Genomic DNA, 109,149 nt, shown 5'->3' on the forward strand with positions numbered 1-109,149 from the left:
AACGCCGTGTTCGTGCGCCGCTATCTCGCGACCGAGAACATCCGCATCGTGGCCGAGGACCTGCAAGGCTCGCATCCGCGCAAGGTGGCGTTCCTGCCGCGCACGGGCCAGGTGATGGTCAAGAAGCTGCGTCTCTCGCAGGACACGAGCGTGGCCGAGCGCGAACAGCAGCTCGCCGCGCAAACCGCCGAAGCGCGCGCCGAGAGGCTCGCGCGGGCCCGGGCGCGCGTCGAGCTGTTCGGCGTCGGCGGAGCCGGGCGCGCGGGCCCGGGCGCCACGTCGCCGGCAGCAAACGCGGCAGCTCATGCGCCCCAGATTTCCCAATCCCAGCCGCAGGGCGCGCGCCCTCGCATCGAGCTGTTCGGCTCGAGCGTGTCGTCCGCCCTGCGCGCATCCGGTCAAGACAACGCCAGGACAGTAGAGGAGGCGTGAACGCTGTGCAAAAAATCAAGGTTCTCTGCGTCGACGATTCGGCGCTGATCCGCAGTTTGATGACGGAAATCATCAACAGTCAGCCCGATATGACGGTCGTCGCCACCGCGCCGGATCCGCTCGTCGCGCGCGAGCTGATCAAGCAGCACAACCCCGACGTGCTCACGCTCGACGTGGAAATGCCGCGCATGGACGGCCTCGACTTCCTCGAGAAGTTGATGCGCCTGCGGCCGATGCCGGTCGTGATGGTGTCGTCGCTCACCGAGCGCGGCAACGAAATCACGCTGCGCGCGCTCGAACTGGGCGCCGTCGACTTCGTGACGAAGCCGAAGGTCGGCATTCGCGACGGCATGCTCGAATACTCGGAAAAGCTCGCCGACAAGGTGCGCGCCGCCGCGCGCGCCCGCGTGCGTGCGCACCACGCACCCGCTGCCGCACCGGCGGGCGCGGCAGCGCACGCGCACGGCCACGCTGCTGCGCACCCCGCGGGCCCGGCGCCGATGATCAACAACCCGCTCGTCTCGACCGAGAAGCTCGTGATCGTCGGCGCGTCGACGGGCGGCACCGAGGCGATCCGCGAAGTGCTGCAGCCGCTGCCGCCCGACGCGCCCGCGGTGCTGATCGCGCAGCACATGCCGCCTGGTTTCACGAAGTCGTTCGCACAGCGCCTGAACGGGCTGTGCCGTATCACCGTCAAGGAAGCGGAGCACGGCGAACGTGTGCTGCCCGGCCACGCCTACATCGCGCCGGGCCACGCACACCTCTTGCTCGCACGCAGTGGCGCGAACTACATCGCACATCTGTCCGACGACCCGCCGGTCAACCGGCACCGTCCGTCGGTCGACGTGCTGTTTCGTTCTGCGGCGCTGCACGCGGGCAAGAACGCCATCGGCGTGATTCTCACGGGCATGGGCCGCGACGGCGCAGCCGGGCTGCTCGAAATGCGCCAGGCCGGTGCGTACACGCTCGCGCAGGACGAAGCGAGCTGCATCGTGTTCGGCATGCCGCGCGAAGCCATTGCCATGGGCGGTGCCGACGAGATCGCCTCGCTCTCCGACATGAGCCGGCGCGTGATGACCCGACTCGCCTCGATGGGCGACCGGGTTCAGCGCGTCTAGGAAATTGCCGATATAGAGAGATCATGCAGGCCGCAAACGCTTGCTCGATCGCTCGCGATTAATTTATCTGGATAGGCAGTGCGCTTCTCTGGATAATTGCCCGGGTTTTCGCCTGGAGGAATGGAACGTGATGGATAAGGGAATGAAGATTCTGGTGGTGGACGATTTTCCGACGATGCGCCGGATTGTCCGCAACCTGCTCAAGGAACTGGGCTACTCGAACGTCGACGAAGCCGAAGATGGTGCAGCGGGCCTGGCCCGTCTGCGCGGCGGCAACTACGAGTTCGTGATCTCCGACTGGAACATGCCGAACCTCGACGGTCTCGCCATGCTCAAGGAGATCCGCGCCGACGCCAACCTGACGCACCTGCCGGTGCTGATGGTGACGGCCGAGTCGAAGAAGGAGAACATCATCGCGGCGGCGCAGGCTGGCGCGAGCGGCTATGTGGTGAAGCCGTTCACGGCCGCCACGCTCGACGAGAAGCTCAACAAGATTCTCGAGAAGATGGCCAAGACGGGGAGCTGACGTGAACGAGCCCATCAGTGAGCCGTCCGGCGCTCATTCCGGTGAGTGGCCGGAAGCCGATGGCATCGAGCCGCTTCCGCAGCCGCCCGAGTTCGACTTCGCGCCGCCCGCCGCGGGCGAGGCCAGCGAGCTCGCGACGGACCGCATCCTCGCGCGCATCGGACACCTGACGCGCAGCCTGCGCGACTCGATGCGCGAACTCGGCCTCGACAAGCACGTGGAGCGCGCCGCCGAGGCGGTGCCCGACGCGCGCGACCGGCTGCGCTATGTCGCGAACATGACCGAGCAGGCCGCCGAACGCGTGCTGACCGCGATCGACATCGCCAAGCCGCTGCAGGAAACGCTCGAACGCGACGCGAAGGAACTGACGAGCCGCTGGGCGACCTGGTACGATGCGCCGATCGGCCGCGCGGAAGTGCGCCAGCTGATGGACGACACGCGGGCCTTCGTGGATGGCGTGCCGCAAGCCACCGCGGCGACCAACCAGCAGCTCCTCGAGATCATGCTCGCGCAGGACTTCCAGGACCTGACGGGCCAGGTGATCAAGAAGATCATGGACGTGGTCTATCTGATCGAGCAACAGTTGCTCACCGTGCTGGTCGAGAACATCGCGCCGGAGCGGCGCGAGCAGTTCGCGGCAACGGCGGCGGCGCTCGCGGAGACCCAGAGCAGCACGGGCAGCCCCGAAGGCCTGCTCAACGGCCCGCAGATCAATCCGGAAGGCAAGACCGACGTCGTGCAGGACCAGGCGCAGGTCGACGATCTGCTCGCAAGTCTCGGGTTCTGACCCCTAACGTGCAGCTAACCGCTCGGTTAGCTGCCGCATGTAGTCCAAGGCGGGCATACTACTGCTCATGCCTTCGTACCCTGCCGCGAAAAGCGTCGCGGTGGGGCGGCGAAGCATAGCCAGCCGTTGCCCGTCCTGCTGCGTCCCGCCGCGACGTTCCTGCGCGGCCCCGACAGCGTATGGTGCAACGCGCCATCGCAAGAGGGAGGGGACGCCTTGTATCCATACACATCGTTCTGTGGCAAGGCGGTGCGCTCGTTTGCGCGCCGCGCCGCACCCTGCCGCGCGCCCGGCGCGGCGCTTCTCGGTTGCCTGCTTTGCGCGCTGCTCGCGGCGCCGGCGGCTCACGCCGCGTTGGGCGGTGCGCCTATGCCCACGCCGGCGGGCGCGAACGTCAGCACCCTGAGCGCCGCTTCGGCGGCAGCCGCGGCCGGCAACGCCTCGGCCGTTGCGCGCGCAGCGGTGCAAGGCGCGGCCTCTGGCGCTTCCACGACCCCTGCCTACACCGTCCAGCAGACCACGCTCGCCAACGGCACCGTCGTGCGCGAGTACCTCTCGCAGGCCGGCACCGTATTCGGCGTCGCCTGGGACGGCCCGCAGATGCCCAATCTCGCCACGCTGCTGGGCAGCTACTTTCCCCAGTACACGGCCGGCGTGAAGGCGAGCCACGCCGCCGGTCGCGTGCGCGGGCCGGGCGTGGTCGAAAACTCGAACGTCGTGGTGCATTCGGGCGGCCACATGGGCGCCTTCTCCGGGCAGGCATGGCTGCCGCAGGCGCTGCCTGCGGGCGTCAGCGCCTCCGATATCCAGTGACGAGCGGAGGCCGAACGTGCTGACTTCACGCCATTCGCGCAGCGTGTGGCTGCGACCTTTCCGGTTCCTTTCGGGCGCCGCGCTCGTTGCCCTGGTTTCGCTCGTCGCCGCCTGCGGAGGCGGGGGCGGCAGCGGCAACAGCAGTAGCAGCAGCTCGAGCGGCAGCAGTGGCGGCAGCAGCGGCTCCGCGGTTCCCAGTCCCACCCAGCAGCCCACCGCGGCCACCGCCGCGAATACCGTGGGCGTCGTCGTGAACCGCGGACTGACCGGCACGCTGCCCAACATTCCCACCGTCAGCGTGAAGATCTGCGTGGCCGGCACGAGCACCTGCGAGACCGTCGACAACATTCAGGTCGATACGGCGTCGTTCGGCCTGCGCCTGCTCGCGTCGGCGCTGCCGAACCTGCTGGGTTCGCTGCCGACCGCCACGGCCAACGGCGGCACCCTCGCCGAATGCACGGCCTTCGCCGATGGTTACACGTGGGGCACCGTGCGTTCCGCCGACGTCACGATCGGCCGCGAGACGGCATCCAGTATCCCGATCCAGGTGATCGGCGACCTGCCCTCGAACACGGTGCCGTCGGCGTGCGCGGGCTATGGCAACGCGCAGAACACGGTGCAGGACCTCGGCGCGAACGGCATTCTCGGTATCGGCGTGGCACCTTATGACAACCTCGGCCTGTACTACTCCTGCCCGGGCAATACGAACTGCGCCGCAGCGACGGTCACGCAAAACCAGCTGGTGGCCAACCCCGTGCCCAAATTCGGCGCCGACGGCAACGGCGTGATCCTCGAGATGGCCCCCGTGTCCGATAGCGGCGCGCCCAGCGCGACGGGCACGCTCGTGTTCGGCATCGGCACGCAGTCGAACAACGCGATGACCGCCTCGCAAAGCTACAACACGGACTCGTGGGGCAGGCTCAGCGCCACGTTCAACGGGCGCACGCTCCAGGCCTTCCTCGACTCGGGTTCGAACGCGATCTTCTTCGTCGACAGCGCCCTGCCGCAGTGCGGCGGCAATCTCGGCACGTTCTATTGCCCTACGTCCACCCAGTCCTTCAGCGCGGCACTCGTGTCCAATAACGGCGCAACGACAGGCACCGCGACCTTCAATGTCGCGAACGCGAACGCATTGCTCGGCAGCGGCGCGAACTATGCGGCCAACAACCTGGCAGGGCAGTTCGGGTCGGCGGCGGCGCTCGACTTGGGGTTGTCGTTCTTCTATGGCCGCTACGTGTACTACGGCATGGACATGAGCGCGTCCGGCGGCAAGGCGCCGTTCGTCGCGTTCTGAAATCGCGGGCGCTGAGGGTGCGTAGGCCGTGAAGTTGGCGGCCCGCGAGCGCGCGCGCATCGTGTGCCGGCGTTCGCCGATGATGCCGCCCCGGTTCCATCGGCCGAAATACCCTGATTTCCCCGTCCTACTCCGTCAATCGCCGCTTGGCTTGCGCGGCAATAATCGCTGTCACTGAAAAAGGGCGCGCGCCAGCCGCGCAGCCGCGACGAGCGGCGCGTGCCCGCGACCGGAGCATGCGTGGCTGAGGACAGCGACCTCGAGAAAACCGAATCCGCCACTCCCAAGCGCCTGGAAAAGGCGCGGGAGGAGGGGCAGGTTCCGCGTTCCCGGGAGCTGGCGACGTTCGCGCTGCTCTCGGCGGGCTTCTATGGCACGTGGTTGCTCTCCGGCACGATCGGCGAGCATCTGCAGGCCATGATGCGCGGCGCGTTCACGTTCAATCACGCGGGCGCGTTCGAAACCAGCCGCATGCTGATCGGCGCCGGCGTCGCCGCGCGCGAGGGGCTCATGGCGCTGATGCCGGTGCTCGCGCTCACGGGGCTCGCCGCGCTGCTCGCGCCGATGGCGCTCGGCGGCTGGCTCATCTCCACGAAGGCGCTGCAGCCGAACTTCGGCCGCCTCAATCCGGTGTCGGGGCTCGGGCGGATCTTCTCCGTGAACGGGCCGATCCAGCTCGGCATGTCGCTCGCCAAGACGCTCGTGGTGGGCGTGATCGGCGGCTGGGCGCTGTGGAGCCGGCGCGACGAGATTCTCGGGCTCGCCATGCAGCCCGCGCCGCGCGCGTTCGCCGACGCGATGCATCTGATCGGCGTGTGCTGCGGCATGACGGTCGCCGGCATGTTCGTGGTCGCCGCGCTCGACGTGCCGTACCAGCTCTGGTCGTACTACCGCAAGCTGCGCATGACCAAGGAAGAAGTGAAGCGCGAGCACAAGGAAAACGAAGGCGACCCGCACGTGAAGGGGCGCATTCGCCAGCAGCAGCGCGCCGCCGCGCGCCGCCGCATGATGACCCAGGTGCCCAAGGCCGACGTGGTCGTGACCAACCCGACGCACTTCGCCGTCGCGCTCAAGTACGCCGATGGCGAGATGCGCGCGCCGAAGGTCGTCGCCAAGGGCGTGAACCTCGTGGCCGCACGCATCCGCGAGATCGCGGTCGAGAACAACGTGCCGCTGCTCGAAGCGCCGCCGCTCGCCCGTGCGCTCTATTACAACGTCGACATCAACCGCGAAATTCCGGGACCGCTCTACGGCGCGGTCGCCCAGGTGCTCGCGTGGGTCTATCAGCTCAAGCGTTTCCGCGAGCATGGCGGCGACGTGCCGATGGAGCCGACCGACCTCGACGTGCCACCCGAAATGGACAAGGGCGCGATGAGCGACGAAGACGAAGCCAGCGAAGCCGACGAAGCCCTCACCCCCGAGGAGCGCGCGGCCGCCGAGGCCGCCAGTCGCGCCAACGCGGCAAATTCCACGAACGCAAACAACGCATCGAACACCGCTGGTCGCGCCGAAAACAACCCGGCGCGCGACGGCACTGAAGGAGCAACAGAATGAACGCCCGCACCGGTTTCCTCGCGCGGCGCCCGGAGATGCTGCAAGGCACGAATCTGCGCGCGCTGGCGGGACCGATCCTGATCTGCATGATCCTCGGCATGATGATCCTGCCGTTGCCGCCGTTCCTGCTGGATCTGCTGTTCACCTTCAACATCGCGCTTTCGGTGATGGTGCTGCTCGTCAGCATGTACACCATGAAGCCGCTCGACTTCGCGGCGTTCCCGAGCGTGCTGCTGTTCTCCACGCTGCTGCGGCTCTCGCTGAACGTGGCCTCCACGCGTATCGTGCTGCTCGAAGGCCACACCGGCCCGGGGGCAGCGGGCCAGGTGATCGAGTCGTTCGGCCACTTCCTCGTGGGCGGCAACTTCGCCGTGGGTATCGTGGTGTTCGTGATCCTCATGGTCATCAACTTCATGGTGATCACGAAGGGCGCGGGCCGTATCGCCGAAGTGTCCGCGCGCTTCACGCTCGACGCGATGCCCGGCAAGCAGATGGCGATCGACGCCGACCTGAACGCGGGCCTCATCAACGAAGAGGCGGCCCGCAAGCGCCGCAGCGAGATTGCCCAGGAAGCCGAGTTCTACGGCTCGATGGACGGCGCGAGCAAGTTCGTGCGCGGCGACGCCATCGCCGGCCTGCTGATCATGGTGATCAACATCGTGGGCGGTCTGATCGTGGGCGTCGTGCAGCACGGCATGCCGCTCGCCTCGGCGGGCGAGACCTACACGCTGCTGACCATCGGTGACGGCCTCGTCGCACAGATTCCGTCGCTCGTCATCTCGACGGCGGCCGGCGTGATCGTCTCGCGCGTGGCGACCAACGAAGACATCGGCACGCAGCTCACCGGCCAGCTCTTCACGAACCCGCGCGTGCTGATGATCACGGGCACGATCATCGTCATGATGGGCCTGATTCCGGGCATGCCGCACTTCGCGTTTCTGCTGCTCGGCGGCGGCGCGATCCAGCTCGGCCGCACGCTCAAGAAGAACGCCGAGGCGAGGAAGGCGAGCGCCGTGATCGCCGACGCCGCGCCCGCCGCGCTTGCGCCCGTCGAAAACGCCGAAGCGACCTGGGACGACGTGGCGCTCATCGACACGCTCGGCCTCGAAGTGGGCTACCGCATCATTCCGCTCGTCGACAAGAACACCGACGGCGAGCTGCTCAAGCGCATCAAGAGCATCCGCAAGAAGTTCGCGCAGGAAATCGGCTTCCTGCCGCCCGTCATCCATATTCGCGACAACCTGGAGCTGCGCCCGAACGCCTACCGGATTGCGCTGAAGGGCGTGGAGGTGGGCAACGGCGAGGCCTACCCGGGCCAATGGCTCGCGATCAACCCGGGCCAGGTGAGCGCGGTGCTGCCCGGCACGCCGACCACGGACCCGGCATTTGGCCTGCCCGCCGTGTGGATCGATTCGAACGTGCGCGAGCAGGCGCAGGTGTTCGGCTATACGGTGGTCGATTCGAGCACGGTGGTGGCGACGCACCTGAATCACCTCGTCGTCATGCACGCGGCCGAGCTGCTCGGGCGCCGCGAAGTGCAGGCGCTGCTCGAGCGCGTGCAGAAGGACACGCCTTCGCTCGTGGACGACCTCGTGCCGAAGGTGCTGCCGGTCACGACGCTGCAGAAGGTGCTGCAGAACCTGCTGGAAGAAGGCGTGCCGATCCGCGACATGCGCACGATCATGGAATCGCTCGCGGAGCACACGCCGCGCATCACCGACGCCCACGATCTGACGGCGGCGGTGCGCATCGCGCTCGGCCGCGCGATCACGCAGCAATGGTTCCCCGGCAACGCCGACATGCAGGTGATGGGCCTCGACGCGAACCTCGAGCGCGTGCTGTCGCAGACGCTCACCTCCGGCCCGAACCCCGGCCTCGAACCGGGTCTCGCGCATACGCTGCTCGCGCAGACCGAGCAGGCGATGGGGCGCCAGCAGGCGCTCGGCCTCGCGCCGGTGATGCTCGTGCAGCATGCGCTGCGGCCCATGCTGTCGCGCTTCCTGCGCCGCAGCCTGCCGCAGCTCAAGGTGCTGTCGTACGCCGAGGTGCCGGATACGCGCAACGTGAAGGTGGTGAACGTGATCGGGGCGCATTGATCGCGCTGCCGCATCTGGATGAGAAAAAGCCCGCTTCTTGTGGGCTTTTTCGTTAGCCGAGCCGTGGGCGAGCCTTTCTGCGCGTAATTTTTGCCTGCGCGCACCTCCGTCACCGATTCCGCGAATTGCCCGCATTTCTCCGCCCTGATCCACCGATCATGGGGGGCTCACCTTCGAAATAATTCCAACATCGGAAAAGGCCTTGCGTAAGACGCCAGGCCGGCAGCAATCCAGCGCCATTCCAGCAACAGACGACCGGCGGCGGCATTGGCCGCTCACCTCATCAGGGGCTTAGCTTGAACATTCGCAAATTCATCGGTGGCACCAGCCGCGACGCGTTACGGCTCGTACGCGAAGCGCTGGGTGCGGACGCCGTCGTTCTGTCGAACCGTACGCTCGACGACGGCAGCGTCGAAATCGTCGCGCTCGCGGACCGCGATCTCGCGGCGATCGCGCCGGCCGATGCAGCCGCCGCGCAAGGCCTGGGTGGCCTCGTGGCGCAGGGTGGTCAAGGCGCCCCGTTCGCGCAGCCCTCGGCCGCCATGACGCCGATGTCGCGCGCGCCGCGCAGCGCGCCTGGCGCCGCTCCCGCGGCGCTCGCCGCCCCGGTCGGCAGTGCCAACCCCTACGCGAGCGGCATGCCGGACGTGTTCTCCTCGGTGTTCGGCGCGAGCCCGGAAGTGGGCGTCGAAAACGGCGGCGCAAGCGCCGATGCCGATGCCGATGGCGACCACGCCGCCGACACCGCCGTCTCGCTAGGCAAGGAAGCGTCGGCCGCGATCGCGCCGCTTTCGGCTTCGTCGCCATCGTCGCGTGCCGCGGCGGGACAGCAGGCCGCGCAATCGGCGATGCCGCCGACGCTGCAAGCCGCGAAGCAGGCGGCACAATCGCAACAAGCCGTTCCTCATGCGCATTCGCCGCTGCAAATGGCGCTGCAGGCTGCGACCGAGTCGCTCGCCTCGCCGGCCTTTGCGCCATCGTTTGCGTCCACGGCGCCGGCCGCCAACGCCAACGCTCAGGCCGCCGCACGCGAAGCCGCAGCGCGGCTCGAACAGGCCGCCGCCGCGTCGGCGGGCGACACGCCGCGCACGATGGCCGAATCGAACCCCTGGCTGATCGACCACGCCCGCCGCATCGCGAACCAGCAGAACGCGCCGCGCGTGCCGGGCATGACGCCCGCCGCCGCCGCCGCGCGCGGCCTCGGCAGCGTCGCCGACCCGGTGTTGCCGCCCGACGTCGACGCCAGCACGCCCGACTGGGCGCTCGAGGCCGCTCATGTCGCCGCGCGCCGCGCCGCGCAGCGCCTCGGCCACGGTCCGGAGGCCGCCGGCCCCGCGCCCGGCACTCGCAATGCGCAGGGCGCCGATGCGGCGCAAACCGTGAGCGAAGCGATCCGCGCGCGCATCGAGCAGGTCGTCAACGAAACCGTGATGAACGAGCTCGCCTCCATGCGCGGCATGATGGAAGAGCAGTTCGCGGGCCTCCTGTGGGGCGAGCGCCAGCGCCGCAGCCCGGTGCAGGGCGCGCTCACCAAGCAGCTGTTCGCCGCGGGCTTCTCGGCCCAGCTCGTGAAGATGATGATCGATCGCCTGCCCGACGTGCAGACCGAAGAGGCCGGCATGGAGTGGCTCCAGTCGGTGCTCGAATCGAACCTGCCCGTGCTCGAAGACGAAGAAGCGCTGATGGAGCGCGGCGGCGTGTTCGCGCTGATGGGCCCGACGGGCGTGGGCAAGACCACGACCACGGCGAAGCTCGCCGCGCGCTGCGTGATGCGCTTCGGCGCGAGCAAGGTGGCGCTGCTCACCACCGACAGCTACCGGATCGGCGGCCACGAGCAACTGCGCATCTTCGGCAAGATCCTTGGCGTTTCGGTGCACGCGGTGCGCGACGGCGCGGACCTCCAGCTCGCGCTCACCGAACTCAAGAACAAGCACATCGTGCTGATCGACACGATCGGCATGAGTCAGCGCGACCGCGCCGTGGCCGACCAGATCGCCATGCTGTGCGGCGCGGGCCGCCCGGTGCAGCGCCTGCTGCTGCTCTCGGCGACCAACCACGGCGACACGCTCAACGAAGTCGTGCAGGCCTACCAGAGCGAAGACGCACCGCTCACGGGCTGCATCCTCACCAAGCTCGACGAGGCGACCAACCTCGGCAGCGCACTCGACACCGTGCTGCGCTACAAGCTGCCGGTGCATTACGTCTCGACGGGCCAGAAGGTCCCCGAGAACCTTTATGTGGCGACGCGTCGCTTCCTGATCCGCAGTGCCTTCTGCATTCCGCGAGAGAGTTCGCCGTTCGTGCCGCACGAAGACGATATCCCGGCGCTGCTGTCGGCACTCTCGACGCGTTCGAATTCGCAGGCTCCCGAGGTCAGGTTTGGATAAGTTCGTAATCGATCAGGCAGAAGGGCTGCGGCGGCTGCTCGCGCGCGAAGGCTCGCGCGTGGTCGCGGTGACGGGCGGTGCAGGTTCGCCCGGGCGCACGACCACGGTGGTCAATCTCGCGGCGGCGCTCACCGCGCAGGGCAAGGACGTGCTCGTGATCGACGAGTGTCTGGGACCCCGCTCGGTCTGTGCGCTGGTGGGCGGTGTGCGGGGCGCAGGCAACTTCGCCGCCGTCATGCGCGGCGAGCGTACGCTCGACGAAGCTGTGGGCCGTCATGCGCTCGGCTTCGGCGTGCTGGCCGCCTCGCGCGACAACCGTGCGCAGTACACGGCCGCCCAGCTGCAGAAGGTCATTTCGGGTCCCGCGGACATCGTCCTGATCGACGCGCAGCTCGACGCCGACGGCGCGCTTTCGCCGCTCGCCATGCACGCGCACGACGTGCTGATCGTGATGCGCATCGGTGCGCAGTCGATCACGGACGCCTACGCGTGCATGAAACGGCTGCACTTCGCGCATGCGATCGCGCAGTTTCGCGTGCTCGCGAATCATGTGGCGAACGCCAGCGACGCGCAGGCCGCGATCGAGAACCTCGCGGGGGTGGCGAGCCGCTACCTGAGCGTGTCGCTCGACAGCGCCGGCAGTGTCGCCGCCGATCAGCACATGGCGCAGGCGCTCAGGCTCGCGCGCTGCATCGTCGATGCGTTTCCGTCGACGGCCGCCGCGCGCGATTTCCGCCACGTGGCCGCCGAACTGCCGCACTGGCCGATGCGACCCGCGGTCTCGGCGTGCTCGCCGGCCACGGCGCGCGCCAACGCGTTGTTCGGCGCGGCGCACGAAGAACATGAAGCGGCGGGCGACGCACCCGCCGACGATCTGGATGGCGCGCCGCAAGCCGGCGTCCAGCCACACGCTACCCATGCAACAGACGCCGCACACAGCACGCTCGCCGCGAACGCCGATTTGTTCGTTGCGGCCGTGACGGGTGTGCATCCCGCACCCAACGCAACATCCGCGTCCGCGTCGTCCCATGCGGGCTGGCGGACCGAGACGCCCGCGCAGCGGACGTCGCCGCAGCACGTCTGACGTGCGCACGACGACGCCAATCAGGGAGATGAGAAGTGGAGAGCACGATGTATAACGCTCAAGGAAAGATTTCGCAGGCCGACGTGCTCGCGAAGTACGCGCCGCTCGTGAGGCGGCTCGGCTTGCAGCTCGTCGCCAAGATGCCGGCGAGCGTGGACCTCGACGACCTGATCCAGGCCGGCATGATCGGCCTGCTCGACGCGGCCAACCGCTACAAGGAAGATCAGGGCGCGCAGTTCGAGACCTATGCGAGCCAGCGCATTCGCGGCGCGATGCTCGACGAGCTGCGCAGCAACGACTGGCTGCCGCGCAGCCTGCGCCGCACCTCGCGTGAAGTGGAAAGCGCGGTGCACAAGGTGGAGCAGCGGCTCGGGCGCTCGGCCAGCGAGACGGAGATCGCCGAGCATCTGAGCATGCCGCTCGACGAGTATCAGAGCATGCTGCAGGAACTGCACGGCAGCCAGCTCATCTACTACGAAGACTTCGACCGTTCCGCCGAGGACGAACCGTTCCTCGACCGCTACTGCGTCGATCATTCGGACCCGCTCTCGGCGCTGCTCGACGACAGCCTGCGCGGCGCGCTCGTCGAGGCGATCGACCGGCTGCCCGAGCGCGAGAAGCTGCTCATGTCGCTCTATTACGAGCGCGGCATGAACCTGCGCGAAATCGGCGCGGTGATGGAGGTGAGCGAGTCGCGCGTGTGCCAGCTGCACAGCCAGGCGGTGGCGCGCCTGCGCACGCGGCTGCGCGAGATGTCGTGGGCCGGCCAGGAGAATTGAGGCGGTAGACGCTCCGCGCGGCTGCCAGCGCGGACCGGGTGCGGTGAAAGAGCCGGAGTGCGAGAGCGCTCCGGCTTTTTTGTTGATGGACGGGACTCGCGCAAAACAAAAAAGCCGAAGCATCACTGCTTCGGCTTTTGTCTTTGGGCGAACGACGTGCGTGCGCGCTTACAGCCCGAACGCCGGCAGCCGCCCATCGGGACCGTACAGCATCGAGCCGTTGCCCGTTTCGCCGCGCAGGATCGACAGCGCGCGGCGGTTATGTTCCATGCGCGTGCGGATCATCATGCCGATGGTGAGATTCTTGCGGCGGGCGCGCTCGGTCGAGCCCTTGAGCAGCGCCCACTGGCTTGCCAGACGCGCGTCGCCGTCGCAGGCCATTTCGATGCCCTTGCGGCCGCCCGGCAGGCCGAGGCCGGCCAGTTGCGCGTCGCGCGCTTTTTCGAGGCCCGCGAGACGCTGCGTGAGCGTCGTCTTCTGCTCGACGATCTGCGGCAGCGCCTCCATGCCGTCGGCCGACACGAGCGCCTTTTCTTCATAGGCGAGCAGCGACGCGAACGCCTCGACCGTGGCGTGTTCGTCGATCAGTGTGGCCAACAGGGCATCTTTCATTGCAAGGCACCAAAAAAGCGAGGTTTGCGCGGCGCTCGCGCATCGGGCGTCAGTTGCCCGACGTCGGCTTCATGAGGTCGCGCGCGGTCTGGATCACGCCGTCGGCGATCTTGCCGGAGTCGATCTGCAACGTGCCGTTGCGGATCGCGTCCTTGATCGACTGCACGTGCGCCGTGTCGATGTCGGCGGAACCGCTCGCCGCGAGCGAGCGCATCGTCGACGAGAGCGACGAGAGGCTCACGTTCGCGCCGCCTTGGGCGGCGGCGGTCGTGCTGCCTGCCGCGCCGGAGGTGGCCGCGGTGTCGGTGCTTACGCCGGTCGAATCGGCTTGCGAGCGCGCGAGGCCATCCTGCAGCGTGCGCGGATCATTGCGGGTGGAGGAGTCAACTTTCACGATGGGCATTCCTGATCGATTTGACCTTGATAACGGCACAGGTCGGGCCGAACTTTAGCCGAAAATCCCACCGTTACATGCTGTTACGTGTGCTGGCGCACCAAGCCGGAAACGGCCGGATCGGGCCGTTGGACGAGGCTCTGCACACCCTGATCCGGCCCTTACCAGCGCTTACCGGCCCTAGATCTGCACCTGCACGGTACCCGCGTCCTTGACCACGCCCGAGATGATCTGGCCGCCGCTCGTGCGCACGCGCACCTGCTGGCCGGGCTCGGCGTTGTTGAGCGCGCTGCCCTCGGCGGAGATCGTGAAGTTGCTGCCCACGGCGATCACCTTGACCGTCTGGCCGATGACGACCGAGGCGGCGCTGCGCAGCATGTCGGTGCGCAGCGGCAGTCCCGCGGAAATGCGCGCGAGCGCGACGGCGCCCGTCGCCTGGTTCGGATCGGTGATGATGGTCTGCGGCAGGTTCGCGAGGTCGCCCGCGCGCGGCATGAAATCGGCGGCCGAAAGCGCCTCGCCCGCGCCGATCTGGCGCGAGGCCACGTAGTAGGTCACGTCCACGGCAATGCGCGCGCTCACATAGAGCGTCCACGGCTTCGCGCCGATGCAGCGCACGCCCACGGTCGTGTGTCCGTAGGTGCGCGCGCCCGGCGGCATGAACGGCTCGAGTGACGTGCAGGCCGCGAGGCCGCGCGGAAACACCGGCGCGACCGTGATGCCCACGTGGCCCGGCAAGCCTGCCGACTGCTGCTGCAGGAAGGCGAGCGCGGCGGCGCGGATTGATTCTCCGTCCTGCTGGCCGGGCGGCGTGGCCTGCACGTTCGTGGCGACGGCGCTGGTATTGGGGTTCGGCGGCGCGCTGGTGCTTGCGCTGGCAACCGGCTTCGCGCCCGCGAGCGCCGCTGCGCCCGCGTCCACGACCACCGGGGCGACGCGGTTCGCGGCGGTAGACAGGTTCACGCGCTGCAGCGCGCCCGCGTTGTTCGCATTGGCCGCCGGCACGCGCATGGGCTGGGCGCTCGCACCCGGCGCGGGAACCGTGACGATGCGCGGCGCGTCGCCCTGGGGCGCGCGCTCGCCGGGACCCGGAATCGTGATCATGCCGTTCGACTCGACACCCGCGCGCGCATCCTCGGGCACGCCGTGCGAATTCAGATCGGCATAGCTGGCCGCGCGCAGCGGCGCGGCCTCGGTGGCGGGAGCACTGCTGGCCGCAGCCGCGGCGGGCTTCTTCGCCGTGCTGGTGAGCAGCGCGTTCATCTGCGCGGCGTCGGCGCCCGCGCGGTCGCCGGGGCCCGCAATGAAGATCTGGCCGCCGGCGGCGTCCGGTTGCGCCGGCGTTTGTGCATGCGCGAGCGTGCCGCCAAAGAGCCCTCCGCCAAAGGCGCAGGCAAGCGCACACGTCCAGGACGCGCGCCACGACAGCGCGCGCACACGCCGCTCCAGGCCGGCGTGCGGCCTACGCAAGGTGGCAGTCTGCGGCATTGTCGTTCTCCATCGAATGCATTGACACGCCTCGCATTCTAGGCGGCGGCCCCCGCGCGCTAGCGTCGAATAGAGGGGCGCTTTACCGGCTATTCGTCCGATTGGTTCTTGCCACCCCCGCCTAATATTCCACTCCATGCGCAAAGGCCTTCGGACCACGCGCCTAACGTTTGCGCCGGTTTTCTCGCCGATGGCGAGCCCGCCGCGCTCAAGCCGAATCCTTTTTCGTTTCACGGAGAACGCCCGATGCTGGACAAACTCGATGCCGAATTCGCCTTCGGGCGCGAAGCGCTCGATGTGCGCGCCACGCGGCAGGCATTGATCTCTTCGAACATCGCGAACGCCGACACGCCGGGCTACCAGGCGCGCGACGTGGACTTCGCGGCGTCGCTGGCTGGCGCGCTGCGCCAGCAGGGCGCCGGCGGCAAGGTGGGCATGACGGCCACCTCGGGCGGCAACGTCCAGCCGCTTGCCATGGCGCAGCCCGCGGGCGTGACGAGTGGCATGCAGATGGCATCCACGGAGTCGGGCCACATGGCCGGCGACGCAAAGCTGATCCCGACGGGCGGCCCGGCCGACACCTACAAGAGCCAGCTCATGTACCGCACGCCGGTGCAGCCCGCGCTCGACGGCAACACGGTCGATCTCGACACCGAACGCGTGCAGTTCGCCGACAACGCGCTGCACTTCGAGTCGGGCATGACGGTGGTCTCGCAGCAGATCAAGACGATGCTCTCCGCGATCACCTCGGGTTCGAGCTGATCGCCGCAGGCAGCGCAGCCGGAAAACGCATTAACGAAGCCATGAACGACCAACGCGCGCGTGACGCGCACCTGATGTGAGGTCAACGAAACCATGCCATCCCTGATGAACATCTTCAGCGTTGCGGGCTCCGCCATGACGGCGGAATCGCAGCGTCTGAACGTGACGGCGTCCAATCTCGCCAACGCCGACAGCACGACCGGCCCCGACGGCCAGCCGTACAAGGCGAAGCAGGTCGTGTTCGCGGTGAACCCGCTCGGCGGCGCGCGCACGGCCTCGGGCCAGCAGGTGGGCGGCGTCAGGGTGACCGGCGTGGTGGACGACCCCACGCCGATGAAAGAGACCTACGACCCCGACAATCCCTCCGCCAACGCGGACGGCTACGTGACGATGCCGAACGTCGATCCGGTGCAGGAGATGGTGAACATGATCTCGGCGTCGCGCTCGTACCAGGCCAACGTCGAGACGCTGAACACGGCCAAGACGCTGATGCTCAAGACGCTCACGATCGGAACGTAAAGCGGGAAACCTGAAGCACGGCAAGCCGCAGTCAGTACGGACACTGCAGTACATACAGAGACCAGCGGGCGCGAAATGAAGCAGCGCCTGCCACCACCACACGCCAAAGCACGAAGCGCAATCGAGGGAGAACGCGTTGAGTTCCAGCAACACAACCATCGGCGGCAGCACCGCCACCGTGTCGCAGCAACTGCTCGACACCATGAACGGCACGAGCTCGAGTTCGTCGTCGGCGTCGTCGAGCGGCACGAGCGCGAGCGACCTGCAGTCCACCTTCCTGAAGATGCTCGTCGCCCAGCTGCAGAACCAGGACCCGACCAATCCGATGGACAGCTCGCAGATGACCTCGCAGCTCGCCCAGATCAACACGGTGTCGGGCATCCAGCAGCTCAACACGTCGCTGTCGTCGCTCTCCACCCAGCTTTCGGCAGGCCAGAACGCGCAGGCCGCGCTGCTGATCGGCTCGACCGTGCTCGCCCCGGGCAGCAGCGCCGCCGTGTCGAGCGGCAGCGCGCCGCAGCTCGGCGTGACGCTGCCTTCGGCGGTCTCGGACGTGAAGCTCACGATCACCAACTCGTCGGGCCAGGTCGTCAACACGCTCGACCTCGGCGCGCAGTCGGCCGGCACCGTGCCGGTCACCTGGAACGGCAAGGACAGCTCGGGCAACACGGTCGCCGACGGCACCTACACGATCACCGCGAGCGCGACGACCAACGGCCAGTCCGCCACGGCAACCGCGCTCGTCGCGAGCCAGGTGCAGGGCGTGGTCCAGAAGTCGGACGGCACCCCGAGCCTGTCGCTCGCCAACGGCAAGACCGTCGCGCTTACGAGCGTCGGCGCCATTCTCTGAACACGATAAACGCGGAGTAGACAACCATGGGCTACCAGCAAGGATTGAGCGGCCTCGCCGCGTCGTCGAACGATCTCGACGTGATCGGCAACAACATCGCCAACGCGAACACCGTTGGCTTCAAGCAGAGCACGGCGCAGTTCGCCGACGTCTACGCGAACACCATCGCGACGTCGGTGGGCAACCAGATCGGCCTCGGCGCCTCGCTGCAGACCGTGCAGCAGGACTTCGCGCAAGGCACGATCAGCACGACGGGCCAGGCGCTGAACGTCGCCATCAACGGCAACGGCTTCTACCAGATGTCGAACAACGGCACGATCACGTACTCGCGTAACGGCGTGTTCCAGCTCGACAAGAACGGCTACATCACCGATGCCTCGGGCAACGATCTGATGGGCTACGCCGCCAGTTCGACCGGTGTGATCAACACCGCGCAGACCGTGCCGCTCCAGGTGCCGACCACCAACATCGCACCCGTTGCGACCAAGAACATCACGGCGCAGCTGAACCTGAACGCACAGGCCACGACGCCGACCACCACGACCTTCAGCGAAACCGACTCGACGAGCTACACGTATTCGACGTCGGTCACGGCCTACGACACGCTCGGCGGTACCCAGACGGTCAACATGTATTTCGTGAAGGACGCGACGAGCGGCCAGTGGGACGTGTATGCCGGTCAGGCCGGCTCGGTGTCGAAGCTCGGCACGGCGCAGTTCAGCTCGTCCGGCGCGCTGCAGAGCATTACCCCGGATACGGCCAACGGCGTGACGAGCAACGGCACCACGTCGCTTACGTTCAGCATCAACCCGACGGACGGCTCGACGAAGCCCCAGTCGCTGACGCTCGACCTCGCGGGTACGACCCAGTACGGCTCGGCCAACGGCGTGAACAACCTCGCCCAGGACGGCTACGCGAGCGGCACGCTGTCGAACTTCTCGATCGGCGCGGACGGCACCATCACCGGCAACTACTCGAACGGCCAGACCATGTCGCTCGGCCAGATCGTGCTCGCCAACTTCAACAACCCGAATGGCCTCCTGAACCTGGGCGGCAACCAGTTCCAGCAAACGGCGGCATCGGGCGTCGCGCAGGTCTCCACGCCGGGCAGCACGAACCACGGCACGCTCACGGGCGGCGCGCTCGAAGCGTCGAACGTCGACCTGACGAACCAGCTCGTCGACCTGATCACGGCCCAGCGCAACTACCAGGCGAACGCGCAGACCATCAAGACGCAGCAGACCGTCGACCAGACGCTGCTGCAGATGTAACGCGTCTAACCACGTACCGGGCACATCATGGACCGACTGATCTATACCGCGATGACGGGCGCGAGCCAGGCGCTCGAGCAGCAGGCCGTCGTCGCGAACAACCTCGCGAACGTCTCGACCACGGGCTTTCGCGCGCAGCTCGCCAACTTTCGCGCCGTGCCGATGTCGTTCGGCGACGGCTCGACGGTGAACGACCAGACGACGCGCACCTACGTGCTCTCGGCGACGCCTGGCTCGGACATGACGCCCGGTGCGATCTCGCATACCGGCAACCCGCTCGATATCGCGATCCAGGGCCAGGGTTTCATGGCCGTGCAGACGGCCGACGGCAACGAGGCCTATACGCGTGCGGGCAACCTGCACGTCGATGAAAACGGCCAGCTCGTCACGGCCAACAACCTGCAGGTGATCGGCGGCGGCGGCCCGATCGCGGTGCCGCCGGGCTCGGCGGTCACGATCGGCAAGGACGGCACGGTTTCGGCCATCGCGCCGGGCAGCCCCGCCAACGCGATCGCCATGATCGACCAGATCAAGTTCGTCAACCCGCCGGCCGGTGCGCTCACGCGCGGCGACGACGGCCTGTTCCACACGTCGGACGGCAACCCCGCCGACGCGGACCAGACCGTGCAGGTCGCGACCGAGTCGCTCGAGGGCAGCAACGTGAACCCGGTGGCGGCGATGGTCTCGATGATCACCAACGCGCGCCAGTTCCAGATGCAGACCAAGCTGCTGCAGAACGCGGACCAGAACGAGCAGAGCGCGAACCAGCTGCTCAACTTCAGCTAAGCCATTTCAAGTTAATGAAGGCCGCTTCGCGCCGCACGACGCGCGCGAGGCCGGACCGGGAGAAAGACACCGTGAACCGATCGCTCTACATCGCCGCCACCGGCATGAACGCCCAGCAGGCGCAGATGGACGTGATCTCGAACAACCTCGCGAACGTGAGCACCAATGGCTTCAAGGGCTCGCGCGCCGTGTTCGAGGACCTCATGTACCAGACGCTGCGCCAGCCGGGTGCGAACTCGACCCAGCAAACCGAACTGCCTTCGGGCAGCCAGGTGGGCACGGGCGTGCAGCAGGTGGCGACCGAGCGTCTCTATACGCAGGGCAACCTGCAGCAGACCGGCAACTCGAAGGACGTGGCGATCAACGGCGCCGGCTTCCTCCAGGTGCAGATGCCCGACGGCACGACGGCCTACACGCGCGACGGCTCGTTCCAGACCAACGCGCAAGGCCAGCTCGTGACGGCGAGCGGCTACCAGGTGATGCCGGCGATCACGGTGCCCGCCAACGCCACCTCGCTCACCATCGGCAGCGACGGTGTAGTGACGGTCACGACGCCGGGCTCGAGCAACAACACGACCATCGGCACGCTGCAGCTCGCCATGTTCATCAACCCGGCCGGGCTGCAGTCGAACGGGCAGAACCTGTTGTCGGAAACGGCATCGTCGGGCGCGCCCACCGTTTCCACGCCGGGCCAGAACGGTTCGGGCACGCTCAACCAGGGCTACGTGGAATCGTCGAACGTGAACGTCGTGCAGGAACTCGTGAACATGATCGAGACGCAGCGCGCCTACGAAATCAACAGCAAGGCGGTCACCACTTCTGACCAGATGCTGCAAACCCTCAGCCAGATGCAGGTCTGAGGTCTCCCTGGTTAATCAAGTCGGTGAAGAATATGTCGCAGTCCGTTCGAAACCATCCTCGCATCCGCGCGCGGCATCCGGGCACCGCCCGGGCGCTCGTGGCGGCTGTGGCGCTCGCGATGCTGGCGGGCTGCGCCTACCTACCCAACCGGCAGCCGATCACGCAGCAGCCCATGACGGCCGTGCCGCCCCCGCCGCCCGCGAACACCTCGCCGGGCGCGATCTACAACCCCGGCTACGCGGGACGGCCGCTGTTCGAGGACCAGCGTCCGCGCAATACCGGCGACATCCTCACGATCGTCATCTCCGAAAACATCAACGCGACCAAGTCGTCGGGCGCGGCCACCAAGCGCGGCACCAGCGCGAGCTTCTCGGGCACGGCGAACTTCCTGCCGGGCTTCTTCAACCGCGCGAACCTGAATACGACGGGCGCGAACCAGTTCGACGCCACGGGCGGCGCGAACGCCTCGAACACGTTCACGGGCGTCATCACCGTGACCGTGACGAACGTGCTGCCCAACGGCAATCTCGTCGTGTCCGGCGAGAAGCAGATGCTCATCAACCAGGGCAATGAATACGTGCGCTTCTCCGGCGTCGTCAATCCGAACACTGTTGCCGGAGACAACTCCGTGCTCTCGACCGACGTCGCCGACGCGAAGATCGAATACTCCGCGAAAGGCGTGATCGACGAGGCCGAGACGATGGGCTGGCTGCAACGCTTTTTCCTGAACATCGCGCCATGGTGAAGATCCGCTTCCATCATTCGCGCCGCTCGCGCGTGAAGGACGTGCTCGCCGCCCTGGGCGTGGCGTTGGGCTTCGTGCTGGCCTGCGGCGCACTCGTCGCCTACGCGACGCCGGCGCGCGCCGAGCGCGTGAAAGACCTCGCGACCTTCCAGGGCGTGCGCGACAACCCGCTGATCGGCTACGGCCTCGTGGTGGGTCTCGACGGCACCGGCGACCAGACGACCCAGGCGCCGTTCACCACGCAGACGCTCGCGAACATGCTCGCGAACCTCGGCATCTCGATCAACAACACGTCGAGCTCGTCGGGTTCGTCGTCGACGCTCAACAACATGCAGCTGAAGAACGTCGCCGCCGTGATGGTGACGGCCGTGCTGCCGCCGTTCGCGCGGCCGGGCGAGCAAATCGACATCACGGTGTCGTCGCTCGCCAACGCGAAGAGCATTCGCGGCGGTACGCTGCTGCTCACGCCGCTCAAGGGCGCCGACGGCCAGGTCTACGCGCTCGCGCAGGGCAACGTGGCCGTGGGCGGCGCGGGCGCATCGGCCAACGGCAGCAAGGTGCAGGTGAACCAGCTCGCCGCGGGGCGCATTGCCGGAGGTGCGATCGTCGAGCGCGCGGTGATTTCGCCGGTTTCGCAGCAAGGCGGTCTGCTCACGCTGACCGTCAACGACATGGACTACGACACGACGCAGCGCATCGTCTCGGCCGTCAACAACATGTTCGGCCCGGGCACGGCCTCGCCGCTCGACGGCCGCACGATCCAGGTGCACGGGCCGGCCGATCCGGGGTCGCAGGTGGGCTTCATCGCGCAGATCCAGGACCTCAACGTGAATCCGGCCACGCCGGCCGCGAAGGTGATCCTGAACGCGCGCACCGGCTCGATCGTCATGAACCAGATGGTGACGCTGGAGAGCTGCGCGGTCGCGCACGGCAATCTCTCGGTCGTCGTGAACACGCAGACGGCGGTGAGCCAGCCCGGTGCGTTCTCCAATGGCCAGACGGTGGCGACGCGGCAGTCGCAGATCCAGCTGAAGCAGGACAACGGATCGCTCAAGCTCGTCACGGCGGGCGCCAATCTCGCCGAAGTCGTGAAAGCGCTCAACGCGCTGGGCGCCACGCCGGCGGATCTGATGTCGATCCTGCAGGCGATGAAGGCGGCGGGTGCACTGCGCGCCGACCTCGAGATCATCTAAGGGGTGTAACTTGGATAATACGAAGAACATCGGCGGCGGCAGCCTCGACCTCACCAACCGCTTCGCGCTCGACGTGCAGGGCTTCGACTCGATGCGCGCCGCGGCGAACGCCTCGCCCCAGCAGGGCGTGAAGATGGCCGCGAAGCAGTTCGACGCGGTCTTCACGCAGATGATGCTCAAGAGCATGCGCGACGCGACGCCCGACGACGGCCCGCTCGACTCGCACGACGGCGCGCAGTTCACCTCGATGATGGACCAGCAGCTCGCCCAGCAGATGTCGAACAAGGGCATCGGCGTGGCGAACGCGATGCTCAAGCAGCTCATGCGCAGCATGGGCGGCGCGGCCGGTGCCGATGGCGCCGGCGGTGCGGGCGGCGGCGTGGCGGGCGCGATCTCGGGGCTTTCGGGCAAGGACGCGAGCGAGGGCAACCTCGCCATGCTCAATGCGCTAGGCCGCGCCTACGGCAACGCTGCCGCCAATGGCGCGCTCGCCAACGGCTCGGGCTACAGCGGCAACAGCGCGCTCACGCCGCCGATCAAGGGCAACGGCGACGCCTCGGTGGACGCCTTCGTCGACAAGCTCGCCAATGCCGCGCAGCAGGCCAGCTCGACCACGGGCATTCCGGCGCGCTTCATTCTCGGCCAGGCCGCGCTCGAATCGGGCTGGGGCAAGCGCGAGATCAAGAACGCCGACGGTTCGGCGAGCCACAACGTGTTCGGCATCAAGGCCAGCAAGGACTGGACCGGCAAGACCGTCTCGACGGTCACGACCGAGTACGTGAACGGCCAGCCGCATCGCGTGGTGGAGAAGTTTCGCGCCTACGACTCGTACGAAGACGCGATGACCGACTACGCCACGCTGCTCAAGAACAACCCGCGCTACGCGTCGGTCATCAACGGCTCGAAGAGCGCCGAAGGCTTCGCGCACGGCATGCAGCGCGCGGGCTACGCCACCGACCCGCACTATGCGAAAAAGCTGCTGACCATCATGCAGCGGATGGCCTGACGATCGATTCGACGGCCGGCGCCGCGGTTGACGTCAATTAGGCAGCCGCAAACGTTGCCTCGGCGCCGTTGCCGGAAGAAGCTGCACACGCGTGTTTCATGCAGGGAAAAGGCACATTTTTTTTACGCCCAATCCCTAAATTTTTCGTAATGTCTGCCGCTAATGCAGGCGAGATGGAAAAGCAATCCGGGCGGTCGGACCGCCCGAACGGCGCGTGCGGAAAGGGTCCGCTCTCGCGCCGGCACGTTCACGAATTTCCGGCAGGCCGATGAATACCGTTCAGTCGAATCCACAGGAAGCAGGCGAGGGCGCCGAGGGTGCCGACGGCTCCCACGATTTTGGGCGCCGCAATCCGCTCGAGATCGGCGTCCAGCTACGCAATCTCGTCAATCGCGGCGACTTCCTGACCCTCCAGTATCGCGGCGGACAGCTCGTCACGCGCATTCTGGCCGTCAACGGACGCGAGCGCACGTTCGTGTTCGACTGGGGCGCGATGCCCGAGCAGAACACGGGCGTGCTCGCCGCGCCCGAGTGCCTCTTCCACGCCTCGCCCGACGGCGTGCGCGTGGAGTTCACGACCGCGACGCCGCGGCGCACCGAGTTCGAAGGGCACCCCGCGTTCGAAGCCGATTTCCCCGAAGTGCTGTTCTACGTGCAGCGGCGCGAGTACTTCCGCGTCGACACGCCCGTGCTCGAGCCGTGCATCTGCCGCGGCGAGCTGCCGAGCGGCGGCCCGCGCTTCGCGTACGAGGTGCATGACCTCTCGCTCGGCGGCCTTGGGCTGCGTACGACCGAAGAGCGCGTCGCGGATCTCGCCATGGGGCTCGTGCTGCCCGACGTCGAGCTCGACCTGCGCGCGCACGGCAAGCTGCGCGTGGATCTCGCGCTCGTCGTGCTGCGTTTCATCGATCTGCCCAACGGCGACCGCCGCTATCACATGGGCTTTCGCTTCGACGCGCTGCCCGGCGCCTCCGAGAACACGCTGCAGCGCTATATCACGCAGCTCGAGATGAAGCGCCGCGCGCTCGCGCGTGCCTGAGCGGCACGCGCCTCACACGCACGATCCGCCACACCCCGGACGGCGCAGCGCATGCTGCGCCGGTTCGCCCGCCGCGCGGCAGCCGCGCACGCGCCTACTCGCTAACGTTTTCGTCCCCATCGGGCGCTCAATTTTTGCAGTGCGTTGCCGTTATACCGTGAGTACACCACGCGGTTTGCCAGGGGGGCAGGCCGCTTTCGAGGATTACGCATGTCCAACATTTTCTCGATCGGTCTGAGCGGCCTGCAGGCGGCGCAGATTGGTATCTCGACCACCGGCGAGAACATCAGCAACTCGACGACCGCGGGCTACACGGTCGAGAAGCCGGTGTACCAGGAATCGGCAGGCCAGTACACGTCGAACGGCTATCTCGGCAGCGGCGTCACTACCGCCACCGTGCAGCGCGCGTACAGCCAGTACCTCACGACGGCCGTCAACAATGCGCAGACGGCCAGCAGCTCGTACACGGCTTCGTACAACCTCGCCACGCAGCTCTCGAATCTCGTGGGCAGCCCGACCTCGGGCATCGCCACCGCGATCACGAACTTCTTCACGGGCCTGCAGAACGTCTCGAATTCGCCTTCGGATACCGCAGCGCGGCAAACCGTGCTCTCCGACGCGCAGACGCTCGCCACGCAGATCAACGCCGCGAGCCAGCAGTACGACGCGATGCGCCAGAGCGTGAACACGCAGCTCACGAGCGCGGTCTCGCAAATCAACACCTACACGCAGCAGATCGCGAACCTCAACGCGCAGATCACGTCCGCGAGCTCGAGCGGCCAACAGCCGAACCAGCTGCTCGATCAACGCGATCAAGCGGTCGCGAACCTCTCGCAGCTCGTGGGCGTCCAGGTCGTGCAGGGCAGCACCGGCTACAGCGTGTTCCTCGGCAACGGCCAGCCGCTCGTGGTGAGCAGCCAGAGCTACAACCTCGGCACGCAGCCGTCGAGCACCAACCCGCAGGAACTGGACGTGACGTGGCAGGGCCTGAACGGCGCGAGCGCCGCGGCGCAAGGCGCGCCGCAGGTGCTGTCGTCGGCCGCGCTGCAAGGCGGCACGGTGGGCGGCCTGGTCTCGTTCGTCCAGACCACGCTCGATCCGGCGGAGTCGCAACTGGGCGCGATCGTGACGAGCTTCGCCGCGCAGGTGAACGCGCAGAACGCACTCGGCCTCACGCTCTCGGGCGGCGCGGGCGGCAATCTGTTCACGGTGGGCAACCCGCTCGTCACGGCCAGCTCGACGAACCCCGACACGCAGACCACGGTCAGCGCGACGCTCACGAACAGCACGCAGCCGCTCACCGACAACTACAAGCTGAGCTACGACGGCACGAACTGGAACCTCACCGACACGACCACGAACTCGCTGGTCGCGACCCAGCCGAACGGCACCGCGCCGATCAAGATCGGCGGCTTCTCGATTACGCCTTCGGGCACGGTGAGCGCGGGCGACTCGTTCATGATCCAGCCGACGGCCGGCGCGCTCGCGAGCTTCTCGGTCGCGACCAGCGACCCCGCGGCCATCGCGGCGGCCACGCCGGTCGTCGTGTCGGCGTCCACGACGAACGCAGGCACGGCCACCGTGACGCAAGGCGCGGTGGGCACGGGCTATTCGACGACGAACCTGCCCGTCACGCTGACCTACAACTCGACGTCGGGCACGCTGACCGGCCTGCCCAACGGCACGACCGTCACGATCACGACGCCGGGGTCGACCACCACCAGCACCGTGACGATCAGCAGCACCGCGACGCCGCCGGTGACCGGCGTGCCCTACGATCCGACCACGGGTGCGACCTACACGATCACGAACCTCACGGATTCAGCGGGCGCGAACGCCACGGCGACCAACGTGAGCTTCACGATGACGGGCACGCCCTCGAACAACGACACGTTTACGGTGGCGGGCAACAAGAGCGGCACGCAGGACGGCCGCAACGCGCTCGCGCTCGCGAACCTCACGTCGAGCACGGCGTACACGGGATCGACCACGCTCACCACGGCGTATGCGAACTACGTGAACTCGATCGGCGACACGGCAAGCCAGCTCAAGGCGTCGAACACGTCGCAGCAGTCGCTCGTGACGCAGCTCACCTCGCAGCAGCAGTCGGTGCAGGGCGTGAACCTCGACGAGGAAGCCGCGAACCTGCTGCAGTATCAACAGCTCTATCAGGCCAACAGCAAGGTGATCCAGACGGCGGCATCGCTGTTCCAGACCCTGATCGGCATTTTCCAGTGAGGCGCTGACCCATGCGTATCGCGACTTCCCAGATTTTTTCCTCCAGTCTGTCGACGATGGAGAACCAGCAGTCTCAGCTCCTTCAGGTCCAGCAGCAGATCTCGACCGGCGTGGCGATTTCGAACCCGGGCGACAATCCGCTCGGCGCCGCGCAGGCGGTGACGCTTTCCGCCACGAGCGCGACGCTCACGCAGTACACGTCGAACCAGACCACGGCGCTCACTGCGCTGCAGCTCGAGGACACGACGCTCTCGAGCGTGACGAGCACGATGCAGAGTATCCACTCGCTCATCATCGAAGCGCAGAACGGCTCGCTCACGGACCAGGCGCGCCAGGCGATCGCCCAGCAGATGCAAGGCGACCGCAACCAGCTGCTCACGCTCGCCAATACCACGGACGGCGCGGGCAACTACATCTTCTCGGGCTTCCAGAGCACCTCGCAGGTGTTCTCGAACAAGTCGGGCGGCGGCGTGACCTACAACGGCGACGCGGGCCAGCGCGTGATGCAGGTGGCCGGCACGCGCAACATCGCGGTCGGCGACACGGGCACGACGGTGTTCCAGAGCGTGCAGGCCGTGGGTTCGGCCAACGTGGCCTCGGGCAGTTCGTCGAACAAGGGCACGGGCGTGATCAGCGGCGTGACGGTGACGGACCCGACCCAGGCGACCAACAACGACAACTACTCGATCGCGTTCGCCACCGACGCGACCACGGGCGCGCTCACCTACACGGTGACCGACCACAGCGTCAGCCCGGCGACGACCACGACGCCGGCCAATTACACCGAAGGCAACGCGATCTCGCTCGGCTCGGGCATGAGCGTGACGATGTCGGGTACGCCCAGCGCGGGCGACTCGTTCTCGGTCACGCCCGCCACGGCGTCGCAGAACACGGACGTGTTCGCGAGCATCGACAGCATCATCGCCGCGCTGAATACGCCCGCGAGCGGCTCCACCGCCGCGGTCGCGAACCTCAACAACGCGCTGAACACGGGCCTTACGCAGATCGGCAACTCGCTGTCGAACGTGATCACGGTGCAGGCTTCCGTGGGCGGCCGCGAGCAGGAAGTGAAGGCGCTGCAAACGGTCACGTCGACCAACTCGCTGCAGGTCACGTCGAACCTCTCCGACCTCATGAGCACCGACACGGTGGCCGCGATCAGCCAGTTCGAGCAGCTGTCGAACGCGCTCACGGCTTCGCAGAAGAGTTTCGCCGCCACGCAGAATCTCTCGCTGTTCCAGTACATCAATCCTTGATCACGAGGCGTTGAGCGGGCAAAAAAAGCGGACTCCGGTCCGTTTTTTTTTGCGCTGCGCGCACATCGTGCGAAGCGCGTTTTAACCGTGCGGCCGCAGCGCGCCGGCCACGCGGCCCATCTGATCGAGACCGCTGTCGAACAGGCGCGCGAAGTAGGGAATCAGGTTCGGCATCATCAGCTGAATGAGCAGCAGGCCCACGAGCATCGTGAGCGCGAAGCCGATCTGGAAGATACCGATTTGCGGGGCCGCACGGTTCAGAATGCCGAGCGACAGATTGGTGATGAGCAGCGCAACCACCACCGGCAGCGAGAGCAGCAGGCCCGAAGTGAGGATCGTCGTGCCATAGTTGGCGATCAGCTGCCAGCCCGAGGCGCCGAGCACGCTCGCCGTGACCGGCAGGGTCTGGAACGTGGCGACGAGCGCCGCGAGCATCTGCAGATGGCCGTCGAACACGAGGAAGGCGAGCATCGCCATCATGTTCAGCCACGAGGAGAGCGCGGGCGAGCTGGTGTTGGCCTGCGGGTCGAAGAAGCTCGCGAAGCCGAGGCCCATGCCGAGGCTCATCATGTCGCCCGCCGCGGTCACGACCGCGAACACGAGCTGCATCGTGAAGCCGAGCGCCACGCCGATCAGGAACTGGTTGACGAGAATCCACACGCCCTCGGCGGAAAACACCGTGACCTGCGGCATGGCGCCGAGCGTGGGCGCGACGATCAGCGTGATGAAGCCCGCGAGGCCGATCTTCACGCGCGTCGGTACGGAGCGGTTGCCCAGCACGGGCGCGACCGCCACGAGCGCCAGTATGCGCGTGAACGGCCAGAGGAAGGCCGTGAGCCAGGCGTTGAGCTGCGCGTAGGTGACCGTAAACATCGTGTGCCGAAAGACGTGCGCCGAAAGCGCAGAGGGGCGGCCGGAGCTGCGTCTAGCCCGCGAGCTGCGGAATGCTCGTGAAGATGCGGTGCATGTAGTCGAGCATCGTCGTGAGCATCCACGGGCCGGCGATCACGAGCGTGACCGCGATGGCGGCCAGCTTGGGGATGAACGCGAGCGTGGATTCGTTGATCTGCGTTGCCGCCTGGAACAGGCTCACCACCAGGCCCACCACGAGCGCGACGAGCAGCAGCGGCGCCGCAAGCAGGAGCGCCACGTACATCGCCTCGTGGGAGAGCGTCATGACCATTTCGGGCGTCATGTCTGTGTCCTCAGGTAAAGCTCTGCGCGAGCGAGCCGATCAGCAGTTGCCAGCCGTCCACCAGCACGAACAGCATGAGTTTGAACGGCAGCGAAATGGTCGCGGGCGAGACCATCATCATACCCATCGACATCAGCACGCTGGCAACCACCAGGTCGATGATGAGAAATGGGATGAAGATCGTGAAGCCGATCTGGAAGCCCGTCTTCAGCTCGCTCGTGACGAACGAGGGCACGAGCAGCGTGAGCGGCACGTCCTCGGGTCCCTGCATGGGCGCCGCGTGCGAGATGCGCGCGAAGAGGGCGAGGTCGGACTCGCGGGTCTGGCGCAGCATGAAGGTCTTGAAGGGCGCGACGCCGCGCGCCACGGCGTCGTCCATCGAAATCGTGCCGGCCGAAAACGGCTTGTAGCCGTCGTTGTAGGCCTTGTCGAGCACCGGCGACATCACGAACAGCGTGAGAAAGAGCGCGAGGCCCACGAGCACCTGGTTGGGCGGCGTGGTCGTCGTGCCGAGCGCCTGGCGCAACAGCGAGAGCACGATGATGATGCGCGTGAAGCTCGTCATCATCAGCACCATCGCCGGCAGGAACGACAGCATCGTGAGCAGCAGCATCGTCTGCACGCTCAGCGAGTAGGTCGTGCCGCCGTTCGGGCCGGGGCTCGTGTTGAAGGCGGGGAGGCCTTGCGGGCCGCCCGCGCTCTGCGCGTGCGCGAGGTGCGGCAGCGCGAGGGCGAAGGCGCCCGCGCCGAGCATCAGCGCGAACGGGAGCGCCGTTCTGGCGATCTTCGCGAGGGTAGCCGCGCGCGCGCGGACATCGCCGCCTGCGCCCGGCGCATGAAGGGAACTGCCGTGCATTTACTGCGCTCCGCCGTCGTGACGCATGAAACGCGCGTTGATGCGTTTGTTCGCCTCGCTTTTCAGCGCGTCACGAAAGCGCTGTGCGAAGGTGCCCGAGAGGGCGGGGGCGTTGGGAGCGGCTGCCGCGACGCCTGCGGGCAGTTCACCCGCGGGCAGCGTGTGGAGCAGGCGCACATTGCCGGGCGCGGCGCCCAGCACGAGCCAGGTGTCGCCGATCTCGACCACGGCCACGCGCTCCTTGCCGCCGAGCGATGCGCCGCCCACGGTCTTCACGAGCGCGTTCTTCGGCCCGCCTTGCAGGCCGAGACGCCGCGCGAGCCAGGCGCAGCCGAACACCACGGCGATCACGAGCGCGAGACCCAGCACCGTCTGCACGAGCGCGCCGAAGCCGAGCGCGGGGACCGCGCTGCCGGCGATCACGGCGGAGGCGGCCGAAGCACCCGATGCCGCGCGGGTGGCTTCGTTGACTGCCTGAAGGTCGGCGGCCCGCGCGCTCATGACCGCGAAAACGGCGGCGCCGGCGAGCGAGAGGTGGACGGCGAGGCGCCACGAGAATCGCAGCATGCGTGCGCCGCGGGACTTCCGCGTGCGCTGCATGCCGGTGCCAGAAACGGCGCCAGCAGGGTTGCCAGCCGGGTTGCCAGAAGCCGCGCCGGGAACAGCCTGGGGTTTCATCGGTTCAGCTTCCGGATCCGCTCGGACGGCGTGATGATGTCGGTGAGACGAATGCCGAACTTGTCGTTCACGACCACCACTTCGCCCTGGGCGATGAGGCAGCCGTTCACGAGCACGTCCATCGGCTCGCCGGCCATGCCGTCGAGTTCCACGACCGAGCCCTGCGCCAGTTGCAGCAGGTTGCGGATGGCGATCTTGGTGCGGCCCAGCTCCACGGTCATCTGGACGGGAATGTCCAGAATCATGTCGATGTCGTTGGCCGTCTTGGTCGAATCGACCTTCGAGAGCGGCTGGAACACGGCCGTCGGTTGCGCGGCCGGCACGTCGTTGCTGTTCTGCTCGGCGAGCGCGCTCGCCCAGTCGTCCATCGAGTCGCTGCCCGCTTCCTGCGCCGCGGCCTCGAAACCCGGGTCGAGCACCGGCTCGTCTGCGCTCGTGCCGTTGATGTCACTCATATCCACCTTCCTTCATCGTGTCGGCTGCGCTGATCATCTTCTGGACCCGCAACGCGTATTGACCATTGAAAATTCCGTAGCCGCACTCCATCACGGGCACGCCGTCCACCTTGGCGGTGATGTGCTCCGCGATGTTCATGGGCAGCACGTCGCCCTTCTTCATGTTCAGGATCTGCTCGAACGTGACGGGCACCTGCGCGAGGTCGGCCGTGAGCTCGACTTCGGCGGCCTGCACCTGCTGCGAGAGCACGCGCACCCAGCGGCGGTCCACGTCGAGCACTTCGCCTTGCAGCGGCGAGGCGAGCACGTCGCGGATCGGCTCGATCATCGAGTAGGGCATGCAGATGTGCAGCGTGCCGCCCGTCGGCCCGAATTCGATCGAGAACTGCGTGACGATCACGATCTCGTTCGGCGTGGCAACGTTTGCGAACTGCGTATGCATTTCAGAGCGCACGTATTCGAACTGCAGCGGCCGCACGCTTTTCCATGCGTTCGTGTAGTGCTCGAACACGAGGTTGAGCAGCTTGCCGATGATGCGCTGCTCGGTCTGCGTGAAGTCGCGGCCTTCCACTCGCGTGTGGAAGCGCCCGTCGCCGCCGAACAGGTTGTCCACGACGAAGAACACGAGGTTCGGGTCGAACACGAACAGCGACGTGCCGCGCAGCGGCTTCACGTGGACGAGGTTCAGGTTCGTCGGGATCGGCAGGTTGCGGGTGAACTCGCTGTACTTCTGCACGCGCACCGGACCGACCGAGATTTCGGCGGTGCGGCGCATGAAATTGAAGATGCCGACGCGCAACAGGCGCGCAAAGCGCTCGTTGATGATTTCGAGGCCGGGCATCCGGCCGCGAACGATCCGTTCCTGCGTCGCGATGTTGTAGGGCCGAACGCCCTTGTTGTCGGAGCCGCCCGAGTCGGAATCGACTTCGCCGGTGACGCCTTTGAGGAGGGCATCGACCTCCTCCTGGGACATGAACTCGTCGTGACCCATCGTCATGATGACTGGCCCTCCATCGCGGGAATCATGTCAGCCACGCTCACTGGACGACGAATTCGGTGAACAGCACGTCGTCGACGTGCATCGGCTTCTCATTCGCGCCGGCAGGCTGCGAGATCAGCACGGCGAGTTCCGTGGCGAGCGCACGCTTGCCGTCGAGCGGCGCGAGGTCGGACGGATGCTTGTTCGAGAGCGCGAGCAGCAGGCGGCTGCGGATCTCGGGCATGCGCGCAACGAGCGCGTCCTGGGTGGCCTGGCTGTCGAGCTTGAGCGTGAGGCCGATGCGCAGGTAGTGCGACTCGCCGTCGTCGGACTGCAGATTGACGGTCATCGGCTCGAGCGCGTAGTACACGGGCAAGGCCGGGGGCGCGGCGGCCGGCGCGGCCGGCGCGCTCGGGGCGTGGCGCGACATGAAGAACCACGTCGCGCCGCCCGCCGCGGCGGCGGCGAGGATCGCAATGAGCGCGATGACGATAATGCGCTTCATCGGTCCGGGTTTCGCGCCCTGGGGCGCGGCTTGCTGGGATGCGGTGGTGGTCGCCATGTCGAAAAGTCAGCCTGGATGCTTGCAAAGGTCCGGGGCACCGACCTGGTGGTCAGTCCGGGCATGCTGCATTGTTCCGGCTTTTGCCTTTCAGCGATGGGAGGAATAGACGGGGGAATTCCGGCTATCTCGTGGTTTTGTTGCGCGCCGCGGCAAGCCGCTCGCGCAAGGGCGCGATGTCAGCGCACGCAGCCGCTGGGCGCGGCTGCATGGCCCATGACGTGTCGAACGCGCCGGGCGGGGCAGGGTAGGGAGAAAGGGTCAGGCGAATGTGTCGATCAGACCGACGGAGCGCGTCGTGACGCTCGCGACGCTGCTCGTATCGTCCGCGGCGTCCGTTGCGGCGAGCGTGCTGCCCGAGCTGGAACCGGAACGGCCGGAGCGGCCCGAACCGCTGCCGTCCTGCTGCGCCTGCTGGTTCATCTGCCGCGAGAAACCGTCGCTCACGCTCGCGCTGCCGAGGCCGATGCCGTTTTGCTCCATCGCTTCGCGCAGCTTCGGCAGGGCCGCCTCGACGGCCTCGCGCACCTGCTGGTGCTGCGAGACGAAGAGGGCGTGCGCGTGGGTGTCCGAGACCTGCAGTACGACCTGGAGCGGTCCGAGATCCTTCGGATTGAGCGTGAGTTCCGCCGACTGCTGGTGCGCGTTCGAGAGGAACACGACCTTCTGGCTGAGCGCGTCTTCCCAGTCGTTCGTGCCGACCTGCGGCGCGATCGACGCGGAGGCGGCCGCCGCCGCCGGATTCGTGCTTGCGCTGGCCGCCTGGGCGGCCTGGGCCTGCGCGGCCGTCGCGGCGGCGACCGCTGCGGCCTGGGTCGCGGCGAGCGCGTCGGTCGTGGCGGTGCTCGCCGTGGCGTCGGTCTGCGTGGCGGCGCCGGCCTGCTGCTGCGCCGCTGCCGTGAGCGCGTCGGTGGCGACCTTCGCGGCGTCGGTGACAGCCGTCGTGGCGCCCTTGGCCGCGTCGGCGCTCGCGCCGCTGTTCGCGGCCGTGCTGAACGCCTTGCTCTGGGCGGTCGCGCTCAAATGCGAGGCGAAGCTGCTGACGATGTTCGAGCCCGAGCCCGTGCTGGCCGTGCTTGCGCTATTCGCCGCCGACCCGGCCGTGCTCACCGCATGCGTGGCGAGCGTACCCGCGCCGCCGCGCAGTTGCGCGAGCGCCGCTTGCAGGGCGTCGTGCACCGACTTCGAGGTGCTGGTCGCGGCGCTGCCCGTGGCCGTGCCGTCGCCTGCAGCGCCGGCAACTGCTGTGGCTGCCGTGGCGGCCGCCGCGGAGGCGACGCCGGCGAGCGTGCTGTCGCTGCTCGTCTGGCTGCCGTCGGCGTTCGCGTCGGTGCTCGTGCTGTCCTGGGTCTGCTGGCCCTGCTGCGCTTGCTGCGCCTGCTGGGCCTGAGCCGCGGCGGCTTGCGCGCCTGCGTCGGCGGCCTGCTTTTGCTGGGCGCGCGCGGCGGCGGCGCGGCGATCGGCGCTCGACGTGCCCTGCGTGGCCTGGCTCGAGTTCGAGCTCGAGCTGGACGTCTGCGAAGCGCTGCTGGTGCTGCTGCTTTGCGAGGCGCTGCCGCTCGACGTGTTCGAATTGGACTGCGCCGACGCATTCGACTGCGCGCTTTGCGCCGCCTGGGCGTTCTGGTTCGCCTGCGCGCTTTGCGCGTTCATCTGCTGTTGCAGCGTCTGCGCGAAATCCTGGCTGGCGGCATCGGCCTGGCTGATGGAGTTCGATGCCGTGTTCGACACGGCGTTCGATGCGGAATTGCCCGACACCGCGTCCGTGGCGGCGCCGAACAGCGAAGAAAGAGAAGAGAGGAGCGACATACTGGCGGCCTCGAAAACGGATTACGTGTTACGGATGTTGCGACGTTCGCATGCGCAGCACGCGGGCGGCGTGCTCGTCGGCGTCGCGCTGTTCGCGGCGGGCGTCCTTGCGGGCCTGCACATCGTCGTGGCGGGTTTGCAGGACCTCGTACGAGCCGAGCTTCTGCTTGCTGCGCTGCCATTCGGGCTTGGCGGCCTCCACGCGCGCGGTGGCCTGCTCGAGCAGGCGACGCTGCTGTTCGATCGCCGCGTCGAGCGTGTCGATGAACGCCTGGAAGTTGCGCACGTTGCCCGCGGCCATGCCGCTGCGCGCCGATTCGGTGAAACGCGTGTGGTACTCGTCACGGTAGGTGATGAGCGCCTCGAGCTGCTTTTCGACCTCGACGCGCTCGCGCTGCACGCGGCCGAGCTTTTGCGTGGCGGCGTCGACGTCGTCTTGCGCGAGGCCGATCAAGGTTTGCAGCGCGGTCTGTTTCGTCATGTCCTGGCTCCGATCAGCTGGCCGAGCATCTCGACGCTCTGATCATAGTTCGCGGTTTCGCGAAAACCCTGCTGAAGAAAGGCCTCGATGCGCGGATACAGCGCGATCGCGCGGTCGAGCACGGCGTCGCGCCCGCTCACGTACGCACCCACGTTGATGAGGTCGCGGTTGCGCTGGTAGCGCGAAAGCATCTGCTTGAGCGCGCGCGTCTGGTTCAGATGCTGGTCGTCGATCAGCGCGGTCATCGCGCGGCTGATCGAGGCCTCGATGTCGATGGCCGGATAATGCCCCGCCTCGGCGAGCGCGCGGGAAAGCACGATATGGCCGTCGAGAATCGCGCGCGCCGAGTCGGCGATCGGGTCCTGCTGATCGTCGCCTTCGGTGAGCACGGTGTAGAACGCCGTGATCGAACCGCCGCCTTCGGGGCCGTTGCCGGTGCGCTCGACGAGCGCCGGCAGCTTGGCGAATACCGAAGGCGGATAGCCCTTGGTCGCGGGCGGCTCGCCGATGGCGAGCGCGATCTCGCGCTGGGCCATCGCATAGCGCGTGAGCGAGTCCATGAGCAGCAGCACGTGCTTGCCCTGGTCGCGGAAATATTCGGCCAGCGACGTGGTGTACGCGGCGGCCTGCATGCGCAGCAGCGGCGACACGTCGGCCGGCGCGGCCACGACCACCGAGCGTGCCAGGCCGTCAACGCCCAGGATCTGCTCGATGAATTCCTTCACTTCGCGGCCCCGCTCGCCGATCAGGCCGATCACGATGACTTCCGCGCTGGTCGCGCGCGCCATCGTGCCGAGCAGCACCGATTTACCGACGCCCGAGCCCGCGAACAGGCCCATGCGCTGGCCGCGCCCGACCGTGAGCAGCGAGTTGATCGCGCGCACGCCCACGTCGAGCACCTTGTGAATCGGCTCGCGGTTCAGCGGATTGATGACGGGCGCGGTGAGCGGCGCGTCGGCTTCGGTATTCAGGGGGCCCAGGCCGTCGAGCGGGCGGCCCGAGGCGTCGACCACGCGGCCGAGCATGCCCCATCCCACCGGCAGGCGCTTCGCGCCCGCTTTCGGATCGGCGATCGGCGCGGTTTCCAGCGGCCAGACGCGCGCGCCGGGCAACAGGCCCGCGACTTCGGTCGTCGGCATCAAAAAGAGCTTGTCGCCGCCGAAGCCGACCACTTCCGCTTCGGCCATCGGCAACGAGCTGCCCGGCGGCAGTTCGATCATCACCTCGGCGCCCACGGCGAGGCGCAGCCCCACGGCTTCGAGCACGAGGCCCGCCGCGCGCGTGAGACGCCCGCAGCCGCGCAGCGGCAGGGCGAGCGCATTGCGCTCGCGCACGCTGCGCAGTTGCGCGTTCCACGAGGTCAGGAACGGGTTGGCCGGGTCGTAGTTCGCCGGCGGCACGTAGGGTGCGCTCGGGGCGTCGGCCACGACCGGCACGCCGTCATTCGTCAGGCCTGGCGGCGCACCGGCCGCGTCCGCGGCGAGCGCGGCATCGATTGCGTCGATCGCGTCGGCGGCACCCAGCTCGCGTGCCTCGCGTTTGGCAGGAATGCCCGGGATGTCGAGGTCGCCCACGAGTAGCGCGCCGAGCTGTGCCGGGTCGCTCGCGAGCGGGCCGAACGAGGCGAGCGCGAGTTCCTGCTCGAGCGGCGTGAGACCGCCCGTGTGGATGGTCTGATGGCTCGGCGGTTGTGGGTGGTTCACCATGGCCGTGCCTTGCCGAGCGCGGCCGTCACGCGCTCCCAGCGCGTGCGGATGCTGGCGTCGGTTTCTCCCGTCGCGGCCTGCGCGCGGCAGCCGCCGCGCTCGATCGTCGGGTCGGTGCGCACGCTCCAGCCGCGCGCCTGAAGGTCGTCCAGCAGATAAGCCTCGACGATCGGCAGATCGGCGGGGCTCACCACGAGCTGCGGGGAACCGGCCAGCTGCGGCTCGGCCACGAGCACTTCGCGCGCGACCGCGACGAGCGCCGTCGGGTCGTGCTGGACGTGCTGGCGCACGACCTGCTGCGCGATGTCGAGCGCCAGTTCCACGAGCGTCTCGGCTACGCCGGCCTGCGCCGTTTCGAGCGCGTCGCTAAAACGGCTGGCGAGCGCGGCGAGTTGCGCCGCCTGCGCGCGCGCCTCGGCCTGGCCCTGCTCGAAGCCCTGCTGGCGGCCCTGTTCGTGCCCGGCCTGATAGCCGAGCGCCTGGCCCGCCACGTGGCCGGAGCGCAGCCCCTCCTGGTGGGCCGCGTCGCGCAGCGCATGGAGCTGGGCCTCGAACGCCGCGGTTTCGTCGTGCGTGGGCGGCGGCGGCGGGGGAGGCGGCGGGTCGAACGAGGCCATCTCCCAGCGCTGGTACGCCGAGCGATGGCTGTTCGCGGAGCTGGTGTCAGACATAAGCGTCTTCTGCCTTGCCGCCTAGAACGATCTGTCCGCTCTCGGCGAGGTTGCGCACGATCTGCAGGATGCGGCGCTGCTGTGCCTCGACTTCCGACACGCGCACCGGACCGCGCGCGTCGAGGTCTTCGGCGAGCAGTTCGGCCGCACGCTGCGACATGTTCGAGAGGAACTTGGTGCGCAGCGCGGGCGGCGCACCCTTGAGCGAAATGATGAGCGACTCCGACTCGACTTCCTTGAGCAGCAGCTGGATCGCGCGATCTTCGAGGTCGAGCAGGTTCTCGAACACGAACATCTGATCGATGATCTTCTGCGCGAGTTCCGCGTCGTACTGGCGGACGTTCTCGATCACCCCTTCTTCGTGCTGGCTCGTCATGAAGTTGAGGATTTCGGCCGCCGTGCGGATGCCGCCCATCGGGCTGCGCTTGAGGTTGTCGCTGCCCGAGAGGAGGTTCGTGAGCACGTCGTCGAGTTCGCGCAGCGCCTGCGGCTGGATGCCGTCGAGCGTCGCGATGCGCAGCAGCACGTCGTTGCGCAGGCGCTCGGTGAAGCACGAAGCGATCTCCGAGGCCTGGTCGCGGTCGAGGTGCACGAGGATCGTCGCGATGATCTGCGGGTGCTCGTTCTTGATGAGCTCGGCCACCGACCCCGAATCCATCCACTTGAGGCCTTCGATGCCGCTCGTGTCGCCGCCTTGCAGAATGCGGTCGATGATCGCGCCGGCCTTGTCCTCGCCCAGCGCCTTGTTGAGCACGTTGCGGATGTAGTCGTTCGAGTCGAGCGAGAAGGCGGTGTGCTGCTCGGCTTCCTTGACGAATTCCTGCAGCACGACTTCGATCTCTTCGCGCTTGACGTTCTTGAGCGCCGCCATGGCGGCGCCGATTTTCTGCACTTCGCGCGGACCGAGGAACTTGAAGACCTCGGAGGCCTCTTGCTCGCCGATCGACATGAGCAGCAGCGCGCTCTTGGTTGCGCCTTCAGCGTTCATCGTTCACCCAGCTTTTCACGACGGTTGCGACGATCTTCGGATCCTGGCGCGCGATGTTGCGCGCGTATTCCAGGTTGCGTTCGAACTTGTTCTTCTCGTTTTCGAAGGCGAGCAGGGCGGCTTCACTTTCCGCACTGTCTTCGCCTTCCGCGCCGGTGCCGCCAATGCGCACCGCTTCGGGGAGACCGTCGAGCAGCAGCGGCTCGCCGTCGGCCATGCCGGGCAGCGCGGGCGCAACCGGCTCGGGCGGCGGGAACGCGCGGCGCAGCGCCGGCTTCACCATCACGAAGTAGAGGAAGAGAGCCACCGCGCCAATGCCGAGCCACGTCGCAATCTGCTTCGCAAGGGCGAGGATGTCCGGTTGACGCCACCACGGCAGGTTCGCGTTCGGGTCGACTTCGGTCTGGAACGCGGCGTTCACCACGTTCACCGAGTCGCCGCGCTTGGCGTCGTAGCCCATGGCGTCCTTCACGAGCTGCTCGACCTGCGCGAGCTTCTGCGCGTCGAGCGGCTGCATGGTGGCGTGGCCCTTGGCGTCCAGCTTCGGCTGATAGTTCACGATCACGGCGACCGACAGGCGCTTCACGTCGCCCGGCGCCTGTTGATAGTGGCGCACGGTCTTGTCGAGCTCGTAGTTCGTCGTGGTGTCGCGATGATCGGAGACCGGCACCGGAGCCGACGCGCCGTTCGCACCCGCCGGTGCGCTGATGGGCGCGGAGGCCGGCTGCGGCGGCTGGTTCGTGAGCGCGCCGGGCACGCCGCCCGCGCCGCTTTGCTGCATTTCCGTGGAAATGTTCTGCTGCTGGCTGCGGATCGCGGCGGCCTGCGGGTTGGCGTTCGGACCGTAGGCTTCGGAGGTCTGCTCGAGCTTCGAGAAGTCGAGGTCGGCGCTCACCTGCGAGCGCGCATTGCCGGCGCCGAACAGGGGCGCGAGGATCGCGTCGATGCGCGCCTGGGTGTCGTGCTCGACCTGGCGCACGTACTTGAGCTGCGAGGCGTCGAGGCCCACGCCCGCGGCGCTCTGGGTGAGCAGGTTGCCGTCCTGGTCGACCACCGTCACGTTGCGCACCGGCAGGTCCGGCACGGCCGAAGCCACCATGTGCGTGATCGCGGCGACCTGGCCGTCGTCGAGGATGCGGCCCGGATACAGGTTCACGAGCACCGAGGCGGACGGCGCTTCGCGCTCGCGCACGAACACCGACGGCTTCGGAATGGCCAGATGCACGCGCGCCGACTTCACGCTCGCGATCGACTGGATCGTTTGCTCGAGCTCGCCTTCGAGCGCGCGCTGGTAGTTGACCTGCTCGGCGAACTGGCTGATGCCGAACTTCTGGTTGTCCATCAGCTCGAAGCCGACCGAACCGTTCTTCGGCAGGCCCTGGGAGGCGAGGCGCAGGCGCATTTCGTTGACCTGCTCGGCGGGCACGAGAATGGCGCCGCCGGCGTCCGAGAACTTGTAGGGAACGTTTGCGGCCTGGAGCGCAGTAATGATGGCGCCGCCGTCACGGTCCGACAGGTTGCTGTACAGCACCTTGTAGTCGGGCGCGCGCGACCACAGCACGAGACCCGCGACCACGGCCACGAGCACCGCCACGGCAAAAATGAGCGGCGCGCGCGGGTTGCCGCGCACGTTGCGCAGCGACGAGAGCGAGCCGAGGCGTTGCGCAAAGCCGCCGCCGAGGTCATCCGCGCCGCCCAGGCCTGCGCCCGCGCCAGCACCGGGCGCGGCGCCCGCGCCAGAGGTGGCGAGGCCCATGCGGGCGTCGGGGTTGATCAAAGAATTGGCAGTCGAATCCATGCGACGGGTATCTCCGGAGGCTTCCAGGTCTCGCCTTGCATGGCGGAGACTTTCACGAGACGCATTATCCGGGGCCACTGACAAGCCGATTGCGCGAATAGAGCCGGGTTTTCCCCCTAGTTTCAGGGCTGCCGAAACAGACCCGCTGCTATGCTCTCCTCCAGATTCGGCATCCTGTCAGTGCGCCGTCTCGGCCGGGCCCGCAGGATTGCTGTGCAATCGCTGAAACTCCGGCATTGGGGCTCGTCCCCGGAATACCCCGCAGGTCCCCTTTTCGTGGAGCAAACATGACCGTGCCAGTATCCCCGCTCACGTCCGCCTTGGCGCAAATGCAGTCGATGGCGACCCAGGCGGCCGGCGGCCCCACCGCAGCCGACGAAAAGTCGGGCGCGGCCACGGCCGGCGGGTTCGCGGCGGCGCTCAAGTCGTCGCTCGACCAGATCAGCGACGCCCAGCAGAAGGCCGTTGGCGAGTCGCAGGCGTTCGAACTGGGCGCGAACAACGTGTCGCTCAACGACGTCATGGTCGACATGCAGAAAGCCAACATCGGCTTCCAGTTCGGCCTGCAGGTGCGCAACAAGCTCGTGGCCGCCTACACCGACATCATGCAGATCCAGGTGTGACGGTGCCCGAAGCCTTCGCCCGCTCAACGCGCTAAAGCTTCTTCCCCTACGATCCGATAACCCGGCTAGAAGAGTCCGTCGCTCGTGCTTGCACAGCGCGCCGGACGACCGCATTCAAGCCAAACGTATCAAGGAGAAGCGCCGATGTTTTCCCCTGCCCAATCTGGAGCTAACGCCTATGCACGCGTGGGCGTCGAAACGGGGGTCATGGGTGCGAGCCCGCACAAGCTGATCGTGCTCCTGTACCAGGGCGCGCGTCAGGCCATCGCGCAGGCACGTATGCACTTGCAGGCCGGCAACGTCGGCCCGCGTTGCGAGGCGATCGCCAAGGCGATCCGGATTGTCGAGAGCGGACTTCAGCTCGCGTTGAACGTCGAGGCGGGCGGCGAGATCGCTCAACGCCTGAATGCGCTGTACAGCTACATGACGAAGCGCCTGCTGGAAGCCAATATTAAACAGAGCGAGACCATGCTGGTCGAGGTCGACAGACTGCTGGCTACGCTCGAAGAAGCCTGGTTGGGGATAGCGCCGGAAGTGGCGAGGATGGCCGAACAGGCATCCGCGTCAGCGTCCGGCTCATTGATGAGATGAGTTCAAAAGCAGACTACTTCGCCCGCTACGAAGCGATAGCGGCCGTGTCGGAGCAGATGCTCCATGCGGCGCGCGATGCGCACTGGAACGATCTGATCGGCTTGCAGGAGGAGTACCGGATCCTCGTCGATGCCTTGAAGGACGCCGAAGCCGTGGTGCGGCTCACGGTTTCCGAACGAGCGCGCAAGTACGAGCTGATCCGCCAGATTCTCGCCGACGACGCCGCCATTCGCGATCTCGCAAGCCCTTGCATGGCACGGCTTTCGGCGCTCTTTTACGGCACCGTGCAGCCCGCGCGGGTCTTGCAGGAAATCTACGGAGCCCGCTAGCGCGGCGCGTGGCGCCTCGCGACGCAACGGCGCGCAACGCCCCATGAACCGGCAGCTCAGCGCCGTGCGCAGATCCGGAACACCATGAACGGAATCGACACCGGAGCCGCCGCGCTCCTCGCGAGCCGCATCGCGGCGCTCACGCCGGTCGGGCCGCAGAGCGCCTCCGGCGCGGCGCAGACGGGCGTCTCCGCGCTCGCCACGGGCACCGCCGCGCTCGCCGACGCCGCAAGCAGCACCAGCAGTACGCAGGACTCGACCGAGACCGTGCTTTCGGCGGTTGCACTGGCGCTCGACGCCATCATCCGCTCGGGCGGCGAAGCGACGCCCGCCGTGGTGGGCCGCGCGCCGCTCTGGGGCAGCCCCGGCGCCGACGCGGCGCCCGGCGGCGCGGCCACCTTGCCGCTGCCGGGTCTCGCCGGCGAAGCGCAGGCGGCGGAAGCGGCGTTGCTCGCGGACGTGGCGCTCGCGGCCCAGGGTCTGGCCGGAGCGGCGCTGGCCGGAGCGGCCGACGCCGGAACCGACGCTTCCGCGCAGACGGCGTCCTCGCAAAACCCGCAGGCCGGACAAACCACCCAAACGGCGCAAACAGCGCAAACCGCCGCCGCCGCGCAAGCCGGTCCGGTCGCCGCACTCGCGGCGTCGCTAGCGCAGACGGTGAGTTCGAGCGGACTCTTCTACGAAGCCCACCTCGCGCAATGGTTGCGCGGCCAGCTCTCGCCCGCCGAACTGGCCGACGAGCCGCAGAACCGTCTGCTCGGCGCGCACTCGCAACTGCCGCTCGACTGGAGCCCGGCCGGCGACGACATCGACGACGTGCAATGGACCGAGACCTTCTCCGACGCGCCGGGCGCCGCGCGCGGCGAAGCGGGCAATGCCCAGAACGCGGCCAACGCGCTCAATGCCGCACTGGCGCGCGCCTTCCCCGGGCTGGCCGATCCGCACGGCGAAACGGCCGCAAGCCAGGCCCAGGCGCGCGCGACGCTGGCCGATACCCTGATGCCCGCCATGCACGAGGCCGCCGCGCAGGCCACCGGGCCGACGGTCCATCCGGCCGTGATCCCGCTCGTGCGCCAGCAGCTCGATCTGCTCGCGACCGGTGAGTTTCGCTGGAACGGCGAGGCCTGGCCGGGCGTGCGGGTGGACTGGAGCATCCAGCAGGACGACTACGATGCCCGCGACCCGCACCCGGGCGCAGGCGGTGTGGACGCCGACGACATCCCATGGCGCACGCGGCTCACGCTTGCGCTGCCGAAGCTCGGCACCGTCGACGCGGAACTCACGCTGACGGGCTCGACGCTCGCCGTGCGCGTGCAGGCGAACGCGGGTGGCGCCGCGCGCCTCACGGCAGAAAGCGAGTCGCTGCGCGGGCGGCTCGAAGCGCTCGGGCTCACGCTCGCTGGGCTCTCGATCCGCGAGATCGGCAGCGGCGCCGCGGCGAGCCCCGCCGAGGCCGCGAGAGCCGCGAGCGCTGCAAGCGCCTACGCGGCACAAACCACCTCCGCCGCATCCGCCACGCAGACGGCGCAGGCCGGCGCCGCGGCGGATGCGTCCGCCGCGCGACCGGGCGCCGACGCGACCGAGCCGCGCAACCACCGCCTCGACCACGACTGGGAGTTGTGATGAGCCGCACGCACCGCAAGAGCGCCGCCGCGCTCGCCTACGACGCCCCCGAAGGCGACGGCGCGCCGCGCGTGGTCGCGAAGGGCTACGGCCTCGTCGCGGAGATGATCGTGCAACGCGCGAAGGAAGCGGGCCTCTACGTGCACGAAGCGCCGGAGATGGTCTCGCTGCTCATGCGCGTGGACCTCGACGCGAAGATTCCGCCGCAGCTCTATCAGGCGGTGGCCGAACTGCTTGCCTGGCTGCACCGCCTCGAAGCGGACAACGACGCGAAGGCCAAGGCTACCGCGCAAGCGCAAGCCGCCACACCGGCCGGAACCGCGGCCGGCGGCGCCCCGCGCGAGATCAGCGACATTCGCAGGATCGGCGGCACCCGTCCCGCGCTGCCCTTCAACCCCTCAACATCAACCTGATCAGCCAGGCGACGCGCTTGCCGTAGGGCGGCGCGATGAGCCCGCGCGCATTCAGCCGCGCCTGGGTGAAGACGGGCTTCATCTTCGAGAACGTGACGAAGCCCTCGTAGCCGTGATACGCGCCCATGCCGCTCGGACCGACGCCGCCGAACGGCAGTCCCTCGGCGGCGATATGCATGAGCGTCTCGTTCACCGACATCCCGCCCGCCACCGTTTCGTGCGTCACGCGCTCGACCGTGCGCGGGTCGTCGGCATAGAGGTAGAGCGAGAGCGGGCGAGGGCGCGCATTCACGTAGCGCAACGCTTCGTCGAGCGTGTCGTAGGGCACGAGCGGCAAGAGCGGCCCGAAGATTTCCTCCTGCATGAGCGCCGTCTGCGCGCCGGCGTTCGTCACGATGACGGGCGCGAAGCGCCGCGTGGCGGCGTCGTGCGTGCCGAGCGCGTGCAGCTGCGCGCCGCTTGCCTGGGCTTCATCAGCGAGGCGTTGCAGGCGCTCGAAGTGGCGCGCCGAGATGATCGACGTGTAGTCGCGGTTGCTCGCGAAGTCCGGATAGAGCTGCGCGAAGCGCGTGCGCGCGCGGGCGATGAACGCCTCTTCCTGGCCGCGCGGCAGCAGCACGTAGTCGGGCGCGATGCAGGTTTGCCCCGCGTTCAGCGTCTTGCCGAGCAGCAGGCTGTCGACGGCGTAGTTCAGGCGCGCCGCGGCGCCGATGATCACGGGCGACTTGCCGCCCAGTTCGAGCGTGACCGGCGTGAGGTTCGCGGCCGCCGCGCGCATGACCTCGTGCCCCACGCGCGTCGAGCCGGTGAACAGCAAATGATCGAACGGCAGCGCGCTGAAGGCGGCGCCCACCGACGCGTCGCCGTTCACGACCGCCACGTGATCGCGCGCGAAGGTCTTGCCGATCAGCTCCGCGAACAGCGCGGACGTGCGCGGCGTCAGCTCCGACATCTTGATCATGGCGCGGTTGCCCGCCGCGAGCGCGCACACGAGCGGGCTCGCGGCCAGCTGCAGCGGATAGTTCCACGGCACGACGATGCCCGCCACGCCGAGCGGCTGCGGCACCAGCTTCGCGCGCCCGGGCAGCAGCCATTTGCCGACCGGTCTGCGGCGCGGCTTCATCCAGCGCGCGCCGTGCCTGAGCGCCGCATCGATCTCCTGCTTGAGGACGACGAATTCCGCGAGCGCGACCTCCGCCTTCGCGCGCTGGCCGAAGTCGGCGTTCATCGCCTCGGCGAGCGCGTCGCGATTCGAGAACAGCACGTCGCGCAGCGCCTTGAGATGGCGCGCACGCGCGTCCCAGGACGGGAACGGGTCGCGCAGGAAGGCTTCGCGCTGCGCGGCGAGCAGCGTGTCGAGCGCGGCGCGCGGCTCGTCGGGGGCGCTGCGGGCGAAGTCTTCGGGCAGGTCCTGCTTCATGGTCGTTCCTCGTGGGGTTCCCACTCGCTGTGGCGCGTGGGCGAACGGAAAAATCGGCTCGTCGTATCGGGTGACGCCGAGGGTCACACCGGGCGCGACGGAAACGCCCGCTCGATGATCGCGGCGTGATCGAAGCGCGCAGGCAGCGTACCGAAGACGCGGTCGCAGTCGGCGTCGTGCTCGTCGAGGCGCGTGGCGATGAACGCTTCGGCGATCTGCGGCGGGCCGTCGCGCAGCAGCATCGCCTGCGCGATCAGCACGATCTGCTGCGCGATGCGCCGCGCGCTCGGCTCGCGCGTGCCCGGCGCGCCGTTGAGCAGCACCGAGAGGCGGTCGAGCGCGGCGTTCAGAACCGGGTGAGTCTGCGCGTCGCGCCGCCACGCGAGAAACAGCGCCTGGGCGGCGTCGGCCTCGCGCTCGAGTGCGCGCAGCACGTCGAGGCACATCACGTTGCCCGAGCCTTCCCAGATCGAGTTGACGGGCGCTTCGCGGTAGAAGCGCGCCATCGGCCCTTCCTCGACGTAGCCGTTGCCGCCCCAGACTTCCATCGCCTCGCCCGTGAACGCGAGCGTGCGCTTGCAGACCCAGAATTTCGCCGCCGGCGTGACGATGCGCCGCCAGGCGCGCGCTTCGAGCGACGTGTCGTCCGTATCGCCGGGTTTCGCTTCGGCGCTGTCTTCGAAGGCGCGCGCGAGACGCATGAAGAGCGCCGTCGCCGCTTCCGATTCGAGCGCGAGATCGGCGAGCACGTTTTGCATGAGCGGCTGCTCGGCGAGCACACGGCCGAACGCGCTGCGGTGGCGCGCGTGGTGGATCGCCTGCACGAGGGCCGCGCGCATGAGCGCCGCGCTGCCGATCACGCAGTCGAGCCGCGTGTAGTTCGCCATCTCGATGATGGTCGGCACGCCGCGGCCTTCGTCGCCGATCATCACGCCGTACGCATCGAAGAATTCGACTTCACTGCTCGCGTTCGAGCGGTTGCCGAGCTTGTTCTTCAGGCGCTGCACGTTGACCGCGTTTTTGGTGCCGTCCGGCCGGTAGCGCGGCACGAAGAAGCAGGAGAGTCCGTCGTGCTCCGTGGTGCGCGCGAGCACGAGGTGCGCGTCGCACTGCGGCGCCGAGAAAAACCACTTGTGGCCCGTGAGCAGGTACGCCGCGCCGCGGCCGGTTTCGACGCCCGCGGGGCGCGCCTCGGTGCGGTTGCTGCGCACGTCCGAACCGCCTTGCTTCTCCGTCATGCCCATGCCGATCATCATCGAGCGCTTCTGCGCAAGCGGCAGGTCGCGCGCATCGTGCTCGCGCGTGTAGAGCGGCGCGCGCAGCGTTTCGAACAGGGCCGGCTCGCGCTGCAGCACGGCGATGCTCGCGAACGTCATGGTCAGCGGGCACAACGACCCGGATTCGAGCTGCGCGTGCAGGAAGTAGCCGGCGCAGCGCGCGGCCATCGCGCCGGGCTGCGGGTCCGAATACGGCAGCGCATGCAACCCCTGCTCGCGCAACAGCGTGAGCAGTTCGTGCCAGGCGGGGTGGAATTCGATCGCGTCGATACGCTCGCCGCGCGGGCTGTGCGTGTGCAGTTCGGGCTCGTGGCGGTTGGCGAGGTCGGCGAGCGCGAGCGTTTGCGCCTTGCCGAGCGTCTCGCCGTGGCGCGCGAGCGTGTCGCGATGCCAGTGAGCGCCTGCGCGCGCGAGGGCCTCGCCGAGCGCAGCGTCGGTGGTGAAGAGGTTGTAGTCGGCGAGCGGCGGCGCCTGGTTCGTCACTTCGTGGCTTGTGCCGGGGCGATGCGTGACTTCCGTCGGGTTCATCTGCCTGTCTCCGATGCAAGGCTGCTGCGTGCGTCGTGCTTCACGCGCGGCCGTTCGTGTTGTGTTCGCTGTCGTGACGGGGAGGCGTGCGCAGCGGCCGCTCCATGGGAAGCGTCCCTGAGGTGAATGATTCTTGTGCGCTCCAGCGCTCCCTGTGCCGCTCGCTGGAATCTTGCGGGCTTCGGCTCTGGCGGCCGAACCGCCTTCCATCATAGGCGTCGATCCGCCGTCAGGTTTAGAGGGGATGCTCTGACATAAAAGCTGACCTCGGAATCAGACGCTTCCTACAATGCGCCATTGAAGCCGAAAACGAACGAGCGTGCAAATAGTGCGCCGGGGCCTCGCAAGAGGCGAGCCGACAGGACGGAGACGATGCAATACGACTACATCATCGTAGGCGGCGGCTCGGGCGGCGCGTCGCTGGCGGGCCGGCTGGCCGACCGTTGCCCGCAGGCGAGCATCGCGCTCGTCGAAGCCGGGCCGCACACGGCGCGCAATCCGTTCGTCAACATGCCGCTCGGCGTCGCCGCGCTCGTCCCGTTTCGCACGAAAAACAACTACGCCTATGAAACCGTGCCGCAGCCGGGACTCGCCGGCCGGCGCGGTTACCAGCCACGCGGCCGCGGCTTCGGCGGCTCGAGCACCATCAACGCGATGATCTACACGCGCGGCCATCCGCTCGATTACGACGAATGGGCGCAACTCGGCTGCACGGGCTGGGCGTGGCGCGACGTGCTGCCGTACTTCCTGCGCGCCGAGGACAACGAGCGCGGCGCGAGTGCCTGGCATGGCGCGGGCGGCCCGCTGGCCGTAGCCGACCTGCGCGAGCGCAATCCGGTCGCCGCGCGCTTCGTCGAGGCCGCGCGCGAGGCGGGCTTTCGCCTGAACGACGACTTCAACGGCGAGGAACAGGAGGGCGTCGGCTTCTATCAGGTGACGCAGCGCGGCGGCGAACGCTGCACCGTGGCGCGCGCGTATCTGTATGGGCGCGAGCGGCCGAACCTGCATCTGATCGCCGACGCGACGGTCCTGCGCGTGCGCTTCGAGGGCGCGCGCGCGAGCGGCGTGGAGCTTGCGCGCGGCGGCGCGATCGAGACTCTGCAGGCGCGCGCCGAGGTGATCCTCGCGGCGGGCGCGTTCAACTCGCCGCAGCTGCTGATGTGTTCGGGCATCGGCCCCGCCGACGCACTGCGCGCGCTCGGCATTGCGGTGCGCCACGACGCGCCCGAAGTCGGCCGCAACCTGATCGACCATATCGATTTCACCTTCAACAAGCGCGTGCGTTCGAGCGACTCCGTGGGCTACTCCCTGCGCGGCGCGGCGCGCATGACTGCGGGGTTCGTGCGGTATCTGCGGGGGCGGCGCGGCATGCTCACGACCAACGTGGCGGAGGCGGGCGGCTTTCTGAAGAGCCGCTCCGAACTCGACCGGCCCGACCTGCAGCTGCACTTCTGCACGGCGCTCGTCGACGATCACAGCCGCCGCCTGCATTGGGGCCACGGCTATTCGCTGCACGTGTGCGTGCTGCGTCCGGCGAGCCGCGGCACGGTCACGCTCGCGAGCGCCGACGCGCGCGTGGCGCCCACGATCGACCCACGCTTTCTTTCCGATCCGCGCGATCTCGACGCCCTCGCGCAGGGCGCGCGCCTCGCCCGGCGCATACTCGACGCGCCCGCGCTGGCGCAGCTGGGCGGCCGCGAACTCTACACACATGGCGAGCAGAGCGACGCGCAATTGCGCGAGACGATCGCCCGCCACGCCGACACGATCTATCACCCCGTCGCGACCTGCCGCATGGGCGGCGACGCGCGTTCCGTCGTCGATCCGCAGTTGCGCGTGCGCGGCGTGACGGGGCTGCGCATTGCGGACGCCTCGGTCATGCCGACACTCATCGGCGGCAACACGAACGCGCCGAGCGTGATGATCGGCGAGCGTGCGGCCGACTTCATCGCACAGGCGCAGTACGCGCCCGATACGGCGGCTCAGCGCGTCGACGCCTGAAGTTGCGCGTTTCCTCGCTTTTACCTGGCCTGTTGCCCTGGCGCGTCGCAGGCCTCAGCCAGGCTTGCCTGGCTGCTTCTCCATCCCCGGCGGATGCACGAAGTCGTCGAGAAACGTGAAGGGCTTGCCGTACTCCGAGCGCGCGACGTCGAGCCACGCGCGCGCCGCGTGCGAGAGATAGCCGCTGCGTTTCCAGCCGATCGCCATGTCCCAGGTGATCTGCGGCTCGCTCACGGGCAGGCAGGTGAAGCGCTCGGCGTCGAGCCGGCGCACGTACGGCGCGGGCAGCAGCGCAATGCCCACGCCCGCGAGCACGAGTGCCGCCATCAGGTCCCAGTGGCCGCTGCGCCCCACCACCTGCGGCACGAAGCCGGCCGTGCGGCACGCGTTCAGCACCACATCGTTGAGCGCGAGGCTTTCGCCGTAGAACACGAACGGCTCGCCGGCCAGTTCCCCGAGCGGCACGGCGAGCTTGTTGTCCCAGCGCGAGCCGCGCCGCGCGACGAGCCACAACAGCTCGTGCGAGATCGGCAGGACGTCGATCAGCGCGGGATCGACGGGCAGCAGCACGCCGCCCAGCTCCAGCTCGCCCGAGATCAGCGCGGCTTCGATGGCGCGCGAGCCGTGCTCGAAAAGCTTCAACTCGATCTTCGGATAGCGCTGGCGGAAGGTGGCGATGGCGGGCGTGAAGAGCGAGCCGCCCATCGGCGGGATGCCGATGGTGAGCTCGCCGCGCCCGAGCGTGCCGAGATCGGCGAGTTCGGCCTGCAGCTGCGCCTGCGCGGCGAGCACGTCCTGGCCGCGCTGGTAGACGATGCGCCCGGCGTCGGTGAGCACCATCTGGCGCGCGTCGCGCAGCAGGAGCTGGGTGCCGGTCTCGTCTTCGAGCGCCTTCACCATCTTGCTGATGGTCGGCTGGGTGACGTGCAGTTTTTCGGCCGCGGCGGTGAAGCTCTGTTGCCGCACCACCTCGATGAAATAACGAAGCGCGCGCAGTTCCACGATCGGGACTCCACAAATGTGCAGAAAACACGCTCAGCGGGGTGCCGAGTCGGTGCATTCCAATATGGAATGTAGCAGATGATCTTAAGTCATTATGTTTATGCTGCGCTGCACCCTATACTGACTTCCATTCCAGTGTCACTTAGGGTTTGCCATGACTACCTCCACCGCGACCGCGAAAGTCTCCGAAAACGCCGAGCGCAAAGCGGGCGGCATGGCGAGCTTCGGGCGCCGTATCGGCCGCATTACCGTGCAATCGGCGCTGCTCGCGGGCCTCTGGTACGCCGCCGACGCGCTCACGCGCTTCACGCACCTGCCGGTGCCGGGCGGCGTGGTCGGCCTCGTGCTGCTGCTCGCGCTGCTCTTTTGCGGCGGCGTCACGCCGCGCTGGGTGAAGGCGGGCGCCGACTGGCTGCTCTCCGACATGCTGTTGTTCTTCATTCCGGCCGCCGTCGCAGCCGTGAAATACGGCGGCCTGTTTCGCGCCGACGGCTGGCGTCTGGCGCTCGTCGTGGTCGGCGGCACGCTGATGGTGATGGTGGCCGTGGCGTTCGCGGTCGAACAGGCCGCCAAGCTCGAGCGGCGCCTCGCGCTGCGACGCGTGCGCGATTCGCGGCACTCGCGCCATCTGGCGCGGGCTTGAGGCTGCAACGTCCTGAATAGCGTGAGGGGGAATCCGTCATGAACACGTTTTATTCGTCCCTGTTCGCCGACGACGCGGCACGGCTCATCGCCGCCGGCTGTTTCATCCTCACCGTCGCGCTCTATTTCGCCTCGAAAGCGCTCTATGCGCGCTTTCGCTCGCCGTGGCTCACGCCGCTCGTCGCGGTGCCGGCGGTGCTCGGCGTGTTCGTGCTGGCGCTCCATATTCCGTACCCCGTGTATTTCCAGGACACGCGCTGGCTCATGTGGCTGCTCGGCCCGGCCACCGTGGCCTTCGCAGTGCCGATCTACGAGTACCGCGATCTGCTCAAGCGCCACTGGATCTCGCTCACCGTGGGCGTGACGGTCGGCATCGTCGTGGCGGTGGGCGGCTCGCTCGCGCTGGCCAAACTCCTGCACCTTTCGCCCGATCTGCAACGCAGCCTGATGACGCGCTCGATTTCCACGCCGTTCGCGCTCGCGGTGTCGGACAAGATCCACGCGCCGCGCGACCTCACCGCGCTGTTCGTAATCGCCACGGGCGTGTGCGGCATGCTGTTCGGCGAACTCGTGCTCGGCCTCGTGCCGCTGCGCACGCGGCTGGCGCGCGGCGCGCTGTTCGGTGCGGCGGCGCACGGCGTGGGCACGGCGAAGGCGCGCGAGCTGGGCAGCGAAGAAGGCGTGGTGGCGAGCCTCACGATGATGATCGCGGGCGTGGTGATGGTGCTGCTCGCGCCGGCGCTCGGATTCCTGCCGGTTTGAAGTCCCGCGGGCGCGTTCGCGCCCGCTTTTTTGGCCTATGCGCGCACGCGCGGACGCCATCCCGATTTGCTACAATCTCGGCTCGCTTTCGAGGAGCGTTGCGACGGGTTTTCTGTGACCCGCCAGGCTCGAAAGTGCTTCAATCCGGTTGACTCCACTGACTCAATCGCACTGAAACGGCGCTCACGTCTTTAATTTCTAGTCACTTTTAGAAAGGAGGGCGTGATGAACGCCGCAGTTCCGCAAGATCAAGCCAAAGATTTCATCGTCGCCGATATGTCGCTTGCCGCCTGGGGCCGCAAGGAACTCAATATCGCCGAAACCGAAATGCCGGGCCTCGTGCAAACCCGCGAAGAGTACAAGGCGCAGCAGCCGCTCAAGGGCGCGCGCATCGCCGGTTCGCTGCACATGACGATCCAGACGGGCGTGCTGATCGAGACGCTCACCGCGCTCGGCGCCGACGTCCGCTGGGCCTCGTGCAACATCTTCTCGACGCAGGACCATGCCGCCGCCGCGATCGCGCAGGGCGGCGTGCCGGTGTTCGCGTTCAAGGGCGAATCGCTCGACGAATACTGGGAGTTCTCGCACCGCATCTTCGAATGGCCGAACGGCGAGTTCGCCAACATGATCCTCGACGACGGCGGCGACGCCACGCTCCTGCTGATCCTCGGCTCGAAGGCTGAAAAGGACCGCTCGGTCATCGCCAAGCCGACGAACGAAGAAGAAGTCGCGCTGTACAAGTCGATCGCCGCGCACCTCGACGTCGATCCGCAGTGGTACTCGAAGCGCCTTTCGCACATCCAGGGCGTGACCGAAGAAACCACGACGGGCGTGCACCGCCTTTACCAGATGGAGAAGGAAGGCCGTCTGCCGTTCCCGGCCATCAACGTCAACGACTCGGTCACGAAGTCGAAGTTCGACAACCTGTACGGCTGCCGCGAGTCGCTCGTGGACGGCATCAAGCGCGCGACCGACGTGATGATCGCGGGCAAGATCGCGGTCGTGGCCGGTTACGGCGACGTGGGCAAGGGCTGCGCGCAGTCGCTGCGCGGTCTGGGCGCCACGGTGTGGGTCACGGAAATCGATCCGATCTGCGCGCTGCAGGCCGCGATGGAAGGCTACCGCGTCGTGACGATGGAATACGCCGCCGACAAGGCCGACATCTTCGTGACGGCCACCGGCAACTACCACGTGCTGAACCACGATCACCTGAAGGCGATGCGCCACAACGCGATCGTCTGCAACATCGGCCACTTCGACTCGGAAATCGACGTCGCTTCCACGCGCCAGTACCAGTGGGAAAACATCAAGCCGCAGGTCGACCACATCATCTTCCCGGACGGCAAGCGCGTGATCCTGCTGGCCGAAGGCCGCCTCGTGAACCTGGGCTGCGCCACGGGCCACCCGTCGTTCGTGATGTCGAACTCGTTCACGAACCAGACGCTCGCGCAGATCGAACTGTTCACGCAGGGCAAGAAGTACGAGAACAAGGTGTACGTGCTGCCGAAGCACCTGGACGAGAAGGTTGCACGTCTGCACCTCGCGCGCATCGGCGCGAACCTGACCGTGCTGTCGGACGACCAGGCTTCGTACATTGGCGTCGACAAGAACGGTCCGTTCAAGCCGAACCACTATCGCTACTAAGCCGATACAACGCGATACAAAGCGGGCTGCCGTTTTAAGCCCGCTTTAAGCGGTCAAGCGGATGCTGACCCCAATCCCTGCGCGCGCAACGTGCGGGGATAGCGGGCGGCATCCGCCGCCGGCACCTGGCGATACAAAAGCAACGACGCAAAAGGAGTCCTTATGACCGTGCTGCTGACCTGGCTGATCAACGCGCTCGCGCTCCTGATCATCACCTGGCTCGTTCCGTCGATCCATATTCGCAGTTTCGGCACCGCGCTCATCGTCGCGATCGTGCTCGGCCTCATCAACGCCGTGCTGCGCCCGCTGCTGATCGTGCTCACGCTGCCCGTGACCATCCTCACGCTCGGCCTCTTCATCCTCGTGGTGAACGCGCTGTGCTTCTGGCTGGCGGCGTCGCTCCTCAAGGGCTTCGAGGTGTCGGGCTTCTGGTCGGCATTTTTCGGCTCGATCCTGTACAGCATCGTGTCGTGGCTGCTGTCGGCGCTGATTTTCGGCAACCGCAGCCTCGGCTGACGCGGGCCCGGGCCGCCCACGTGCGCGGCCCGGCCTCACTGGCCCCATCAACATGAAACCGATCGAACTCTCATTCGAATTCTTCCCGCCGAAGACGCCGGACGGCCTGGAAAAGCTGCGCGCTACGCGGGCGGAACTTGCCACGCTCAAGCCGAAGTTTTTCTCGGTGACGTTCGGCGCGGGCGGCTCGACGCAACAGGGCACGCTCGACACCGTCGTCGATATCGCGAAGGCTGGCATCGAGGCGGCGCCGCACCTCTCGTGCATCGGCTCCTCGAAAGAGAGCCTGCGCGCGATTCTCGGCGAGTACCGCTCGCACGGCATCCGCCACATCGTGGCGCTGCGCGGCGACCTGCCCTCGGGCATGGGCGCGGTGGGCGAACTGCGCTACGCGTCGGAACTCGTCGCCTTCATCCGCGAGGAAACCGGCGACGCGTTCCACATCGAAGTGGCCGCGTATCCCGAGTACCACCCGCAGGCGCGTTCGCCGCGCCACGACCTCGAAGCGTTCGCGCAAAAGGTGAAAGCGGGCGCCAATTCGGCGATCACGCAGTACTTCTTCAACGCGGATGCGTATTTCCGCTTCGTCGACGACGCGAAGAAGCTGGGCGTGGATATTCCCATCGTGCCCGGCATCATGCCGATCACGAACTACTCGCAGCTCATGCGCTTTTCGGAGATGTGCGGCGCCGAAGTGCCGCGCTGGGTCGCCAAGCGGCTGGAAAGCTTCGGCGACGACCGCGAGTCGATCCGCGCGTTCGGCCTCGACGTGGTGACCGACCTGTGCCGCCGTCTCGTCGAGGCGGGCGTGCCGGGTATCCACTTCTACACGCTCAACGCGGCGCCGGCCACCAAGGCCATTTGCGAGCGGCTCGGCTTCTAGGGCGCTCACTCTAGCCCCGCCAGGCGGCGACAAACCGCGCGGTTCCCGGACTCCCCGGCCGCGCGGTTTTCTTTTGGATAGCGCGATCCGGATCACGCTGGGTGACCCTGGTCAGGCGCACACGCCCGCCCGCGAGCGCGCGTCAATTCGGCGCGCTATTGTCAGTTTCCGGCGCAACAAAAAGGGGCAAAGCTACGTTGCAGCGCACCATGCGGCAACCAGCGATCCTGTCAACCCGGCGTTTTCCACAGGCGACGGGACTTTTGGCTTGCTTGTGACTGCGGCACCTGCTGTGTAAGATCGCGCTACGCTGGCGCAAGCTGGCACTGAACTGGAGGAAACATGAAAGAAAACAAACTGTTGCGTGCTGCACGATTGACGTCTCTCGTGGCGCTCGCAGCGGCATCGATTGCTGGAGCCCCGCTCGCGCACGCCGCGCAAAGCATTCCGAACAAGACGCTCGTCTACTGCTCGGAAGGCAGCCCCGCTGGCTTCGATCCGGCCCAATACACGACCGGCACCGACTTCACCGCGAACACGTTCACCGTCTACAACCGCCTCGTCGAATTCGAGCGCGGCGGCACCAAGGTCGAACCGGGTCTCGCAGAATCGTGGGACGTTTCGGCGGACGGCAAGACCTACACGTTCCATCTGCGTCATGGCGTGAAGTTCCAGACCACCTCGTTCTTCAAGCCCACGCGCGAATTCAATGCGGACGACGTCGTGTTCTCGTTCGATCGCATGCTCAACCCGAACAATGCGTTCCGCAAGGCGTACCCGGTGTCGTTCCCGTACTTCACCGACATGGGCCTCGACAAGCTGATCGCCAAGGTCGAGAAGGTCGACCCGTACACGGTCAAGTTCACGCTGAACGAGCCGAACGCGCCGTTCATCCAGAACATGGCGATGGAATTCGCCTCGATCCTGTCGGCTGAATACGCGGATCAACTGATGAAGGCCGGCAAGGCCGCCGACATCAACCAGTTCCCGGTCGGCACGGGTCCGTTCATCTTCAAGAGCTACACGAAGGACGCGACGATCCGCTACGACGGCAATCCCGACTACTGGAAGCCGGGCGCCGTGAAGCTCTCGAAGCTGATCTTCTCGATCACGCCGGACGCCAGCGTGCGCGTGCAGAAGATCAAGCGCGACGAATGCCAGGTGATGAGCTATCCGCGTCCCGCCGACATCGCGCCGCTGAAGGCCGAGCCGAACATCGCGATGCCGTCGCAGCCGGGCTTCAACCTGGGCTACCTGTCGTACAACGTCACGCACAAGCCGCTCGACAACGTCGATGTGCGCCACGCGCTCGACATGGCGATCAACAAGAAGGCGATCATCGACTCGGTGTACCAGGGTGCGGGCCAGCTCGCAACCAACCCGATGCCGCCGACGCAGTGGTCCTACGTCAAGAACCTGCCGGCCAATGCGTACGATCCGGAAAAGGCCAAGGCGCTGCTCGCGAAGGCGGGTCAGGGCAACGGCTTCGAGATCACGCTGTGGGCCATGCCCGTGCAGCGCGCCTACAACCCGAACGCACGCCTGATGGCCGAAATGATCCAGGCCGACTGGGCCAAGATCGGCGTGAAGGCGAAGATCGTCACGTATGAGTGGGGCGAGTACATCAAGCGCGCGCACGCGGGCGAGGACGACTCGATGCTGATCGGCTGGACGGGCGACAACGGCGATCCGGACAACTGGCTCGGCACGCTGCTCGGCTGCGAAGCGGTGAACGGCAACAACTTCGGCAAGTGGTGCTACAAGCCGTTCGACGACCTGGTCCAGAAGGGCCGCCAGACCTCGGATGTGGCGCAGCGCACGAAGCACTACCAGGAAGCGCAGCAGATCTTCGCGAAGCAACTGCCGTTCTCGCCGATCGCTCACTCGACCGTCTATCAGCCGGTCAGCAAGAAGGTGACCGACATGCGCATCGAACCGCTTGGCTACGCGCGCTTCGACGGCGTGGGCATGCAGTAAGGATAATCGGGTAAGACTTTCCGCTCGGTCCGCCTATCAGCCAGGACCGGCGGAAAATGGTCCGGCGACCGGGGTCACGAGCCCCTGTCGCCGGTTGCGTTTCATTTCAAGCTTTTGGGGGAACACCACATGTTCCGCTTCGTATTGCGCCGCATCGGCATGGTCATACCCACGTTCATCGGGATCACCATCCTTGCGTTCGCACTCATCCACCTGATTCCGGGCGACCCTATCGAAGTGATGATGGGCGAGCGCGGCGTCGATCCGCAAATGCACGCCGAGGCGATGCACCGCCTGGGGCTCGACGAGCCTCTGCCGATGCAGTATGTGCACTACGTCTGGCACGCCGTGCACGGCAATCTCGGCACCTCGATCATCACCAACACGAGCGTGATGGGCGAGTTTCTCGCGCGCTTTCCCGCCACCGTCGAGCTGTCGATCTGCGCGCTCATTTTCGCGCTCGTGATCGGCTTGCCCGCCGGCGTGTTCGCGGCACTGCGGCGCGGCACCGTCGTCGATCACGGCGTCATGGGCACCGCGCTCACCGGCTACTCCATGCCGATCTTCTGGTGGGGGCTCATCCTCATCATGGTGTTCTCGTCGAAGCTCGGCTGGACGCCCGTGTCGGGCCGCATCGCGGTGGAATTCGACATTCCGCACGTGACCGGCTTCATGCTGATCGACTCGCTCCTGCCCGGCACCGACGAAGGCGCGTTCAGGTCGGTGCTGAGCCACCTGATCCTGCCGGCCATCGTGCTCGGCACGATTCCGCTCGCCGTGGTCGCGCGCATGACGCGCTCGTCCATGCTCGAAGTGCTGCGCGAGGACTACATCCGCACCGCGCGCGCCAAGGGGCTTTCGCCCGTGCGCGTGATCGTCGTGCATGCGCTGCGCAACGCGCTCATTCCCGTGGTGACCGTGATCGGCCTGCAGGTCGGCACGCTGCTCGCGGGCGCGGTGCTCACCGAAACGCTGTTCTCCTGGCCCGGCATCGGCAAATGGCTGATCGACGCGATCAGCCGGCGCGACTACCCGGTGGTGCAAGGCGGCATTCTCATGATCGCGACACTCGTGATCGTCGTGAACCTGTTCGTCGATCTGCTGTACGGCGTGCTCAACCCGCGCATTCGACATACGAGGTAAGCGAGCCATGAAAATGCGAACCCCGCAACACCACATTCAACACCAGGAGGCATGATGGCTGACATTCAGAACACCGTGCCTCGCGCCGTCACGCCGCCTTCGGGCCGCGCGCTCGTGCTGCGCGAATTCTGGGCGAACTTCTCGCGCAACAAGGGCGCCGTGGGCGCCGGCGTGATCGTGCTCGCGCTGATCGTCATCGCGATCTTCGCGCCGCTGATCGCGCCGCACAGCCCGATCGAGCAATACCGCGACTACGTGAAGATTCCGCCCGCGTGGCTCGACGGCGGCAACTGGAAGTTCATTCTCGGCACCGACGAAGCGGGCCGCGACATCCTCTCGCGTCTGATGTACGGCGCGCGGCTCTCGCTGTGGATCGGCTGCGTCTCGGTGGTGCTCGCGCTGATTCCGGGCATCGTGCTCGGGCTCGTGGCCGCGTTCTTCGAGAAGTGGGCCGATACGCCGATCATGCGTCTCATGGACGTGCTGCTCGCGCTGCCTTCGCTGCTGCTCGCGGTGGCCGTGGTCGCGATCATCGGTCCGGGTCTCACGAACACCATGCTCGCCATCGCGATCGTGGCGCTGCCCGGCTACGTGCGTCTCACGCGCGGTTCGGCCCTGGGCGAACTGCACAAGGAGTACGTGACCGCTTCGCGTGTGGCCGGCGCCGGCACGCTGCGCCTGATGTTCTCGCAGGTGCTGCCCAACTGTACGGCGCCGCTCATCGTGCAGGCGACGCTCGGCTTTAGCTCGGCGATTCTCGACGCCGCCGCGCTCGGCTTCCTCGGCCTCGGCGTGCAGCCGCCGCGTGCGGAGTGGGGCGCGATGCTCGCCTCGGCGCGCGACTACATCGACAGCGCATGGTGGATCGTCACGATGCCGGGTCTGTCCATCCTCATTTCGGTGCTCGCGATCAACCTGCTCGGCGACGGGCTGCGCGACGCGCTCGATCCCAAGCTCAAGCGGATGGCCTGACATGAAGACGACCCCCACACTCCCTTCGGTCGTTGCCCCCCGCGGGGGCGTCAGTCCTCTTGGGGCGGCCCGGCGAGGACTGACATGAAGACGACCCCCACACTCCCTTCGGTCGTTGCCCCCCGAGGGGGCGTCAGTCCTCTTGGGGCGGCCCGGCGAGGACTGACATGAACAACGAACTTTTGACCATCCGTAATCTGGCCGTGAACTTCAACGGCCTGCCCGCCGTTGACCGCGTGAACCTGTCGGTCGCGCCTGGCGAAGTGCTCGGCATCGTCGGCGAATCGGGCTCGGGCAAGAGCGTGACGATGATGGCGCTGATGGGCCTCATCGACGCCCCCGGCAAGGTGACGGCGGATTCGATCACCTTCGATGGCCGCGATCTGCTGGGCGCCACGGGCAAGGAGCGCCGCCGCATCGTCGGCAAGGACATCGCCATGGTGTTCCAGGACGCGCTCACGAGCCTGAACCCGAGCTACACCGTCGGTTATCAGATAAAGGAAGTGCTCAAGCTGCACGAGGGCCTGCGCGGCTCGGCGCTGCACGCGCGCGCCATCGAACTGCTCGACCAGGTCGGCATTCCCGACGCGAAGAACCGCATCGACAACTTCCCGCACCAGATGTCGGGCGGCATGAACCAGCGCGTGATGATCGCGATGGCCGTGGCCTGCAACCCGAAGCTGCTGATCGCCGACGAGCCCACCACGGCGCTCGACGTGACGATCCAGGCGCAGATCATGGAGCTGCTCGTGCGTCTGCAGAAGGAACGCGGCATGGCGCTCGTGCTGATCTCGCACGATCTCGCCGTGGTGTCCGAAGTCGCGCAACGCGTGGCGGTGATGTACGCGGGCGAGATCATCGAAACGAACCGCGTGCCGGACATCTTTTCGCGTCCGCATCATCCGTACACGGAAGCGCTGCTCGCCGCGATTCCCGAGCACAACAAGGGGGCGATGCGGCTTGCCGCGCTGCCCGGCATGGTGCCCGGCCGCGACGACCGGCCGAGCGGCTGTCTGTTCGCGCCGCGCTGCAAGTATGTGGTGGATGACTGCATGAAGGCGCGGCCCGCGCTCGACGCGGTAACCGATGAAAGCGGCTACGCGCAAGTGCGCTGCATCAAGCCGCTGAATGCGGCGGTGACTCAATCCAGTGGAGGCGCGCGATGAACGCAGTCCAGCAACACGCGGCTCATCAGGACCATCAGGACGACAAGGTTCTCATCGCCGACGATCTCAAGAAGCACTACACCGTCAAGCGCGGCATGTTCGGCACGGGCACCGTGAAGGCGCTCAACGGCGTGTCGTTCTCGCTCACGCGCGGGCGCACGCTCGCCGTGGTGGGCGAGTCCGGCTGCGGCAAATCGACGCTCGCGCGCCAGCTCACGATGATCGAGCCGCCCACCGCGGGCAAGCTGACCATCGACGGCGAGGACGTTGCGCACGCCAACGCCGCGAAGATCGCCGCGCTGCGCCGCCGCGTGCAGATGGTGTTCCAGAACCCGTTCGCCTCGCTCAACCCGCGCAAGACCGTGGAGCAGACGCTCGGCGAGCCGCTCGCCATCAACACGCGGCTCACGGCGAGCGAGCGCGCGGACCGCATCGCGCACATGATGCGCATCGTCGGCCTGCGCCCCGAGCACGCCAAGCGTTATCCGCACATGTTCTCGGGCGGCCAGCGCCAGCGCGTGGCGATCGCGCGGGCCATGATTCTCGACCCGCAGATCGTCGTGGCCGACGAGCCGGTTTCCGCGCTCGACGTCTCGATCCAGGCGCAGATTCTCAATCTGTTCATGGACTTGCAGGAGCAGTTCCGCACGAGCTACGTGTTCATCTCGCACAACCTGGCCGTGGTCGAGCACATTGCCGACGACGTGATGGTGATGTATCTGGGCGGCGTGGCGGAACTGGGCGACAAGGACACGGTGATCTCGCGGCCGCGCCATCCGTACACGCGCTCGCTGCTCTCGGCCACGCCCGCGATCTTCGAGGCGGACCGCCGCGTGAAGATCAAGCTCGAGGGCGAATTGCCTTCGCCGCTGAACCCGCCGTCTGGTTGCACGTTCCATCAACGTTGTCCATACGCGGTCGAGCGGTGTCGTAAGGAAGTGCCTGTTCTTCGCGAAGTGGACGGCCGTCAGGTATCCTGCCATCGTGCAGAGGAGGTGGGGGAAGAGGATGGGCGGCCCATGCCGGCCTGAAGCGACGGCGGCGCGTCGTTTTATCGCTACGCGCCGCCAGTTGATGGGCGGCCGTCGTGCCGCCTTCTTCACTGTTTTTTCCACCGTTTTCTCCGCCGTCCTTTCAATCATTCCGGCTGCCGCGCTTGCCGTGGCCGCCGGGCGGGGTACGGCTGTTCGTGTGACATTCGGTGTGGCTTTTGGTGTGGCATTCGCGGTGGCGTTGCGTGCGGCTTTGAAGAAAGCGTCGCGCGCTGCGGCGCGCGCGGCGCTCACGCTGGCGCTCGCGGTCGGCGTGCTCGCCGGCGCCGCGGGCCCGGCGGTCGCTGGCGGCGCCGTCGCCAACACGCCCGGCGTGCACCCGGCCGTGCCCATGCCGCGCGGCGCGAACGGCGGCATTCCCGGCTTTCACGCCGCGCCCGCCGTGCCGAGCTACGCATCGGGCACGACGGCTGGCGGCCCAGTGCGCACCCAGCCTGCGCGCATGCCGTTCTACGTCGCCACGCGCGGCAATCTCACGATCTATCTGCTCGGCACGCTCCATGTGGGCGACCCCGCCGACTATCCGCCCGGCCAGCCGTTTCGCCCGCAGATTCTCGCGGCGCTCGCCGCGTCGCCCATTCTTGCGCTCGAGCTGTCTCCCGACGATCTGCTGGTGTCCCAGGACGACGTCTCGAAATACGGGGTGTGCAGACGGCCCTGTCTGCCGGGCCTGTTGCCCGATCCGCTCTGGCAGAAACTCGAGGCGCGCATGCGCGGCAATCCCGAGGCGCTCGCCGAGATCCGCAAGATGCGGCCGTGGCTCGCCTCGCTGCTGGTGGAAACCTACGACTCGCTGAGCGCAGGCCTGCAGACCGAGTACGGCACCGAGGCGCAGCTGCAGAACGTGTTCCTGCGCTGGAAGGGCCGCCGCATCGTCGGCCTGGAGACGCTCGGCGAGCAGATGCGCGCCTTCACGAACCTGAGCCTCGCGCAGCAGCGCGAGATGCTCGCCCAGGACCTGGCGCAGACGCCGGCGCAAAACGTCTCCGACGTGCAGACGCTGCTGCACCTGTGGCGCGTGGGCGACGCCGATGCGATCGCCGCCTGGGAATCGGCGCGCACCGAAAAGCTCTCGCACGACGCGCGGGTGGCGGCGTCGGTCGACAACCGCATCGTCTACGAGCGCAACCGGCGCTTCGTTTCGCGCATGCAGCAGTATGTGGCGCCCAACAAGCCGCTCTTCGTCGCCGTCGGCGCGCTGCACCTGGGCGGCCCCAAAGGCGTGCTCCAGCTGCTGCGCCAGCGTGGCTTCAATGTCGACCCGGGTTAAGCCGGGGCCCTTCGCGCTCGGACGCGCGGCCTGAATGCAAAAAAACCGGCTTTCGCCGGTTTTTTTTGCGTCCGCATGCGTAAGTGTCGTCAAAACCCGAACACGTTCAGCAGCACGATATTCGCCGCGAGGATGCCCAGCGCCGTGGGCACCTGCACGCGTATCACCGCGTTCTTGTCGGGCAGCTCGAGCAGGGCCGCGGGCACCATGTTGAAGTTCGCGGCCATCGGCGTCATCAGCGTGCCGCAGTAGCCCGAGAACATGCCGATGGCGGCCATCATCGCCGGATTGACGTGGAACACGCCCACCAGCACCGGAACGCCCACGCCGCCCGTCATCACCGGAAACGCGGCGAAGCCGTTGCCCATGATGATCGTGAAGAGCGCCATGCCCACGCAATACACGACGACGGCGACGAAGCGCACGTCCATGTTGATGTACGACGTCGTGACGTGCGCCACGGCCTTGCCCACGCCCGCGTCCGAGAACACGAGGCCGAGCATGCCGAGCATTTGCGGCAGGACGGCGGCCCACGAGAGTGCGTCGACGAGGCGCCGCGTTTCCTTCATCGACTGGCCGACGCTGTCGCGCGTGATGATGCAGGCAATCACGAGCGCGATCACGCAGCCGATGCCGAAGCCGATCAGCGTGACGTTCTTCGGGTCGATGAGCGCCTTGCCGCCGAAGACGAGATGGCTGGCCGCGAGCGTGAGCACGACCGTGATGACCGGAATGGTGAGCGCGGGCACGAAGAGCTTGTTGCCGAGGCGCTTCGCGCTGGCGAGACGCGTTTCGAGCGCGAGCACCCTGGGCTTCGCGGCCGTCACGCCGCCGAGCCCCGCGATCAGCGCCATGGCGAGCACGAGCACGCCCACGACTTCGGCGGGCAGCAGGTCGCCGACGAGAAAGATCAGCGCGTAGAGCAGCCAGAAGCCGCCTGCCGTGAAGCGGCGCGGATGCTCGCGGTCCATCACGATCATGCCGCCGACGATGAGCAGCACGATGCCGAGCAGCCAGAAGAGCCAGTTGAGGGTGAGCGTCATGCTTCGTCTCCTTGAGCACGGCTTGCAGCCTTGGCGTCGCTCGCGTTGCGCATGGCGCCCAGTTCGCGTTCGAGCTTGCGGTCGAGCAGCCAGAGCCGGAAGCCGTGAATCAGGAACGCGCAGATCGCCGTGGGAATGCCCCAGAACGCCACGTGGATCGGCTCGACCGAAACGCCCGCTTCCTTGAGCAGCGTGACCATCAGCACGATCGCGCCGAACGCGACGAAGATGTCCTCGCCGAAGAAGAGACCCACGTTGTCGGTCGCGGCCGAATAGGCGCGCAGCTTGTAGCGCACGGCATCGGAGAGCTTGCCGAAGCGGTTTTCGGTGGCGCCTTCGGCCATCGGCGCGATCAGCGGACGCACCATCTGCGGATGGCCGCCGAGGCCCGTCAAGCCGACGGCGGCGGTCAACTCGCGCACGAGCAGATAGACGATCAGCAGACGGCCGGCGGTGGCCGCCTTGATGCTGCCGATCCAAATCTGCGCGCGCTCACGCAGGCCGTGGCGCTCGAGCAGCCCGATCACGGCGAGCGGCAACAGGATGATGAGCGGAATGTTGCGGGTCTTGATGAAGCCGGTGCCGATGGCGGCGAGAATCTTCGCGACCGGGAAGCCCCCGGCGAAACCGGTGACGACGGCCGCTGCGGCGACAATCAGCATCGGATTGAAGCGTAGCAAGAAGCCGGCGATGATGACGGCCACGCCGATCAGCGGCCATAAGTTGACGGTGCTCTGCATATAGATCTCCAAACGTATTGGCTTGTCATTGAATGCCGCGGATAGCGGCGTTGACTTCGTGGCTCTGTCGGCCATTCGCACAACTACGAACCTGCTGGGTACAACTACGAACCTGCTGGGTACAACTAGGCCTGGCAAGCTTGCGCTGCCGAGGGATTGCCTGTGATTACCTTGGCTCGAGCGGCGCGCGGCGCATGCCGCGCGCCTTGCTACATTCAAATTCGCGTGCGTCAGGCTTCGCCGGCCCCCGCCGCGCGCACGCCGATGCCGGCGTCGTCGAGCGCCGTGCGGATGCGCCGCGCGAACGCGAGCGCGTGCGGGCCGTCGCCGTGCAGGCAAATGGTCTGCGCGTTGAGCGCCACCCAGGCGCCGTTCACCGCCTGCACGCGCTGCTCGCGGATCATCGCGAGCGTGCGCGCGAGCACGGTGTCTTCGTCGTCGAGCAACGCGCCCGGCTCGCTGCGCGGCACGAGCGAGCCGTCCGCGCGATAGCCGCGGTCGGCGAACACTTCCTCGATCGCGACGAGCCCCGCCTCGCGCGCCGCCGTCACGAGGCCGCTGCCCGCGAGCGCGAACACCGTCACGGACGGATCGAAGTCGTGCACCGCGGAGACGATGGCCTCGGCGATCTGCGGGTCACGCGCGGCCTGGTTGTAGAGCGCGCCGTGCGGCTTCACGTGGGCGATGCGGCCGCCTTCGGCCTGGGCGATCGCAGAAAGCGCGCCGAGCTGATACAGCACGCCCGCGTAGATTTCCTCGGGCGGCAGGTTCATCTCCTTGCGGCCGAAGTTCTCGGGGTCGTTGAAGCTCGGATGCGCGCCGATCGACACGCCTTTCTCCACGGCCCAGCGCACGCATTCGCGCATGGCGTTGGCGCCGCCTGCGTGCCAGCCGCACGCGATGTTGGCGGAGCTCACGAGGTCGAGCAGCGCCTCGTCGGAGCCGCAGCCTTCGCCGAGATCGGCGTTCAGATCGATGGTGGTCATGATGGGTTCCTCTTGCTGCTCGTCTTACCTGGTGGTGCCTGAAAATCACGCGCTCGCGGCCGCGTTCGCGTTCGCGCGGCGGCTCGCAAGGCGTTCGTCGTGCATGGCGATCGCGGTGTCGATCTGCCGCAAATACGCCCGTTCCTCTTCCAGCGCCGCGCGCGCGGCGGCCGGCGTCGCTTCCACGAAACGCACGCCCCCGGTGAGTCGCACCTGGGCGAGCTTCCACCAGTCGGCGCGAATCACGGAGCCGATCTTCGGGTAGCCGCCCGTGGTCTGCCCGTCGGCCATCAGCACGATGGGCTGGCCGCTCGGCGGCACCTGGATCGTGCCGGGCAGCACCGCGTGCGAGAGCAGATCCGCGCCGTTCGCGCGCGCGAGCGGCGTGCCCGTGAGCCGAAAGCCCATGCGGTTGCTGTTGGGCGTGATCTGCCATTCATCGGACCAGAGCGCGCGCTGCGCCTCGGGTGTGAAGCTGTCGTACTCGGGGCCGCGCAGCACGCGCACGGGCACGGCCCAGGCCATGCCGTCCGGATGGCGTCCGCGGCGGTGATGCTGCTCGTCCGCGAGCGCGAAGTTGCACCACACGGGCGCCTTCACGCCGAACGCCGGCGCGCCCGGGTCGAGCGCGGCGCGCTCGCGGCCCGGCGCGAACGAGGCGCCCGTGGCGAGCCGGTCGCCGTCCTTGAGCGCGCGGCCCGCGAGGCCGCCGAAGCCCGCCGTGAGGTCGGTGCTGCGCGAGCCGAGCATGGGCAGCACGTCGACGCCGCCGGCCACGCACACATAGGCGCGCATGCCGCGCTTCGCGCCGTTCAGCACGAGTTCCTCGCCGGCGGCCACGGGCAGGCTCCACCACGACCAGACCGGGCGGCCGCCGAGTGTCGCGCCGAAGTCGGTGCCGGTAATGGCGACGCGCGTGGCGCGCGCGAAGCGCAGCGCGACGGGGCCGAAGGTGATTTCCACGCCGGCGGCGTCGGGCCGGTTGCCGACGAGGCGGTTGCCCACTTCGAGCGCGAGCGTATCGAGCGCGCCGCCGGTGGCGACGCCCAGATGCCGGTAGCCGGGGCGGCCGAGATCCTGGACCGTGGTGAGCAGGCCCGCGCGTAATACTTCGATCATGCGTGGAGCTCCGCGATGGTGAAACGCACGCGGTCGCCCGGCATGAGCAGCGAAGGCGGATTGCGCGAAGGGTCGAACAGCTTCGCGGCGGTGCGGCCGATCAGCTGCCAGCCGCCTGGCGAGGCGGCCGGATAGATGCCCGTCTGCTCCCCGCCGATGCCCACCGACCCGGCCGGGACGGCAAGGCGCGGCTCGCGGCGGCGCGGCGTGTGCAGCGCGGGTTCGAGACCGCCGAGATAGGCGAAGCCGGGCTGAAAGCCGAGGAAGAACACCGTATAGACGCCCGCGGCATGGCGCGCGGCGACGTCGGCGGCGGCGAGCGCGCAGTGCTGCGCGACCGCTTCGAGATCGGGGCCGTCTTCACCGCCGTAGACCACGGGTATCTCGACTTCGCGGCCTGCCGCGCTCGCGTCTTCGGCCTCGCGCCATGCGTCGCGCAGCGCGAGCGCGAGCGCCGCGGCGTCGGCCGAGAGCGGGTCGAAAGTGATCGTCAGGTTGTTCATGCCGGGCACCACTTCGCGCACCGGCGCCCAGCCGCGCGCAAGCGCCGCGACGGCCCAGACGCGGCGCTGGACCTCGAGCGTGGCGGGCGGCGACGCTTCGCAGACGAGCGCTTCGTCACCGAGAGGAAAAATGCGAGGGTCAGAATTCGGCATGTTGGATCGATCAGGGGACGGTTCGACCGGTCGAAAATCAACGCAGGGGGATGCACAGGCGGGGCCGTGCCGTTCCTTCCTAGCGTACATTGTCGATAAATTATCTACAAATTATCAATAAGCGTTTTCGCCAGGCGCACGGCAAACGCGCTGCAATTACACTCACGCCACGCCGCTTTGCCTTTTCGAACACCGACTACCGGGTTATCTGCCATGTCGCGCCAGCCGACCAAGATCGTTTCGTCCGAACATCTCGTCTCCGAGTCGAGCGCCGAGCTATCCGAGTTCGAGTACGCGCTCATCATGGCGAGCAACGCGTTCAACCGCTGGATGGTGCGCTGCATGTCGGCGGCGGGCGTGAAGGACATGACGCCGATCGAGGTGTCGCTGCTCCATCACGTCGGCCATCGCGAGCGGCGCAAGAAGCTCGCGGATATCTGCTTCGTGCTCAACATCGAGGACACGCACGTGGCCACGTATGCGTTGAAGAAGCTCGTCTCCAGAGGGTATGTAAAAAGCGAAAAGACCGGCAAGGAAGTCTTCTTTTCGGTCACGCCGGAAGGCCAGGCGCTGTGCCTGCGCTATCGCGACGTGCGCGAGAGCTGCCTCATTGCGACGCTCAAGGAGAGCGGCCTCACGAACCAGCAGATCGGCGACGCCGCGCAACTCATGCGCAATGCGTCGGGGCTCTATGACACGGCCGCGCGCGCGGCGGCCTCGCTCTGAGCGATCAAGGCGCGTTCAGCGCTCACGCGAACGTTGGCAAAGATGCGTGGCGGCTTCGGTCACCACGGCGTCGAGCGGCAGGTCGTGCGCCTCGCGCGCGAGCACGCCGTCGTCGATGCGACAGGCTTCATACGCAATGCCAACCGTGACGGGCAACGCAACGCCCGGCCAGGCGGCCAGCGTGCGGTCGTAGTAGCCGCCGCCGTAACCGAGGCGATAGCCGTCGCGATCGAAACCCACGCAGGGTACGAGGAGAAGATCGGGCACGATCACTTCCTGGGATTGCGGCTCGAGGATCCGGTGATGGCCTTCGCGCATCGGAGCATCGGGCGTCCAGGCGTGAAAGACGAGCGGCGTGTGGCGTTCGGGAATGGCGGGCAGGGCGGCGCGGCGTGACGCGTCGGCGGCGAGCCAGGCGGTGATCCAGGCGCGCGCATCGAACTCGCCGCGCAAGGGCCAGTAGAACCCGATCGAACGCGGCGAAAATTGCGCGACGAGCGCATCGAGACGGGCCGCGAGTGCCGCACCGGTTGCCACGTCGGAAGCCGCTTCAATTCGCCGAGAAAGCAGCCTTGCACGCCAGTCCTTTTTGGATTCCGTGTGAGGGTTGCGTGCTATGCTTGGGTTCACCTCGCGCTCCAGAAATAACGATGTCCAAACGCCTTGTCCGAGTATATCGCGTGGTCGGTCTCGCACTGACTGCCGCGGCACTCGTAGCATGCAGCACGGCGGACGCCGTGCGCCCCGTCGCACTGCCCCCAGGCGCAGTCCTTACGAACGACGATCAGACTTTCATCCAGCTTCGCGAAGCCGCGCGCAACAACGATCCGGCGCGCGCCGCACAACTCGCTGCGATGATTCCCGATTACCCGGCGCCGTCGTACCTCGAATACTTCCAGCTCAAGCCGCAGCTGTTCGATTCGCAAGGCCACGCGCGCATCGACGCGCCCGATGCGCCGGTGCTGTCGTTCCTGCAGCGCTACGACGGCCAGGCGATCGCCGACCGCATGCGCAACGACTATCTGACCGTGCTCGGCGCGCGCCACGACTGGGCGAACTTCGACCAGCAATATTCGCGCTTCGTGCTCAACGACGACACGCAGGTGAAGTGCTACGCGCTGGAGTCGCGCGCGGCGCGCGGCGAGAACGTCGCGAACGACGCGCGTGCGCTGCTCACCGAGCCGCGCTATTACGGCGACGGCTGCGTCGACCTCATCACCGCGCTTGCCATCAAAGGCCAGTTCTCGAGCGACGACGTGTGGCAACAGATCCGCCTTGCCTACGAGCAGAACCAGACCTCGACCGGCGCGAAGCTGCTCGACGGCCTTTCGCAGCGCCCCGACCCGACCGCGTTCAGCCAGGCCGTGAGCACGCCGCCGCTTACGCTCGCGCAAGGCGTCACCGCCGACCCGCAATCGCACCAGCTCGCGCTGCTCGCCGTCACCGTGATGGCGGCCAACGATCCGGCCATGGCAGCAGCCACCTTCGCCACCGTCGCACCGCAGCTCACGTCGCCGGAGCGCGCGACAGGCTGGGGCACGATCGGCTATCAAGGGGCGTTGAAGCGCCTGCCCGCTTCGCTCGGCTGGTACCGGCTCTCGGCCAACGCGCCGCTCTCGAGCCCGGCTTACGAATGGCGTACGCGCGCCGCGCTGCTGGGCGGCGACTGGACCATGGTGCGCTGGTCGATAGAACAGATGCCGGCCGCGCTGCGCGCGCAGCCGTCGTGGGTCTACTGGCACGCACGCGCGCTCAAGCAGGCCGGCGAAACGGGGCAGGCGAACGAGGAGTTCGCGACGATCTCGCAGGGCTATAACTTCTACGGCCAGCTCGCCACCGAAGAACTCGGCCAGAAGATCACCATCCCGCCGAAGACCACGGTCAGCGACGCCGACATCGCCCAGGTTGCGCAAACGCCGGGCTTCGCGCTCGCACAGCGCTTCTACGCGCTGAACCTGCGGCTCGAAGGCAATCGCGAATGGAACTGGCCGCTGCGCGGCATGAGCGACCGGCAGCTGCTCGCCGTCGCCGAATACGCGAAGCGCATCCAGCTGCTCGACCGCACTGTCAACACGGCCGACCGCACGCAAACGGAGCACGACTTCTCGCTGCGCTATCTCGCGCCGTTCCGCGACGTCGTGGAGCGCGACGCGCAAACCAACGGCCTCGACGTCGAATGGGCCTACGGCCTGATTCGCCAGGAATCGCGTTTCATTCTCAATGCCAAGTCGGGCGTGGGCGCGAGCGGCCTCATGCAGATCATGCCGGCCACGGCGCAGATGGTGGCGAAGAAGATCGGCCTCGGGCCCCTCTCGCGCGACCAGCTCAACGATCTCGACACCAACATCCTGCTCGGGACGAACTATTTGTCGATGATCTACAATCAGTTCGACGGCTCCGCCGTGCTCGCGACCGCGGGCTACAACGCCGGGCCGGGCCGCCCGCGCGCATGGCGCCAGACGTTGCAGGGCGGCGTCGAGGGCGCCATCTTCGCGGAAACCATTCCGTTCCAGGAAACCCGCGATTACGTGAAAAACGTGTTGTCGAACACGGTCTACTATGCGGCGCTGTTCGAGGGCCGTCCGCAATCGCTGAAGGCGCGTCTCGGCTATATCTCGCCGTAAGCGCCGGGCCGTTTGGCCGCGCCGCTTCCCTTCATACGGAATCGCGCGCGGCATGACGGCACGCTGCGTGCTCCGTCTTCTGACTGGCGCGCTGCGGGACGAACCGGACCTCGTACGCGGCGGCGCCGTCTGCCCGAGGAGGTCGAAGATGCGACATCAAGCCATTGCGGTCATCGGCGGTTCGGGATTCATCGGCAGCCATCTCATCAACGCGCTCGTCGAGGCGGGCAAGGACGTGCGCGTCGCCACCCGCCGCCGCTACAACGCCCGCCATCTCACCCTGCTGCCCGTCGACGTGATCGAGGCCGATGTGTCCGATCCGGTCGCGCTCGCGGCGTTCGTCGAAAATGCGGACGCGGTCATCAATCTCGTCGGCACGCTCAACGGCGGGCGCGGCGATCCCTACGGCCCGGGCTTCGCGAAGCTGCACGTCGACTTGCCCACGAAGATCGTCGCTGCCTGCGAGGGCAAGGGCGTGCATCGCCTGATCCACATCAGCGCCCTCGGCGCCGACCCGCGCGGGCCGAGCATGTACCTGCGCTCGAAGGGCGACGGCGAGAAAGCCGTGCACGCGGCCACGGCGCTCGCCACGACCATCTTCCGGCCTTCCGTCGTGTTCGGTCCCGAGGACACCTTCCTCAACCGTTTCGCGCTCCTGCAGCGGCTCTTTCCGATGATCCCGCTCGCCATGCCCGACGCGAAGTTCCAGCCGGTGTTCGTGGGCGACGTGTCGAAGGCGATCGTCAACGTGCTCGATCTCGACGCCGCGAGCGGGCACACTTACGAACTCGGCGGCCCGACGGTCTATACGCTCGAACAGCTGCTGCAGTATTGCGGCGAAGTGGTGGGCCGGCACGCGCGCATCGTGCGGCTGCCCGACGCGTTCGGGCGCCTGCAGGCGCTCTCGTTCGAAATGGCGCCGGGCGTGCCGGTGCTCACGCGCGATAATCTCGATTCGATGAAGGTGGACAGCGTGCTGACCGGGCCGCTCGCCCCCGAGCTCGATGTCGAGCCCGCGAGCATCGAGACGATCGCGCCGCTCTATCTCTCCGACGCCTCGCTGCGTTCGCGGCTGAACATCTTTCGCGCCAGTGCCGGCCGATAGTCCACAGCGGACGATCAACCGGCGCTCTTTCAACTCACAACGGTCATTGGAACAATGAAGCTCGTAATCGGAGACAAGAACTATTCGTCGTGGTCGATGCGTCCGTGGGTGCTGCTCAAGCACTTCGGCATCGCGTTCGAGGAGGTGCTGATCGAGCTCGACGAGCCGGCCACCAAGTCCTCGATCCTGGCGTTCTCGGCCTCGGGCAAGGTGCCGTGCCTCGTTGGCGACGACGGCTTCGCCGTGTGGGATTCACTCGCGATTGCCGAGACGCTCGCCGAGCGCTTCCCGCAGCACGCGCTGTGGCCGCGCGACGCGAACGCGCGCGCCCGCGCGCGCAGCGTGAGCGCGGAGATGCATGCGGGCTTCGGCGAAGTGCGCAACCACATGCCGATGAACATCCGCAAGGTGAAGCCGGGCGCCGGCGCGACGCCTGGCGCGCTCGCCGACGTCGCGCGCATCGACGCGCTCTGGCGCGAGTGTCTCGCCGCGAGCGGCGGGCCGTTCCTGTTCGGCGAATTCAGCATCGCCGACGCGATGTACGCGCCGGTCGTCATGCGCTTCAACAGCTACCAGCCGAAGCTCTCGCCCGAAGCGGCGGCGTACGCGCAGCGCGTGAGCGCACTGCCCGCGGTGGCCGAGTGGGTCGAGGCGGCGCGCCGCGAAACGCACATCGTCCAGGACGACGAACGCGACGACGAATGAAGATCTATGTCGTAGGCGGCGCGATCCGCGACGAGATGCTCGGGCTGCCCGTGCGCGACCGCGACTATGTCGTGGTGGGCGCGACGCCCGAGCAGATGGCCGCGCAGGGCTATCGTCCGGTGGGCAAGGACTTCCCGGTCTTTCTGCATCCCGAAACGCACGCGGAGTACGCGCTTGCGCGCACCGAGCGCAAGACGGCGGCCGGCTATCACGGCTTCCAGTTTTTCTACGCGCCTGACGTGACACTCGAGGAAGATCTCGCGCGGCGCGATCTCACCATCAACGCGATGGCGCGCGAAGTGCAGCCGGGCGGCGTGCTCACGGGGGAGGTCGTCGATCCGTTCGGCGGCGCGCGCGATCTCGAGGCGCGCGTGTTCCGCCACGTGAGCGACGCGTTTCTCGAAGACCCCGTGCGCATTCTTCGTATCGCGCGCTTCGCCGCGCGATTCGCCGATTTCACCGTCGCGCCCGAAACGCTCGAACTCATGCGCGAGATGGTCGCTTCGGGCGAAGTCGATTCACTCGTGCCCGAGCGCGTGTGGCAGGAAATCGCCCGCGGTCTCATGGAAGCGAAGCCGTCGCGCATGTTCGAGGTGCTGCGCGATTGCGGCGCGCTCGCGCGCGTGCTGCCCGAGGTCGACGCGCTGTGGGGCGTACCGCAGCGCGCCGACTATCACCCGGAGATCGACACCGGCGTGCACGTGATGATGGTGATCGACCAAGCGGCCGCGCAGGGCTACACGCTGCCGGTGCGCTTCGCGGCGCTCACGCACGATCTCGGCAAGGGCACGACGCCCGAGGACGTGCTGCCGCGTCACATCGGCCACGAAGGGCGCAGCGTCGATCTGCTCAAACCGCTGTGCGACCGTCTGCGCGTGCCCAACGACTGCCGTGAGCTGGCGGTGCTGGTCGCGCGCGAGCACGGCAACGTGCATCGCGTGATGGAGATGGGCGCGGCGGCGCTCGTGCGCATGCTCGAACGTTGCGACGCGCTGCGCAAACCCGCGCGTTTCGCCGAGGCGTTGCAGGCCTGCGAGGCCGATTTGCGCGGGCGGCTGAACTGGGAGAACGCGCCTTATCCGCAGGCGGAGCGCCTGCGGATCGCGCTCGTGGCTGCGCGCGGCGTGGATGCGGGGGCGATTGCGCGCTCGATCGAACGCGGCGGCGCCGAGAAGATCAAGGAAGCGGTGCACGAGGCGCGCGTGGCGGCGGTGGAAGCCGCGCTCGCTACGGCTTGACCGGTCGAGCGCGCTCGCTCAGAGCACGCGCACGAGAAACGAAAGCGCCATCGAAAGCACGAGCGTCGACATGAACGGCAGCGGATATTCGCGGCCGAAAATGCGCAGCGTGATGTCGCCCGGCAGCCGCCCGATGCCGAGCTTTCTGAGCCAGGGCTGGGCGCTCGAGAGAATCGCCACGGCGATGAAGGTGGTGAGAAACCAGCGGATCATGGTCGCGTGGCGTGAGCCTCAGAGTGTATGGCTGCGGTCGCCGCGCGCAAACGCCGCGATGGTCTCGTCGATGCCGCGCGAAAACGCGATCACCTTGAACAGCTCGCCCATCTCGCTTTCCGATACGAGTTTCTGCACCGCGTTCGCGGCCGGCAGAAAGCGCTGCGCGTCGTGCGGATCGATCTCGCTCAGCACGTCGGTAATGCCCGCGTTCATCAGAAAGCGCGCCTGTGTCGTATAGCCGAGCAGGTCCGCGCCCGCTTCGACGCCCGCTTCGGCAATGCCCGTGAATTCCACGTGCGCGGTGATGTCCTGCAAACCGGGATAGAGGAACGGGTCGCCATGCGCGCGGTGCCGGTAGTGGCACATCAGTGTGCCTTGCGCGCGCTGCGCATGGTAGTACTCGTGGCGCGGAAAGCCATAGTCGATGAAGAAAGCCGCGCCGCGCTGGAGCATCGCGCAAACCGTGCGCGTGAAGGCGAGTGCGGCTTCGTGCGTTTCGGTCACGTAGTCTTCGCTGCCTTCCACGCCTGCGAGCGCGCTCTCGGGCCAGTTGGCATCGCGCCCGGAGTTCGCCGGCTGATCGGAAAAGACGAAGGCGCCTTCTGCGTTTGCGCTCACGCCGCGCTCGTGCCAGACGGCGTCCTTGCGCGAGAAGAGGCGCACCGGCATGGCGTCGAGCACCTCGTTGCCGATCACCACGCCTTCGAACTGCGCGGGCAGCGCATCGAGCCACGTTACGCGACTCAGCAGTGCCGGCGCGAGCTGCACGATGGTCTTGCGCTGGCGCTCGCGCAACTCGCCCGACAGATCGACGATGGCGTAGGAGTCGAACGCCACGCCTGCTGCGTCGAGTGCGAGCATCAGACCCGCCGCGAGGCGGCCCGTGCCCGCACCGAATTCCATCAGACGGTGCGTGCCGCTGGCGGCGAGCGCTTCGCCCACGGCGCGCGCGAGCGTCGCGGCAAAGAGCGGCGAAAGCTCGGGCGCGGTCACGAAGTCGCTGCCGTCGTCGGCAAAGAGGCCGAATTTGCGTGCGCCGCCGCCGTAGTAGCCGAGTCCCGGCGCATAGAGTGCGCGCTCCATGTAGCGGTCGAACGGGAGCCACCCGCCCGCCGCGGCGATCTCGGCGCGCAACGTGGCCGCGAGCGCCTCGGACTGCGCGAGCGCGATCGGCTCGGGAACAGGTAAACTATCGGGTTCGTGAGCTTTCGGATTCATCCCGGCATTGTAAATGAGCGCAACTCCCGGCATCCGCCCGGCTGACGCCGACATGAGTGCATCCGACAACGGATCGCGCCCCGATTTTGGCGTAGCGGCGCCCGTCGTGCTGGTCACGGGCGGAGCACGCCGTATTGGCCGCGAGTTCTCGCTCGGCTTTGCGCAGCGCGGCTGGGACGTCGCGGTTCATTACGGCGAGTCGCGCGAGGCCGCCGACGAAGTCGTCGCGCAGATCGCGGCGCTGGGCCGCCGGGCTGTGGCGCTGCACGCCGACCTCGGCGACGAAGCCCAGGTGGCGCGGCTCGTGCCGGATTGTGTCGCGGCGCTCGGTCGTCCGGCGTGCGTGCTCAACAATGCCTCGCGCTTCGACGAGGACACCGCGCAGGATGTGGGCTACGCGAAGCTGCTGCAACTCATGGCGATCAACGTGGGCGCGCCGCTCGTACTCGCGCGCACGCTGTACGAGGCAACGCCCGAGGCGGCGGCGGACGACGAGACGCTGCGCACGTGTGTGATCAACGTGCTCGACCAGAAGCTGTACAACATGAATCCCGACTATCTGTCGTACACGCTGACGAAGGCCGCGCTGCAGAACGCCACCGTCGCGCTCGCCCAGGCGCTCGCGCCGAAGGTGCGCGTGGTGGGGCTCGCGCCCGGCCTCACGCTGCAGTCGGGCGACCAGACGCCGGCGAGCTTCGCCGCCGCGCACCAGGTCACGCCGCTCAAGCGCGCGTCGCGGCCCGCCGATCTCGTGGAAGCCGCGCTGTATCTGGCGCGGGCAACCGGCGTGACCGGCACGACGCTCGTCGTGGACGGCGGCCAGCACCTCGTCCCGCTACCGCGCGACGTGATGTTTTTGACGGGCGGCTGACGCCCGAACGTGGGTTGCAACAAGATTTGCAACTAAATGCATAGTCCGCTGCGCGCAGAACTGCGAGCGAGCGGTGCTGACGAAGACAAAGGAACGCGAGCCGCCGCGCACGAGCGGTTTTGCAGACCGGCTGAACGACCCGCCGGGCGCGCCGCGCCGGCATACGTGCGAGAGAACGCACGCTTTTATCGACTGGAACCCGTATGTCCACCGTATTGCTTCACCCCCGGCTCGCCGACTGCCGCCGGCTTTTCCTGCGCGACTACGAAGTGCACATCAACATCGGCGTGCATGACTTCGAGAAGCGCGGCGAGCAGCGCGTCGTCATCAATGTCGACCTGTTCGTGCCGCTTGCTTCGACCACGCCGCAAGAGGACAAGCTGCGCGAAGTCGTGGACTACGACTTCATGCGCTCGACCGTTGCCGAACGCGTGGGCAAGGGCCATATCCATCTGCAGGAGACGCTCTGCGACGATCTCGCCGCCGCGCTGCTTTCGCACGAACTCGTGCGGGCGGTGCGCGTCTCGACCGAAAAGCCCGACGTTTATCCGGACTGCGACGCGGTGGGCGTCGAGGTCTTTCGCATCAAAGAGGACTGATTCATGAACGCCCCCGAAACGCTACCCGTTGGCGAGGACGCCGCGACCGAAGAAACGGGCCGCCAGGCGCTCACGCGCCGCGAGCAGAAGGAAGCCTACGAGAACAACAAGCTGTTCAAGCGCATCGTGCGTCAGGTCGGCCAGGCGATCGGCGACTACAACATGATCGAGAACGGCGACAAGGTCATGGTCTGCCTGTCGGGCGGCAAGGACAGCTACGCGATGCTCGACGTGCTGTTGCGCCTGCGCGAGCGCGCGCCGATCGACTTCGAGATCGTGGCCGTGAACCTCGACCAGAAGCAGCCAGGCTTTCCGGAGCACGTGCTGCCGGAATATCTCGACAAGGTAGGCGTGCCGTACCACATCGAGAACCAGGACACGTACAGCATCGTCAAGCGTCTCGTGCCTGAAGGCAAGACGACCTGCTCGCTGTGTTCGCGCCTGCGCCGCGGCATTCTGTACCGCGTGGCGGGCGAACTGGGGGCGACCAAGATCGCGCTCGGCCATCATCGCGACGACATTCTGCAGACGCTGCTGCTGAACCTGTTCTACGGCGGCAAGCTCAAGGGCATGCCGCCCAAGCTGCAGTCCGACGACGGCAAGAATGTCGTGATCCGGCCGCTTGCCTACGTGAAGGAAACCGATCTCGAGAAGTACGCGGTGCTGCGCGAATTCCCGATCATTCCGTGCAACCTGTGCGGCAGCCAGCCGAACCTGAAGCGCGCGGAGATGAAGGCGCTGATCCGCGAGTGGGACAAGCGCTTCCCGGGCCGCGTGGAGAACATGTTCAACGCGCTCGGCAACGTCGTGCCTTCGCACCTCATGGACGCGAACCTGTTCAACTTCGCGGACCTGCGCGCGACGGGCGTGGCCGATCCGGCGGGCGACATCGCGTTCGACGAAGAGCCGTGTTCCACCGACCCCACGCCTGCGGAAGGCACGGCCATCAAGTTCACGCCGTTCGACGATCTTTGAACCGTCCTTTAAGTCGTCCCCGCGGTTCGACTCAAACGCTCCGACCCCGCATCGGAGCGTTTTTTACTTCTGCCTGTCGATCCGAAGAAAAGCAGTTGTAAAACAATGTTTTTCGGGGCACGAGAGCCCGGCCGGCCGGCGTGTCGGGGATATCCCGCATGCTAAAATCGGCCGCTTCATCCTCATTCAGTCACTGATGCAATGAACATCGTGATCCTCGCGGCAGGCATGGGCAAACGCATGCACTCCGCGCTGCCGAAAGTGCTCCATCCGCTCGCCGGCAAGCCGCTCCTCTCGCACGTCATCGATACTGCCCGCACGCTCTCGCCCACGCGCCTCGTCGTCGTGGTCGGCCATGGCGGCGAGGCCGTGCGCGAAACCGTCGGCGCGCCCGACGTCCAGTTCGCGCTGCAGGCGCAGCAGCTCGGCACGGGCCACGCGCTCGCGCAGGCGCTACCGCTGCTCGATGCGAACGTGCCCACGCTCGTGCTCTACGGCGACGTGCCGCTCACGCGCGCGTCGACGCTCAAGCGTCTCGTCGACACCGCTGGCGAGAACGGCTACGGCATCCTCACCGTCACGCTCGACGACCCGACCGGGTACGGCCGCATCGTGCGCGACGCGGCGGGCAAGGTCGAGCGCATCGTCGAGCAGAAGGACGCGAACGAAGCGCAGCGCACGATCGCCGAGATCAACACGGGCATCGTCGTGACGCCGACCGCGCCGCTCGCGGGCTGGCTCGCCGCGCTGAAGAACGACAACGCGCAGGGCGAGTACTACCTCACCGACGTGGTGGAAGCTGCGATCGCCGCCGGTCATCCGGCCGTGACCGCGCAGCCCGACGACGAATGGGAAACGCTCGGCGTGAACAGCAAGCAGCAGCTCGCCGAACTCGAGCGCGTGCATCAGCGCACGGTGGCCGAAGCGCTGCTCGTCGCGGGCGTGACGCTCGCGGACCCGGCGCGCATCGACGTGCGCGGCTCGCTTAAGTGCGGGCGCGACGTGTTCATCGACGTGAACTGCGTGTTCGAAGGCGAGGTGACGCTGGCGGACAACGTGAGCGTGGGCCCGAACTGCGTGATTCGCAGCGCGTCGATCGGCGCGGGTACGCGTGTGGACGCCTACACGCATATCGAAAACGCGGCGGTCGGCGCGAACGCGGTGCTCGGGCCGTATGCGCGTCTGCGTCCCGGCGCGAAGCTCGCCGATGAAGTTCACGTGGGCAACTTCGTCGAGGTTAAGAACGCGAACATCGGCGTGGGCTCGAAGGCGAATCACCTGAGCTACGTGGGCGACGCAGACATCGGCGCGGGCGTGAACATCGGTGCGGGCACCATCACCTGCAATTACGATGGCGCGAACAAGCACCGCACGATCATCGAGGACAACGTGTTCGTGGGTTCGGATACGCAGCTCGTCGCGCCCGTGCGCGTGGGCCGCGGCGTAACGATCGCGGCGGGCACGACGGTGTGGAAGGACGTGCCGGAAGCCACGCTCGTGCTCAACGAAAAAACGCAGATCGCGAAAACCGGCTACGTTCGCCCGGTGAAGAAAAAGAACTGAACGGTTGAATTGCGGGCGCCGCCTATTGCGCGACAAGCGCGCGGCGCCCACGCCTCTCATTGCAAAGGATCGAATCCATGTGCGGCATCGTCGGCGCGGTTGCGCAACGTAACATCGTTCCCGTCCTGATCGAAGGACTGCGGCGGCTCGAATATCGCGGCTACGACTCGTGCGGCGTGGCCGTCGTGACGGCCGACGGCCCGCAGCGCGTGCGCAGCGTCGCGCGCGTGGCCGAGCTCGACGAGCAGGTGCGCGAGGCGCACTTCGAAGGCGTGACCGGGATCGCGCATACGCGCTGGGCCACGCACGGCGCGCCCACGGTGAACAATGCGCACCCGATCTTCTCGCGCGACACGCTCGCGATCGTGCACAACGGCATCATCGAGAACTACGAGTCGCTGCGCGAAATGCTGCGCACGAAGGGCTACGAGTTCGTTTCGCAGACCGACACCGAAGTCATCGCCCATCTGATTCACAGCCTGTATCAGGGCGACCTGTTCGCCGCCGTGCGCGCGGCCGTGCAGCAGCTCGCGGGCGCGTACGCGATCGGCGTGGTGCACAAGAGCCAGCCGCATACGGTGGTCGGCGCGCGCGCCGGTTCGCCGCTCGTGGTGGGCTATGGCAAGGGTGAGAATTTCATCGCGTCGGACGGGCTCGCCATTGCGGGCAGCGCCGAGCACATCAGCTATCTGGAAGAAGGCGATGTGTGCGAGATCACGCTGGAAGGCGTGCGCATCGCCGATCGCGCGGGCAACATCGTGACGCGCGAAGTGCGCGACGTGCAGGCCTATGGCGCCTATGGCGGCGCGGTCGATCTCGGCCCGTATCGCCACTACATGCAGAAGGAAATCTTCGAGCAGCCGCGCGCGATCTCCGACACGATTCCGGCCACCGACGCCTTCACGCCCGAACTCTTCGGCGAGAACGCGGGCGAGGTGTTCAAGGGCATCGACAGCATCCTGATTCTCGCGTGCGGCACGAGCTACTACGCGGGCCTCACGGCGAAGTACTGGCTCGAGTCGGTGGCGAAGATCCGCACCGATGTCGAGATCGCGAGCGAATACCGCTATCGCGAGTCGGTGCCGAATCCGCGCGCGCTCGTCGTGACGATCTCGCAGTCTGGCGAAACCGCCGACACGCTCGCCGCGCTCAAGCACGCGCAGTCGCTCGGCATGGCGCACACGCTCGCGGTGTGCAACGTGGCGACGAGCGCGATGGTGCGGCTCACCGCACTCAAGTTCCTCACGCATGCAGGGCGCGAGATCGGCGTGGCGTCGACGAAGGCGTTCACGACGCAGCTCGTCGGCCTCTTCATTCTCGCCGTCACCCTCGGCAAGCTGCGCGGCCATGTGAACGCCGAACAGGAAACCGCCTACCTGAAACTGCTGCGCCACCTGCCGGCCGCGCTCAACGGCGTGCTCGCGCTGGAGCCGCAGATCATCGCGTGGTCCGAAGAGTTCGCGCGCAAGGAAAATGCGTTGTTCCTCGGGCGCGGGCTGCATTATCCGATCGCGCTCGAAGGCGCGCTCAAGCTCAAGGAAATCTCGTACATCCACGCCGAGGCGTATCCGGCCGGCGAGCTCAAGCACGGGCCGCTCGCGCTCGTGACCGAGGCGATGCCCGTGGTGACGGTCGCGCCCAACGACGCGCTGCTCGAGAAGCTCAAGTCGAACATGCAGGAAGTGCGCGCGCGCGGCGGCCAGCTGTACGTGTTCGCCGATGCCGATACGCACATCACGAGCGAAGACGGCATCCACGTGATCCGCATGCCGGAACACTACGGGCTGCTGTCGCCGATCCTGCACGTCGTGCCGCTGCAACTGCTCGCGTATCACACGGCGTGCGTGCGCGGCACCGATGTGGACAAGCCGCGTAACCTCGCGAAGTCGGTGACGGTGGAGTGAGGGTGTTCGTACGCTGAACGCGCCGGTCGAAAAAGGGGATGCCATCGCGGCATCCCCTTTTTATTGGGCCAATCTATTGGGTCGATCGCAGCAGGAGGTGCTCAGAGGCCGCTCAGGCGGCTGCCGCGGGTCAGTGCGTGGGCTGGGGTGACCAGACGCGCTGCGGCGCCTCTGGGGGCGCGTAACGCGCTCGTCTGGACCTTGCGCCTGTGCGCCATGGCGAACCTCTGCCGAAACGCCGCTGGACGGTCATAATGTCGCCGTTCGATCAAGGAGACGAAAGTGGCAAACGTGGCGCAATCCCGGCAACCGGGGCAGTCCGGCAGACTCCCCCGCCTGTTCGTGTTTTCCGGTGCGGGGCTGTCTGCGGAAAGCGGCATTTCGACGTTCCGCACCGGCGACGGCATCTGGTCCCACGCGAGCATTGACGAGGTCTGCAATTACCTCACGTGGCGCCGCAACCGGCCCGCGGTGTTCCGTTTCTACAATCAGCGCATCGCCGAATGCGGCGACGCGCGCCCGAACGCCGCCCACGAACGGCTCGCGAAATGGCAGGACGCATGGGGCACGGAGCGCGTGCATCTCGTCACGCAGAACATCGACGACATGCTGGAGCAGGCCGGCGCGCGCCAGGTGACGCATCTGCACGGCGACATGATTTCGCTGCTGTGCACCGACTGCGACTATCGGTTTCCCGTGTCCGGCCGCGCGCTCGATCCGCAGGCGGCCTGTCCGTCGTGTGGGCAGGTGGAGGGCGTGAAGCCCGGCGTAGTGTTCTTCAACGAGGCCGCGCCCGAGTACGAGACGCTCTGGCGCATTCAGGGCGACATGACGCCGGACGATCTCTTCATCGCTGTGGGCACCGCGTTCGAGGTGATCCCGCCCGAGCGGCTTCTGCCGCCTGCGCGTTGCGGGCACTACGCGCGCAATTTCCTCGTCGATCCGGCGCCACGGCGCACGGAATGCTTCGGCGTCGTCGAGGCCAAGCCCGCGACCATCGGTTTGCTCGATCTCGAGCCGACGATCGAGCGGATGATGACGGGCGACTAGCCCCCACGCTGTTCCTCACGCGATGCATTGAGCAAGGGCGTGCCTCCTCGGGAGGCACGCCCTTTTTTATTGCGCCTGCGTGCGACACTGGCTTTTTCCTGATCCATTCGTTGCCGTCATGAATATTGCGAAGCAGATCGTCGGTTATCTGAAGCCGCGCTCGCTCGTGCTCGTGAGCGTCGAAACCGGCACGGCCGGTGCGATCGGCGCGATGCTGGCCGACCAGCGCGGAGCGTCGGGTTGTCTCGATCTCGGTTGGGTGGCGCATCGCAAGCGGCGCTTGCGGCGCTGCCTGGCGTGAGTGCGCAGACGATCGAGCACAACGGCCTCGTTAGCGAAGCCTTGGCGCGTGAAGCCGCCGAAGGCGCGCTTGCGCGCAGCGCGGGACGCGCGAGCGTGGCGCTGGCGAGCATCGGCTGGTTCGCCGACGAAGACGACGAGCCAGGTGCAATCGTGACGCATTGCCTGGCGTGGGCATGCATCGAACGCGGCCGCGTGCATAGCGGGGGCGAGACGGTGTGCTTCTCCGGCAGGAGAAGCGAGATCCGCAGATCGATCGCGCGACGCGCGTTGCTCGGCTTGCCGCGATTCGTCGATGGTGTTCTTACGCGCGATTAAAACCGGAGTGGAATGACTTTGCCCGAATGCGCAGCACGCGAGCGCAGCGAGCGTCGCGTATATCCCCATAGTCTTTTCAGTATTTATATTTATAAGTAGTAGCAGTTAACAAGTCCTGGCATTAACTGTGGACAACACGAAAATTGCCTGTCGGCTCATACCGATGCAAAACGGATAGCCATGCGGACAAAGCTTGTACGCGTGGCGGAGCGGCTGGGATAACTTTTCAGGCCGCAACACCAGGTGCGTGGTTATCAAGAAGTGGTCCACAGGTCGTTCGCCAGGTCGTCCCCAGGTTGTCCAGAGGTGGGCGTGGATAACCTGGTTCGGCGCGGCGCAATCCAGCGTTATCCACACGAAAAAAAATGGCGTCGCTCGAAAGCGACGCCATTTGTCGAAACGGTGCGGAGCGCGATATCAACGCCGGGAAATCATGGCGCGTTTTTACGCCGTTTCGGCAGGTTGCGCAGCGGCGCGCTGCTTCGCGAGCATGCGCGCTTGCCAGGCCGGCAGCAGTTGGCAGGCGAGCAGGCCGGCGAGCATGAGCGCGCAGCCCACGAGTGCGCGCGGCGTGAGCGTTTCGCCGAGTGCGGCCCAGCCCGCGAGCGCGGCGAACACGCCTTCCATGCTGAAGATCACGGCGGCGTGCGCGGGCGCGGCGTCGCGCTGCGCGACGACCTGCAGCGTATAACCGATGCCCACCGAGAGCGCGCCGCCATACAGGATGGTGGGCGCGGCGCGCACGATGTCGGCCGCGCGCAGCGGTTCGCACGCGAGCCCGATCGCGAGGCACACCACGCCGCAGGCGACGAACTGCGCGATCGAAAGCGCGAGCGGATCGTGGCGCGGCGCGTAGTGGCCCACGAGCATGACCTGGATCGAGATCACGAGCGCGCAGCCGAGCTGATACCAGTCGCCGTACATCACCGAGAAGTGCTCGTTGATGCTGAGGAAGTAGAGCCCAACCGCAGCGAGCGCGGCGCCGAGCCATGTGCCGATGCCCGTGCGATGGCGCAGCAGCACGCCGAGCATCGGCACGATCACGACATAGAGCGAACTGATGAAGCCGGCATTGGCGATCTTTGTGTAGCCGAGCCCGATCTGCTGAAGCGAGATGGCAACGGCCAGCACGAGGCCGAGCACGGTGCCCGAGCGCAGCAGCGCGCCGTTGAACAGCGCCGGGGCCGCCGCCTTGCCGCTGTCTGCGGCGCCGCGCCGGCCGGTGTGGCGGCGTGCGAGCAGAAAGACCGAAACGACGCCGGCGCCGAGCAGGAAGCGCAGGCCGGTGAACAGGAACGGGCCGATGGCGTCGAGGCTCAGGCGCTGGGCGACGAACGCCGAGCCCCAGATGAGGGCGGCGGTCAGCATCAGCAGATTGGCGCGCAGGTGGCGGCGGGAGGCGGATTGCAAGCGGAGATCTCTTTTCGCGGGGAACGGGCGCGACAGCGTTTTCGACGGTTGGCGCGCGCGGCGCGCGGTGTCCCGCCTGGTGTCCTGTTGCGCAAGGGGCGCGGTGCCCCGTTTTTCGCGATTGCATCTGACTCGGGAGGTAATCTGGCCCGAATTCGTTCGGGGCAGGCCGATTCAGCGTATTACGTGAAAAAACAACGAACTTCCGGAAAACGGACGCGTAAATGCCGATCGTATCCGAATTGAAAGGGAATTGTCTCCCGGAAAATACACCCGGCCATTAGCGGATGACAAACGCCCTACGCTGCGTAATACTGCTTCGCGCGAAACGCCCGCCCAGATCGGCAAGCGGATCGTTTCGCGGTTTCACGCTGTTCTAATTCACAACGTGCCGGTCATTATTTGTCAGGTTTGGGGAACAACAGATGAAAAAGATTCTCGCCTCGCTCATCGCAGCATCGTTCGCACTGGTCACGGCTTCGGCATTCGCACAAGACGCTTCGGCTCCCGCAGCAACCGCACCGGCAGCCAGCGCGCCCGCAAAGGCCAAGAAGCAGCACAAGCAACTCAAGCACCACGGCAAGCGTGCCGCTGTGTCGGAAGGCGCATCGGCCGCCGGTACGGCAGACAAGGGCCAGGCAAACTAAAGCGCCCTTCAGTCGTAAAAAAGCCAGAGCATCTGCTCTGGCTTTTTTTGCGCGTTCGCTGCGGATGAGCGCTCAGGAAGCGTCGCGTGCGAGGCCGGCTTCCAGCAATTCCGTGAGCAGACCGCTCACGCCGCCCGGGTGACCCTCGGCGCGCGCCTTCAGCTTCTCGACGAGATCGGCGTTGAGCTTGCACGCGAAGGGCACGAGCCCTTGCGCCTGGTCCAGCTTGCGCTGTTCGCGACGGTCCAGCGCCGGTTGCGCCGAACCTTTGCCGAAACGGTCGGGCCCGTTCTTGTGCGTCGCTTGCATCAGTTTCAGCGCCTTGTTCTTCTCAAGGTCGGTTTTCTTCATGGCCATATGTCGTGCTCCGGTGTTGGGCGGTGGCGCGCATTGTACGCAAACCCCCGCGTGCGTCCATCGCGGCGACTGGCCTCCTGGACGTCTTTCAGCCGCATCGAGTACCCGTGAATACCACTACGCGCCGTCGCCGCGGTCCGGCCCCTCATGGCCGTTGTGGCGCTCGTGTCCGTTATGTGCCGCGTGCGCTTCGTCCGTGGGGCGCGTGAGGCCGTCGATCAGCGTGCGCATGCGCTGCCAGTGCGAGCCTTCCCAGAACACCCGCTGGCAGACGTCGCAGGTCACGAAGCGCGTCTGCCGGTCGTAGACGCCGGCGGGCACGCGCTCGCGCACCGCGGCGCGCTCGATCGGCCGCAGCGGCGCGTTGCACATGAGGCAGAGCCGGAACGGCCGCGCGCTCGACGCGAGGTCGAGCCGCTCGAAAATCTCGTGGACCTGGGCGCGCGGCTTGAGCGCGCGCACGTAGCAGCCGTGCGTGATGCTGCGCCGCTTGAGCAGCTCGCGGTCGCGCGTGAGGACGATGCGGTGTTCGGCGGAGGCGAGCGCCTCGATCTCGTCGTCGGGGAAGTGGTTGTCGTAGAGCGTATCGAAACCGGCCAGCCGCAGCAGTTGTGCGAGGCCGCCCAGATGCGCGTCGGCGACGAAGCGCAGTTCGCGCAGCGGTGCGTCGCGCACGCGCAGCAGCGGCCGGATGTCGAGCGCCTCGAACTTCGGGTAGACGGCCACGCGGTCACCGTCTGCGAGCGGATGGTCGAAACCCACCGATTCGCCATTCACGAGGATCAGCTCGACCTCCGTATGCGGCACGCCGAGCGCTTCGATCATGTGTTTCGCCGTGGCGTTGCGCGCGCAGGCGCAACTGAACGCACGCCGGCGCAGCGGCCGCGCAAGAAAGTCGTTCAGCTCCTCGTAAAAGCGGAAGGTGGCGGTGACCATGCAAAGCAGTATCGCACCGGCTGCCTGGGCGCGCGCGCGTTCGCGCGGCGTGAGAGCCCGCCTGCAGCGTGGCCCGCCTTGTGCTGTACTGCACCTTTGCCGCGGGTTTCCCCTCGTTTTTCATGGAAGGAGCAGCGATGGACATCGGATTTATCGGTCTTGGCGAAATGGGCGGCGCGATGGTCGGCAATCTGCTGAAGGCGGGCCACTCGGTGCGCGTGTGGAACCGTACGGCCGCGAAGGCGCAGGCGCTGGCCGACGCGGGCGCGCGCATCGTCGGCACGCCGGGCGAGGCCTTCGCCGGCGACGCCGTGCTCTCGATGCTCGCCGACGACGCCGCGCTGCGCGAGGTCATCGACGCGACGCTGCTCGACCACGCGCCACAGGGCCTCGTGCACGTGAACATGGCGACCATTTCCGTCGCGCTGGCCGAAGCGCTTGCGCAGGCCCATGCCGGGCGTGGCCTGCACTACGTGGCGGCGCCGGTGCTCGGGCGCCCGGACGCCGCGCAGGCGGCGAAGCTCACGATCATGGCGGCAGGGGCGGCCGAGGCGATCGACCGCGTGCAGCCGCTGTTCGACGTGATCGGCCAGAAAACGTGGCGCGTCGGCGCCGTGCCGCAGCAGGCGAACGTGATGAAACTCGCCGCGAACTTCATGCTGGCTGCGGCCGTCGAGTCGCTCGGCGAGGCCGCGGCGCTGCTCGACGGCTACGGCGTCGCGATGCGCGACTTCCTCGACGTCGTGACGGGCGGCCCGTTTCCGGGCCCGGTGTATGCGGGCTACGGCGGCATGATCGCGCAGCGGCGCTACGAACCCGCGCTCTTCAAGGCGCGCCTCGGCCTGAAGGACGTGCGGCTCGCGCTGGCCGCGGCCGACGCCGCCGCGACGCCGATGCCGCTCGCGAGCGTGCTGCGCGACAGCCTGCTCGAAGCCGTCGCCCACGGCGACGGCGACTCCGATTTCGCCGTGCTTGGCAAGGTGGCCGCGCGGCGCGCGGGCCGCGCCTGACGAGTCTGCGTGAAATGAAGGGGCGCAATGAGGCGCGGCGAACGTTCGGGGGCGTTTTGCGATCAAAATCTTCAGACGACCGCGCGGTGACGCACAAAGACCCGGCGTGCGGCTGAGCACAATGTGACGCATCTCGATGGATGGCGGCCGGGTTGGCGGCGCCGCCCGCGATGTGGGGACGGGGAACCGATGACGACGACAGGGCACGCACCGGATCCAACGGGAGATCCGGCTGTGAGGCCATTTTCAGGGTAGGAGAACGGCGGATGGAGACGCGCATCCTGATCGCCGATAACGACGAGAAGTCGCTGGACGGGCTCAGCACCTTGCTGACCGATCTCGGCTACGGCGTATCTGTGGCCCGCACGCTCGACGAGGCACGCGATCTTGCCGCGCGCGGGGCGCCCGACGTGGCGATCGTGGCGCTTTCGCTCGCGCAGGACGAGCCCGGAGCGATCGTGCGGGAATTGCGCGCGGTCGGCGGCGAGCGCGTGCCGCTCCTGATCGCGCTCGCAGGCTGGGGGGAATCGCGCCACCGCGACGAGGCGCTTGCGGCGGGCTTCGACGTGCATCTCGTGCGGCCTGTGGGGCTCGATCAGCTGGTGTTCATCCTGTCGATGACAGGGTAATGACGAACGTGTTGTTGCTGCGCAACATTCAGGGTGCGCACTACTTTACATGTTGCATTGCATCACGCTAGTCGATATACTGCTCCTTGTCTCCTCCATGTCTCCTCTGATATGGATTCAGCCCGCCAAACATTGGCGGGCTTTTTTTCGTCTGCAGGTTTTGCATTGGCGCAAGGCGAGGACGAAGGGCGTAAAAAAAACCGGCTCAGCGAGCCGGTTTTTTGTTTGCGCGGCGAGTCTCGCTGCCTCAGGCATGCAGGCCGGTATTCTCAGCCGCGCCAATCGCGAGATTCATGCACTGGATCGCCGCGCCCGAGGCGCCCTTGCCCAGGTTGTCGAGGCGCGCGACGGTGACGAACTGCTCGTCGTTGCCGAACACGAACAGGTCGACACGGTTCGTGTCATTGTTCGCCTGAACGTCGAACATGCCGGCGTCGAGGTTCTCATCGGCGTTGAACGGCGCCACGCGCACGAACGCCTCGCCCGCGTAGTACTCGGCGAAGAGCGCCTGCAGGTCCTGCGGCTTGGCGCCGCGCGTGAGCTGCTTCGGCGAAAAATAGGTCGTGACCGCGAGGCCCTTGTAGAACGGCCCGACGATCGGCGTGAACACCGGCGCCGACTTCAGGCCGCCGTGCACCGCCATTTCCGGCAAATGCTTGTGCGTGAGGCCGAGCGCGTACGGGCGCGGGCTCGCGAGCTTCGCGTTGCCGCCCGCTTCGTACTCCGCAATCATCTTCTTGCCGCCGCCGCTGTAGCCCGTGAGCGAGTAGCTGTGCGCGGCGAAATCCGGCGCAACGAGGCCCGCTTCGACGAGCGGACGCATGGCAAGAATGAACGCCGATGCGTGACAGCCGGGCACGGCGATGCGCTTCGACTGGCGCACCTTGTCGCGTTGGGCTTTGGTCAGCTCGGGCAGGCCGTAGGCCCAGTCGGCCTGGGTGCGGAAGGCCGTGCTCGCGTCGATCAGCACGGTGCGATCGTTTTCGACGAGCGAGGCCGACTCGCGCGAGGCCACGTCGGGCAGGCACAGGAACGTCACGTCCGAAGTGTTGATGAGACGGCGGCGTTCTTCGACGTCCTTGCGCTTCGCATCGTCGATACGCAGGATCTCGACGTCGGTGCGCGGCGACAGGTATTCAAAAATCTTCAGGCCGGTCGTGCCTTCCTGTCCGTCGACAAAAACTTTCGTGCTCATCTCAGTCTCTCTGAACGCAGGGGATTGGGGGGCGCCATCACCCAAGGCGGTGCTGGAACGGTATTTTAAGACGTCATGCGGACGCGCGTGTGAACGCGTCCGGAAAAAAATCGGGGCTTACCCGTAAGCGCTCAGACACTCGCCGTGCGCAACCGCTCCCGCTCAGCGGCCGTACGTGACGGTGATCTGTGCGCTTCCGAGCGTCGAGCCGCTGATCTCGCGATCGAACAGCGCTGCCGGGCGGCCTTGTGCGAGCGGGAGCGTCTCGACGTTCAGCGCGTACACGGTGACGACGTAGCGATGGGGATTGCCCGGCGGCGGGCACGGGCCTCCATAGCCGTCGATGTTGAAGTCGTTGCGCGCCTCGATCGCGCCGAGCTTGCGCAGCGCGCCCGTTGCGCTGGCGTTCTCCGGCAGGCTCGTCACGCGTGCTGGAATATTCGCGACGGCCCAGTGCCACCAGCCACGTCCCGGCGCGTCGCGATCGAAGATCGTAATGGCAAAACTGCGCGTAGCGGCAGGAGCATTGCGCCAGGTCAAACTGGGTGACTGGTTCGGTCCATTGCAGCCCGCATCGTTGAAGACCTGGCGCGGGCCGATTTTTCCGCCGTCACTGAAATCGGCGCTCGATACCGCGAATTTTTCGCCTGCGCAGGCCAGGCTGGTTGTCGCCACAACACTGGCCATCGCCAAGGCCGCGCATAGGGATGCACGGCGGGATGCACGGCGCATGCAAGCTGGCTCAAAGTCATAGGGAGTACGCATCAGCGAGTTCTCCTGCATGTTTGTGAAATTCGGGACACGTTGTCCTGAAGGAAAGTTTGGAATTGTTCCCTGGTCCGAATTTGATCCAATATAGCGGTATAAGCGAGCGAGCTTTCGCCTGCGCGCGTAGCAAGCCGTGCAGGAGGATTCCGCTATAGTTGTAGATTCTCCTGCTCGGGCAACTGGCGCGTCGGAGGCCGGAAACAAGAAGCAATATGTGAACTGGCAGCGCGGGAGAAATAAGCAGGTTTGCCTACACGGAGGGCTAATGCAGCAACCAATCAGGGTCGTAGTCGCCGACGATCATCCGGTGATCTTGTTTGGTGCGGAACATGCACTGCTCAACTTTCCCGGCATCCAGGTCGTTGGCCGCGCCCGCCAGTCCACCGAACTCGTCAAGGCGTTGCAAACCGGTCCCTGCGACGTGCTGGTGACCGACCTTGCCATGCCGGGCGGCCAGTACGGCGACGGATTGCCGCTCATCGGCTACCTGCGGCGCAACTTCCCGAACGTTCCCATCGTCGTCCTCACGATGCTCGAAAATCCCGCGCTGCTCAAACGCCTCGGCGAACTCGGCGTGTTCGCGGTGGTGCACAAATCCGACGACCTGACCCACATCGGCCTCGCGGTGCAGCATGTGAGCCGCAATCTCGAATATATGAGCCCACAGGTGAAGACTGCGCTCGATCAATTGCGCATCAATAGCGGCGGGAAAACCGATGAAGTCATTCTCTCAAAGCGAGAACTCGAAGTCGTGCGGCTCTTTGTTTCGGGCATGACGATTAAAGAAATATCCGAGAAGCTGAACCGCAGTATTAAGACAATTAGTACTCAGAAGAACACGGCGATGCGCAAGCTCGGACTCGATCGAGACTCCGAACTGTTCCAGTACGCGCAGAGCAATGGCTTGCTCAATCTTTCCTCGTATACGCCCGATGTGCCCGAAGCGGGCGGCGAGGCAGAAACGGCGCGTTGATCCTGCCGCGCTGCACACGAGCCGCACCCGCTTTACACCGCTACGCCAGCCAGAAAAAAAGGCCATCTGCCCAGGAGGCAGATGGCCTTTTTGACATGCGCTCGCGCTCGCGCGCGTGCGGCTCGTGCGCTTACTGCGGTGCCGACGTTGCGCCGCCGTGCGCAGCCGACCACTCGGCCGGTGCGTGCAGGAATTTCTCGACTTCGTCGAGCGTCTTCGTTTCGAAGTAGCCCGATTCCTTGGCGACGCGCAGCACGTCCCACCACGTGGCGAGCGCGTGCAGGTCGACGTCGATGTCCTTCAGGACCGAGACGCTTTCCTTGAAGATGTTGTAGTGGAACAGCACGAAGCAGTGGTCCACCTGCGCGCCGGCCGTGCGCAGCGCGTTGATGAAGTTGATCTTGCTGCGGCTGTCGGTGGTCAGGTCTTCGACGAGCAGCACGCGCTGGCCTTCGGTGAGCAGACCCTCGATCTGCGCGTTGCGGCCGAAACCCTTCGGCTTCTTGCGCACGTACTGCATGGGCACCATCAGGCGGTCGGAGAGCCATGCCGCGAACGGGATGCCCGCGGTTTCGCCGCCGGCCACGGCGTCGATCTGCTCGTAGCCGACGTCGCGCAGGATCGTGGCTTCGGCCATTTCCATCAGGCCGCGGCGCACGCGCGGATACGAGATCAGCTTGCGGCAGTCGATGTAGACCGGGCTCGCCCAGCCGGAAGTGAAGATGAAGGGCTTTTCGGCGTTGAAGTGCACGGCCTTCACTTCGAGCAGCATTTTCGCGGTTGCGTCCGAGATCGTCTGGCGATCGTAGCCTGTCATGGGCGAATCCTTGGATATATGAGTGCGGGAGGAGGGTGGGCGCGTGGCCCGGTGGCGCTGGCACGGCGGGCGCGAAGCGTGGCTTCGGCGCCTGCGGTGCGCGGCCCGAAAGGCGTGGATCGTCTGACCTTGCTCACTGCATGGGTCAAGGCGACTCGCCCGGTCCGGACGGCTTCTCTTGCGCGCGTAGGCCGGTATTTTACCCGACTTGACGATCGCCGACGAGTCGCACGGGCAAGCGCCGGCAGCGATGTGGGGCGCGAACGCCGGCGGCGCTGCGCTACGCGCGGTCGGCGTCGCGGTTGTGACGGCCCGGCCCCGCCTTTACACTCACGCCGGTTTGCGCTCCCCATGCGCGCACGTTTCCCAGGATTGCCCCTATGACCGCCGTTTCTACCAACCCGGCCGCCGCCACGCGCGGCCACGCCATGCGTGCGCTAGTCGCCTCGGTGCTCGGCTACGCCATGGACGGCTTCGATCTGCTGATGCTCGGCTTCATGCTGCCCGCGATCAGCGCCGATCTGCATCTGTCCGGTGCGCAGGCGGGCGCGCTCGTCACCTGGACGCTCGTCGGCGCGGTGGCGGGCGGTATCGGGTTCGGGCTGTTGAGCGATCGCTACGGCCGCGTGCGCGTGCTCACGTGGACCATTCTGCTGTTCGCCGTCTTCACCGGCATGTGCGCGCTGGCGCGCGGCTACGGCGACCTGCTCGTCTATCGCACGATCGCGGGCATCGGGCTGGGCGGCGAGTTCGGCATCGGCATGGCGCTCGTTGCCGAGGCGTGGCCCGCGCAGCTGCGCGCGCGGGCGTCGTCGTATGTCGGGCTCGGCTGGCAGCTCGGCGTGCTGGCCGCGGCGCTGCTCACGCCGCTGCTGCTCCCGCTGATCGGCTGGCGCGGCATGTTCGCCATCGGGCTGCTGCCGGCGGTCGTCTCGTTCGTGGTGCGGCGGCGCGTGGAGGAGCCCGAGCTTTTCGTCGCGCATGCGCGGCGCATGGCCGCTGCCGCCAGGGCCGAGCGCCCCCGCGCGCTGCGCATGCTCGTGGCCGATGCGCGTACCGCGCGCGCGAGCCTCGGCGTGGCCGTGCTCTGCTCGGTGCAGAACTTCGGCTATTACGGGCTGATGATCTGGTTGCCCGCGTATCTTTCGAAGTCCTTCGGCTATTCGCTCACGAAGTCGGGGGTGTGGACTGCCGCGACGGTTGCCGGCATGGCGCTCGGCATCTGGCTGTTCGGCATCGCGGCCGACCGGTTCGGCCGCCGGCCCGCGTTTCTGTTCTATCAGGCGGCCGCCGTAGTCATGGTGTTCGTCTATGCGCAGCTTTCCTCGCCGTTCGCGCTGTTGATCGGCGGCGCGGCAATGGGCGTGTTCGTCAACGGCATGATCGGCGGCTACGGCGCGCTCATCTCCGAGCTGTATCCCACCGCGGCACGCGCCACCGCGCAGAACGTGCTGTTCAACATCGGCCGCGCCGTGGGCGGCTTCGGGCCACTCGCCGTGGGGGCGCTGGCCGCGCGCTATTCCTTCACGGCGGCGCTCGGCATGCTCGCCGCCATCTACGTGCTCGACATCCTCGCGACCCTCTTCCTGATTCCCGAACGCCGCGGCGCGGCGCTCGAATAAGCAACGCGCATCGGTCAGACGAAAGCGCCGCCGCACGAACCCACACTATCGGCTGCGCGAATTCCCGGTATCAGTCTTTGACCCACGTGGACGCGAACGGCGCCAGGTGTACACTAATCGGCCCTGCTGGAACGCTCGTGCCGTGCGAACCGGCGGGCCTACGACCATAAAAGATTCTCTCTCTCACGTCTCTCACGTCCAGGCAGGCCTGAAAATGGATGAACAACTGAAGCAAAGCGCGCTCGCGTATCACCAGAATCCGAGGCCCGGCAAGATCTCGGTCACACCGACCAAACCGCTCTCGAACCAGCTCGATCTTTCGCTCGCTTATTCGCCCGGCGTTGCGGCTGCATGCATGGCGATTCACGAAGAACCGCTCGATGCACAGAAGTACACTTCGCGCGCCAACCTCGTCGGCGTCGTGACGAACGGCACGGCCGTGCTCGGCCTCGGCAATATCGGCCCGCTCGCGGCCAAGCCGGTGATGGAAGGCAAGGGCTGCCTCTTCAAGAAGTTCGCCGGCATCGACGTGTTCGACATCGAACTCGACGAAACCGACCCGGACAAGCTCGTCGAAGCCATCGCAATGCTCGAGCCCACGCTCGGCGGCATCAACCTCGAAGACATCAAGGCGCCCGAGTGCTTCTACATTGAGAAGAAGCTGCGCGAGCGCATGAAGATTCCGGTCTTCCACGACGATCAGCACGGCACGGCCATCATCGCTTCAGCGGCGATTCTCAACGGCCTGAAAGTGGTCGAGAAAAAACTCGATGACGTGAAGCTCGTGTGCTCGGGCGCGGGCGCAGCGGCGATCGCCTGTCTGGACCTGCTCGTGAATCTCGGTTTGAAGAAAGAGAACGTCCTCGTCACCGACTCGAAGGGTGTGATCTACGAAGGCCGCGGCAATCTCGATCCGTCGAAGGCGCGTTACGCCGCCAACACCGAAGCGCGCACGCTCGGCGACGCGATCAAGGCCGCCGACGTATTCCTCGGCTGCTCGAGCGCCGGCGTGCTCAAGGCCGAGATGGTCAAGGAGATGGGCGACAAGCCGCTGATCCTCGCACTCGCGAACCCGGAGCCGGAAATCCTCCCGGAAGAAGCGAAGAAGGTGCGCCCGGACGCGATCATCGCCACGGGCCGTTCGGACTATCCGAACCAGGTCAACAACGTGCTGTGCTTCCCGTTCATCTTCCGCGGCGCGCTGGACGTGGGCGCGACGACCATCACGGAAGAGATGAAGCTCGCGTGCGTGCGCGCGATCGCGGAGCTGGCCGAGGAAACCGATCAGGGCGACGAAGTGGCGAAGGCCTATGAAGGCCACACGCTCGAATTCGGCCCGGAGTACCTGATTCCGAAGCCTTTCGACCCGCGCCTCATCATCAAGATCGCGCCGGCCGTGGCGCAGGCCGCGATGGACTCGGGCGTGGCCACGCGTCCGATCCAGGACATGGATGCCTACCGCGAGCAGCTCGGCGCGACGGTCTACCGCTCGGGCATGGTGATGCGTCCGGTGTTCGCGGCGGCGAAGGCCAACTGCGCGCGCATCGTGTTCGCCGAAGGCGAAGACGAGCGCGTGCTGCGCGCCGCGCAGTTCGTGCTCAACGAGAAGATCGCCAGGCCGATCATCGTGGGCCGTCCGTCGGTCGTGGAAATGCGCCTGAAGAAGATGGGCTCGAAGCTGCGTCCGGGCACCGACTTCGAGATCGTCGATCCCGAAGACGATCCGCGCTTCCAGAAGAGCTGGCAGGCGTACCACGAACTGGGCGCGCGTCAGGGCATCACGCCTGACGTGGCGAAGGCTTCGGTGCGCAAGTTCAACACGCTGATCGGCGCGATCCTCGTGCATCTCGGCGACGCCGACGGCATGGTCTGCGGCCTGCTCAACAGCTTCGACTACCACCTCAAGTTCATCGACCAGGTGTTCGGCAAGGCGAAGGAAGCCGAGAACTACGCGGCGATGAACCTGCTGATGCTGCCGGGCCGCAACATCTTCATCAGCGACACCTACGTGAACGAAGTGCCGAGCGCCGAGCAGCTCGCCGACATGACGATCCTCGCCGCGCGCGAAATCGAGAAGTTCGGCATCACGCCGAAGGTCGCGCTGCTGTCGTCGTCGAACTTCGGCAGCGTGCGTTCGTCGACGTCGCAGCGCATGCAGGCCGCACGCGAGCTGATCGCCGCGCGCGATCCGCAGCTCGAAGTGGACGGCGAAATGCACGGCGACGCGGCGCTCTCCGAGCTGATCCGCAAGCAGTCGTTCCCGGGCACGACGCTCACGGGCGAAGCGAACCTGCTGATCATGCCGAACGTGGAAGCGGCCAACATCGCCTACAACCTGCTGAAGGTGATCGGCGGCGAAGGCGTGACGGTCGGCCCGTTCCTGCTGGGCGCGTCGAAGCCGGTGCACATCCTCACGCCGGCGGCCACGGTGCGACGCATCATCAACATGACGGCGGTGGCTTCGGCCAACGCGAACGTGGCGAAGGCGGCGGCGAAGTAAATCGCGTCGGCGTGAATCGCCTGATGTGAAAAGGGCGCTCCGTATTGCACGGAGCGCCCTTTGTTTTTACCGCCTCGAATCAGGCGAGCGTCAAGCCGCGTGCCGCGCCGCGCCGTTTTCCGGCGAGCGCCACTTCGCGAGCAACGTGGCCCACTTCGCGCGCGCGGCCTTGAGGTTGTTCTCCTTGATATGGCCGTAACCGCGAATCGCGTCGGGCAGGTTCGCGAGTTCCAGCGCGAGCGGCAGATTCGCTTCGCTCAAACCGCCGATCACCTCGCGCATCAGCGTTTCATACTCGCCGATCAATGCGCGTTCGTGACGGCGTTCCTCGGTGCGGCCGAACGGGTCGAGCGCCGTGCCGCGCAGGAACCTGAACTTCGCGAGCATGCGCATGGCCGTGAGCATGCGCGGGCCATACTGCTTCTTCACGAGCTGGCCTTTGTCGTCATGCTTCGCGAACGAGGGCGGCGCGAGATGGAAGTTCACCGTCCAGTCGCCTTCGAAGCTCGCCTTGATCTTCTCGATGAACGCCGGGTCCGCGTAGAGGCGCGCGACCTCGTACTCGTCCTTGTACGCCATCAGCTTGTGCAGATTCTTGGCCACCGCTTCGGTGAGCGGAGACTGGCCGTCCACATGCTCGAACTTCGCTTCGGCCTGGCGCACGCTTTCGACGAACGCGCGATAACGCCGCGCGTATGCCGCGCTCTGATACGCGGCGAGATACTGCGCGCGCTTTTCGATCAGCGTGTCGAGCGCCCTGGGCGTGTGCAGCGAGACGATCTTCGCGCCGGCCGCGTCGGCGTTCTGCTCGGCCATCGGCTTCTTCACGAGCTGATCCACGGCGGCGCGATCGTGCGCCACGCGGCGGCCCCATTCGAATGCCGCAAGATTCTTCTCGACCTGCACCGCGTTCAACTCGATCGCGCGCGCGAGCGACTCGTGCGTGAGCGGCAACCAGCCCTTTTGCCACGCGTAGCCGAGCACGAACGGGTTCGTGTAGATCGCGTCGCCGAGCAGCGCGAGCGCGTAGCGGTTCGCATCGACGGTCGCGACGTGGTCCGTGCCCGCTGCGGCGCGCACATCGGCTTCGGTGTTGGAGCCCGGGAACTGCCACTGCGGATTCTTGATGAACTCGGCAGTCGGCGTGGGCGCGCTGTTGAGCACCACGTGCGTCATGCCCTCCTGCATGCGCGAGACGCAGTCGTCGCCGGCCGTCACGATGGCGTCGCAGCCGATCACGAGGTTCGCCTCGCCCATGGCGATGCGCGTGGCATGGATGTCGCCGGGGCGGTTGGCGATCTGTACGTGGCTCATCACCGCGCCGCCCTTTTGCGCGAGGCCGGTCACGTCGAGCACGGTCACGCCCTTGGATTCGAGATGCGCGGCCATGCCGAGCAACGCGCCGATCGTCACCACGCCGGTGCCGCCCACGCCCGTCACGAGCACGCCGTAGGGGCGGTCGATGGCGGGCACGTCGGGCGTCGGGACGGTCGGCATCGCTTCGTTCGCGACGCTGCTCGTCTTCGGCTTGCGTAGCTGGCCGCCTTCCACCGTCACGAAACTCGGGCAGAAGCCCTTCAGGCACGAGAAGTCCTTGTTGCAGGTGGACTGGTTGATCTGGCGCTTCGTGCCGTACTCCGTATCGAGCGGCTCGACGCTCAGGCAGTTCGACTGCACCGAGCAATCGCCGCAGCCTTCGCACACGGCCTCGTTGATGACCACGCGCTTCGCCGGGTCGGGATAGGTGCCGCGCTTGCGGCGGCGGCGCTTTTCGGTGGCGCAGGTCTGGTCGTAGATCAGGATCGTCGTGCCGGGAACCTCGCGCAGTTCGCGCTGGATCGCATCGAGCTGGTCGCGGTGGTGGATCGTCACGCCCGGCGCGAGCTTAGTGGCGGGTTCACCTTCGTACTTTTCGGGTTCGTCGGTGACGATCACGATCTTCGCCGCGCCTTCGGCGGCGACCTGATGCGTGATCTGCGGCACGGTGAGCGTGCCGTCGACCGGCTGGCCGCCCGTCATCGCGACCGCATCGTTATAGAGAATCTTGTAGGTGATGTTCGCCTTCGAGGCGATCGCCGCGCGGATGGCGAGCAGGCCCGAGTGGAAATAGGTGCCGTCGCCGAGGTTGGCGAACACGTGCTTGTCGTTCGTGAACGGCGCCTGGCCGACCCACGCCACGCCTTCGCCGCCCATCTGGCTGAAGGTGCTCGTGCTGCGGTCCATCCAGACGGTCATGTAGTGGCAGCCGATGCCGGCCATCGCGCGCGAGCCCTCGGGCACGTTCGTCGACGTGTTGTGCGGGCAGCCTGAGCAGAACCACGGCTTGCGCTCCGCCTGCACGCGCGGCTTCGCGAGCGCCTTTTCCTTGGCCTCGATCACGCTCATGCGCGCGGCGATACGCGCGCGCACGTCCGAGGGCAATTCGAACTTGTCGAGCCGCGTGGAGATGGCCCGGGCGATGATCGCGGGCGACAGCTCGTAGTGCGCGGGCAGGAGCCAGTTGCCCATCGGCACCGACCACTCGCCGCCCGCACCGTCCTTTTCGTCGAACTTGCCGTACACGCGCGGACGCTGTGCGTCGGGCCAGTTGTACAGCTCTTCCTTGATCGCGTATTCGAGAATCTGGCGCTTTTCCTCGACCACGAGAATCTCTTCGAGGCCGCGTGCAAACGCGTGCGCGCCCTGCGCTTCGAGCGGCCACACGCAGCCGACCTTGTAGAGCCGGACACCGATGCGCGAGCAGGTTTCGTCGTCGAGGCCGAGGTCGGTGAGCGCCTGGCGCACGTCCAGATACGCCTTGCCGCCCGTGATGATGCCAAAGCGCGCATGCGGCGAATCGATCTCGATGCGGTCGAGCTTGTTGGCGCGCACGTAGGCGAGCCCCGCGTACCACTTGTAGTCGAGCAGACGCGCTTCCTGCACGAGCGGCGGATCGGGCCAGCGAATGTTCAGGCCGCCCTCGGGCATCGCGAAGTCTTCGGGGAGGATGATGTTCGTGCGATGCGGGTCGAGTTCGACCGATGCCGACGATTCCACCACATCGGTCACGCATTTCATCGCGACCCAGAGGCCCGAGTAGCGGCTCATCGCCCAGCCGTGCAGGCCGAAGTCGAGATATTCCTGCACGTTCGAGGGGAACAGCACGGGCAGGCCGCAGGCCTTGAAGACGTGCTCCGACTGGTGCGCGAGCGTGGACGACTTGGCCGCATGGTCGTCGCCGGCAAGCACGAGCACGCCGCCGTGCGGCGACGAGCCGGCGGAATTGCCGTGCTTGAACACGTCGCCGCTGCGGTCGACGCCCGGTCCCTTGCCGTACCACATCGAAAACACGCCGTCGTATTTCGCGGACGGGTACAGGTTCACCTGCTGCGAGCCCCACACGGCGGTCGCGGCGAGGTCTTCGTTCACGCCTGGCTGAAAAACGATCTGATGTGCGGCGAGATGCTGCTTCGCCTTCCAGAGGGACTGATCGAGGCCACCGAGCGGCGAGCCACGATAGCCGGAGATGAACCCCGCGGTATTGAGACCGGCGGCCTTGTCGCGCTCCTGCTGCAGCATCGGCAGGCGGACCAGCGCCTGGATGCCGCTCATGTACGCGCGGCCGCGTTCGAGGGTGTATTTATCGTCGAGCGTGACGGAAGCGAGTGCGGCTTCGAGCGAAGCGCGCTGACCTGCGTCTAGCGGGGCATTCATTATGTGTCTTCCTCCATCCAACCAATCCGTTGTGGGATCGCCAGAACTTCAGGGCCTCGGCATCTTGTGAATGCTCTGGCCGGGGTCGCCATATTGGCTTCTTTCTTTCGATAGTAGCACTCGGATAAACCCGCCGCTTCGAGGCTCCGAGCGCCGCGCCGCACTGCGTTGCAGGTTTCGGGCCTGTGGCGCCGTGTCGCGCAAACGGCCTGAAACCCCCGTGTAATAACGGATGTATCGAATTCCTCAGAGGAGTAACAACGTGTAAAACTTGCACTACCTGGGAACCGGACTTGAATATCCTGTCTAACTCCCTCATCTGTGCGAACCGCGCAGCTTCCCTGGCTGTTAACAGTTATTAAAAGGGGCACTACTGCAACAGGCAGTCTAAAAAAGGAGTCCAGCATGAATAATCGACATATCCAGACCTTCCTGACGGTCTCGGCTGCGTTCTTTGCCATGAGCGCGCCACTGCATTCGAACGCCAGCACGAAGAGCGGCGAGAGTGCGACGACTCGATGCGCCCAGTACACGCTGAGCATGAAGGCTGATACGAACGCCATGCCGGCCACGAAGGCCGAACGCAAATCCTGATGCCGCGCTGATCCGCGCAGCATTCCATTCACCGAATCCGGCGCCGGGGTGTGCGGCGGCGGATTCAAAAGTCAAAAAGGGCGAAGATCGTGCGATCTTCGCCCTTTTTGTTTGTCATTGGCCGAATTTATCGGCGCGAGTGCGTCATGCCTTGTCCTGCACCACGCCGCGGCGGATCTGGTCGAGTTCGATCGATTCGAACAGCGCCTTGAAGTTGCCCTCGCCGAAGCCCTGGTTGCCCTTGCGCTGGATGATCTCGAAGAAGATCGGGCCGATCTGGTTCTCCGTGAAGATCTGCAGCAGCAGGTCTTCGGGCATGCCGTCGATCAGGATCTTGCGCTTCTTGAGTTCTTCGAGCGGCTCGGTGTGGCCCGGAATGCGGCGGTTCACGAGCTCGTAGTATGTGTCGATCGTGTCGAGCAGCGCGATTTCGCTGGCGCGCAGGCCATCCACGGTGCGGTATATGTCGTTCGTGCCGAGCGCGATGTGCTGGATGCCTTCGCCGTGATAGGCGTCGAGGTATTCCTGGATCTGGCCTGCCGTCTCGCCGCCTTCCTCGTTGATCGGGATGCGGATCTTGCCGCAGGGCGAGGTCATCGCCTTCGACTTCACGCCGGTGACCTTGCCTTCGATGTCGAAGTAGCGGATTTCGCGGAAGTTGAAGAGGCGCTCGTAGAACTCGGCCCATTCGTTCATGCGGCCGCGATGGACGTTGTGCGTGAGGTGGTCGATATAGGTGAGACCGTGACCCACCGGGTTCTGTTCGGCGCCCGCGATCGGCTCGAAGTCGACGTCGTAGATGCTGATGTCGCCAATGCTGCCCGGCGCCGCGCCGTTCTTGCCGCGCCAGCGGTCGACGAAATAGATCAGCGAGTCGCCAATGCCCTTGATGGCAGGAATGTTCAGCTCCATCGGGCCGGTCTTGTTGTCGAAGCCCCACGCGCCGAGTTCGAGCGCGTGCTTGTAGGCCTTGGCGGCGTCCTGCACGCGGAAGGCGATCGCGCAGATCGACGGGCCGTGCAGGCGCGCAAAGCGCTGGGCGAACGAATCGGGTTCGCCGTTGACGATGAAGTTGATGTCGCCCTGGCGATACAGCGTCACGTCCTTGTGGCGATGCCGCGCGATGGCCGTGAAGCCCATGCGTTCGAACAGTTTGCCGAGCGCCTTGGGGTCCGGTGCGGTGTATTCGATGAATTCGAAGCCGTCGGTGCCGACGGGGTTCTCCCAGTTGGGGACCTGCATGGTTGTCTCCTGACTGATGTAGATCAGATTTCGTGTTGCACAGTGTAGTCCGCCGTATTGGGAGAAAACTTGCGAGTTGGGTCGCGTTACCGTCGATTTGCGCTATAAACTGCCTTGAATGAATGTTTGAAAGGCAGAAAATGGCAAGCATCGAATTGGACGCAATCGACAGGCGCATCCTGGCGATCCTTCAGGAGAATGGCCGGCTCTCGAACCAGGAGATCGCCGAGCGCGTGAATCTCTCGCCGAGCCCGTGTTTGCGACGCATCCGGCGGCTGGAGGAAAGCGGCGTGATTCGCAGCTACGTGGCGCTGCTCGATGCGCAGAAACTGGGGCTCGACCTGCTCGCCTATGTGAACGTGCGGCTGGAAAAGCGTGGGCCGACCGCGGCCGGGCGCGAAGGGGTGACGCATGCCGAGCTGTTTCGTGTGGCGGTGCAGACCTGGCCTGAGGTGGTGGCCTGCCACGCGATGACGGGTGACATGGACTTCCTGCTGCGTGTGCAGGTGGAGGACATGGCGCACTTCTCGCGCTTCGTACAGGACCAGTTGCTGCACCATCCTTCGGTGATCGACGTGAAATCCAGCTTTTCGCTCGACACGTTCAAGGAAACGACGGCTTTGCCGATCCGCTGACTGCGCGGCGCCGTAACGCAGACGCAAAAAAAGCGGCCGAAGCCGCTTTTTCAATGCATCAGTCTGTCCCGAAGGGCAGGAGTCACGCCGCGACAGCCTGCGGCAGGATCGTTTCTATCAGCTTGCTGGCCTGGCGCGCCTGACGCTTGAGCGCGTAGTCGAACACGGCGGCTTGCTCCTGGAGCATTTCGGCGATGATGCTGCTCTGGTCGGCCGGCTCGAGCGAGAGATAGGCGTCGGCTTCGCCGTAGGCGTACTCGATCTTCATGCCCGACTTCTTCGCGATGTGCATCATCGTCGAGTTGCGCGACAGGCAGTGCATGTAGAGCGTGGTGACGTGCGTGTTGCGGCTGCGGATGGCAGCGCGCTCGAACAGCTTCGAGCCAATGCCCTGGCCGCGCGCGCTTTCCTGCACGGACACGCCGAACTCGGCCGTGCGGCCGTTGCCGTCCGCCGGGAGGTAGGCCAGATGACCGACGCCCACGAGTTGCAGTTGATGGTCGAACACGCCGAACACGGTGTCGCGCGTGAAGTCCATCGAGCGCACGTACTTTTCGATCACGTGGTCCGGCGCGGCCTGGCCGAAGCGCAGCAGACGGTCATCGCTGTCGAGCGAGAGGAAGTGCGCGAGCAGGCGTTCGCGGTCTGCCGAGGTAAGTACTCGCACCATGACGGGCGCATGTCCGGACGTCAGCGGACGAGCGGACGAAATGATCGGCACGTTGGCTTGGGTCGAAAGCGGGGTCATGGTGGGTTCTCCTTAAAATGCATGCCGCATGATGCAGCGCAAAACGCATTCTAGCGGAAACCCTGGGTGCGCTCTAGGGAAAACCCGGAGTGCAAATTTGAGTGTTGCGCCTAATTAATAAAAATATAAGCGCAACCGATTGATTATTAACGTTTATTCGTAGCGGGTCGTTTGACGGATCAACTGTTGCCCTGACGCATCATGTCGCACTGCAGCAATCTGGCCCGAAAATTTCTACCGTCCGGAGCACCGTCCGGGCGTCCTTCAGGCGCCCTTCAGACCATGATCGACCATGGCGATCACCTGCTCGGCGAAGTCGCGATAGCCCATGCGGCCGCCGGGCTTGAGCCACGTAAACGTCCAGTTGATCATGCCGAACACCATCATCGTCAGCGCAGTCTGGTTTTCGCTCGTGACGTGGCCCGGATACGCGCGCGCGAGTTGGCGCGTGAAGGCGGCGACCACGTCGCGCTGGCGGTTCAGGATGATCTCGCGTTGGGCGTCGACGAGGTATTTGACGTCGTTCAGGAGCGCCACGTGGCGGCTGTGCGAGGTTTCGTATTCGGCGAGAAACGCGCGAATCAGCTCGGCGAAGCTCTCGCGCTCGTCGTGACCACGCCGCTGGCTCGCGCCTTCCACCTCCGCGATGATCAGCATGAGCCGCTTGGTGTAGCGATCGAGCAGATCGAAGAGGATCGCTTCCTTGCTCTCGTAATAGTGATAGAGCCGCGCCTTCGAGGTGCCGCTGGCGGCCGCGAGGTCCGACATCGAGGTGCTCGGGTAGCTCGTTTGCGCGAATTTGGCGGCGGCGAGCTCGAGGATCTGGTCGCGTTGGGTTTCGTGGTCGGGCGCTCGGGTGCGTGCCATGGGAATTCAGCGGGGGAGGGAAAGGTGCGCGGCGGTTTGCGGCAGCGGCGGACGCGCGGCGCGCGCGGCAGCGGCGAGCGGGGCACAGGCGGCGCACATGTCGTCGCGCAGACGCAGTTCTTCGGCCGCGCACAGCTCGCGCAGGCGCCACAGCACGACGGGCTCGCCAACCGTGAAGCCGGCGCCGCCCCGCGTGAGCGCCGCGCCGAGCACGTCGCTGGCGAGCCAGGATGCGCCCGCCGGGCGGTCTTCATGGGCGTCGAGCACGTCGAGGATCATGGCGTCGAGGTCGCTCCACGTGCCGCTCGTGAAGGTGTTGTCGCGCCAGCGGCGCGTCTCGCCGTTGGCGAACTTGGCTTCCTGCCACTCCAGCGCGAGACGCGTGATGCGCAGCACCGAGATCGGCGCGGCGTCGGGCAAGCGCGCCTCGATGCGGGCTGCGGCGTTCGGGCCCGAAATTTCGTCGGCAGTCAGGCGCACTTCGTTCAGGCGCTGCGGGACGTCGCGCAAGCGGTAGCAGACACGCCGCAGCGCGAGCTGGTGGGCGGCGTCGTGCGTGTGCCAGATCACTACGTGGGCGTCGTCGGCTTCGAGCGTACCCAACGCCGCGCAGTCGTCGTGGGCGAGGGTTGGCGGCGCATCGCTCAGGCGCTCCCAGAAGGCGGCGCGTTGCGCCACGCCTGGGTCGCCGGCCACGTCGATGTCGCGCAACGGGCCTACCGTCAGATCATCGCGCAGGGCGATCACGCGGTCCGGACGGCCTGCCGCTTCGAGAGCCTGACGTAGTGCCGTCACGGCCGGCTCGCCGTAAATGAGGTGAATCGTGGTCATCGACAACTCGTTGCGTTCACGCTGAACGCCCTGTAAGCCCGAAAGCACGCAAATAACAAAAGGAGCCGCCCGCGGGTGTCGCAGCGCTGCGCTGCAACACCCGCGGGCGGCCCCTAGTGTAAGCGGATCGCCTGCGGGCCGAAAGCGTGCTGTTGCTCTAACGCCTTAACGTTCGTCGAAACTCACGACCACCCGCTCGCTCACCGGATGGCACTGGCAGGTGAGCACGAAGCCGTCCTTCACTTCCTGCTCCTCGAGCGTGTAGTTCTTGTCCATCTTCACCTCGCCTTCGAGCACCTTGGCGCGGCAAGTGCAGCACACGCCGCCCTTGCACGCGTAAGGCAGCGCCAGACCGGCCTTCAGGCCGACGTCGAGCAGGCTCACGCCCTCGTACGGCAGGCGCATCTTGCGCTTCTTGCCGTCGATGACGATTTCGAGGTCGGCGGCCGGCGTGTTTTCGGTGATCTCGACGTTCGGCACACCCGCCTGCGGCAGCGGCGAGCCGAAGCGCTCCACGTGCACCTTCTGCGGCGGCACGCCCGCGTCCTTGAACGCGGCTTCGGCGGCGTCCATCATCGGGCCGGGGCCGCAGATGAAGGCTTCGTCGATCTCGTCGGCGGGCAGCAGCGTTTCGAGGAACGCCGCGCACTTGGCCTGATCGAGCACGCCGTTGAAGAGCTCGACGTCCTGCAGGTCGTCCGAAAGCACGTGGTAGAGGCGGAAGCGGCTCATGAAGCGGTTCTTCAGGTCTTCCAGCTCTTCGGCGAACATGATCGCGTCGACGCTGCGGTTGCCGTACACGAGCGTGAACGCGCTGCGCGGCTCCGTTTCGAGCGTCGTCTTGATGATCGCGAGCACGGGCGTGATGCCCGAGCCGCCCGAGAATGCCACGTAATGCTTGCCGTGCTCGGCGTTCAGGTGCGTGAAGAAGCGGCCATCGGGCGTCATCACGTCGATCTCGTGGCCGGGCGCGAGCTGCTCGAACGCGAAGTTCGAGAAACGCCCGCCGCGCACGCGCTTGATGCCGATGCGCAGCTCGCCGTCGCGGTCGTAGTCGGTCACGCCCACGCAGATCGAGTACGAACGGCGCGTTTCCTCACCGTCGATGTGCGTCTTGAGCGTGACGAACTGCCCCTGGGTGAAGCGAAATGCCTCGCGCAGCTCGGGCGGGACTTCGAAAGCGACAGAGACCGCGTCCGCGGTTTCGGGCCGCACTTCGCGGATGCGCAGCGAATGGAATTGCGGAGTGGCCATATCAGTACGGTTTGAAGTAGTCGAAGGGTTCGCGGCAGTCGATGCAGCGGTAGAGCGCCTTGCAAGCGGTCGAGCCGAACTGCGCGAGGCGTTCGGTGTGCTGCGAGCCGCAGTGCGGGCAGGCGGGCGCGGGCAACGGCTTCGGTTTCGCGATGAAGGTGATCGGCTGTTCGGCCGATTGCGGCGCGGAGCCGCAGTTGCCCGTGGGCGGCGCGATGCCATAGGCGCGCAGCTTCTCGCGCGCTTCGTCGGTGATCCAGTCGGTGGTCCACGCGGGCGTGAGGGTCGTCGCGATGCGGTAGGGCGCGAGCGCGGCGGCGTCGAGCGCGTGCGCGACGTCCTCCGCGATCTGCGACATCGCCGGGCAGCCGGAGTAGGTGGGCGTGATGACCACTTCGATCTGGCCGTCGTCGGCGCGGCGCACGTCGCGCAGAATGCCCAGTTCGCGGATCGACACGACCGGAATCTCCGGATCGGGCACCGATTCCAGCACTTCCCAGGCGCGTTCGACCGCGTGATCTGCCGTTGCTTGCATCGTGACTTCCTCTGTTCCTGCTGGGATGCTTACCAGCGCGCGTCCGGGTGCTGGCGCGCGAGGCTCTGCATCTCGGCGAGCACGAAACCCATGTGCTCCGAGTGCTCGCCGTGCTTGCCGGTCGTGATGTGGAACACCTGCTCTGGCAGCGTAAGCGTGGCTTCTTCGAGCGCGGCTTCCACGTCGGCGTGCCACGCGGCTTCGAACTGCGCCGTTAGAGGTGCGATGCCGGCTTCGGCCACGGCCGTTTCCACGGTGTCGGTGCTGAAGAACTCACGCGTGTACGGCATCAGCCAGTCGAGTGCTGCCTGGGCGCGGCGGTGCGATTCATCGGTCCCGTCGCCGAAACGGATCAGCCACTCACGCGCATGGTGCACGTGGTAGCGCGTTTCCTTGATCGAGCGCTCGGCGATCGCGGCCAGTTGCGGGTCGGCGGAGCGCAGCAGCGCGGTCCACAGATGCTCCATCAGCGTGGCGTAGAGGAAGTTGCGCACGATCGTTACGGCGTAGTCGTTGGCCGAATGCGTCGTGCCGGCGAGCGGGCCGAAATGCGGCAGCTCCGCGAGCGTGTAGTTCGCGAACTCGCGCTCGGCGCGGAAGTAGGCGTAGTCGTCCTCGGTGCGCTCGCGGCCGGTGAGCGCCTTTTCGAGCGTGGCGGCATGCGTGTAGAGCAGGCGCGCCTGACCGATCAGGTCCAGGCTCATGTTGGCGAGCGCGATGTCTTCTTCGAGGATCGGGCCGTGGCCGCACCATTCCGAATTGCGCTGACCGAGGATCAGCGCCGTATCGGCGAGGCGCAGCACGTACGCGAGTTGTTCAGGCGTGGGCGTCGTCATGTTGCGCTCTTACATGTGGTTGACTTCGTCGGGCAGCGTGTAGAACGTCGGGTGGCGATAGATCTTGTCGCCGGCCGGCTCGAAGAGCTCGGCCTTTTCGTTCGGATCCGATGCCGTGATTGCCGACGACGGCACCACCCAGATGCTCACGCCTTCCTGGCGGCGCGTGTAGACGTCGCGCGCCATGCGCAGCGCCATCGAGGCGTCAGAGGCGTGCAGGCTGCCACAGTGCTTGTGGTCGAGGCCCTGCTTGCTGCGCACGAACACTTCCCAGATCGGCCATTCCTTGTTCATCGTGGATCTCCTTCCTTCCTGATTCATGTATGAGGTGTGCTCAAGCGGCGTGCTTTTCGGCGCGCTGACGCTGCTTTTCGGCATGGGCGAGGGCGGCTTCGCGCACCCACGCGCCTTCGTTGTGCGCTTTCACGCGCGTACCGAGACGCTCGCGGTTGCACGGGCCGTCGCCGTTCACGACGCGCCAGAATTCTTCCCAGTCGATCGTGCCGTAGTCGTAGTGGCCGCGCGCTTCGTTCCATTTCAGATCGGCGTCAGGCAGCGTCACGCCCAGCACCTTGGCCTGCTCGACCGTGGCATCGACGAACTTCTGGCGCAGATCGTCGTTCGAGATGCGCTTGATGCCCCATTTGGCCGACTGGTTGCTGTGGACCGAATCGGCGTCGCTCGGGCCGAACATCATCAGCACCGGCCACCACCAGCGGTTCACGGCCTGTTGGACGAGTTCGCGCTGCGCGTCGGTGCCGCTCATCATGGCGAGCAGGGCGTCGAAGCCCTGACGCTGGTGGAACGACTCTTCCTTGCAGATGCGGATCATGGCGCGCGCGTACGGACCGTACGTGCAGCGGCACAGCGGAATCTGGTTCATGATCGCCGCGCCGTCCACGAGCCAGCCGATCACGCCGACATCGGCCCACGTGGGCGTCGGGTAATTGAAGATGCTCGAATACTTGGCCTTGCCGGCGTGCAGGGCGTCGACGAGCTGGTCGCGCGAAACGCCGAGCGTTTCCGCCGCGCTATAGAGATAGAGGCCATGGCCCGCTTCGTCCTGCACCTTGGCGAGCAGGATCGCCTTGCGCTTGAGGCTCGGCGCGCGCGAGATCCAGTTGCCCTCCGGCAGCATGCCGACGATTTCCGAGTGCGCATGCTGCGAGATCTGGCGCACGAGCGTCTTGCGATAGGCTTCGGGCATCCAGTCCTGCGGCTCGATCTTGCCGTCGGCGGCCATGATGGCGTCGAACTGCGCCTGCTCCGGCGAGGTTGCGTCCGCGTCGAGCGGAGCAACGTTGCCGGGGATGTCGAGGGATTGCGTGTACATGGAGACGCTCTCGTCGAAGTTGGGTATGTCGCGCAGTATAAACCAACCGACCGGTCGGTAAATGAATTTTTTGAGGTAGGGCAAAGAAATGTGGACCCACAGCTGAGTTTTAGCGGGGCGGCAGCGGGATTGCCTGGGATTTGTGCGTGGGGCGGCGTGTGCGCGGGCTTTTGCTTGGTTTAGTTTGCTCGACTGTCAGGCGGATGGAAGGCTGTGCATCGGGCCATGGGGCACAATGCGCCTTTGCCTGCGCACTCGTTCACGGATGAAGATTTCCTTTGGTCCCCTCGCGGCTGCGGCCGCAATGTTCATTTCACTTGGCGCCGGGTCTCCGGCGTTCGCCGATCAATCCTCGGGCCCCTGGGTTACGAGCTGGGCGACGGCGCTGCAGTCGATTCCCGAGCGCGACGCGCTCCCGGCGCTGTACCGCGCGCCCGAGGTCGCCGGGCGCACCGTTCGGCAAATCGTGTATCCGACGCTGGGCGGCACGGTCGCGCGGGTGCATGTGAGCAACCTCTATGGGCGCACGCCGCTTGTGATCGAGGCAATGGCGATTGCGCCTTCTGCGGGCGGTGCGGTGGCGAGCGAGGCGGGTACGGCGCATGTGACCTTCGGCGGGCGAGCGGCGGTGTCGGTGCCGCCCGGTGCCGCGCTCGACAGCGACCCGGTGCAGATCGATCTGAAGGCGCACGCGCCCTACGCCATCAGTTCCTATATGGGACCTGAGCAAAAGATGGTCGCGTGGCATCGCGTGGCGAGCCAGGTGAATTACGTTTCGCGTCCAGGCAATCACGTCGCGGATCCGTCGATTGGCGCGTTCACCGAGCGCTTTACGCAGTACGCGTGGGTGACGGGGCTGGCGGTCGAGGCGCCGGGGGCGTCGACGGTCGCGGCGCCGGGGGCGTCGACGGTCGCGGCGATCGGCGACTCCATTACTGACGGCATGCGTTCCTCGCTCAATCAGAACCGTCGCTGGCCGGACGCGTTGGCGCGCCGCATCGCGCAGTCGCAGCGCACGGATCTCGCCGTGATCGATCTCGGGATCAGCGGCAACCGGCTGCTGAGCGATTCGCCTTGCTACGGCGAGGCGCTTGAGCGCCGCTTTGGCCGCGACGTGCTCGGACACCCGGGCGTGAAAACCGTGGTGCTGCTCATCGGCATCAACGACATCAACTTCCAGGCGATGCCGGCGCGATCGGCCCTCGACTGCGACTTTCCTCATACGCACGTGGACGCGAACGACCTGATCGCGGGCTACCGCCGCGTGATCGCGCAGGCGCACGGGCGCGGCGTACGCATCTTCGGCGCGACGCTCACGCCGGCATCGCTGCCGCCGGAGCGCGAGGCGATCCGCACGGCGGTGAACCAGTGGATCCGGACGAGCGGGGCGTTCGACGGCGTGGTCGACTTCGACGCGGCGCTGCGGGATCCGGCGGACCCCGTGCGACTGCGTTATGGCTATGACAGCGGCGACCACATCCATCCAAGCGACGCGGGCTACGCGGCGATGGCGAATGCGGTGCCGCTGGAGGTCCTTACCCGGAAGTGAGGAATATTTTCGCCTCCCCCTTGCACAGTGCCGGCGGGGGCGCTAAGATTCGCCCCCTTCGCAGTTCGATGTCTCAGACGTCAGGGCAGCGAGGGCCGCCGCGGAAACCGGCGGACGCAGGAGTCGGCCGCTTTTTCAAGCGGTGAGCGAAAAAAAAGGGGTTGACGAAGCGAAAAGGATTCTTCATAATCTCGTTTCTCTGCTGCTGACGCAGCAACGCAGAAAACGCCGGGTAGTTCGATGGTTTAACGGCGCTTTCGCGATCGATCTTTAAAAATTTACAGCCGATAAGTGTGGGCGCTTGATGCGG

The 109,149-nt window shown here is 66.7% G+C and carries 104 protein-coding genes, 2 pseudogenes and 1 riboswitch (1 of these 107 running past the window's edge); of the genes and pseudogenes, 62 read left to right on the forward strand and 44 right to left on the reverse strand.

The window, feature by feature from the left end; all coding sequences use genetic code 11:
* The 11 genes and pseudogenes from cheD to AB4Y42_RS19785 form a co-directional block, all read left to right on the forward strand.
* Positions 1 to 432 carry the 3' portion of a chemoreceptor glutamine deamidase CheD gene (gene cheD / locus AB4Y42_RS19735; protein WP_368689563.1) on the forward strand. Its footprint begins 387 nt before the window's first position, so 432 of the gene's 819 nt are visible here — the last part of the coding sequence; its start codon lies beyond the left edge, outside the window; the stop codon is at positions 430 to 432.
* Positions 429 to 1,550, forward strand: a complete 1,122-nt coding sequence (locus AB4Y42_RS19740) for a chemotaxis response regulator protein-glutamate methylesterase (protein ID WP_342920355.1) — start codon at positions 429 to 431, stop codon at positions 1,548 to 1,550. Before cheD ends, AB4Y42_RS19740 begins: the two co-directional genes overlap by 4 nt.
* Before the next feature lie 130 nt (positions 1,551 to 1,680).
* Positions 1,681 to 2,076: a chemotaxis response regulator CheY gene (gene cheY / locus AB4Y42_RS19745; RefSeq protein WP_028203354.1), complete on the forward strand. Its 396-nt coding sequence runs from the start codon at positions 1,681 to 1,683 to the stop codon at positions 2,074 to 2,076.
* A 64-nt stretch (positions 2,077 to 2,140) separates the two neighbouring features.
* Complete coding sequence (gene cheZ, locus AB4Y42_RS19750) at positions 2,141 to 2,863, forward strand: protein phosphatase CheZ (protein WP_342920435.1); 723 nt, start codon at positions 2,141 to 2,143, stop codon at positions 2,861 to 2,863.
* Between the two features lie 312 nt (positions 2,864 to 3,175).
* Entirely contained in the window at positions 3,176 to 3,676 is a 501-nt protein-coding gene (locus tag AB4Y42_RS19755) for a DUF2844 domain-containing protein (protein ID WP_368689585.1), read from the forward strand.
* A 19-nt stretch (positions 3,677 to 3,695) separates the two neighbouring features.
* The gene (locus tag AB4Y42_RS19760) at positions 3,696 to 4,970 is read left to right on the forward strand and encodes a DUF3443 domain-containing protein (RefSeq protein ID WP_368695119.1); all 1,275 of its coding nucleotides are present in this window, start codon (positions 3,696 to 3,698) and stop codon (positions 4,968 to 4,970) included.
* A gap of 240 nt (positions 4,971 to 5,210) precedes the next feature.
* Positions 5,211 to 6,371: pseudogene (gene flhB / locus AB4Y42_RS19765) on the forward strand (flagellar biosynthesis protein FlhB); the annotation flags it as partial.
* Between the two features lie 149 nt (positions 6,372 to 6,520).
* Complete coding sequence (flhA, locus tag AB4Y42_RS19770; protein ID WP_368695075.1) at positions 6,521 to 8,620, forward strand: flagellar biosynthesis protein FlhA; 2,100 nt, start codon at positions 6,521 to 6,523, stop codon at positions 8,618 to 8,620.
* A 296-nt stretch (positions 8,621 to 8,916) separates the two neighbouring features.
* Positions 8,917 to 11,007 (forward strand): flagellar biosynthesis protein FlhF, encoded by a 2,091-nt coding sequence (gene flhF, locus AB4Y42_RS19775; protein ID WP_368689565.1) that lies wholly within the window; start codon positions 8,917 to 8,919, stop codon positions 11,005 to 11,007.
* Positions 11,000 to 11,782, forward strand: a pseudogene (locus AB4Y42_RS19780) (MinD/ParA family protein); the annotation flags it as partial. The gene flhF and the pseudogene AB4Y42_RS19780, both read left to right, overlap by 8 nt.
* Before the next feature lie 356 nt (positions 11,783 to 12,138).
* Entirely contained in the window at positions 12,139 to 12,870 is a 732-nt protein-coding gene (locus AB4Y42_RS19785; RefSeq protein WP_028203358.1) for an RNA polymerase sigma factor FliA, read from the forward strand.
* 168 nt (positions 12,871 to 13,038) lie between these two features.
* Here the strand turns inward: AB4Y42_RS19785 and AB4Y42_RS19790 are convergent, their stop codons facing one another.
* From AB4Y42_RS19790 to flgA, 3 genes are all read right to left on the reverse strand, one after another.
* Positions 13,039 to 13,482, reverse strand: a complete 444-nt coding sequence (locus tag AB4Y42_RS19790; RefSeq protein ID WP_069264359.1) for a flagella synthesis protein FlgN — start codon at positions 13,480 to 13,482, stop codon at positions 13,039 to 13,041.
* A gap of 49 nt (positions 13,483 to 13,531) precedes the next feature.
* Positions 13,532 to 13,876, reverse strand: a complete 345-nt coding sequence (gene flgM / locus AB4Y42_RS19795; RefSeq protein ID WP_324149884.1) for a flagellar biosynthesis anti-sigma factor FlgM — start codon at positions 13,874 to 13,876, stop codon at positions 13,532 to 13,534.
* 180 nt (positions 13,877 to 14,056) lie between these two features.
* Positions 14,057 to 15,364, reverse strand: coding sequence for a flagellar basal body P-ring formation chaperone FlgA (gene flgA / locus AB4Y42_RS19800; protein ID WP_368689566.1), 1,308 nt, complete (start codon positions 15,362 to 15,364; stop codon positions 14,057 to 14,059).
* Between the two features lie 246 nt (positions 15,365 to 15,610).
* Here flgA and AB4Y42_RS19805 point away from each other — a divergent pair, with 246 nt between their 5' ends.
* The 12 genes from AB4Y42_RS19805 (at position 15,611) to flgL (ending at position 27,890) form a co-directional block, all read left to right on the forward strand.
* On the forward strand, positions 15,611 to 16,126 hold the full coding sequence (locus AB4Y42_RS19805; RefSeq protein ID WP_368689567.1) for a flagellar basal body protein: 516 nt from the start codon (positions 15,611 to 15,613) through the stop codon (positions 16,124 to 16,126).
* Positions 16,127 to 16,219: 93 nt separating this feature from the next.
* Entirely contained in the window at positions 16,220 to 16,645 is a 426-nt protein-coding gene (gene flgC / locus AB4Y42_RS19810; RefSeq protein ID WP_028203363.1) for a flagellar basal body rod protein FlgC, read from the forward strand.
* 202 nt (positions 16,646 to 16,847) lie between these two features.
* Positions 16,848 to 17,495: a flagellar hook assembly protein FlgD gene (locus AB4Y42_RS19815; RefSeq protein ID WP_368689587.1), complete on the forward strand. Its 648-nt coding sequence runs from the start codon at positions 16,848 to 16,850 to the stop codon at positions 17,493 to 17,495.
* A gap of 26 nt (positions 17,496 to 17,521) precedes the next feature.
* Positions 17,522 to 18,766: a flagellar hook protein FlgE gene (gene flgE / locus AB4Y42_RS19820; RefSeq protein WP_368695076.1), complete on the forward strand. Its 1,245-nt coding sequence runs from the start codon at positions 17,522 to 17,524 to the stop codon at positions 18,764 to 18,766.
* Positions 18,767 to 18,793: 27 nt separating this feature from the next.
* The gene (gene flgF, locus AB4Y42_RS19825) at positions 18,794 to 19,552 is read left to right on the forward strand and encodes a flagellar basal-body rod protein FlgF (protein ID WP_368695077.1); all 759 of its coding nucleotides are present in this window, start codon (positions 18,794 to 18,796) and stop codon (positions 19,550 to 19,552) included.
* Between the two features lie 71 nt (positions 19,553 to 19,623).
* The gene (gene flgG / locus AB4Y42_RS19830) at positions 19,624 to 20,412 is read left to right on the forward strand and encodes a flagellar basal-body rod protein FlgG (RefSeq protein WP_069264346.1); all 789 of its coding nucleotides are present in this window, start codon (positions 19,624 to 19,626) and stop codon (positions 20,410 to 20,412) included.
* 32 nt (positions 20,413 to 20,444) lie between these two features.
* Positions 20,445 to 21,158: a flagellar basal body L-ring protein FlgH gene (locus tag AB4Y42_RS19835; protein WP_368695078.1), complete on the forward strand. Its 714-nt coding sequence runs from the start codon at positions 20,445 to 20,447 to the stop codon at positions 21,156 to 21,158.
* Positions 21,152 to 22,351 (forward strand): flagellar basal body P-ring protein FlgI, encoded by a 1,200-nt coding sequence (locus AB4Y42_RS19840; protein ID WP_368689571.1) that lies wholly within the window; start codon positions 21,152 to 21,154, stop codon positions 22,349 to 22,351. Before AB4Y42_RS19835 ends, AB4Y42_RS19840 begins: the two co-directional genes overlap by 7 nt.
* Before the next feature lie 10 nt (positions 22,352 to 22,361).
* Positions 22,362 to 23,357 carry a flagellar assembly peptidoglycan hydrolase FlgJ gene (gene flgJ, locus AB4Y42_RS19845; RefSeq protein WP_368695079.1) on the forward strand — a complete coding sequence of 332 codons (996 nt, stop codon included), beginning with the start codon at positions 22,362 to 22,364 and terminating at the stop codon, positions 23,355 to 23,357.
* 268 nt (positions 23,358 to 23,625) lie between these two features.
* On the forward strand, positions 23,626 to 24,396 hold the full coding sequence (locus AB4Y42_RS19850) for a flagellar brake protein (protein WP_368695080.1): 771 nt from the start codon (positions 23,626 to 23,628) through the stop codon (positions 24,394 to 24,396).
* A 210-nt stretch (positions 24,397 to 24,606) separates the two neighbouring features.
* Positions 24,607 to 26,634, forward strand: coding sequence for a flagellar hook-associated protein FlgK (gene flgK, locus AB4Y42_RS19855; RefSeq protein ID WP_368689574.1), 2,028 nt, complete (start codon positions 24,607 to 24,609; stop codon positions 26,632 to 26,634).
* An 11-nt stretch (positions 26,635 to 26,645) separates the two neighbouring features.
* Positions 26,646 to 27,890: a flagellar hook-associated protein FlgL gene (gene flgL, locus AB4Y42_RS19860; RefSeq protein ID WP_368695081.1), complete on the forward strand. Its 1,245-nt coding sequence runs from the start codon at positions 26,646 to 26,648 to the stop codon at positions 27,888 to 27,890.
* An 81-nt stretch (positions 27,891 to 27,971) separates the two neighbouring features.
* On the opposite strand, the gene fliR is transcribed toward flgL, so the two are convergent.
* From fliR to fliF, 13 genes are all read right to left on the reverse strand, one after another.
* Positions 27,972 to 28,763 (reverse strand): flagellar biosynthetic protein FliR, encoded by a 792-nt coding sequence (gene fliR / locus AB4Y42_RS19865; protein WP_368692327.1) that lies wholly within the window; start codon positions 28,761 to 28,763, stop codon positions 27,972 to 27,974.
* 52 nt (positions 28,764 to 28,815) lie between these two features.
* Entirely contained in the window at positions 28,816 to 29,085 is a 270-nt protein-coding gene (gene fliQ, locus AB4Y42_RS19870) for a flagellar biosynthesis protein FliQ (RefSeq protein ID WP_028203375.1), read from the reverse strand.
* A gap of 10 nt (positions 29,086 to 29,095) precedes the next feature.
* Positions 29,096 to 29,839 carry a flagellar type III secretion system pore protein FliP gene (gene fliP, locus AB4Y42_RS19875; protein ID WP_246089067.1) on the reverse strand — a complete coding sequence of 248 codons (744 nt, stop codon included), beginning with the start codon at positions 29,837 to 29,839 and terminating at the stop codon, positions 29,096 to 29,098.
* 102 nt (positions 29,840 to 29,941) lie between these two features.
* Positions 29,942 to 30,442: a flagellar biosynthetic protein FliO gene (gene fliO / locus AB4Y42_RS19880; RefSeq protein ID WP_368692333.1), complete on the reverse strand. Its 501-nt coding sequence runs from the start codon at positions 30,440 to 30,442 to the stop codon at positions 29,942 to 29,944.
* Between the two features lie 173 nt (positions 30,443 to 30,615).
* Complete coding sequence (gene fliN, locus AB4Y42_RS19885) at positions 30,616 to 31,074, reverse strand: flagellar motor switch protein FliN (RefSeq protein WP_342920371.1); 459 nt, start codon at positions 31,072 to 31,074, stop codon at positions 30,616 to 30,618.
* Entirely contained in the window at positions 31,067 to 32,065 is a 999-nt protein-coding gene (gene fliM / locus AB4Y42_RS19890) for a flagellar motor switch protein FliM (RefSeq protein ID WP_368692332.1), read from the reverse strand. The genes fliN and fliM overlap by 8 nt, the downstream gene beginning before the upstream one ends.
* 46 nt (positions 32,066 to 32,111) lie before the next feature.
* On the reverse strand, positions 32,112 to 32,615 hold the full coding sequence (gene fliL / locus AB4Y42_RS19895) for a flagellar basal body-associated protein FliL (RefSeq protein WP_342920372.1): 504 nt from the start codon (positions 32,613 to 32,615) through the stop codon (positions 32,112 to 32,114).
* Positions 32,616 to 32,876: 261 nt separating this feature from the next.
* Positions 32,877 to 34,424: a flagellar hook-length control protein FliK gene (locus AB4Y42_RS19900; protein WP_368695082.1), complete on the reverse strand. Its 1,548-nt coding sequence runs from the start codon at positions 34,422 to 34,424 to the stop codon at positions 32,877 to 32,879.
* A 28-nt stretch (positions 34,425 to 34,452) separates the two neighbouring features.
* Positions 34,453 to 34,905 (reverse strand): flagellar export protein FliJ, encoded by a 453-nt coding sequence (fliJ, locus tag AB4Y42_RS19905; RefSeq protein WP_254318723.1) that lies wholly within the window; start codon positions 34,903 to 34,905, stop codon positions 34,453 to 34,455.
* Positions 34,902 to 36,611 (reverse strand): flagellar protein export ATPase FliI, encoded by a 1,710-nt coding sequence (gene fliI, locus AB4Y42_RS19910; protein WP_368692323.1) that lies wholly within the window; start codon positions 36,609 to 36,611, stop codon positions 34,902 to 34,904. The genes fliJ and fliI overlap by 4 nt, the downstream gene beginning before the upstream one ends.
* Positions 36,605 to 37,282, reverse strand: a complete 678-nt coding sequence (gene fliH, locus AB4Y42_RS19915) for a flagellar assembly protein FliH (protein WP_368695083.1) — start codon at positions 37,280 to 37,282, stop codon at positions 36,605 to 36,607. Before fliH ends, fliI begins: the two co-directional genes overlap by 7 nt.
* Positions 37,275 to 38,270 (reverse strand): flagellar motor switch protein FliG, encoded by a 996-nt coding sequence (fliG, locus tag AB4Y42_RS19920; protein WP_042269052.1) that lies wholly within the window; start codon positions 38,268 to 38,270, stop codon positions 37,275 to 37,277. The genes fliH and fliG overlap by 8 nt, the downstream gene beginning before the upstream one ends.
* Positions 38,260 to 40,068, reverse strand: a complete 1,809-nt coding sequence (gene fliF / locus AB4Y42_RS19925) for a flagellar basal-body MS-ring/collar protein FliF (RefSeq protein ID WP_368695084.1) — start codon at positions 40,066 to 40,068, stop codon at positions 38,260 to 38,262. Before fliF ends, fliG begins: the two co-directional genes overlap by 11 nt.
* A gap of 287 nt (positions 40,069 to 40,355) precedes the next feature.
* On the opposite strand from fliF, the gene fliE reads away from it, so the two are divergent.
* The 5 genes from fliE to AB4Y42_RS19950 all read left to right on the forward strand — a co-directional run bounded on the left by fliE (position 40,356) and on the right by AB4Y42_RS19950 (position 43,647).
* Positions 40,356 to 40,691, forward strand: coding sequence for a flagellar hook-basal body complex protein FliE (gene fliE / locus AB4Y42_RS19930; RefSeq protein WP_069264308.1), 336 nt, complete (start codon positions 40,356 to 40,358; stop codon positions 40,689 to 40,691).
* A gap of 144 nt (positions 40,692 to 40,835) precedes the next feature.
* Positions 40,836 to 41,282, forward strand: a complete 447-nt coding sequence (gene fliS, locus AB4Y42_RS19935; protein WP_368692320.1) for a flagellar export chaperone FliS — start codon at positions 40,836 to 40,838, stop codon at positions 41,280 to 41,282.
* Positions 41,279 to 41,611 (forward strand): flagellar protein FliT, encoded by a 333-nt coding sequence (locus AB4Y42_RS19940; RefSeq protein ID WP_028203389.1) that lies wholly within the window; start codon positions 41,279 to 41,281, stop codon positions 41,609 to 41,611. The genes fliS and AB4Y42_RS19940 overlap by 4 nt, the downstream gene beginning before the upstream one ends.
* Positions 41,612 to 41,695: 84 nt before the next feature.
* Positions 41,696 to 43,234 (forward strand): flagellar hook-length control protein FliK, encoded by a 1,539-nt coding sequence (locus tag AB4Y42_RS19945; RefSeq protein ID WP_368695085.1) that lies wholly within the window; start codon positions 41,696 to 41,698, stop codon positions 43,232 to 43,234.
* Entirely contained in the window at positions 43,234 to 43,647 is a 414-nt protein-coding gene (locus AB4Y42_RS19950) for an EscU/YscU/HrcU family type III secretion system export apparatus switch protein (protein WP_368695086.1), read from the forward strand. Before AB4Y42_RS19945 ends, AB4Y42_RS19950 begins: the two co-directional genes overlap by 1 nt.
* On the opposite strand, the gene AB4Y42_RS19955 is transcribed toward AB4Y42_RS19950, so the two are convergent.
* Both AB4Y42_RS19955 and AB4Y42_RS19960 read right to left on the reverse strand, forming a co-directional pair.
* A complete protein-coding gene (locus tag AB4Y42_RS19955; RefSeq protein ID WP_368695087.1) occupies positions 43,625 to 45,067 on the reverse strand; it encodes a coniferyl aldehyde dehydrogenase in 1,443 nt (480 codons plus the stop codon). The two genes, AB4Y42_RS19950 and AB4Y42_RS19955, sit on opposite strands and share 23 nt — an antisense overlap.
* 83 nt (positions 45,068 to 45,150) lie before the next feature.
* A complete protein-coding gene (locus AB4Y42_RS19960; protein ID WP_368695088.1) occupies positions 45,151 to 46,872 on the reverse strand; it encodes an isovaleryl-CoA dehydrogenase in 1,722 nt (573 codons plus the stop codon).
* Between the two features lie 372 nt (positions 46,873 to 47,244).
* Between AB4Y42_RS19960 and AB4Y42_RS19965 the strand changes: the two genes are divergently transcribed.
* Entirely contained in the window at positions 47,245 to 48,873 is a 1,629-nt protein-coding gene (locus tag AB4Y42_RS19965) for a GMC family oxidoreductase (RefSeq protein WP_368695089.1), read from the forward strand.
* 54 nt (positions 48,874 to 48,927) lie between these two features.
* Here the strand turns inward: AB4Y42_RS19965 and AB4Y42_RS19970 are convergent, their stop codons facing one another.
* On the reverse strand, positions 48,928 to 49,875 hold the full coding sequence (locus AB4Y42_RS19970) for a LysR substrate-binding domain-containing protein (protein ID WP_368692314.1): 948 nt from the start codon (positions 49,873 to 49,875) through the stop codon (positions 48,928 to 48,930).
* Positions 49,876 to 50,089: 214 nt separating this feature from the next.
* Between AB4Y42_RS19970 and AB4Y42_RS19975 the strand changes: the two genes are divergently transcribed.
* The 11 genes from AB4Y42_RS19975 (at position 50,090) to AB4Y42_RS20025 (ending at position 61,902) form a co-directional block, all read left to right on the forward strand.
* Positions 50,090 to 50,518, forward strand: a complete 429-nt coding sequence (locus AB4Y42_RS19975) for a CidA/LrgA family protein (RefSeq protein WP_368692331.1) — start codon at positions 50,090 to 50,092, stop codon at positions 50,516 to 50,518.
* 38 nt (positions 50,519 to 50,556) lie between these two features.
* Positions 50,557 to 51,279: an LrgB family protein gene (locus AB4Y42_RS19980; RefSeq protein ID WP_368692313.1), complete on the forward strand. Its 723-nt coding sequence runs from the start codon at positions 50,557 to 50,559 to the stop codon at positions 51,277 to 51,279.
* Positions 51,280 to 51,363: 84 nt separating this feature from the next.
* A riboswitch (S-adenosyl-L-homocysteine riboswitch) is annotated at positions 51,364 to 51,471 on the forward strand.
* A 33-nt stretch (positions 51,472 to 51,504) separates the two neighbouring features.
* Positions 51,505 to 52,923, forward strand: a complete 1,419-nt coding sequence (gene ahcY / locus AB4Y42_RS19985; protein WP_069264292.1) for an adenosylhomocysteinase — start codon at positions 51,505 to 51,507, stop codon at positions 52,921 to 52,923.
* 162 nt (positions 52,924 to 53,085) lie between these two features.
* Complete coding sequence (locus AB4Y42_RS19990; protein WP_028203399.1) at positions 53,086 to 53,439, forward strand: phage holin family protein; 354 nt, start codon at positions 53,086 to 53,088, stop codon at positions 53,437 to 53,439.
* 52 nt (positions 53,440 to 53,491) lie between these two features.
* Positions 53,492 to 54,322 carry a methylenetetrahydrofolate reductase [NAD(P)H] gene (metF, locus tag AB4Y42_RS19995; protein WP_069264291.1) on the forward strand — a complete coding sequence of 277 codons (831 nt, stop codon included), beginning with the start codon at positions 53,492 to 53,494 and terminating at the stop codon, positions 54,320 to 54,322.
* A 342-nt stretch (positions 54,323 to 54,664) separates the two neighbouring features.
* Positions 54,665 to 56,299: an ABC transporter substrate-binding protein gene (locus AB4Y42_RS20000; protein WP_368695090.1), complete on the forward strand. Its 1,635-nt coding sequence runs from the start codon at positions 54,665 to 54,667 to the stop codon at positions 56,297 to 56,299.
* A 129-nt stretch (positions 56,300 to 56,428) separates the two neighbouring features.
* Positions 56,429 to 57,442: an ABC transporter permease subunit gene (locus AB4Y42_RS20005; RefSeq protein WP_368692310.1), complete on the forward strand. Its 1,014-nt coding sequence runs from the start codon at positions 56,429 to 56,431 to the stop codon at positions 57,440 to 57,442.
* A gap of 54 nt (positions 57,443 to 57,496) precedes the next feature.
* Entirely contained in the window at positions 57,497 to 58,414 is a 918-nt protein-coding gene (locus tag AB4Y42_RS20010; protein WP_342920443.1) for an ABC transporter permease subunit, read from the forward strand.
* Positions 58,415 to 58,581: 167 nt separating this feature from the next.
* Entirely contained in the window at positions 58,582 to 59,580 is a 999-nt protein-coding gene (locus AB4Y42_RS20015; RefSeq protein WP_368692309.1) for an ABC transporter ATP-binding protein, read from the forward strand.
* The gene (locus AB4Y42_RS20020; RefSeq protein WP_368692308.1) at positions 59,577 to 60,611 is read left to right on the forward strand and encodes a peptide ABC transporter ATP-binding protein; all 1,035 of its coding nucleotides are present in this window, start codon (positions 59,577 to 59,579) and stop codon (positions 60,609 to 60,611) included. Before AB4Y42_RS20015 ends, AB4Y42_RS20020 begins: the two co-directional genes overlap by 4 nt.
* A gap of 196 nt (positions 60,612 to 60,807) precedes the next feature.
* Positions 60,808 to 61,902 carry a TraB/GumN family protein gene (locus tag AB4Y42_RS20025; protein WP_368695120.1) on the forward strand — a complete coding sequence of 365 codons (1,095 nt, stop codon included), beginning with the start codon at positions 60,808 to 60,810 and terminating at the stop codon, positions 61,900 to 61,902.
* 89 nt (positions 61,903 to 61,991) lie between these two features.
* Here AB4Y42_RS20025 and AB4Y42_RS20030 read toward each other — a convergent pair whose 3' ends face one another.
* The 5 genes from AB4Y42_RS20030 to pxpB all read right to left on the reverse strand — a co-directional run bounded on the left by AB4Y42_RS20030 (position 61,992) and on the right by pxpB (position 66,446).
* Positions 61,992 to 62,945: a DUF979 domain-containing protein gene (locus AB4Y42_RS20030; RefSeq protein WP_368692307.1), complete on the reverse strand. Its 954-nt coding sequence runs from the start codon at positions 62,943 to 62,945 to the stop codon at positions 61,992 to 61,994.
* Positions 62,942 to 63,685: a DUF969 domain-containing protein gene (locus AB4Y42_RS20035; protein ID WP_368692306.1), complete on the reverse strand. Its 744-nt coding sequence runs from the start codon at positions 63,683 to 63,685 to the stop codon at positions 62,942 to 62,944. The genes AB4Y42_RS20030 and AB4Y42_RS20035 overlap by 4 nt, the downstream gene beginning before the upstream one ends.
* A 230-nt stretch (positions 63,686 to 63,915) precedes the next feature.
* Positions 63,916 to 64,671 carry a 5-oxoprolinase subunit PxpA gene (gene pxpA / locus AB4Y42_RS20040; RefSeq protein ID WP_368695091.1) on the reverse strand — a complete coding sequence of 252 codons (756 nt, stop codon included), beginning with the start codon at positions 64,669 to 64,671 and terminating at the stop codon, positions 63,916 to 63,918.
* Positions 64,672 to 64,716: 45 nt separating this feature from the next.
* On the reverse strand, positions 64,717 to 65,790 hold the full coding sequence (locus AB4Y42_RS20045) for a biotin-dependent carboxyltransferase family protein (protein WP_368692304.1): 1,074 nt from the start codon (positions 65,788 to 65,790) through the stop codon (positions 64,717 to 64,719).
* Positions 65,787 to 66,446 carry a 5-oxoprolinase subunit PxpB gene (pxpB, locus tag AB4Y42_RS20050; RefSeq protein WP_368695092.1) on the reverse strand — a complete coding sequence of 220 codons (660 nt, stop codon included), beginning with the start codon at positions 66,444 to 66,446 and terminating at the stop codon, positions 65,787 to 65,789. Before pxpB ends, AB4Y42_RS20045 begins: the two co-directional genes overlap by 4 nt.
* Positions 66,447 to 66,659: 213 nt before the next feature.
* Here pxpB and AB4Y42_RS20055 point away from each other — a divergent pair, with 213 nt between their 5' ends.
* Positions 66,660 to 67,172, forward strand: a complete 513-nt coding sequence (locus AB4Y42_RS20055) for a winged helix DNA-binding protein (protein WP_028212076.1) — start codon at positions 66,660 to 66,662, stop codon at positions 67,170 to 67,172.
* A gap of 15 nt (positions 67,173 to 67,187) precedes the next feature.
* Here AB4Y42_RS20055 and AB4Y42_RS20060 read toward each other — a convergent pair whose 3' ends face one another.
* Positions 67,188 to 67,814, reverse strand: coding sequence for a 5-formyltetrahydrofolate cyclo-ligase (locus AB4Y42_RS20060; RefSeq protein ID WP_368695121.1), 627 nt, complete (start codon positions 67,812 to 67,814; stop codon positions 67,188 to 67,190).
* Between the two features lie 8 nt (positions 67,815 to 67,822).
* Here AB4Y42_RS20060 and AB4Y42_RS20065 point away from each other — a divergent pair, with 8 nt between their 5' ends.
* The 4 genes from AB4Y42_RS20065 to AB4Y42_RS20080 all read left to right on the forward strand — a co-directional run bounded on the left by AB4Y42_RS20065 (position 67,823) and on the right by AB4Y42_RS20080 (position 72,844).
* Entirely contained in the window at positions 67,823 to 69,796 is a 1,974-nt protein-coding gene (locus tag AB4Y42_RS20065; protein WP_368695093.1) for a transglycosylase SLT domain-containing protein, read from the forward strand.
* A 148-nt stretch (positions 69,797 to 69,944) separates the two neighbouring features.
* Complete coding sequence (locus AB4Y42_RS20070; protein WP_368695094.1) at positions 69,945 to 70,901, forward strand: complex I NDUFA9 subunit family protein; 957 nt, start codon at positions 69,945 to 69,947, stop codon at positions 70,899 to 70,901.
* Positions 70,902 to 70,955: 54 nt separating this feature from the next.
* Positions 70,956 to 71,606, forward strand: coding sequence for a glutathione S-transferase family protein (locus AB4Y42_RS20075; protein ID WP_368692301.1), 651 nt, complete (start codon positions 70,956 to 70,958; stop codon positions 71,604 to 71,606).
* Positions 71,603 to 72,844, forward strand: coding sequence for a multifunctional CCA addition/repair protein (locus AB4Y42_RS20080; protein ID WP_368695095.1), 1,242 nt, complete (start codon positions 71,603 to 71,605; stop codon positions 72,842 to 72,844). Before AB4Y42_RS20075 ends, AB4Y42_RS20080 begins: the two co-directional genes overlap by 4 nt.
* 18 nt (positions 72,845 to 72,862) lie before the next feature.
* Here AB4Y42_RS20080 and AB4Y42_RS20085 read toward each other — a convergent pair whose 3' ends face one another.
* Positions 72,863 to 73,057, reverse strand: coding sequence for a DUF2905 domain-containing protein (locus AB4Y42_RS20085; RefSeq protein ID WP_158758829.1), 195 nt, complete (start codon positions 73,055 to 73,057; stop codon positions 72,863 to 72,865).
* A gap of 18 nt (positions 73,058 to 73,075) precedes the next feature.
* Entirely contained in the window at positions 73,076 to 74,278 is a 1,203-nt protein-coding gene (locus tag AB4Y42_RS20090; RefSeq protein ID WP_368682608.1) for a class I SAM-dependent methyltransferase, read from the reverse strand.
* Between the two features lie 52 nt (positions 74,279 to 74,330).
* Here AB4Y42_RS20090 and AB4Y42_RS20095 point away from each other — a divergent pair, with 52 nt between their 5' ends.
* The 8 genes from AB4Y42_RS20095 (at position 74,331) to AB4Y42_RS20130 (ending at position 81,858) form a co-directional block, all read left to right on the forward strand.
* Positions 74,331 to 75,149 carry an SDR family oxidoreductase gene (locus AB4Y42_RS20095; RefSeq protein ID WP_368695122.1) on the forward strand — a complete coding sequence of 273 codons (819 nt, stop codon included), beginning with the start codon at positions 74,331 to 74,333 and terminating at the stop codon, positions 75,147 to 75,149.
* A gap of 203 nt (positions 75,150 to 75,352) precedes the next feature.
* On the forward strand, positions 75,353 to 75,748 hold the full coding sequence (locus AB4Y42_RS20100; RefSeq protein ID WP_028203420.1) for a dihydroneopterin aldolase: 396 nt from the start codon (positions 75,353 to 75,355) through the stop codon (positions 75,746 to 75,748).
* 3 nt (positions 75,749 to 75,751) lie between these two features.
* Positions 75,752 to 76,723 carry a tRNA 2-thiocytidine(32) synthetase TtcA gene (ttcA, locus tag AB4Y42_RS20105; protein ID WP_368695096.1) on the forward strand — a complete coding sequence of 324 codons (972 nt, stop codon included), beginning with the start codon at positions 75,752 to 75,754 and terminating at the stop codon, positions 76,721 to 76,723.
* Positions 76,724 to 76,924: 201 nt separating this feature from the next.
* Positions 76,925 to 78,286 (forward strand): bifunctional UDP-N-acetylglucosamine diphosphorylase/glucosamine-1-phosphate N-acetyltransferase GlmU, encoded by a 1,362-nt coding sequence (gene glmU / locus AB4Y42_RS20110; RefSeq protein WP_368695097.1) that lies wholly within the window; start codon positions 76,925 to 76,927, stop codon positions 78,284 to 78,286.
* A 77-nt stretch (positions 78,287 to 78,363) separates the two neighbouring features.
* Entirely contained in the window at positions 78,364 to 80,190 is a 1,827-nt protein-coding gene (glmS, locus tag AB4Y42_RS20115; protein ID WP_368695098.1) for a glutamine--fructose-6-phosphate transaminase (isomerizing), read from the forward strand.
* A gap of 282 nt (positions 80,191 to 80,472) precedes the next feature.
* On the forward strand, positions 80,473 to 81,240 hold the full coding sequence (locus AB4Y42_RS20120) for an NAD-dependent deacetylase (protein WP_368692296.1): 768 nt from the start codon (positions 80,473 to 80,475) through the stop codon (positions 81,238 to 81,240).
* Positions 81,241 to 81,358: 118 nt separating this feature from the next.
* Entirely contained in the window at positions 81,359 to 81,541 is a 183-nt protein-coding gene (locus AB4Y42_RS20125; RefSeq protein ID WP_368695099.1) for a CinA family protein, read from the forward strand.
* Complete coding sequence (locus AB4Y42_RS20130; protein WP_368695100.1) at positions 81,538 to 81,858, forward strand: CinA family protein; 321 nt, start codon at positions 81,538 to 81,540, stop codon at positions 81,856 to 81,858. The genes AB4Y42_RS20125 and AB4Y42_RS20130 overlap by 4 nt, the downstream gene beginning before the upstream one ends.
* A 444-nt stretch (positions 81,859 to 82,302) precedes the next feature.
* On the opposite strand, the gene AB4Y42_RS20135 is transcribed toward AB4Y42_RS20130, so the two are convergent.
* Positions 82,303 to 83,268, reverse strand: coding sequence for a DMT family transporter (locus AB4Y42_RS20135; protein ID WP_368695101.1), 966 nt, complete (start codon positions 83,266 to 83,268; stop codon positions 82,303 to 82,305).
* 425 nt (positions 83,269 to 83,693) lie between these two features.
* Between AB4Y42_RS20135 and AB4Y42_RS20140 the strand changes: the two genes are divergently transcribed.
* On the forward strand, positions 83,694 to 83,915 hold the full coding sequence (locus tag AB4Y42_RS20140; protein WP_028203426.1) for a hypothetical protein: 222 nt from the start codon (positions 83,694 to 83,696) through the stop codon (positions 83,913 to 83,915).
* A 72-nt stretch (positions 83,916 to 83,987) separates the two neighbouring features.
* Here the strand turns inward: AB4Y42_RS20140 and AB4Y42_RS20145 are convergent, their stop codons facing one another.
* Entirely contained in the window at positions 83,988 to 84,272 is a 285-nt protein-coding gene (locus AB4Y42_RS20145; RefSeq protein ID WP_368692293.1) for a hypothetical protein, read from the reverse strand.
* Between the two features lie 117 nt (positions 84,273 to 84,389).
* Complete coding sequence (locus AB4Y42_RS20150) at positions 84,390 to 85,208, reverse strand: Mut7-C RNAse domain-containing protein (protein ID WP_368692292.1); 819 nt, start codon at positions 85,206 to 85,208, stop codon at positions 84,390 to 84,392.
* A gap of 137 nt (positions 85,209 to 85,345) precedes the next feature.
* Between AB4Y42_RS20150 and AB4Y42_RS20155 the strand changes: the two genes are divergently transcribed.
* Positions 85,346 to 86,218, forward strand: coding sequence for an NAD(P)-dependent oxidoreductase (locus tag AB4Y42_RS20155; protein ID WP_368695102.1), 873 nt, complete (start codon positions 85,346 to 85,348; stop codon positions 86,216 to 86,218).
* Positions 86,219 to 86,484: 266 nt separating this feature from the next.
* Positions 86,485 to 86,847 carry a response regulator gene (locus tag AB4Y42_RS20160; RefSeq protein ID WP_368692290.1) on the forward strand — a complete coding sequence of 121 codons (363 nt, stop codon included), beginning with the start codon at positions 86,485 to 86,487 and terminating at the stop codon, positions 86,845 to 86,847.
* A 247-nt stretch (positions 86,848 to 87,094) separates the two neighbouring features.
* Here the strand turns inward: AB4Y42_RS20160 and argC are convergent, their stop codons facing one another.
* On the reverse strand, positions 87,095 to 88,042 hold the full coding sequence (argC, locus tag AB4Y42_RS20165) for an N-acetyl-gamma-glutamyl-phosphate reductase (protein ID WP_368692289.1): 948 nt from the start codon (positions 88,040 to 88,042) through the stop codon (positions 87,095 to 87,097).
* A 162-nt stretch (positions 88,043 to 88,204) separates the two neighbouring features.
* Positions 88,205 to 88,729, reverse strand: coding sequence for a YbhB/YbcL family Raf kinase inhibitor-like protein (locus AB4Y42_RS20170; RefSeq protein ID WP_368692288.1), 525 nt, complete (start codon positions 88,727 to 88,729; stop codon positions 88,205 to 88,207).
* 346 nt (positions 88,730 to 89,075) lie between these two features.
* Between AB4Y42_RS20170 and AB4Y42_RS20175 the strand changes: the two genes are divergently transcribed.
* Positions 89,076 to 89,783: a response regulator gene (locus tag AB4Y42_RS20175; RefSeq protein WP_368695123.1), complete on the forward strand. Its 708-nt coding sequence runs from the start codon at positions 89,076 to 89,078 to the stop codon at positions 89,781 to 89,783.
* A gap of 130 nt (positions 89,784 to 89,913) precedes the next feature.
* Here the strand turns inward: AB4Y42_RS20175 and AB4Y42_RS20180 are convergent, their stop codons facing one another.
* On the reverse strand, positions 89,914 to 90,600 hold the full coding sequence (locus tag AB4Y42_RS20180; protein ID WP_368695103.1) for an orotate phosphoribosyltransferase: 687 nt from the start codon (positions 90,598 to 90,600) through the stop codon (positions 89,914 to 89,916).
* Positions 90,601 to 90,980: 380 nt separating this feature from the next.
* On the opposite strand from AB4Y42_RS20180, the gene AB4Y42_RS20185 reads away from it, so the two are divergent.
* The gene (locus AB4Y42_RS20185; RefSeq protein WP_368695104.1) at positions 90,981 to 92,222 is read left to right on the forward strand and encodes an MFS transporter; all 1,242 of its coding nucleotides are present in this window, start codon (positions 90,981 to 90,983) and stop codon (positions 92,220 to 92,222) included.
* Positions 92,223 to 92,436: 214 nt separating this feature from the next.
* Positions 92,437 to 94,722: an NADP-dependent malic enzyme gene (locus AB4Y42_RS20190; RefSeq protein WP_368695105.1), complete on the forward strand. Its 2,286-nt coding sequence runs from the start codon at positions 92,437 to 92,439 to the stop codon at positions 94,720 to 94,722.
* A gap of 90 nt (positions 94,723 to 94,812) precedes the next feature.
* Here the strand turns inward: AB4Y42_RS20190 and AB4Y42_RS20195 are convergent, their stop codons facing one another.
* On the reverse strand, positions 94,813 to 98,415 hold the full coding sequence (locus AB4Y42_RS20195; protein WP_368695106.1) for an indolepyruvate ferredoxin oxidoreductase family protein: 3,603 nt from the start codon (positions 98,413 to 98,415) through the stop codon (positions 94,813 to 94,815).
* A 405-nt stretch (positions 98,416 to 98,820) separates the two neighbouring features.
* On the opposite strand from AB4Y42_RS20195, the gene AB4Y42_RS20200 reads away from it, so the two are divergent.
* On the forward strand, positions 98,821 to 99,009 hold the full coding sequence (locus tag AB4Y42_RS20200; protein WP_201699758.1) for a hypothetical protein: 189 nt from the start codon (positions 98,821 to 98,823) through the stop codon (positions 99,007 to 99,009).
* A 144-nt stretch (positions 99,010 to 99,153) separates the two neighbouring features.
* Here the strand turns inward: AB4Y42_RS20200 and hppD are convergent, their stop codons facing one another.
* Entirely contained in the window at positions 99,154 to 100,251 is a 1,098-nt protein-coding gene (gene hppD, locus AB4Y42_RS20205) for a 4-hydroxyphenylpyruvate dioxygenase (protein WP_069264228.1), read from the reverse strand.
* 140 nt (positions 100,252 to 100,391) lie between these two features.
* On the opposite strand from hppD, the gene AB4Y42_RS20210 reads away from it, so the two are divergent.
* Entirely contained in the window at positions 100,392 to 100,886 is a 495-nt protein-coding gene (locus AB4Y42_RS20210) for an Lrp/AsnC family transcriptional regulator (protein WP_368692284.1), read from the forward strand.
* Between the two features lie 82 nt (positions 100,887 to 100,968).
* Here the strand turns inward: AB4Y42_RS20210 and AB4Y42_RS20215 are convergent, their stop codons facing one another.
* The 8 genes from AB4Y42_RS20215 to paaA form a co-directional block, all read right to left on the reverse strand.
* Positions 100,969 to 101,634: a GNAT family N-acetyltransferase gene (locus AB4Y42_RS20215; protein ID WP_368695107.1), complete on the reverse strand. Its 666-nt coding sequence runs from the start codon at positions 101,632 to 101,634 to the stop codon at positions 100,969 to 100,971.
* Positions 101,635 to 101,898: 264 nt separating this feature from the next.
* Positions 101,899 to 102,501, reverse strand: a complete 603-nt coding sequence (locus tag AB4Y42_RS20220) for a TetR/AcrR family transcriptional regulator (RefSeq protein WP_069264222.1) — start codon at positions 102,499 to 102,501, stop codon at positions 101,899 to 101,901.
* Between the two features lie 6 nt (positions 102,502 to 102,507).
* Entirely contained in the window at positions 102,508 to 103,332 is an 825-nt protein-coding gene (locus tag AB4Y42_RS20225; RefSeq protein WP_368695108.1) for a DUF1835 domain-containing protein, read from the reverse strand.
* 165 nt (positions 103,333 to 103,497) lie between these two features.
* The gene (gene paaE / locus AB4Y42_RS20230; protein WP_368692281.1) at positions 103,498 to 104,586 is read right to left on the reverse strand and encodes a 1,2-phenylacetyl-CoA epoxidase subunit PaaE; all 1,089 of its coding nucleotides are present in this window, start codon (positions 104,584 to 104,586) and stop codon (positions 103,498 to 103,500) included.
* Position 104,587: 1 nt separating this feature from the next.
* Positions 104,588 to 105,121, reverse strand: coding sequence for a 1,2-phenylacetyl-CoA epoxidase subunit PaaD (gene paaD, locus AB4Y42_RS20235; protein WP_368695109.1), 534 nt, complete (start codon positions 105,119 to 105,121; stop codon positions 104,588 to 104,590).
* Positions 105,122 to 105,150: 29 nt separating this feature from the next.
* A complete protein-coding gene (gene paaC / locus AB4Y42_RS20240; RefSeq protein WP_368695110.1) occupies positions 105,151 to 105,957 on the reverse strand; it encodes a 1,2-phenylacetyl-CoA epoxidase subunit PaaC in 807 nt (268 codons plus the stop codon).
* Positions 105,958 to 105,966: 9 nt separating this feature from the next.
* Positions 105,967 to 106,251: a 1,2-phenylacetyl-CoA epoxidase subunit PaaB gene (gene paaB, locus AB4Y42_RS20245; protein ID WP_028203445.1), complete on the reverse strand. Its 285-nt coding sequence runs from the start codon at positions 106,249 to 106,251 to the stop codon at positions 105,967 to 105,969.
* Positions 106,252 to 106,291: 40 nt separating this feature from the next.
* Positions 106,292 to 107,290, reverse strand: a complete 999-nt coding sequence (paaA, locus tag AB4Y42_RS20250; RefSeq protein ID WP_368695111.1) for a 1,2-phenylacetyl-CoA epoxidase subunit PaaA — start codon at positions 107,288 to 107,290, stop codon at positions 106,292 to 106,294.
* A 304-nt stretch (positions 107,291 to 107,594) separates the two neighbouring features.
* Here paaA and AB4Y42_RS20255 point away from each other — a divergent pair, with 304 nt between their 5' ends.
* Complete coding sequence (locus AB4Y42_RS20255; protein ID WP_368695112.1) at positions 107,595 to 108,839, forward strand: SGNH/GDSL hydrolase family protein; 1,245 nt, start codon at positions 107,595 to 107,597, stop codon at positions 108,837 to 108,839.
* 73 nt (positions 108,840 to 108,912) lie between these two features.
* Here AB4Y42_RS20255 and AB4Y42_RS20260 read toward each other — a convergent pair.
* Positions 108,913 to 109,149: hypothetical protein (locus AB4Y42_RS20260; protein WP_368695113.1), on the reverse strand; the 237-nt coding region annotated here is incomplete at its 5' end.

The organism is Paraburkholderia sp. EG286B (assembly GCF_040965655.1).
Classification (GTDB): Bacteria; Pseudomonadota; Gammaproteobacteria; order Burkholderiales; family Burkholderiaceae; genus Paraburkholderia.

Excerpts from the sequence above, each read along its gene's own strand:
- cheY (WP_028203354.1), top strand. The coding sequence starts at position 1,681 with ATGGATAAGGGAATGAAGATTCTGGTGGTGGACGATTTTCCGACGATG.
- flhA (WP_368695075.1), top strand. The coding sequence starts at position 6,521 with ATGAACGCCCGCACCGGTTTCCTCGCGCGGCGCCCGGAGATGCTGCAA.
- AB4Y42_RS19785 (WP_028203358.1), top strand. The coding sequence starts at position 12,139 with ATGTATAACGCTCAAGGAAAGATTTCGCAGGCCGACGTGCTCGCGAAG.
- AB4Y42_RS19790 (WP_069264359.1), bottom strand. The coding sequence starts at position 13,482 with ATGAAAGATGCCCTGTTGGCCACACTGATCGACGAACACGCCACGGTC.
- flgA (WP_368689566.1), bottom strand. The coding sequence starts at position 15,364 with ATGCCGCAGACTGCCACCTTGCGTAGGCCGCACGCCGGCCTGGAGCGG.
- AB4Y42_RS19805 (WP_368689567.1), top strand. The coding sequence starts at position 15,611 with ATGCTGGACAAACTCGATGCCGAATTCGCCTTCGGGCGCGAAGCGCTC.
- flgC (WP_028203363.1), top strand. The coding sequence starts at position 16,220 with ATGCCATCCCTGATGAACATCTTCAGCGTTGCGGGCTCCGCCATGACG.
- AB4Y42_RS19815 (WP_368689587.1), top strand. The coding sequence starts at position 16,848 with ATGAACGGCACGAGCTCGAGTTCGTCGTCGGCGTCGTCGAGCGGCACG.
- flgE (WP_368695076.1), top strand. The coding sequence starts at position 17,522 with ATGGGCTACCAGCAAGGATTGAGCGGCCTCGCCGCGTCGTCGAACGAT.
- flgF (WP_368695077.1), top strand. The coding sequence starts at position 18,794 with ATGGACCGACTGATCTATACCGCGATGACGGGCGCGAGCCAGGCGCTC.
- AB4Y42_RS19835 (WP_368695078.1), top strand. The coding sequence starts at position 20,445 with ATGTCGCAGTCCGTTCGAAACCATCCTCGCATCCGCGCGCGGCATCCG.
- AB4Y42_RS19840 (WP_368689571.1), top strand. The coding sequence starts at position 21,152 with ATGGTGAAGATCCGCTTCCATCATTCGCGCCGCTCGCGCGTGAAGGAC.
- AB4Y42_RS19850 (WP_368695080.1), top strand. The coding sequence starts at position 23,626 with ATGAATACCGTTCAGTCGAATCCACAGGAAGCAGGCGAGGGCGCCGAG.
- flgK (WP_368689574.1), top strand. The coding sequence starts at position 24,607 with ATGTCCAACATTTTCTCGATCGGTCTGAGCGGCCTGCAGGCGGCGCAG.
- flgL (WP_368695081.1), top strand. The coding sequence starts at position 26,646 with ATGCGTATCGCGACTTCCCAGATTTTTTCCTCCAGTCTGTCGACGATG.
- fliR (WP_368692327.1), bottom strand. The coding sequence starts at position 28,763 with ATGTTTACGGTCACCTACGCGCAGCTCAACGCCTGGCTCACGGCCTTC.
- fliQ (WP_028203375.1), bottom strand. The coding sequence starts at position 29,085 with ATGACGCCCGAAATGGTCATGACGCTCTCCCACGAGGCGATGTACGTG.
- fliP (WP_246089067.1), bottom strand. The coding sequence starts at position 29,839 with ATGCTCGGCGCGGGCGCCTTCGCCCTCGCGCTGCCGCACCTCGCGCAC.
- fliO (WP_368692333.1), bottom strand. The coding sequence starts at position 30,442 with ATGAGCGCGCGGGCCGCCGACCTTCAGGCAGTCAACGAAGCCACCCGC.
- fliN (WP_342920371.1), bottom strand. The coding sequence starts at position 31,074 with ATGAGTGACATCAACGGCACGAGCGCAGACGAGCCGGTGCTCGACCCG.
- fliM (WP_368692332.1), bottom strand. The coding sequence starts at position 32,065 with ATGGGTCACGACGAGTTCATGTCCCAGGAGGAGGTCGATGCCCTCCTC.
- fliL (WP_342920372.1), bottom strand. The coding sequence starts at position 32,615 with ATGGCGACCACCACCGCATCCCAGCAAGCCGCGCCCCAGGGCGCGAAA.
- AB4Y42_RS19900 (WP_368695082.1), bottom strand. The coding sequence starts at position 34,424 with ATGTCGCTCCTCTCTTCTCTTTCTTCGCTGTTCGGCGCCGCCACGGAC.
- fliJ (WP_254318723.1), bottom strand. The coding sequence starts at position 34,905 with ATGACGAAACAGACCGCGCTGCAAACCTTGATCGGCCTCGCGCAAGAC.
- fliI (WP_368692323.1), bottom strand. The coding sequence starts at position 36,611 with ATGGTGAACCACCCACAACCGCCGAGCCATCAGACCATCCACACGGGC.
- fliH (WP_368695083.1), bottom strand. The coding sequence starts at position 37,282 with ATGTCTGACACCAGCTCCGCGAACAGCCATCGCTCGGCGTACCAGCGC.
- fliG (WP_042269052.1), bottom strand. The coding sequence starts at position 38,270 with ATGAACGCTGAAGGCGCAACCAAGAGCGCGCTGCTGCTCATGTCGATC.
- fliF (WP_368695084.1), bottom strand. The coding sequence starts at position 40,068 with ATGGATTCGACTGCCAATTCTTTGATCAACCCCGACGCCCGCATGGGC.
- fliE (WP_069264308.1), top strand. The coding sequence starts at position 40,356 with ATGACCGTGCCAGTATCCCCGCTCACGTCCGCCTTGGCGCAAATGCAG.
- fliS (WP_368692320.1), top strand. The coding sequence starts at position 40,836 with ATGTTTTCCCCTGCCCAATCTGGAGCTAACGCCTATGCACGCGTGGGC.
- AB4Y42_RS19940 (WP_028203389.1), top strand. The coding sequence starts at position 41,279 with ATGAGTTCAAAAGCAGACTACTTCGCCCGCTACGAAGCGATAGCGGCC.
- AB4Y42_RS19945 (WP_368695085.1), top strand. The coding sequence starts at position 41,696 with ATGAACGGAATCGACACCGGAGCCGCCGCGCTCCTCGCGAGCCGCATC.
- AB4Y42_RS19950 (WP_368695086.1), top strand. The coding sequence starts at position 43,234 with ATGAGCCGCACGCACCGCAAGAGCGCCGCCGCGCTCGCCTACGACGCC.
- AB4Y42_RS19955 (WP_368695087.1), bottom strand. The coding sequence starts at position 45,067 with ATGAAGCAGGACCTGCCCGAAGACTTCGCCCGCAGCGCCCCCGACGAG.
- AB4Y42_RS19960 (WP_368695088.1), bottom strand. The coding sequence starts at position 46,872 with ATGAACCCGACGGAAGTCACGCATCGCCCCGGCACAAGCCACGAAGTG.
- AB4Y42_RS19965 (WP_368695089.1), top strand. The coding sequence starts at position 47,245 with ATGCAATACGACTACATCATCGTAGGCGGCGGCTCGGGCGGCGCGTCG.
- AB4Y42_RS19975 (WP_368692331.1), top strand. The coding sequence starts at position 50,090 with ATGGCGAGCTTCGGGCGCCGTATCGGCCGCATTACCGTGCAATCGGCG.
- AB4Y42_RS19980 (WP_368692313.1), top strand. The coding sequence starts at position 50,557 with ATGAACACGTTTTATTCGTCCCTGTTCGCCGACGACGCGGCACGGCTC.
- ahcY (WP_069264292.1), top strand. The coding sequence starts at position 51,505 with ATGAACGCCGCAGTTCCGCAAGATCAAGCCAAAGATTTCATCGTCGCC.
- AB4Y42_RS19990 (WP_028203399.1), top strand. The coding sequence starts at position 53,086 with ATGACCGTGCTGCTGACCTGGCTGATCAACGCGCTCGCGCTCCTGATC.
- metF (WP_069264291.1), top strand. The coding sequence starts at position 53,492 with ATGAAACCGATCGAACTCTCATTCGAATTCTTCCCGCCGAAGACGCCG.
- AB4Y42_RS20000 (WP_368695090.1), top strand. The coding sequence starts at position 54,665 with ATGAAAGAAAACAAACTGTTGCGTGCTGCACGATTGACGTCTCTCGTG.
- AB4Y42_RS20005 (WP_368692310.1), top strand. The coding sequence starts at position 56,429 with ATGTTCCGCTTCGTATTGCGCCGCATCGGCATGGTCATACCCACGTTC.
- AB4Y42_RS20010 (WP_342920443.1), top strand. The coding sequence starts at position 57,497 with ATGGCTGACATTCAGAACACCGTGCCTCGCGCCGTCACGCCGCCTTCG.
- AB4Y42_RS20015 (WP_368692309.1), top strand. The coding sequence starts at position 58,582 with ATGAACAACGAACTTTTGACCATCCGTAATCTGGCCGTGAACTTCAAC.
- AB4Y42_RS20020 (WP_368692308.1), top strand. The coding sequence starts at position 59,577 with ATGAACGCAGTCCAGCAACACGCGGCTCATCAGGACCATCAGGACGAC.
- AB4Y42_RS20030 (WP_368692307.1), bottom strand. The coding sequence starts at position 62,945 with ATGACGCTCACCCTCAACTGGCTCTTCTGGCTGCTCGGCATCGTGCTG.
- AB4Y42_RS20035 (WP_368692306.1), bottom strand. The coding sequence starts at position 63,685 with ATGCAGAGCACCGTCAACTTATGGCCGCTGATCGGCGTGGCCGTCATC.
- pxpA (WP_368695091.1), bottom strand. The coding sequence starts at position 64,671 with ATGACCACCATCGATCTGAACGCCGATCTCGGCGAAGGCTGCGGCTCC.
- AB4Y42_RS20045 (WP_368692304.1), bottom strand. The coding sequence starts at position 65,790 with ATGATCGAAGTATTACGCGCGGGCCTGCTCACCACGGTCCAGGATCTC.
- pxpB (WP_368695092.1), bottom strand. The coding sequence starts at position 66,446 with ATGCCGAATTCTGACCCTCGCATTTTTCCTCTCGGTGACGAAGCGCTC.
- AB4Y42_RS20055 (WP_028212076.1), top strand. The coding sequence starts at position 66,660 with ATGTCGCGCCAGCCGACCAAGATCGTTTCGTCCGAACATCTCGTCTCC.
- AB4Y42_RS20065 (WP_368695093.1), top strand. The coding sequence starts at position 67,823 with ATGTCCAAACGCCTTGTCCGAGTATATCGCGTGGTCGGTCTCGCACTG.
- AB4Y42_RS20070 (WP_368695094.1), top strand. The coding sequence starts at position 69,945 with ATGCGACATCAAGCCATTGCGGTCATCGGCGGTTCGGGATTCATCGGC.
- AB4Y42_RS20075 (WP_368692301.1), top strand. The coding sequence starts at position 70,956 with ATGAAGCTCGTAATCGGAGACAAGAACTATTCGTCGTGGTCGATGCGT.
- AB4Y42_RS20080 (WP_368695095.1), top strand. The coding sequence starts at position 71,603 with ATGAAGATCTATGTCGTAGGCGGCGCGATCCGCGACGAGATGCTCGGG.
- AB4Y42_RS20085 (WP_158758829.1), bottom strand. The coding sequence starts at position 73,057 with ATGATCCGCTGGTTTCTCACCACCTTCATCGCCGTGGCGATTCTCTCG.
- AB4Y42_RS20090 (WP_368682608.1), bottom strand. The coding sequence starts at position 74,278 with ATGAATCCGAAAGCTCACGAACCCGATAGTTTACCTGTTCCCGAGCCG.
- AB4Y42_RS20095 (WP_368695122.1), top strand. The coding sequence starts at position 74,331 with ATGAGTGCATCCGACAACGGATCGCGCCCCGATTTTGGCGTAGCGGCG.
- AB4Y42_RS20100 (WP_028203420.1), top strand. The coding sequence starts at position 75,353 with ATGTCCACCGTATTGCTTCACCCCCGGCTCGCCGACTGCCGCCGGCTT.
- ttcA (WP_368695096.1), top strand. The coding sequence starts at position 75,752 with ATGAACGCCCCCGAAACGCTACCCGTTGGCGAGGACGCCGCGACCGAA.
- glmU (WP_368695097.1), top strand. The coding sequence starts at position 76,925 with ATGAACATCGTGATCCTCGCGGCAGGCATGGGCAAACGCATGCACTCC.
- glmS (WP_368695098.1), top strand. The coding sequence starts at position 78,364 with ATGTGCGGCATCGTCGGCGCGGTTGCGCAACGTAACATCGTTCCCGTC.
- AB4Y42_RS20125 (WP_368695099.1), top strand. The coding sequence starts at position 81,359 with ATGAATATTGCGAAGCAGATCGTCGGTTATCTGAAGCCGCGCTCGCTC.
- AB4Y42_RS20140 (WP_028203426.1), top strand. The coding sequence starts at position 83,694 with ATGAAAAAGATTCTCGCCTCGCTCATCGCAGCATCGTTCGCACTGGTC.
- AB4Y42_RS20145 (WP_368692293.1), bottom strand. The coding sequence starts at position 84,272 with ATGGCCATGAAGAAAACCGACCTTGAGAAGAACAAGGCGCTGAAACTG.
- AB4Y42_RS20150 (WP_368692292.1), bottom strand. The coding sequence starts at position 85,208 with ATGGTCACCGCCACCTTCCGCTTTTACGAGGAGCTGAACGACTTTCTT.
- AB4Y42_RS20155 (WP_368695102.1), top strand. The coding sequence starts at position 85,346 with ATGGACATCGGATTTATCGGTCTTGGCGAAATGGGCGGCGCGATGGTC.
- AB4Y42_RS20160 (WP_368692290.1), top strand. The coding sequence starts at position 86,485 with ATGGAGACGCGCATCCTGATCGCCGATAACGACGAGAAGTCGCTGGAC.
- argC (WP_368692289.1), bottom strand. The coding sequence starts at position 88,042 with ATGAGCACGAAAGTTTTTGTCGACGGACAGGAAGGCACGACCGGCCTG.
- AB4Y42_RS20170 (WP_368692288.1), bottom strand. The coding sequence starts at position 88,729 with ATGGCCAGTGTTGTGGCGACAACCAGCCTGGCCTGCGCAGGCGAAAAA.
- AB4Y42_RS20175 (WP_368695123.1), top strand. The coding sequence starts at position 89,076 with ATGCAGCAACCAATCAGGGTCGTAGTCGCCGACGATCATCCGGTGATC.
- AB4Y42_RS20180 (WP_368695103.1), bottom strand. The coding sequence starts at position 90,600 with ATGACAGGCTACGATCGCCAGACGATCTCGGACGCAACCGCGAAAATG.
- AB4Y42_RS20185 (WP_368695104.1), top strand. The coding sequence starts at position 90,981 with ATGACCGCCGTTTCTACCAACCCGGCCGCCGCCACGCGCGGCCACGCC.
- AB4Y42_RS20190 (WP_368695105.1), top strand. The coding sequence starts at position 92,437 with ATGGATGAACAACTGAAGCAAAGCGCGCTCGCGTATCACCAGAATCCG.
- AB4Y42_RS20195 (WP_368695106.1), bottom strand. The coding sequence starts at position 98,415 with ATGAATGCCCCGCTAGACGCAGGTCAGCGCGCTTCGCTCGAAGCCGCA.
- AB4Y42_RS20200 (WP_201699758.1), top strand. The coding sequence starts at position 98,821 with ATGAATAATCGACATATCCAGACCTTCCTGACGGTCTCGGCTGCGTTC.
- hppD (WP_069264228.1), bottom strand. The coding sequence starts at position 100,251 with ATGCAGGTCCCCAACTGGGAGAACCCCGTCGGCACCGACGGCTTCGAA.
- AB4Y42_RS20210 (WP_368692284.1), top strand. The coding sequence starts at position 100,392 with ATGGCAAGCATCGAATTGGACGCAATCGACAGGCGCATCCTGGCGATC.
- AB4Y42_RS20215 (WP_368695107.1), bottom strand. The coding sequence starts at position 101,634 with ATGACCCCGCTTTCGACCCAAGCCAACGTGCCGATCATTTCGTCCGCT.
- AB4Y42_RS20220 (WP_069264222.1), bottom strand. The coding sequence starts at position 102,501 with ATGGCACGCACCCGAGCGCCCGACCACGAAACCCAACGCGACCAGATC.
- AB4Y42_RS20225 (WP_368695108.1), bottom strand. The coding sequence starts at position 103,332 with ATGACCACGATTCACCTCATTTACGGCGAGCCGGCCGTGACGGCACTA.
- paaE (WP_368692281.1), bottom strand. The coding sequence starts at position 104,586 with ATGGCCACTCCGCAATTCCATTCGCTGCGCATCCGCGAAGTGCGGCCC.
- paaD (WP_368695109.1), bottom strand. The coding sequence starts at position 105,121 with ATGCAAGCAACGGCAGATCACGCGGTCGAACGCGCCTGGGAAGTGCTG.
- paaC (WP_368695110.1), bottom strand. The coding sequence starts at position 105,957 with ATGACGACGCCCACGCCTGAACAACTCGCGTACGTGCTGCGCCTCGCC.
- paaB (WP_028203445.1), bottom strand. The coding sequence starts at position 106,251 with ATGAACAAGGAATGGCCGATCTGGGAAGTGTTCGTGCGCAGCAAGCAG.
- paaA (WP_368695111.1), bottom strand. The coding sequence starts at position 107,290 with ATGTACACGCAATCCCTCGACATCCCCGGCAACGTTGCTCCGCTCGAC.
- AB4Y42_RS20255 (WP_368695112.1), top strand. The coding sequence starts at position 107,595 with ATGTTCATTTCACTTGGCGCCGGGTCTCCGGCGTTCGCCGATCAATCC.